Below are 105,409 nucleotides of genomic sequence, written 5' to 3' on the forward strand. Positions count from 1 at the left end.
AACGCCGTCTCCTGATCCAGCTTGGCTTCGCGGATCACTGCACGCGCCAACGAACGGCTCTGCAGCAACTGGTACTGGGTCTGGTAGAAATCGCGATCCTGCGGCGACTCCACCGGCATCAGATTGTCGACGTTCACCACGTTGAGCGAGTCACGCTCGATCTGCAGCGTGCTGGTAGCGCGGTACTTCTCCGGCATCAACAGCGTGATGCCGAAGGCCAGCAGCACTGCGAACAGCGTGACCCCGATGATCAACCAGCGCTGCGAGACCAGCGCACGCCAGTAGTCGAGCAAACCCACATCCGCCAGCTCGAGATGGCCGTGACGATGAGAAGAAGAGGAACGATTTTCGGAATTCATACTCATCGGTAAGCGCGCCACACCATTACCAAGGGGGTCAGTTCAAGCATGGTGCGCAGCCAGATGCGTGCGTCCGAGCGATACACCACAACGATGTCGCCGCCGTAGATCTCCGGGTCGGGATTGGTACCCTTCTCGATCTCGGTCAGGTCGAATCTAGCGATCATTTTTTGCCCATTGACGATGCGGAAGACAATGACATTGCCGCGGCTGGCCACCGTACTGACACCCTTTGCCTGCGCAATCGCTTGCTGCAAGGTCAGGTTGGAGCCGATCACCGGGTAGATCCCGGGCGCGTCCACCGCACCAGTCACCGTGACCCGGCGGCCGTTGGATTCCTCCACGAACACCGACACTTGCGGCTGCTGCAGATATCCGGCGGCGTAGCGTTCTGCGACCAGTTTTTCCAGTTCGCCAACGCCCAGGCCGGTGGCCTTGACATCGCCGATCAGTGGCAGCGAGATGTGACCGTTCTGATCGATGCGGACCTGCCGCTCCAGATCATCGACTTGAAACACCTTGACCAACAGCAAGTCGCCCGGCGCCAGTCGATACTCTGGCTGCACTGCGGACATCGCAAGCGGATCCGGGAGCGGCAGAGAGTCCGCCATCTTCGGACCGGTGCTGCAAGCGCCCAGTGTCATCGAGCAGATCAACGCCAGGCTGAGGCCTTGGCAGAATCGTTCGATCAGTCTTTTCATGCGTGTAGCTGGCTGCCTTGAGTGGTGGGACAGGAACCCGCGCAGCATTCAACCGGCCAACACGCCAGCACGAACGTACGACAGAGAAATTCATCCCGCATGACATCGGGATCACGACAGGTGTGACGTGTTGCACTGCACTATGGCATAGAAAGAAAACATCGCAAGACGCTGCACGCCATTTTTTTGACGGCGTTGGCCTATTGATTCAAGTTCGTCGTTGCGACGTTAACAAAACGTGATCCAGTTACTAATCACACGCTAATGATTTGGAGCATTTTCGGATACTTAGCACTGCTCTGTGATCCAGGTCCATAGCAGGCGGGACCGTGTAAAGCGGGCTCTTCGGCCCTTTTCCTGCTGCAGCGCACTATGCCGTTCTGCATATGCAGCACCTATCCACGAAGCCCCGAATCCACATGCTGCGCCGCAACAAAAAAGCCCATGTCCAGAAGACATGGGCTCAGTGTTTGGTCGGGGTAGCCGGATTTGAACCGACGACCACTAGTCCCCCAGACTAGTGCGCTACCAGGCTGCGCTATACCCCGAAGATGCTGCGCCCCGTCGCGAGGACGGCCTGCGATTATAGCGGCTTTGCGACACAATTTCCTAGCGGCGCAGCAGTTGCAACACTTCTTCCAGCTCCATGCGCACCTGCTTGATGATCTGGTTGCTCAACGCCGACTCGCTCTTGGCGCCATCGCCTTCCAGGCGCAGACGTGCGCCACCGATGGTGTAGCCCTGTTCGTACAGCAGGCCGCGGATCTGCCGCACCATCAACACGTCATGACGCTGGTAGTAGCGCCGGTTGCCGCGCCGCTTGACCGGCTCCAGGCTCGGAAATTCGGTTTCCCAATAGCGCAGCACATGCGGTTTGACATCGCACAACTCGCTGACCTCGCCGATGGTGAAGTAGCGCTTGGCCGGGATCGGCGGTAGCTCGCGATTACTGCCCGGATCCAGCATAAGCCTCCACCCGCTCCTTGAGCTTCTGGCCTGGACGGAAGGTCACCACCGTGCGGGCCGAAATCGGAATTTCCTCGCCAGTCTTGGGATTGCGACCGGGCCGTTGATTCTTGCGCCGCAGATCGAAGTTGCCGAAACCGGACAACTTCACCTGACGGCCCTGCTCCAGCGCATCGCGCAGCACATCGAAGAAGGCGTCGACAAATTCCTTTGCCTCGCGCTTGTTCAGACCGACCTCGTCGAACAGACGTTCGGCCATCTCCGCTTTCGTCAATGCCATGCCAATCCCCTGGTTACCGCCTCAACTCCGAATCCGGGCGCGGTGCTCGCGCTCGATCACGGCCACCACATCGGCAACGACTGCATCGACGTCCCGGTCGGTGAGAGTGCGCGAGTTATCCTGCAAAATCAAGCCCATAGCCAGACTCTTGAAACCTGGCTCGACCCCCTGCCCGACATAGCGGTCGAACAGCTGCACCTCGCGCAACAACGGGCCAACCGTGGTGCGCACACTGGCAGACAGCGCCGCCCAGCTCACCTCTTCCGGCACCAGGAAGGCCAGATCGCGACGCACCGAGGGGAACCGCGACAGCTCACCGGCCCGCGGCAGCGCACGCTGCACCAGCGGCGCCAGCTGCAGCTCGAACGCGATCACGTCCACGTCGATCTCCAGCTGCTTGGCAAGACGCGGATGCACCTGCCCGATCCAGCCGATGCGCACGCCGTCGCGATGGATATCGGCCGACCGTCCCGGATGCCCGAATGCCTGCGTGGACGGCTGGAAATCCAGCACCGCGCCACTCGCCGCGGCCAGCGCCACCAGATCGCCCTTCAGATCGTGGAAGTCCACCTTGCGTGCAGACTCGCCCCACTGCAGCGCCAAGGCATCGCCACAGACCGCTGCGGCGACGTGCTGAGCTTCCTGCGGTGCGGCACCGGTATCGGCAGACGCTGTGAATACCTTGCCCAGCTCGAACAGGCGCACCCGCCCGGCCTGGCGGGCGGCGTTGCGGCCCAGCGTCGCCACAAGGCCCGGCAACAAGCGCGGACGCATGATTGCAAGTTCCGCACTGAGCGGGTTCGCCAACGGCACCAGACCATCGGTCAGCTGCCAGCGCTCCAACAGGTTCGCATCGACAAAGGCGTAGTTGATGGTTTCCTGCAGCTCGCGCGCCACCAGCTGGCGACGCACGCTGAGTTCGTCCAGCTGGGTTTCGCTCGGCATCGCGATCCGGCTTGCGCCACCGGGCAGCGTGGTCGGCACACGGTCGTAGCCGTGGATACGCGCCAGCTCTTCGATCAGATCTTCTTCGATGGCGATATCGAAGCGACGGCTCGGCGCCATCACCTGCCAACCTTCGGCCACCGCGTCGAGCTGCATGCCGAGCGCGGTCAGAATGCGCACAACCTCGGCATCGTCGATCTGGATGCCCAGCACGCGCGCGATCCGCGCACGCCGCAGCAGGATGCGTGCAGGCTGCGGCAGATGCTGCGGCAATTGCGCATGTACGACCGGGCCGGGCACGCCACCGGCCAGTTCCAGCACCAACCGCGTCGCCACTTCGATCGCCTGTGGCGGCAATGCCGGATCCACACCACGCTCGAAGCGATGGCCTGCATCGGTATGCAACCCGAGCTTGCGGCCACGGCCCATGATCGCGGCCGGATCGAAGTACGCCGATTCCAGAAATACGTTGCGCGTGGCCTCGGTGACGCGCGTGTCCAGCCCACCCATCAGACCGGCCAATGCGACCGGGCGGTCGGCATCGGTGATGGTCAGGAAGCTGTCGTCCAGCGTGACCTGCCGTCCATCCAGCAATGCCAGCTGCTCGCCGCTGCGCGAACGCCGCACACCGATCGGCCCCTGCAGCGTGTCCAGGTCGAACGCATGCATCGGCTGACCGAGCTCCAGCATCACGTACTGGGTGATATCCACCAGCAGCGAGACCGGCCGCACGCCACAGCGACGCAGGCGCTCGGCCAACCACACCGGCGTTTTTGCCGCCGGGTCGATGCCTTCGATCACGCGACCGCAGTAACGCGGCGCCTCGCTGCCGGCATCCAGCTCCACTGACAAGGTACGCGTCGACACCGGCGCCACCGCGCCCGCATCGAAGGCCACCACCTCGCTGGCGCAGGCTGCGGCCACATCGAAGGCGATGCCGCGCACGCTGAAGCAATCGGCGCGATTGGGCGTGAGCTTGATCTCGATGCTGGCATCGGGCAGCCCCAGATACTCGGCCAAGGCCTGACCCACCGGCGCATCGTCCGGCAGCTCGAACAGGCCGGACGCGTCGCTGTCCAGACCCAGCTCCTTGGCCGAACACAACATGCCGTTGGACGCCACACCGCGCAGCTTGGCCGCGGTAATGGTCAGCGCACCGATCTGCGCACCGACCAGCGCCAACGGCGCCACCAGACCGGCACGCGCATTGGGCGCGCCACACACGATCTGCAGCAACTCGCCCTGCCCTGCGTCGACGCTGCAGACCTGCAGACGATCGGCCTCCGGATGACCCACCGCCTCGACGATGCGCGCCACCACAACTTGACCCAGGGCCTCGCCCAATGGCGTGACCTCTTCGACCTCTTCGACCTCCAGACCGATCGCCGTCAGCGTCGCGGCAAGTTCGTCGCAGCTGGCCTGGATGGGAACGTGGCTGCGCAGCCAATTTTCAGAGAATTTCATGAGGGGCCGGGAATCGGAAATGGAGAATGGGGAATCGCAAAAGCGGGGGCGTCGGGCCTGGGGAACGGAATCCAAAGAGCAAGTGGCTCCAGCGATTCCCCATTCCCAATTCCCGATTCCCCGCCGTCAGGCGAACTGCCTGAGGAAACGCACATCGTTCTCGAAGAACGCGCGCAGGTCGTTGACGCCATAGCGCAGCATCGCAAAGCGCTCCACGCCCAGGCCGAACGCGAAGCCGGTATAGCGCTCCGGATCGATGCCGACGCTGCGCAGCACGTTCGGGTGCACCATGCCGCAGCCCAGCACTTCCAGCCAGCGCGTGCTGCCGTCGGGCTGCTGCCAGGCGATGTCCACTTCCGCACCCGGCTCCACGAACGGGAAATAGCTGGGGCGGAAACGCATTTCGAAATCGCGCTCGAAGAACGCACGCACGAACTCGGACAAGGTGCCCTTGAGGTCGGCGAAGTTGGAATGCTCGTCCACCAGCAGGCCTTCGACCTGATGGAACATCGGCGAATGGGTCTGGTCCGAATCGGAGCGATACACCTTGCCGGCCGCGATCATGCGCAGCGGCGGCTTGTGCGCATCCATGTAACGCACCTGCACACCGGAGGTATGGGTGCGCAACAGGCGGCCATCGCCGAAATAGAACGTGTCGTGCATCGCGCGTGCCGGATGGTGCGGCGGGAAATTCAGGGCCTCGAAGTTATGCCAGTCGTCCTCGATCTCAGGCCCGTCGGACAGCTCATAGCCCAGGCGCGCAAAGATCTCGACGATGCGCTCAAGCGTGCGCGTGACCGGATGCAATCCACCGCGCTCGCTGCGACGACCCGGCAAGGTGACATCGATGCGCTCGCCTGCCAGACGTGCGTCCAGCGCAGCGTTTTCCAGCGTGTGCTTGCGCTCTGACAGCGCGGCGGTCAGCGCATCGCGCGACAGGTTGATCGCTTCGCCGGCGGCCTTGCGCTGATCGGCCGGCAGCGTGCCGAGCTGCTTGAGCTGGGCGGTGATGCTGCCGCTCTTGCCCAGCAATGCGACGCGCAGCGCCTCCAGTTGGTCAGGCGTCTGTGCGGCGGCGACATCGGCCAGCGCGCGCTCGGTCAGGGATTGAATCTCACTCATTGCACTCGCGCCTCAACTGCGTCAACCGAACGGTGTTTCCGGATGCACCGGAACGCATTGCCACTCAAATCTGGACTTGTCCGGCATCCAGTCAGCAATGCCGGCCATCTAAAAACGCAAAAGGGGAAGGACTCGCGCCCTTCCCCCTGCATATCTGCTTGCCCTCGCCGGAGGCCTGTACACGAATGTGCAAGCCCCTGCGAGAAACTACCCTTTCAAAAGTCCGCACATGGATGTGCGGGCTCTTGCAGAGGGACCTGCATTTACGCCGCCAGCGCGCCCTTTGCCTTCTCAGCCAGCGCGGCAAAGCCGGCGGCGTCGTGCACGGCGATATCAGCCAGCACCTTGCGGTCCAGGGTAATACCAGCCTTGAGCATGCCGTTCATGAAACGGCTGTAGCTCAGACCATTGATGCGCGCAGCCGCGTTGATGCGGGTGATCCAAAGCGCACGGAACACGCGCTTCTTCTGCTTACGGCCAATGTAGGCGTACTGCTGAGCCTTGATGACCGCCTGCTTGGCAACGCGGAAGACCTTACGACGGGCGTTGTAGTAGCCCTTCGCCAGGTTCAGAATTTTCTTGTGGCGGCGGCGCGCCTGCACACCACGCTTTACTCGTGCCATGGTTCAGTCCTCAGAGATAGGGAAGCATACGATCGAGACGGCCTGCATCCTCGGCGCGGACGTGGTTCGTCTGCCGCAAGTTGCGCTTCCGCTTGGTCGCTTTCTTCGTGAGGATATGGCTACGGTTTGCGTGGCCGCACTTGTACTTGCCGGAGGCGGTCTTGCGGAAACGCTTGGCCGCCGCCCGGTTGGTCTTAATCTTGGGCATTGCAATGTCCTTGATGGTGTTTTGTCACTGACCCGGGCGGCAGTCTTGCGACCACGCTTTCCATCCTTGCCCTTGCCTGCTTGTAAGTCCTTGATCGAACACGATCCGGACAGGTCCTGTACCGCTTGCGCGGCGCCACGGTAAAACCGGGCCGCGCAGTCTACCCGTTGCCGGGAATTCTTGCAAATCGCTGCTATCTGCACTGCGACCGACCCCGCCGGGGCCGGCCGCAACGCGGGATCAGATCTTCTTCTTGGGCGCGATCATCATGACCATCTGCCGCCCTTCCAGGCGCGGACGCGACTCGATGACGATGTCGTCGCCCAGGTCGGCCTCGATCCGCGACGCCATCTCGCGCCCCAGCTCCTGGTGGCTCATTTCACGGCCACGGAAGCGGATGTTGACCTTGACCTTGTCGCCCTCTTCCAGGAAGCGGCGCATGTTGCGCAGCTTGATCTGGTAGTCGCCCTCGTCCGTGACCGGACGGAACTTGAGTTCCTTGATCTCGACCTGCTTGGTCTTCTTCTTGGCCTCATTGGCCTTTTTCTGCTGCTCGAACTTGAACTTGCCGAAATCCATGATCTTGCAGACCGGCGGATCGGCCTGCGGCTGGATTTCGACCAGATCCAGGCCTTCTTCCTCGGCCTTGGCGAGCGCTTCGTCGCGCGACAACACGCCGACCATCTCTCCGTCGCTGCCGATCACGCGGACGCGCGGCACGCGGATTTCTTGGTTCTTGCGGTTCTGTTTGTTGTCAGGGGTACTGATATTGCAATCTCCCAGGGGAATCGAACCGGCGCATCCGGATCATCCAGACCGGCCGGGGTTGGCTCACGCTGCCTGCTCTGCCTGCAGACGTTCGACGAAGGCCGAGACCGTCATGGTCCCGAGGTCTTCTCCCGAACGTGTCCGCACAGCGACCGCGCCATTTTCCTTCTCGCGGTCACCGACCACGAGCAGATAGGGCACGCGTTGCAGCGTATGCTCGCGAATCTTATATCCGATCTTCTCGTTACGCAAATCGGCGTTTACACGGAAGCCTTGATTTGCAAGGGTTTTCCGAACTGAGTCCACATAGTCTGCCTGGGCATCGGTGATATTTGCGACAACGACCTGGACCGGGGCGAGCCAGGAGGGGAAGGCACCGGCGTGGTGTTCGATCAAAATGCCGATGAAACGCTCCATCGAACCGACGATCGCCCGGTGCAGCATGACCGGGTGCTTTTTCTGGCTGTGCTCATCCACATACTCGGCGCCAAGGCGGCCGGGCATCATGAAATCGACCTGCATGGTGCCCAGCTGCCAGGTGCGGCCAATGGCGTCCTTGAGGTGGTATTCGATCTTGGGACCGTAGAAGGCGCCCTCGCCCGGCAGCTCCTGCCACTCCACCCCGCACACGCCCAACGCGCTGCGCAGCGCGGCTTCGGCCTTGTCCCAGGTGACATCGTCGCCCAGGCGCTTTTCCGGACGCAGCGCGATCTTGATCTCGATGTCGTCGAAGCCGAACGCGGTGTAGACCGCCAGCGCCTGCTGGTGGAACGCGGTGACTTCGGCTTCGATCTGCGATTCCAGGCAGAACACGTGCCCGTCGTCCTGGGTGAAGCCGCGCACGCGCAGGATGCCGTGCAGCGCGCCGGACGGCTCGTTGCGGTGGCAGGCACCGAACTCGCCGTAGCGGATCGGCAGGTCGCGGTAGCTGTGCAGACCCTGGTTGAACACCTGCACGTGGCCGGGGCAGTTCATCGGTTTGACCGCGTAGGTGCGCTTCTCCGATTCGGTGAAGAACATCGCGTCCTGGTAGTTGTCCCAGTGGCCGGATTTCTGCCACAGCGACACATCCAGGATCTGCGGGCAGCGCACCTCGCCGTAGCCGCTGTCGCGGTAGACCTTTCGCATGTATTGCTCGACCACCTGCCACAGCGACCAGCCCTTGGGGTGCCAGAACACCAGGCCCGGCGCCTCTTCCTGCAGATGGAACAGGTCCTGCTGCTTGCCGATGCGGCGATGGTCGCGCTTGTCGGCTTCTTCCATGCGCAGGATGTAGGCGTCCAGCTGCTTCTTGTCGGCCCAGGCGGTGCCGTAGATGCGCTGCAGCTGCTCGTTCTTGGCATCGCCGCGCCAGTAGGCGCCGGAAATACGGGTCAGCTTGAAAGCCTTGAGGAAGCGCGTGTTGGGCACGTGCGGGCCGCGGCACATGTCCACGTATTCCTGGTGGTAGTACAGGCCCATCGCGGTGATGTCGGCGGACATGTCCTCGATCAGGCGCAGCTTGTACTCCTCGCCGCGCTGGGCGAACACCTCGATCACCTCGGCACGCGGGGTGACCTTCTTGATCACGTCGTAGTCCTGCGCGATCAGCTCCTGCATGCGCTGCTCGATCGCGGCCATGTCGTCCGGCGTGAACGGGCGCTCGCTGTAGATGTCGTAGTAGAAGCCTTCGGCGATGACCGGGCCGATCACCATCTTGACCTCCGGATACAGCTGCTTGACCGCATGCCCGACCAAGTGCGCGCAGGAGTGGCGGATGATCTCCACGCCTTCGGCGTCCTTGGCGGTGATGATGCGCAGGCTGGCATCATGGTCGATGACGTCGCTGGCATCGACCAGCTGGCCGTCGACCTGGCCGGCGATGGTGGCCTTGGCCAGGCCGGCGCCGATCGACTGGGCGACCTGCATCACCGAGACGGGGGATTCGAATTCGCGGCGGCTGCCGTCGGGGAGCGTGATGTTGATCATGGGCAAGAATGAGGTCTGTGCTGGCTGCAGCGCGACGGCTGCAAGGGAGATCTGCCCGTTGCGGGACAGGCTCGGATAGGGATGCAGCGTAGAGATAGTGCAGAAAAACCCCGTGCGGGCGCCGTGCGAACTGGCGCGGCCGGAATCAGCAGTGGGCAGTGGTAGTGCTCATGTCGCACGCTGGGCCGGCGCGGAGCGCGGGCCACCTTCTCGCAAGGGGTCTTGGAAGCGAATGGTAAACCAATCAGCGCGGCGTTGCGCGCGGCGGCACGGGGCTGGCAGGCGCATGGCATGAGGCCGGCCGCCTGTCCTGCCAATGCCCAGCATGACCATCAGACGCAGCAAGACGTGCCAAAACAGATGCATTAGCGTAATGGTGTAGCAGCGTCCCAACGCATCCGTGCATGCGTATTCATCGCATTCAGAAGCGTCACCATGAGCTCAGAGAGAAGCCTTAGAGGCTCAATCATGAGTCGCAATACTGCAGGGCGATCCTAGATGCAACCTCGAGAAGCCCTTTAACTTCAAGCGCTTTGACTAGAGAACCTGTAAATATTTGTCGGTACCTTGAATATAGTGGTTAGAGCGGCCAACAAAACGCAACGAGCGTTCGTCAGGTGGGTGCGGGCGGCGCGCTCAGAACCGGAGTGTACGAGTGGTAGATGTCCATTCCGAGCACCAACCGCGCCCGCATGGCGGCTGCGCAGTAGTTTTGTTAGCCGCTCTTAATAGGACGTAGTGCTGAGGGCGGCTTCTGTGGCAACAGTCATCGGGTAACGCCTCTACGTATAACGCCAGCCCGTGATGCACCCTCAACCATCACACTTAAAAACCGAAGTTATGCGTGATCCCCAAGGTCAGTGTCTTTGGCGCGTTTGCGTTTGCCCGACCCCTTACGGTTGGCATAAAAGTCTTCCAACCACTGCTCCGGTGTCAGCTGATCCACGCTTACGCCTAGCTGGCCCGCCTTACGCGACAGGATTTCATGCATGATTTCGATGTTATCGGTCGACGAAGAAATCACTGACAGCGCGTCGTCCAGGCCCCGCAAGTTGAGTTGGCACACCGCCGAAGCATGGCCTTGCTTGACCAGGAAGCAGCGCGAGCGCTCGTCCAGCGACACCACCACCTGGTACTCGGCGTCAGTGAGCTTTAACCCTTCCATATAGTCGTCACGGCTGGCGCTGGGATTGGGCAGCAGGATCATGGTCGCGGTCTGCTCAATCAGCGCCGCGGCAATGTCGCTGGCTAGAGCATCTTCCGGGCTTTGTGTAGCGAAAATACCCAAGCCATTCTGCTTACGGATGGTTTTTTGCTTGTTCTTGGCGAATTCCTTCAAACCGCCCTTGCCGTCCAGGATCTTCCAGAACTCATCCATCACGTAAATCAGCGGACGCCCGTCGATCAGCGCTTCCAGACGATGCAACAGGTAATTGATCACCGGCACACGCACTTCGGCGTTGTCGATCACGTCAGTATAGTCAAAGCCAATGATCGAGGCTCGTGTCAGATCAATGGTGTCCACCGGGTTGTCGAACACCCAACCCAGTGAGTTGCCGGCAGTCCAGCGACGCAGACGAGCGTACAGCCCGTCATCGCCCATGTTGGGCAGGCTTTTGCGGAAGTTGCTCATGCTGCGCAGTTGCATCGGCGTGTCCAACATACCCTCTACCGCGCGGTAAATATCCTCTTCTTCGCGCGAGCTGTATTCGGGTTTTCCGCCAAGTACCTTGATTAACTCGGCCAGAAACTGCGTATTAGCTTCATTGCGCTCGCATTGAAACGGATTGAAGCCTGTCGGCGCACCGTTTTCCAGCGCCAGATAATTACCACCGCAGGCGCGCACGAAAATCTCCGCTCCACGATCCTTGTCGAAGAAGAAGATGGTCGGAATTGGATCGAACTTCTGCACTTGGCTCAACAGAAAATTGATCAGTGCGGTTTTACCTGTACCAGACTTACCAATCACCATCGTGTTGGCAATTGCCTTCTCACCGAGAGAGTTCTCCGCAGGGTGGGTGGCGTGGAAATTGAAGTAATACGGCTGACCATTGGTGGTTTGCAACGTAGTCACACAATCGCCCCATGGATTGTTGTGCTGCTTGCCCTGGGCGAAGTTATGCAGCGGCGACAGGCCCAGAAAGTTGAGCGAACTCAGGTTGGCGATCCGCGTGCGGAAGCGCCAGTTGCCTGGTAGCTGCGCATAAAATGACGACGCTACTGCCAGGTCTTCTTTAGATGAAACGAACCCGGCGTTAGATAGCTCGGCACGGGTAGTCGCAATCTGCCGGGCCAGTTTCTCCTGGCTATCCGCGTACACCGCGATCGTGAAGTGGTACTCGCCAAGCACAAAATTGCCCGAGGCCACGTCGTCCATCGCAACATCTAAATCACGGATCTGACTGGACGACTTATCGCCCGACGAAATCATCATACCCTTTGTGCGCTCAAGCACTTTCAGTGCATCATGGCGACCGACTGGGCTAAAGGAGTGGGTCACAACATACTCAAAATCCAGATACTTCAGACCATTGAGGATGCCTGGATAGGTTCCATCAGCGTATTCTTTGACATTGAGAATTGCACCAAAATGATTGATACCATCGGGCGTACGGATGACAAAGTCGCCAGTTTTATTGGCGAACATGTGCTTACTGACCGGAAGATAAGCCTGCACGGGCGCTTGCAAAACCGGAACTGGCTCATCGATACGGTTGAGCAAGTAGCCAAGGAACTCCAGTGTCTCGGAAAACACTATGCCATTCTTGGCTTCATACATGCCTAGCCGATAAGGCGAATAATCCTTCAGCACAGCCTCCACATTGGTGGCCAATTCGATCATCTTCGCTATGGCCTGTTCCTCCTCCAACCGGATTCGCTCCGGATCGCCAGACTTTTCGACCAGGCGACGGCCAGTAACCACTGGCCGATAGATCATGCTGAAGTACAACTCGTTCTGCATGATCTTTTGTGAAGACAATGCAGCATAATATTCATCCGATAGCGCTTGGTTGAAGGACTGCTTGAAGCGACTGGCATTACCGATTCTCCGACGCCGACGCACATCGTGCACCCAGAACGCTACGTTGGCGAAGTCGGGAGCACGCAATGTCTGTAGCAGGCGATTGAAAGTGTTGTGGCGCTGCTCCAGCTCGAATTCGTCACGCCCTACGAAGGGAAGACCTGCAAGATGCCAAATCAATAGATAGTCGCCGCCAGTCGTCTTTAGGACAGACGGTGCCACGTGCGTCGAAATTGAGACGAATTCACTGATCGGACTATCTGGACTAAACATGGTCTTACCAATTTAAAGAAGGAAGCGTGATATCGCACAATCGAATAAGCACCAGCCCCATGCAACTTACGTGCATGGGGCTGGTCAATCGGACTCAGGTGATCACTGACGTTTTCCAGGAGGCACCTTGCGATATTCGTTAGGACTGAATACCCACATTCCAGAATAGCGCTGTAAATTACGAACACGCATTCGAAACAACCATCGCAACCCTAGCAATCTGAAAATCATCTCGTCCCGTTTGGCCATCTGCTGCATGATGAAGATGAACACGGGGATGGTCAGCAGGTACCATAAATTGAGGTACATGCCCATCATCAGGCCACCGCCAGCACCGATGAAGAATGGGATATAGGGAACCCCCAAAAACATCGCTGGGCGAGTGCACCCACGAAATAACACATCTTTATGCATAGTGATGAAGCGCCTGCAATAAGGCCATTGCCGATTCACCCGTGCACTGGCTATCACGCTTGCCAATTACCAAGTTAGCAATCTGGCCTGCAGCTCCAATCAACACACCGCCGATGAGAATCGGCGAGACCTCAGAAATGCGCTTGTGGGCAAATGCAATCTGATAGCCTGCAACGATCACCGCAATCGTCACAACAGCCACGGAACCCATGGTAAGCAACGTATTGATATTATCCAGGAAACCACAAACCTTTTCATCGGTCTTGGCCAGATCGCCGACTTGAGCACCTGCACCACCAGCTACCAGCAGGGCCGAAGTGAAAACCAAAGCCTTCAAGGCCTGAATACCGACCATCTTGGCGTCGGCGACCAACTGCTTCTTATTTACTGATTTCATGATCTATCTCCTTGGACAGGGGGGCTCTCAGCCATCCGATGGCAATTTTTCATCCTTGTTAAAACACAAAGGCACTATCCACCGGAACCTGTCGCGGTGGCGTGGGTTCCCTAGATGGGGTGGCTTGAGTAGCTGAAATCTCAGATGCAGGTCTTCCCGTAGCAGGCACAGCAACGCCGCGCCCCTGCCCCGTTGCACGTATGACGTAAAGATCGCTTTCGGCAGAAGGCGGGAAAGATGTCATCGGATGTTGAGTAGCAGGGACGGAAGGAACATTTTCAACTTGTGTTTGGCGCTGCACTTCATTTTGCGCAGGCCTCGCCATGTCCTGAATCCGGCGTGAGACAATAGCATCTGCTAGTCTAGCAGCAACTTGGTGAGCAGAATTCTCACTACGTATCTTGATCGGACGATTAGGAATAACTCCTATCGGCTCGGCACGGCCTGCGGCAGCCACAGACTGGCGGATAGACGCGTAAATCTTTTGCACGTAACCGTGCTTGAACCCAGTTTCGAAATTACCGGAGTAGTAGCAACTGAACGATTTCCCCCAGTTTGCACCTGAACGAGAATGACACTCAGCCAGAATTTTGGACGCAGCTATCAAGTTAGGACACTTAGCGAAAGCCATTTCGTAGCTGGTCAGTCCATACTTTGTCAAATTGTAGCGATTGACCTGGCCCAAGCCGAGGGAGAAATTGTAGCCCTTCTGCTCCAACATTCTCGCTGTAGCCACAGCTTCCTCAAGACCACGCGGTTCACGCACTAGCCTGCCACCGACTACGCCAATTGCATAGGGGTTTCGTGAAGACTCAACACGTACAACGTGCTGCATTACTTCACCAGGGACAGCTAGTCCAGTGCACCCCATAAGTTCCATGCCAGGCAGCATTGTGGTCTTCTCCAATTCGATTGACATCAATCGCTAGCGGCCGGTTAGCCGCCTCGCAGGGTTCTTGCGGGATCAAAATCAATCCCAGTGATAAAACGACGCCCGGCGTGCGCTTTGATATGCACAACGATATCAATCGTCATGCGTAATAGCCTCTTGATCACCTCGAACTCCAGGCCGGAACCCTCATTAGAAGCCTTCACCATCAGCGCGAGCTGGTCCCAGGTCTGCTCCACGCTGCCGGCATGGCAGCTGGTGATCGAACCAGGATGGCCAGACGCGCAATTGCGAATGAAGTAAAACGATTCATCGCCACGCAACTCAGCCAGGATAATGCGATCGGGCTTCATGCGGAGGCATGCTTCCATGCAGCTCTTGGCAGTCACATTACTTGCACTTTGTCCACCCTTTGAGTACAGCAGATGCACCGAATTAGGCTGACTGATGAATAGCTCGCGGGCATCTTCGATGGTGACCAGACGCTCCTCGTTTGGAATGTGGTTCACTAAAGCCTTCATGAAGGTAGTCTTGCCGCTACCGGTAGCACCAGCCACGACCACATTTTTCTTATAAAGCACCGACCTCTTGAAGAATTCGGAGTACTCCTTATTGCGGCGCAACTCAAGTAGTTCGCGGTCGTGGTCGCTGACGTCGGCCGCCTGCTCAAGCACTTGGTCGAAAAACCCATCGCTTGTGTACTGCTCGAGGGTCTTGGTGTGCTTGGACGGCAAACGAATCGTAATCGAGACTTTTCCCGCATCGCAGGCTGGAGGAATAACAAACTGCGCACGTTGACCAGTTGGAAATGTCAGCGACACCACCGGATCGGCATCGGTGATGCGCTGCCCGGTGTTGCTTTCATTAACAACCGCTGTACAAAACTGCCTGGCCCGATCAAAAGTTAACGATGGAACATCTATACGTTGCCAACCATTAATGGTCTCAAGGTAAATCTCGCCAGGACGATTGATGCATATCTCGGTCACTTCCGGGGAATTCAGATAGTCGAGAATACCTAGCACCGAGTACTGGTAATCAAGGAAATCGTTAGAAATCCGCGCAAGTGGAGAATCCTCAATCGTCGTGACAACTCGTTCGTTCACTTTGGCAGAACCGCTGTGAAATCAACATCTTTTGCTACATAGACGTTCAATACTGTGCCCTGATTGATCGTCACAGTTGAGGGGCGGCGGCCTGATTTCGCCACCGCCTGCTCTGCGATGTCCTGAACACTGCGAGCAGTATTACTTTCAAATGGCTGCTGAGTAATAATGCCGCTACTTACTCCGACCGTTGTCGTTTCCGGACCGTATTCTGCAGCAGCATATTTGAAAGCATCGCTAAGCATACTGATAAATAAAGCAGAAGCAATTTTATTGCCCCAGTGTGCATTGTACTGACCAGGATGACCCGCGCTACCGAGGTTGTCGATACCAGGACCTTCCAACTTCACGTCAATACCAGTTGGAGTCGTAATGCGGTCCCAAACCACCTGCATTCTCGGAGAGGTTGGCTCCTTTGCGGCATATTGGCCGAGCATCTTTGAGCCCTTTGGCAAGAGCAGATTATGGCCATTGATCGAATACACCGGCTCGGTCACGATGCAGGAGGTGAATCCGTCAAAATCACTGATGATTCGGGTCTCCAATATGCATCGGATATACGTCCCACGAACCAAGAGTCCGTCCGGATTGCTGATTGGCTTAGCCAAGGTAGCTTGAGCATCATCTTGGTCAGCTGGCATCTGCGCGCCTAGTGGACCACCGCCACCCTGTGAACCTTGCCCAGCAGCCTGCTCAGCAAGAATACGACGCTCCAATAAACTTGGACCGCGCTCTCGCTCAGGCGCCACGACACGATCTTCGCTATAGTCAGGTGGCGCAACGGGTAATGGCAGCGAATTCTGTTGCTGTACAAGTGGTACCGGATCAGGATCGACGGATGAAGTGAGATTTTGTGGCAACGCTGGCGCGACGACGGTCTCGGCGCGCGGTTTAACTGTCTCCGGCTTTTCTGAGCTACGTGAAACCAACCAGAAAATGGCAAGGATCAATAATGCTGCAATACCAGCCAAAAATATCAAGGCTTTCCGGTTAAGTCGCTTGATGTCGTTGGAATGCAGCACGGGCTCATTGGCGTCGAGATCCGGATTCTCCGTTGCTCTCTGACGCGCGAAATACGGATTACTGTCGCGCTCGTCATGTTCCGCGCGTGACTGCTCATCACGTCCGGGAATGCGCTCATCAGGATTATTTGGCGTGTTTGAATTCACTTTTGCTTATTCCTTCGCAGACCTACGACATTGCTGCCATGGCGAACCACCAGGAACGGATAGGTACCATGCACAACTAATGTATTCCCTTCGACCGTGGTATTGACCAGAAAGTCTTCACCATGCTCTTTTTCACGACCAAAGACCGCAGGAAAATTGCCTGTCGGGAAACGGGTCAGGTCCATATTAATATAGGTGAACTTTCCGTCATCATATACCCGACTTGGGACAAGCCAAGACTTTTTAGTACGCGTGGAATAATCATAATCGTAGTAATAACGGCGATCCTTCAAAATTTTGGCATTAAGCTGCGGCCCTTCCTTTACTGCAGCAGCATCCTCAGGACCATTGAAACTAGTATCCCTTGGATATGTAAACAAGACCTTGTATTGCACGCCAGCTTGTTTCGCCTGCTCAAGACGCTGCCAATCAGTCGCTACAACTTTAAGCTCAAGAATATAAGAATGCGTTGCCGTACGGATCATCATGTTCGTATCGACATCGACGTTCTTGGGCTTAAGATAGAACACGTTTTCGCGGCGAGTCAGTTCCCACCCCCCCGTGAAGCCAGTGCTGTAGTCCAGAATCTTTTCGTTAGGACTAAGCTCGACCTGGGTAGTGATTCCCAACCCTGTACGCACCTGATAGATACGATCTGGTGCGTATTCGTATTCCTGCACCACCTGCGCAGTTGCGGATGACATACACAGCGCGAGCGGTAGCAACGCAAGTAGCGCCATCCTGTATCGGCTAAAGAGATTCATCTACCACTCGCTCCATTGACATTATTCGGTGTCCCCTGAGATTGGATCGTAGGCTGGGCCTGATTTGGATACGCCGCGGGCGCGATCTGTTGCTGAGCCGGTACACCAGCAGGCATCGAGGCTGCCTGCTGCGCGGGCATCACAGCAGGTGCCATTGCACCCGGGGTGACCGGAGCTGCCGCTCCAGACATGCCGGGCTGCGCGGTCGGGACTGACTGCGCAGGTGCAGATGTCGCCGGAAGCGTTTGTGCGCCTGAAGCAGGAACTGCGGGCAAAGCCGAATAATCGTTATCCACGCGGTAATCAGTGACTCTGAAGCCCAAGGGATTTTCCACCCTCAGTTCATCGCTCATTTGAAGATTGTCTTGGTAAGCAAACTCCATTGTCGCGATCTTGTTATCCAACAAGGTGCTGACTGTGGAACTTTTATCATAGATATTACGCTGAAAACGCACTGTCGCACCCGAGAAAGGCTTACCCTTGCCACCGATGAGAGTAATACTCAGGATACTGATGCGGATTGCACGATTCCTTCCATAAACAAGGAAAGGTCTAGCCTGATTATTAGCTGCATGTAGCGCACGATACTCAGAAAGTACGCTCGTAGCGGCCATTGCGCCGACAGTATTCCAGTCGCGATCGCTGATCGTCGACGCGTCATAGGATTCGCGGGCAATGATAAAACGCGCAATATTGCTGCGAGCCAATGCCTCACTTGTGCTGATCGCGCGCCCCCCATAATTAGCTTCGAGCTTGGCAATGGTACTCGTGCCCGAATACGCATCTGCCATCACCAGATACGGCACTTTTTCTTTCAGAGGCAGCATGTAGTAGTAACCACCCGCCGTCATCACGGTGACCAGCATCGACAGCATGGCCACGATCCATGCACGCTTTTCGCTACGGCGTGCGAGATCAGCGATGCTGACCTCGTAGTTCACCGCTTTCTGGACAGCCGCACCCACTTGGGCGGAGCCATCCTTTTCATTGACCTTCTTACGCAACATGTCTAGATCCGTCACCGTAGGGCCTTGTCAGGCCTGAAACTATTGCCGCCATGCAGCGCGGGCACTTGGGAGGCAGAGCTTTCGCGGACTGGATGCTTAGAACGCATCGAGCCAGCAATCAGCCCTCAGAGCTTGGCTCCAGACGACACGGGGACGGGCTGCACCAACAACTTGTTAGCGGACACCGACACCGACACGCCTTGCGCCGCATACACCGCGCTCAGTTCGGTGGCAGCTTGCTGGACACTGGTCGTGCTTATCGTGGAAACCGGCCCGATCAAGGTGTAATCCGACGGCAGGTTGTAGGACAACTGCATATTGGAATCCGCAGCCCATCGCTCCAGCATCGTTTTCAGCGTGCCGTCCATCGGCGTCGCCTGATAAGTGTAGGAGGTGTAGAGCGGGATCTCGGTCGGGGCTTCGTCAAAATGATTGACGTGCTTCCAGCGCCCACCAAAATCAGCAGCAGGCTTGGTCGCGCAGGCGCCTACCAAGACAGAAGCTACCAGGACCAATGAAAGCTTGGACAAATACATCGGATTCACTCGAACCTCTCCAACTCATGAAATTTCGGGCGTAAGACGGGCAGCACAGCGCCTCCGCTCACCTGGTGGTGACGGAGGAAAGAGTTTTCGGGAGGCCAATCGATCGCGCGCACTCTTCCAGCCCGCTGCAGGCAAGCCGACCGAAGAGACCAATGCGCGACGTCGATAAAAATGAACACAATGAACAACCATCCATAGCCTTAACTCCTGTACGGCCCCATCCGGCGCCGCCCCCTTGACCAAGCTCTACAATCCCACAGACTCTTCCTAACTTTGCCCTTAACAAGCACATGAGTCAAGGATTACCCGGATTGCCCAGTACAGATTGAGTGACGGCAGTCACACCTTGATCGCGATCGTTTTCACTTCAGTCTTCGGCAGCAGGCGCGCAGTGAAATAGCGATCTTCGTAGTAACGGATCTTGTCACACTTCACCGGATGCGGAATGCCCTCATACAGGAAGACCTCCTTCTCGTTGCCCATCGCTTTGAGCTCCTGCGGCAACATCAGCGCACGCCGCTCTTCAGAGACGCTTCGGGTGGTTTCCCTGCCTCGGGTGACGTTGTTTTTCTTGATGGTTGTGTAACCCAGCATCTCCGAGTAGTCGTTTGCATCCTGCTGCTCGCGCGGCGCGTACAAGATCTGCAATGCGTGGTTGGTGATGATCGTTCGCGATAGATCCTTGCCGTATGTCGCATCCAACTGCGTCATGCTCTGGATGATCGGCAACAGCCTGAGGTTGTACCCGGCCATGTACGCGACTGCGGTTGCGATGATGTCCACTTTGCCGATCGAGGTGAATTCGTCCATCAACAACAAGCACTGGTATTTCAGCTCCGGATTGGACTTCGGAAGCTCCCGCGTGTTGAGGTTGATGATCTGGCTGAAAAGCAGGTTGATGATGAGTCTGCTCTCGGCCAGCTTGTTGGGCTGGATGCCGATATAGATGGTCATCTTCTTCCTGCGAAGATCGGTGAGCATGAAGTCGTCAGCGCTGGTTGCAGCATCCAGCACGGGGTTGATCCATGCATTGAGAGGCTCTTTCAAGGTCCCCATGATCGATGCAAAGGTCTCATCGGCTTGTGACAGCATGTTGGCAAACGCCGAGCGTGCATTGCTGCTGAGGAACCTGCGCTCTGAGAGCGACTTCAGATATTTCTTGAGGTCTGTGCCATCCCCGGACGACAGCCGATAAATGCCGCCGAGCGTGGGCGCACCTGCGCCACCCGGGAAGCCAAGCGACAGTTCCTCATCCTGGTTTTCGAACAGGTACAGCGCGAAAGCCATGAACGCGTTGCGCGCCTGGCTAACCCAGAACTTCTGGTCGTCCGACCCATCCGGATACAGCATCGCCGCGATGCTCATCAGATCCGAGACGCGGAATGCCGGATCGTTGGAGACGTAGGTCAACGGGTTCCAGCGATGCGTTCGGCGATCTTCGGCGAACGGATTGAACAGGAAGACCTCATGCCCCTGACTGGCGCGCCAGCCACTGGTCAGATCGAAGTTTTCCTGCTTGATGTCCAGTACAACGATCGATTCCTGATATTCGAGCAGATTGGGGATGACCACACCAACGCCCTTGCCGGAGCGCGTGGGCGCGGCAAGAATCACGAATTGCTGCCCGCTCAGTCGCACCAGCTTGCCGTTGAACTTACCGACGACGATGCCGTTGCCACTCGGCTTGAACAACCCGTGCCTGGAAAGATCTGCGGCTCCGGCAAAGCGCGCGTCACCGTGCAGCGCACGTGGCTTTGGCTTGAGCACAAGCACAACCGTAATGGCCCAGACGATCCCCGGCAGACCAAAACCGAGGACGCCCGACATCTTGATCTTGGTCGCGTAAGGCGCCACTTCCGGCAACCCCAACGCGCTGACGTAGCGGTAGTAGGTGTCCCAGGAATACAACCCGGTATCGAGTCGCAACAGCAGCAATGTCAGATACCCGGACAGGGTATATCCAACGAGCAACGTCACCGCAGTGGCGATTGCAATTACTTTGGCTTTGGACACGCGACCCTACTCCTTAGGCTTACATCTCGACGGCCGTCTAGCGGCGGACAACCGGCTTGTGATCGATCAGATCTGACTTGCGCCCGCCGTTCTCGCTCTCGACAAGCGAGTCGATCCAGACCTTGGCTTGATCCAGGGAAAGATCTGGCGTAATTCGCGTCCCCGCCTCTGTCACGACCGCATAAGCCACGACTGCATCAGGCGCGTACACCTCTTCGCGAGTGATTGCCACGACACGGTATCCCCCTCTGGTCAGCACGGTATGCTGATACTCGTCCATTGCCAGCCCTCCTTTCGTCAGCGCGGAAGCGATGCTAAAGCAAGACGTGTGATGGAGAAAGCGGTTTCAACCACGCTGGCAGATCCGCAGACCAGCCTATGCACACGAAGCGTGCCGATGGCTATATTGGGATAACAGCAAGATGATCGTGTTCAAACCACTCAAGTCGCCGTGCATCCGGACTTGGAGTGGTGGGCGGTACAGGGTTCGAACCTGTGACCCCTACCATGTCAAGGTAGTGCTCTACCGCTGAGCTAACCGCCCGTTTCCTGCGTCAGCATTGCGCTGTGCAGGGCGCGCATTCTAGCGCAGGGTTTCGCGGGCCACAAGCCCTCCCTGCACGTGAGCACCCTGCCCCGCCCTACGCCAGGCTCGCCGCCTTCAATTTCTGGATCTGGTCCCGAATCTGCGCTGCGGCCTCGAATTCCAGATCCTTGGCGTGCTGGTACATCTTCTGCTCCAGGCTCTTGAGCTTGCCGGCGATCTGGGCCGGCCCCATCGCGCGGTAGTCGACCGTGTCTTCGGCGATCTGACGTGACTTCGAACGACCCTTGCCGGCTTTCTTCTCGGCGGCATCCTCGCGCGCGCCTTCCATGATGTCGGAGATCGGGCGCTGCACGGATTTCGGCGTGATGCCATGTTCGAGGTTGTACTCGACCTGCTTCTCGCGACGACGGTCGGTTTCGTCGATCGCCGCCTGCATCGAACGCGTCATCTTGTCGGCATACAGGATGGCCTTGCCACGCAGGTTGCGCGCGGCGCGCCCGATCGTCTGGATCAACGAACCGGTCGAACGCAGGAAGCCCTCCTTGTCGGCATCCAGGATCGCCACCAGCGACACTTCCGGCATGTCCAGACCTTCGCGCAGCAGATTGATGCCGACCAGCACGTCGAATTTGCCAAGGCGCAGATCGCGAATGATCTCCACCCGCTCAACAGTATCGATGTCCGAATGCAGGTAGCGCACCCGAATGCCATGTTCGCCCAGGTATTCGGTGAGGTTCTCGGACATGCGCTTGGTCAGCGTGGTGACCAATACACGATCGCCGAGCTTGATGCGCTCATGGATCTCGGACATCAGGTCGTCGACCTGCGTTCCGACCGGGCGTATCTCGACCACCGGATCGATCAGGCCGGTCGGGCGCACCACCAGCTCGGTGATCTCGCCTGCAGACTCACGCAGTTCGTATGGACCCGGTGTGGCCGAGACGTAGATGCTGCGCGGCGAGCGCGCCTCCCACTCTTCGAAACGCAACGGCCGGTTATCCAACGCCGAAGGAAGACGGAAGCCGAATTCCACCAGCGTTTCCTTGCGCGAACGATCGCCCTTGTACATCGCGCCGATCTGCGGAATGGTCACATGCGACTCGTCGATCACCAGCAGCGCATCCGGCGGCAAGTAGTCGAACAACGTCGGTGGCGGTTCGCCAGGCGCTTTGCCGGTGAGATGCCGCGAGTAGTTTTCGATGCCGTTGCAGAAGCCCACCTCGGCCATCATTTCCAGGTCGAACTGGGTGCGCTGTGCCAAGCGCTGCGCTTCGACCAGCTTGTTCTGCGAATACAGCTGCTCCAGCCGCTCCTTGAGCTCGTCCTTGATCGTATCCACCGCACTGAGCGTACGCTCGCGCGTGGTCGCGTAATGCGTCTTGGGATACACGGTGTAGCGCTGCAATCTACGCAGCGTCTCGCCGGTGAGCGGATCGAACAAGGTCAGCTGTTCGATGTCGCCGTCGAACAACTCGATGCGCAATGCCTCAGTGTCCGACTCGGCGGGGAAGACATCGAGCACCTCGCCACGCACGCGGAACGCGCCGCGCGTCAGCTCGAATTCGTTGCGTGTGTACTGCAGATCGCTGAGATGACGGATCAACTTGCGCTGATCGATGTGCTCGCCCACCGACAGGATCAAACGCAGCGACAAATAGTCTTCCGGCGCGCCCAGACCGTAGATCGCCGAGACCGTAGCCACCACCAACGAATCGCGACGCGACAGCAAGGTCTTGGTGGCGGACAACCGCATCTGCTCGATGTGCTCGTTGATCGAACTGTCCTTCTCGATGAAGGTATCCGACGACGGCACATAGGCCTCGGGCTGGTAGTAGTCGTAGTAGCTGACGAAGTACTCCACCGCGTTGTTCGGAAAGAACGACTTGAACTCGCCGTACAACTGCGCCGCCAGCGTCTTGTTCGGCGCCATCACCAGGGTCGGCTTCTGCACCTGCTGGATCACGTTGGCGATGGTGTAGGTCTTGCCCGAGCCGGTCACGCCCAACAGGGTCTGCTTGGCCAGGCCGGCCTCGAAATTGGCTACCAGCTTGTCGATGGCCGCAGGCTGGTCGCCTGCCGGGGAGTACGGGGATACGAGCTGAAAACGGTCGGTCATGGAGCGGTGCCCTCACATCGACTACTGAGTATAGCGATGCAGGATGATGGTCGTGTTCGTGCTTTCCCTACCCTGGCCCGAGCAGCGGACTGATCGTCCAGCCTGCCCGCTTGCAGGACGCTAAATGTCCACGGACGGAGCATCGAACGGCATGGGGAGGAAACAGCGTCACTCAGGAATCAGCTTGATGGAAGTCTTGGCAACCACCGCATTGCTGGCTGTGCTTACCTCCATTGCATGGCCATCCTTTGCTGAGCTTCGCCAAACGCATCACGTGCGAGCGATCATGTTCGAACTTAGCGCCACTCTGGCAATGGCCCGCTCAGCGTCCGTCACGCGCGGAGGACCCGTCGCTGTTTGCCCAAAATCTTCGACGCTGGCCTGCCTTGGCGACAGCAACTGGACTGGCGGATGGCTGATCTACTCCGACTCAGATGGCAATCGACACCCTGACGTTAGGAGCGATGTCATCTCGACAAGTTCCCCAAAGATTTCTTCGGAACTCCAGATCTACACAACCGATGGCCGTGCACAAGTACGCTATGGGCCGCTTGGCAGATCACTTGGCAGCAACCTGACCTTTCATATCTGCAGTCGCGGCATCCTCAGGGGCCAAGTCATCGTCAGCACAGCTGGGCGCCCAAGGTCGCTGCTGCCGGCAGCGCAGCAAGCTTGCCCCGTCTGAAAAATTTATCAGACAAGGGGTTGCATAACGCCCCACCGCTCCCTATAATTTGCCTCCCCGCCCGAATAGCTCAGCCGGTTAGAGCACTTGACTGTTAATCAGGGGGTCGTTGGTTCGAGTCCAACTTCGGGCGCCAAAAATAAAAAAAGACCTCCTAGAGAGGTCTTTTTTTTGCTTGAATTTTGACGAAAATACGGTTCGGTTATCAGACATATGGTCAAAGAGTAAAAGTCATAGTAGCCAGCATCTGGAATACGATAAAGGGCGGCCTGGAATTCCTGGCCGCCCTTTTAGCTTTATCAATTTACGTGATTCTCAAAAGACATTACCAACATTGGGTGGCGCCACCCGAACCCGACGCAGCACGCACACCGAGCTGATTGACCGTTAACGTGCCGCATGTCGAGTCGTTCTGCCTCGAGGTTGGCGTAGCGCTCAACGAAAAGCTTGTGGCTGTGGGCGTGCCTGAGGAAAATGTATAGAAATTTGCAATGTCGGCACTACATGCCCCCATACTTCCACCAACATAAGTCGTATTGATCGTGTAATAACGCTCCATGGTTTGAGCACCCTCTTGAAGACATGCGGCGGCGGCTGAACGACGAGATTTGATAACTGATGATCGATAACTATTGATTGCTATAGCGGCGAGAATGCCAACGATCGCGACTGCAATCATTAATTCCAGCAAGCTGAAACCAGAATTCTTCTGAAAGTAGCCCCCAGATGAGTTGCGATTCATATTGCTCATGATTTAGTCCCTAATAATTTCGCGCCAGGATACACGCCCTGTATTGCGATTATCCGCAATATTGACGCCACCCAAGCTTCCCTTGGAACCACCAACGACAATTTTCCCCCGCAGAACATTCCCAAGTGTCGGCATGCCCACCCCTAAATTGACCGAACCCACTGGCAATCCACCTACAGTCTCGTCACTAAAACTACCATCACCGTCGAGATCAAAGAAAGACTCTGTACCGCTCGTGCCAGTAAAGGCATCCAGTGCATTGATGTAGCCTGTACCGTCCGCCTGGCATGCACTAGCTGTCGGGATAATGCTGCTAACCAAAAGCGTTCTATTGAACAACTGCGCTTCACTCACAATCCGCTCACCCTCCAAGGTACCAGCACCTCCAGTGACAGCCGCCGGCTTCAGTAAATCGATATACCAACCTCTAGAGCCAGCTGGCAAGATCGAATTGGGCTGAAATGCTCGTACTGGAAATCCATTTTGAGTGCCGGTCACCGTGATTGAGCGGGTAGTCAAAGCTGTTCGAGCAAGCGTTGTATTGCTGGCAGAAGTTGCTGTGTCAACGATCCCATACAAAGATTGTCCACTCTTGTCGGTGAGGTCACCGGTCGTCATGAAACGGCCGGTACCAAAGAAAAGCCATGTCTCGTAAGTGCTTGGATTCAATGCCACTGTCATGTCCGCAGTGATTGGCTGCAAAGTACTGCCAGTGCCAACAGGATAAGAAGCCGTGAAAATTGGGCTACCTGTGTTTGCAACACGCCAACTGCCGGAAGTTACACCGGAAATATCGAACTTCCAAACATTCCCTCTTACATCACCGGCATACACATAATCAACCGTCCCATTGGCGTCTGCATCCCATCCTGTTGCACCTGACAGGCCATTCGGTGCACTAGAAGATCCTACATTAGTATTAATCTGCTTAAGAAGCGCACCTGTTTCCAGATTGTAAACCAGCAGTACGGCCTGATCGTTAGTGCTATTGATACCATTCGCAACTACTAGCGCAGTAGTACCGTCATTGAGCCTGGCGACGAAAGGACGAGATTGAATAAATCCGATATTCGCAGCTTCCGCATCACCACTTGCACCGTAACGCTCCCACTTTACGTTACTTGCAGAAAAACTACTTGGCGTCGTCACATCCAGCGCGTAGACACCCTTCCCGCCTTTACCTAGACTTCCTACTAGGATAGTTCTATCAGGTGTCTGAGCTCTTGTCGAAAGAATGACTGGCCCATCGACGAAGTAGCGATGACTGTACGTAGGCGCACTTAAACTACCTAGATCGGCGAAATTAATTGAAGAAGGAATGTATGCAAATTGTTCAACACCATTGGTCGCATTAAAAGCATGCAACATCCCGTCATTGGCGCCCACATAAACTGTTCCAGTGTCGGACGAGTATGCAGGCGAAGAACTAACGATATCACCCAGGAGGGAGGTCCGATTGCGCAGAGTTCCGCCATTCACCAGTTCTTTACTGCGGTTCCCCGCGATGTACAAAGCATTATCATCACCTGCCACAGCTGGCGCGGATGCACGCGCAAGAGACGTAGTCTGCGTTGCTGTCGGGAATGTGGAACCCGCAACACCATTCCAAGTGAAGATCTTTCGATTACTGGTGGGAATACCTTGAGAAGCACTCCACGTAGGGGTACCAGAAACCGCAGAGTTCACAACCGGATAAGCATTCAGCTCGCCTGTCCAGACGCCCGAAAGATAGCTGGCAGTGAAAACAAGCGTCCCCCCGTCCAAACTGGTTGACGTTGCTGAAACATTGGAAAAAGAGCCTGTACGCTGAGTGATTGTCGAGAGAGCGGCGGTCAGCCCAAGCTTGAATGCGTTCGGATCCGCAGCAGTCAGAAAGGTTCCGCGCCCATTAACTGCCGCATGCCACAAGTCATCGATGCGCGCCAGGATATCATTGCCACCGGTATACGTTGGCTGTGGGTCAGGCCAGCCGATAGTACCAGCCACCAAACGAGCCAAGTCGGTTGCAGGATCAAGAACACCCCGCGCGCCAATTGCAATCCCGAAAGTGACCATATGCTGCCAAAATGCCGGATCGGCATTGCTGGTAGGCACAATATTATCCAGATCCGATCGTAAATCGCTCTTCCAGTACGACATTGCGACGTCGGCCAACGTATTCGAATAAGAATCCGAATACGGCGTACTTGCTGTGTATCCATAGGGAGCCGGCACGCCTCCAGGGCCGCTGTACGTAGTTCCGTTAGTTCCATCCTGGTTGCCCGGATTGACAGCAGTGGCGCCGTTCCAGTAACCGTCGGTGGTCATAATTGCGAAATTTTGGCGGCAAGCGTACTGATCTACGCCTGCTTCCGGGCCATAAGGTCCGGTTGAACTAGAACCTTGAAAGTACTGCCCAACTCCGTCTAGAGCATTCAACAAAGGAGTGCCATTGTAGCCGCTAGCATTATACAAACGGTTATACCAATTTGTTCGCGCAGCAATTGCTGCAGCCCCGCCTGACGCAGCCTTATCCATGAAAAGGCCCTGATTACCGTCATTGACTGGAATATCGAGATTATTCCGCGACCAAATGGTCCTGAAACCAACCCGCACATTGCCTCCAAGATCACTGAACGCTTGGCCAGCGCCAGCCTTGGCTGCCTTGATACGGGTGCGATGATAAGAGAACCATGTTGCATAATTAGTAGCTTCTGAAGACGAATTCTTGCCCGTTGGTGTTGCCGAGGAACAATTAACCCAATCGTTGCTATCAGTCGAACCAGAAGAGCAACGATTATTCTGAGTAATGGTTGCTGCTAACGAATAAGTTGCGGAGCCAGTGCCATTCCCCCGCAAAACTTGAACCACATAGGTACTATCTGACGCAGGAGTTACAGAACACGTAAAAGAGCTATTGGCCGGGACGGCCTGATTGCAATCATTGGAGGTGCTAACAGCATTACGAACTCTTAGTATTGCTTGGCGCGTCCCAGTAGCATTTAGTGTCGCAGAAAGCACCCCATTTGCAGGGACGGATATGGTATACGAATCAACTTCATTTGTAGTCACTGCATTATAAACAGGATATCCGGCGACGGAAGAAGATGTTGTAGTAACGGCACCAAATTCACTCCGCGTAACAGTATTTGCATCACTGATCTGATATCGGTAATAATTATTTGCATTTGCCAAATAATTTATCCCGCTATTATTCAGATCTTTCGGAACAAAAAATGTCTGCACCCCGCCACAAACCCTTTGATTAGCTCCAGTACCATCAGCGTTACCATTTCTATCAAAATTTGAGCAACTGGCACTATTAGCAAGATCTATGGTTGTCCCACCAGCCCTATTAAAATCGCCGTATGCCGCACTGTATGAGGTGCCGCCGGCCATCAGCGCACCTGTAGAAGTAATCCAGGGCTGATAGTTAATAGATGGATTATAATAAATTGTATTGCCGACGTAAGTGGAATCGGTAATGTCAAAAACAACCTGTCTATTATTTGTAAGACAGGCCGCACCATTTGAATCACGGCGACAAATCTGAGAGATCTGAGGGTTCGCAAGATCTTCAAACGCCATCGAGCCCGAGTCATCCAGAATAAACATGATATTCGGTGGTACACGGCTTGCCGTTGTCAACGGATCAGTGGGCAGCGTGATGCCGGCATTGGCAGGAAGCGACAGCAGGGTAGCAAGCATGGATAACACAGGCACCATGAGCGCCTTACGCAAGCCATCCAACCTCCGGCGGAATGGACTTTTAGAGATGGTCATGTCGGGCCCCTACTGCTTGATATAGTTTGTCTGCAGGAGTACCTGGGAACGCCCGGCCCCCTCACTGACAGCGGTAATGCGATACCTGGGTGACAAGCACAATGCCGGTATCGGTGAAATACGATCACATGCAGGCCATGTAGGAGCATCGCCCATGTATTCAATGATGTATTGAGGCGCAGTCGTTAAATCTACCGTCAAGGTTGCAGTACGCCAACCGGAACGGCTGGTGGCGAGCCAACGATCCGTATCGGTAGCCAATGGGGTAGCGCAGATCCCATCTACGCATCCACTACTTGGAACACTGATCGTTGTTGCGGCTTTGATACGTCCCTCTGCCTCTCGCATCGCACCTTCTGCCGCTTGAAAACTTCTACCGCGATCGACGAGATTCGACGCCATTCGCTCTTCAAGCAGCGTACTGCGCAGGACTGCCAAACCCAGCAAAGTCATGATTAACAAAAGCAAAAGCACGACAATGAGTGACACACCGGCCTGAGATCGATAATGGGGAGTGTTCATGCATTACGATTCCGAAGTGCGATCACATGACTAAGAGTGCGAGTAATGGTCTCACCGCCAGGGCCGGCGCGAGTTGGATCCAACATTTCCAAACGAATGCTAACAGCGGTAACAGATGACCAATCTGTTACCGCACTGGCATCTACATACGCTGCCTGCCCTTTTACAAGATATTGCAACTGCATGTTATTGACGCCTTCCAACACTTCGTCGTTACGCTGTGCCAAAGCACTGCCGGAATAAACCATTTGTGATTGATATAAAGACCTGGTTCCGCGCGCATTGGTGCCAATGAACCATCGGGAAGCATGCAGGTTGGCGATGACAGAGCCAGCTGCAACAAACGCGAACTGCGAGCCACCGCAAACCGGCATCGCCAAGCCGGTTGAACAATTTCCCGGAGAAACCCCACTGACCGCATGGACAATATTAGAACCGCTGACTGCGCTGACCTGAAAGATGGCCGACTGTCGCGCATTACAAGCCACTACGACGTCGCCTGTGGAGATGCCCGCAGCCGCAGCCGTGGTGTTAAGAGTGAGTGTGGCAGAGGCGGTATTGTCCGAAGCAATTGTTGCGACTTCATAGCCTGACCCCAGAATTTGTAATGCGTCGGTCCCTGCTATGCGGGTACCAGTTGCTGTGCCGTTTGCTGGAGAACCAGAAGCAAAAGCCCCTTCCACACCAGTTATCCCGGAATTCCACGTATCGATGTTCGTGTACCAATTCGCGGCTTTATTGTTTACCACATTGGCGACTGGCACTGTATTTACACAGGGATTCCCGGATGCTTCACGGACATCGCGTGCCATCAACTCGAAAGCTGTCCGCACATTTTCCTGAACGCGCCCCAATCCCTCTGTGGCACTGTAAGTACGACGATTGGAAAGGAAGATACCAATGGCTGCCCCTACTACCAGCAACCCTAATAAAAGAGCAATCATCAGCTCGATAAGCGTTACACCACGCATATTTGACCTAATGGCACGCATATACTTTCTCGACCTGTTCATAGGCGTGTCTTGATCGAAAATTGTTGAACAGAACTACCGTTTTTTGCGCGACTGTCATCCCACTTGACTACTGCTTCGCATGCCGTATCGCTGCAGCTAATAGTGCCGCAAGCAGTAGAATTGATTGAGCTTTTCAAGCCTTGCAACCAATTGCTGATATCGTTGGAGACTAGATTGGAACCGGTCGGAGCGGTGCAAGAGGTTTGGTTATAACCCCCAGACGTGGCGACCGCGAGGTTTGCGCGCATTGCATCAAAAATGGTGTAAGCCTGTATCACGGCTTGACTGCGTTCCAGCGAGCTCTGACTGTTCCGGAGAGCCGTAGCTTGCATTGCGGCAATACCCAGCATACCGACCCCTAGCACCAGTACCGAGATCAGGACCTCAACTAGACCAACGCCTGCCATCGAATCGCGCTTAATAAACTTCTTCATGCCCGCCTCACAGTGTAGTAGGTGCATTGACCGGAGATGCGCAGGTGATATCGCTTGCACCATTACGCACAGCAGCACGGCTTCCGCTAACGATCACGACAACGCGGACATTTTGAGGCGGAGTGCTTGTCGTGAGGCAAGAACTGACGGCTGCAGCGAGCAACGCACCTGTTGCATCACGCGCCAAACCATCAGCTCTAAATTCGACTGCGTTGCCGTTACTGACAATTGCAGGACTCGCCTGAATCAGTAGTGGCACCTTCGCTGTGCCGACTCGCAGCACCTCATTGGTGGCTTTGACCATGATGATCCATTGGTTCCAAGAGCCGCTGGTACAACTGGACGCATTGCTGCTCGGGCACACAAGCACCGTCTGATTACGTCGCACGGCCTCAGACCGCGCCATCTGCAATGAGGCCAACACTTCGTTTGCAGATGCGGTAAGCCGATTACTATTGATCAGCCCTGTAAAACTTGGGATAGCAATTGCCGCCACGATCGCAAGCACAGCCACGGTCACCATCAATTCGACCAGACTGAACCCTAGATGCTGACCCAACCGCACGTCATCCCGCAGGTTGCGTCGCAACGCCTGCATGGTGTTTCCTCATTTCATTCCCCAACGTAACGCTAGTGGTCGTCGTCAGCAGACGCAACGGATGGCCGATGAGCGGCGTGGATGGAGTAATGAATGGACAACGACCGTCGCTCGATGAACCGGTGCATCATGTTCGCACTCCTACGCCTTAGAGAGTCTCCAAGCGCATGCCTAGTCCGTCTTCCCAAATACAACCTCTGGACATCTTATGGCAGGCACCGGTCATCATCTGGACCCTGTTGGCTGGCGAGGGGGTCGCAGCAGTGCTGGCTCTTGCCCCCACTCTGGACGGAAATCGCTGGGTTTACTTTGGCCTTGCTTCTCTAGCGGTCCAATGGATAGCGCTATTGACACTGACATGTCTTTATCTACTACGTCATCGCTTGACGGGGCTGAAGCCACTGCACATCGCTACGTTGTCCCTGGGACTCATGTTGGCGTGTACTTGGGCGGTATGTGTCGCGACTTGGGTAGCACTGCATGAAGCCTGGAATGTTACCTCAGGCGAATGGATGCTGACTTTCCTTCGCACCACAGGAATTGCGCTGACAGTTGGAATCCTGAGCTTGCTCGCATTCCACAATCACTGGAGGGCAAGGCAATTGGCAATACAGGCCCAGCAGGCTCAATTGGATGCGTTGCGTGCACGAATTCGACCGCATTTTCTTTTCAACACTCTGAATACAGGGGCCGCCCTTATCCATGGGCATCCCGAAAAAGCCGAGCGATTGCTGCTGGACTTGGCAGACTTATTTCGTGCAGCGCTAGGCAGCTCGGATCAAATCAGTCTGCACGAAGAATTAGCATTGACGCGACGTTATCTGGAGATTGAGGAAATGCGCTTGGGACGACGACTCACCATCGACTGGCAAGTCCCCTCTTCGCTACCAAACATCCAGATTCCGCCCCTTTCCATTCAACCCTTGGCGGAAAATGCGGTTCGCCACGGTATTGAGCCGCGCATCGATGGCGGCTGCATATCAGTCAGATTTTTTATTGACCACAGTTGGGCGCGAGTCGAAATCGTTAATCCACTTCCACCCACTCAAGAAAATACAAATCGAGGCCATCAACTTGGCCTGCGCGCAGTGCAAGCCAGGTTAGAGAATCCAGAGGGCGGTTATGCACGCCTGACAACCCAGCGTACAGATGAAGCATTCATCAGCACGCTTGAGTTGCCTATCATTAATCAGCCTTAAGTTTTAGGCAAATTAGGTCACCACCCGATAACAAGGCCGGTAATCCCCCGAAATCTTCATCCTGCGCTGCTCGACAAATCCGCGCAGGAGCTCATCCAGGGCTTGCATGATGTCCGGGTCTCCGTGGATCTCGAAGGGGCCGAACTCTTCGATGCGGCGCATGCCGTCTTCCTTGACGTTGCCAGCGACGATACCGGAGAAGGCGCGGCGCAGGTCGGCGGCCAATGCGGGTGCGGGACGGCCGTGGTGAAGGTCCAGGGCGGCCATGGCCTCGTGGCTGGGCTCGAACGGCTGCTGGTACTCGAGCGGAATGTGCACCGACCAATTGAAGTAGTACGAGTCCTTCTGGTCCTTGCGGTGCGCACGCACCTCTTGGATGCCTTCGGCCATGCGACGTGCAACTGCAACCGGGTCGCCGACGATGATCTCGTAGCGGGAAGCGACAGATTCGCCCAGAGTGAGCCGGATGAAGCGGTCGATCTGCTCGAAATACGGCGCGGCGATAGTCGGGCCGGTCAGGATCAGCGGGAACGGCAGGTCCGCGTTCTCCTCGCGCAGCAGGATGCCGAGCAGGTAGAGGATTTCCTCAGCCGTGCCGACGCCGCCCGGGAACACCAGGATGCCGTGTCCGATGCGGACGAAGGCCTCCAGGCGCTTCTCGATGTCCGGCATGATCACCAGGTGGTTGACGATCGGATTCGGCGATTCGGCGGCAATGATGCCTGGCTCGGTCACGCCGATGTAGCGGGTGTGGTGCTTGCGCTGCTTGGCGTGGGCGATGGTGGCGCCCTTCATCGGCCCCTTCATCGCGCCCGGGCCACAGCCGGTACAGATGTCCAGGCCGCGCAAGCCGAGCTCATAGCCCACCTGCTTGGTATAGAGATATTCGTCGCGCGAGATGGAATGGCCACCCCAGCACACGACCAGATTGGGGTCGGACGGCTGCAGGATGCGTGCGTTGCGCAGCTGGCCAAACACCGCATTGGTGATGCCTTCGCTGGTATCGAGATCGGCGCGCTGCGCTTCGAGCTCGATCGCCATATAGGCCAGATCACGCACGACGGCGAACAGCAGCTCAGCCACACCCCGGATGATCTCGCCATCGACGAACGCCATCGCCGGCGCATTGCTCAGATCGATGCGGATGCCGCGATCCTGCTGGTTCACCTGGATATCGAAATCCGGATACAGATCACGCGCGGCACGCGGGTCGTCCGAGGCGCTGCCGCTAGTGAGCACAGCCAGCGCACAGCGGCGCAACAGCTCGTGCATGCCGCCACTGGAGGCATCGCGCAAGCGCGCCACTTCCGCCTTGGACAACACATCCAGACCGCCACGCGGATAGATCCGCGCATCCACCACCGGCAGCGCCCGTGCTGCCGTACTGCTGAGTTCCATAGCTTGCTCCTGTCGTATCTAAGGAACTTTAGCGTACTCACCCGCCCAAAAGAAAACGGCCGGGAAAACCCGGCCGTTTTTGCAACATTCGACACGCTAGACCAGATCAGAACTGGTAGCGGAAGCCCAGCTGCAGTGCCCAACGGGAGATGCCGCGATCGTCATACACGGTGGACTGATCAGGCGTATTGAAGCGATACACGTACTTGCCGCTGGCTGCATCGATACCACCATACTCCGCGACACCGCGCATGCCGGGGAAGCCATACTCTTCGACGCGGCCCCACTTCTTGTTGAGCAGGTTCCCGACGTTCATGACGTCGAGCCACACAGATGCCTTGTTGTCTTTGAAGAAGCCAGGAATCTCCTGCTCGATGTGCAGATCAAACTGGTTGATCCAGGAGTTGCGTGCGCCGTTACGCTCCGCGACCTGACCGCGGCGGGCAGCCAGATACTCGTTCCCTTCGATGTAGCTCCAGAATGCCTGCTCTTCTGCCGCGCTACCGAACAGCACATCGCCGCGACCGGCCGGAATGTACAGCAGGTCATTCAGGCGACCATCGCCATTGGCGTCGTTATCGAACGTGTAACTGTAAGGACGGCCATTGCGGCCTTGGTAGATCAGGCCCAATTTGGTCTCGTAATCGCCAAAGAACGCATGCTTCCAGTTCAACGTACCGAGGATGCTGTTCTTGACCTCGTAGGCTGCAGTCGATGCAACGTTTTCATTGGCCTGGAAGACCGCGTTGTTGCCAAGCTGCGAGCCCGAGGTCGAACTGGTCAGACCGCTGACTTCATCGGCATCGGTGTAAGTGTAGTAAAGGCCCCAAGACCAGTCGCCGCCGTTGAACGGCTTGTTCAGACCAACGGTGAAGCTCTCGCTGCCACCCTTGTCGGTTGGACGAGCAATCAGCGCATCGTTGTACCGGCGGTCACGATTACCACGTGCATCCACCGAAACACCACTCGGCTGCAGGCCATTCCTGTCCCAGCTGCTAGGACGGAGACCATTCGCATTCCAGTAGATGTTGCGGCCATCCTGTCCGATTGCACTCGCCGCACCCAAGTTCAGCTGCTGGTAGTAGATAGCCTCGTTGACCTGGGTAACTACAGCTTCGGCAGATGCAACGATGCCGTACCACGGCAGTTCGGTATCGAACGCGAGGTTTGCTTTCCACACCGAAGGCTGGCCCAACTTTCCATCAACGAAATCGACCGACTGCGTGCTACCCGCAACCGTCGTGCCCGTCGGCTGATTGTTGATATCCGGAGTGAAACGGATACCGTTATCACGCACTAGCGCCGGGCTAGAGAAGTTGTAGTCGGTGTACGCCAAACCGGTGTTGGAGTACGGGTTCGAAAGCCACACGGTTGCTGCGGCGCCCTGGAACAGGCCGACGCCGCCACGCAGCTGTGTCGGGCGATCACTATCAAACGTATAGTTGAAACCAAAACGCGGCTCGAACAGGCCATTCCCGTCAATGGTTTGATCGTTGCGGAAGCCAAACACGGACGATGCCGTCGCGTTATAGGCAGGGCTGTTTTTCACCATCGGCTCGTCGTAACGCAGACCGAAGGTCAGCGTCAAATTGTTATTGACCGCCCAGGTATCCTGCACAAATACGCCCACATTCCGCATGCCCCAGTCGGCAGCGATATCTTCGATGTTGCCGCTGTTGGAACGCGAGTAACGATAGTTCTGGGCAATATTGTTGCGGTAATCCGAAATCGAATTGAATGTGTAGGAACCGAAGACGCGCTGTCCAAACAGGTTGAACAGATCGTTGTCTTCGTAGTCGAAGCCGAACTTGACGGTGTGATCGTTCAGGAACAGCGTACCCGCGAAGAACGCATTCCAGGTTTCGGTACGCAGCTCGTTGGCCTGGGTGCTCTGCTCGGTACCCAGGTTGACGGTATTGTTACCGATGCGCACTGCAACAGCAGGCAACTGCGATGCAGCGGTACGCACGGCCGAGTAGTCGCGGTAAGACACCTTGGCTTCAGTCGAGAAGGTATCGGTCCAATCGCTGAACAACTGGGCCGTGTAGGTCTTGAGGCTGAAGTCGCGGACGTAGTGATACGAATTCAGCGAAAGCGCCTGATTGCCAAAACCATTGAGGTTGGCAGTGCTCTGCTCGCTCTCGCCGTAACGGAAGGATGCGCGATGCTTGTCGGAAATATTCCAGTCGAGCTTGAAGCCCTTCTCTTCGGAATCCGAATCCAGGGCCGGCAAAGCGAGAGTTCCCGGATCGAAACCATAGACATTGCGCGAGATATCGATGATCTCATCGACCTGCGCCTGCGAGATCGGAACGATATTGCTCGCACCCGAGCCAGTCGGACCGTAGCCGGAGGCTCCCGTGAACACACCCTTGCCCTTGTACTTTTCGTAGTTGGCAAAGAAGAACAGCTTGTCCTTGATGACCGGTCCGCCCAGGGTCAGGCCATAGGTGGTTTCGTTATCGAACAGCTGCGGGCGGATATCGTTCTGGTTCTTGCCCGACCAATCGTTCTCACGGTAGGTGCCGTACACCGATCCGTGGAATTCATTGGTACCGGACTTGGTGACCGCATTGATCACGCCGCCAGTGGCGCCGGTGATGGTGACGTCGTAGTTGGCCACGTCGACCGAGATTTCGTCGATGACATCCATCGAGAACGGCTGGCGGGGAGTCGGCAAGCCGTTGGATTCCAGGCCGAACGCGTCGTTGGTGCTGATACCGTCGACGCGGATCAGATTGAAGCGCGGATTCTGGCCGCCCACGGAAATTTCATTACGCGCCTTGTCGGTCTGCGCCACGCGCGGATCCAGACGTACGTAGTCCTGCAGGTTGCGGTTGATCGAGGGCAAGGATTCGATCTGCTCGCGGGTCACGTTGGTGCCGGTGCCCATCTTGTTGGCACTGAACAGCGCCGAGCCGTAATCGCCACCGATGGCCTGCACCGCACCCAGCGTGGTCACATCACCGCCCAGCGAAGCGTCGACGCTGTTGACCTGGTTGAGGTTCAGATACACGCCTTCTTCGGTCTTGGTACCTTCACCCGATTTGGTGATGGTGATGGTGTACGGCCCACCCACACGCAGGCCGCGCGCGTTGTAGCGTCCGCTGGCATCGGTGGTGGCGCGGCTGACGGTGCCTGACTCGATGTGGGTGATCGTCACTTCGGCATTTGGCACTGGTTGACCAGCGCTGCTGGTGACCACACCGGCGACGCCGGCGGAGGTGCTCTGGGCAAATACGGGGGCAGCGGCAAGTGCGGCAACAAGGCCAAGCGTCAGCTTGGACATGCGAAGACAACGGGGGTGAGTCATTTCGGTAGCCTCGATACAGGTTGGGCAGTGACAAAAAGGCGCAGTCAGCCCAACCGTTCCCGGGGGTGGGCTGCCGATGATCTGGGGTCCCTCGCCGCGCGGCTGGTTGCTGCCGCAACGGTTAACAACAGATTAACACGCTAAGGCCTGATTGTGACGGCGGCGTGACAAACTTCGCGCAGTGCAACATGAACTTCGCATGTGAAGGCGCAAACGCCACACCGTGCAAAGTCTCAGGGGGAGCGAGACGTGGGTCTCGAATGAAGCGCGCACGTGATTCGATGCTTGCGATGTCGGATGAGCACTGCTTTACGCATCGGATGCGATGTGAAGCCGCCTACCAGGTTGATGCGTAGTCGTGCCACGGCTCAGACCGCTCATCGCTAAGCCTGCAGCAGAGCCGGGCCGGGCCGAATGAGCAACATCCCAGATCAAGCTGTTCGCAACTCGCGGAGTGGGAGACAGTCAGTACACCGGATCAATCTTGCGCTTGAGCTGCAGTCAACCGCCGGCCGCACCAACTTCATCCACGCACGCCTAGTGCCCTGCCCCAACTCGCCCTAGATCGACACCGGCAACTTGAAGTAAGTGCCCAAGCCATCCAGAAACATCTGCACTGAAATGGCCACCAGCAACATCCCCATCAACCGCTCGATCGCGGTCAGTGCACGGTGACCAAGCAGTTTGTACAACAGCGGGGCCGAGGCCAGGATGGTGGATGCACCGATCCAGGCGATCATCAGCGCCAAGCTCCAATCCCATAGCCGGGTCGGTTCGTTGCTGCCCATCAGCATCACCGCAGCCATGCCCGACGGGCCGGCCACCAGCGGGATGGCCAGCGGCACGATGAAGGGCTCGCCATCGGGGATCTCGCCCATCAGGCCTTCCGGGCGCGGAAAGATCATGCGGATGCCGATCAGAAACAGCACGATGCCGCCGGCAATCGCCACCGATTCCTGCCGCAGATGCATCAGTTCCAGCGCGTATTTGCCGCCCCACAGAAATGCCATCAGCACGAACAAGGCGATCAGCAATTCGCGCGCGAGCACGAAACGCTGGCGCTTCGGCGGCAGCGGCTTGAGCACGCTGAGAAACACCGGGATATTGCCCAGCGGGTCGAGAATCAGGAACAGCAGCAAGGCTGCCGACAGGATGGTCATACGGAAGGACTCCAGATCGCACCACGGTGCGCAGCACCCGCCATAGATAGCAAGGTGACGCAGGCAGACGCATAGCGCACGGGGTCGACCGCCTCGCTATCTTCCTGATGGGTGAAAGCACGTGCGCGCAAGGCAGTGCGCATCGGCCCGGGCTGCAGGCCGCTGATACGCACCTGGCCGGCGGCAGTTTCGTGATGCAGGCTGGCAAGCAGGCCACGCTGCGCATGCTGGGCGGCGCCGTAGGCGCCCCAATAGGCCTGGCCAACGCGTGCAGGGTCATCGACGACGAAGACCACCGCCGCATCGCCTTGCTGCCGCAACAGCGGCAGGCAGGCCTGGGTCAACCAGGCGCGTGCGGTGAGGTTGATATGCAGGGTGCGTGCGAAGTCCGCAGGCGCCGCGAGCTCGGCTGGCGTCAAGCCGGCGAAGTCGGCGGCGCAGTGCAGCAGGCCGTGCAGACCACCGAGCTCAGCCTGCAACCGCTGCGCAAGCGCGGCATAGTCGTCCGGCGCGGCGCCAGCCAGATCCAGCGGATACAGCAACGGCTCCGGCCCCAGCTTGGCGACCGTATCGTAAATGCGCTCCAGCGGACGCAGCTTGCGACCGAGCAGCACGACGGTAGCGCCGGCAGACGCGCATGCCTGTGCAGCGGCAGCGCCCAGGCCACCGGCAGCACCGGTGATCAGCACTACGCGGCCCGCCAATGCAGCCGTATCTGGCTGGGCCTGCAACGCACTCACGGCTGGTAAGCCTCACTGACGATGCGCTTGAGCTCGCCGGCTTCGAACAGCTCCAGCGTGATGTCGCAGCCGCCGATCAGCTCGCCATGAATGAATAACTGCGGGAAGGTCGGCCAGTTGGAATAGCGCGGCAGATTCGCGCGTACTTCGGGTTCTTCCAGCACGTTGACGGTGCGCAATTGATCGGCGCCGGCAGCGACCAACGCCTGCACCGCACGGCTGGAAAACCCGCACATCGGGAACTGCGGGGTGCCTTTCATGAACAACACGATCGGGTGTTGTTCGACTTCGGCCTGGATCCGTTCCATCACCGGCATTGGACTCTCCTGACTGGGAGCGGCAGGCCCGACCGCCGGGTCGGATAGACTTCCGCAAAGGCGCGCATTGTAAGCCTTCAGCGCGACCTGTCGCCGCACTCCCTTCGCTGCCCTTGCCATCATGCCGATCGAACACGCTGCACTGCCCTACTCCCGCGCCGCTCTGGAGCCGCATCTCTCATCCGCAACATTGGAGGCGCACCACGGCGTCTGTCATCGCAGCGAGGTCGAACGGCTCAATGCGCGCATCGAAGGCAGCGAGTTCGCCGAGCTGACGCTGGAAGAGATCATCGCGCAGGCGCAAGGCACGCTGTTTCATCTGGCCGCGCAGGTCTGGAACCACAATTTCTATTGGCAATGCCTGCGCCCACGCGGCGGCGGCGAACCACTCGGCCGGCTGGCCGACAGCATCGCCACATCGTTCGGCGACTTCGCGCACTTCAGGCAGGAATTCAACCGTGTTGCGCTGGGTACGTTCGGCTCGGGCTGGGTGTGGCTGGTGCAGCGCCCGGACAGCACCTTGGCGGTCGTTGCCACGCCGAATGCGTCCACGCCGCTGACCGGGCCGGACACGCCACTGCTCGTCTGCGACCTGTGGGAACACGCGTACTACCTGGACTATCAGCAGGATCGCGCGCACCACCTGGACGCGTTCTGGAAGCTGCTCAACTGGGAGTTCGTGGCTAGCCGGTTGGGCTAGTCATGCAGTTGGGCTCAGCGGTAAGTAGTTGTCGTCGCGGTGAATAGATCGATCGACTGCTGCAGAGCCGCGCGTGGCGGCTATCGATCTGCGCGACAAGGCTTAAGGACGAGTCACGCGTTTTGCCTCCACATCACTGCGTCACCGCTCATACGCTTTGAAGATCACGCCTCGCTCAAGCGTGCAACCACCGGCCCAACCTGCGTCTCACGCTGCAAGGCACTACCCGCATCCACCAGTGCGCGCGCAAGCAGCGGCGGCGTATCGGCGCGTAGCGTCGCATGGCCGACTTTGCGGCCTGCACGCGATTGCTTGCCGTAGTCGTGCCAGTGCCCACCGGGCACTGCCAGAAACGCAGCAGCGTCCGGCATCGTACCCAGCCAGTTGAGCATGCAGGCATGCCCGCGCATCGCGGTGCTGCCCAGCGGCAAACCAAGCACGGCACGCACATGATTTTCGAACTGCGAGGTCTCTGCGCCTTCGATGGTCCAATGGCCGGAGTTGTGCACGCGCGGCGCCATCTCGTTGGCGAGCAGCGCGCCATCGCGCACGAATAATTCCAATGCGAACACGCCCACATAGTCCAGGCGCTCTGCAACCGCGCGCGCATGCGCTTCTGCGGCAGCCTGCAACCAGGTATCCACCGTTGCCGGCGCAAGACTGGCCGACAGCACGCCGTCCACATGCCAGTTTTCGGTCAGCGGCCAGGCGCGGAACTCGCCATCGCGGCCGCGTACCGCCACCACGCTGACCTCGCGCTGGAACGGCACGAAGGCTTCCACGATCAGCCCGACGTTCGCTGCCTGCGCGCCGAGCGTGTCCCATGCGGCATCGGCATCGGCCAGCGTCCTGATGCGGAACTGGCCCTTGCCGTCGTAGCCGAAGCGGCGCGTCTTCAGCACACAGGGCGTACCGATGCGCAGCAATGCCGCATCGAGTCCCGCACGATCGTCGATCGCGGCAAACTCGGGCACCGGAATGCCAAGCTCGCGGAACAAGGTTTTCTCGCTGAGCCGGTCCTGCGCCACCGCCAATGCGGCAGCACTGGGAAACACCGGCACCTGCGCGGCCAGCTGTTGTGCGCTGGCGGCCGGCACGTTTTCGAAATCGAAGGTGATCACGTCCACTTGCGCTGCGAATGCGGCAAGCGCAGCGGTCTCGTCGAATGCGCCGACCTGCAGCGGTGCCACCTGCCCTGCACAGGCATCTGCTGCCGGATCGAACACCGCAAAGCGCAGCCCCAACGGCGCGCCGGCCAACACCAACATGCGTGCCAGTTGGCCGCCACCCAGGATGCCGACCGTGGTCATTGGCGCGGGTCGTCGCTGGCCATCACATCGTCGGTCTGCTTGGCACGGAACTGCGCCAACGCCAGACCGATCTGCGCCTGCTCGGGCGCCAGCATCGCCGCTGCGAACAATGCGGCATTGGCTGCACCGGCATTGCCGATGGCAAACGTGGCGACCGGGATTCCCGCAGGCATCTGCACGATCGACAGCAACGAATCCATGCCGTTGAGCGCCTTGGACTGCACCGGCACACCCAGCACCGGCACCGCCGTCTTGGCCGCCAACATGCCCGGCAAGTGCGCCGCGCCACCGGCACCAGCGATGATCGCGCGCAGGCCGCGTTCGCCCGCCTGCTCGGCATAGGTGAACAACACATCGGGGGTGCGATGCGCCGAGACCACCTTGACTTCGTAAGGCACGCCCAACGCATCGAGCTTTTGAGCTGCGTGTTGCATGGTCTCCCAATCCGAACGGGAGCCCATCACGATGCCGACCAGCGGCGCGGAGTGGTTGGAGGTCATGGCCCTGCCCTGCGGTAAAGACGTATTCTAGCCAATCTCCACGCAAGACAAGACTTCGATGGATCGCAAACTGCTCGACCTGCTGTGCTCGCCCGACACCCGCCAACCGCTTTCGCTGCTCGACGGCAAGGGCCTGGAGGCACTCAACACCGCCATCGCCGGCGGAAACCTGCAGCGTGCCGACGGCACCGTGCAGGCACAGCCGCTGCGCGAGGCGCTGATCACCCGCGACCGCAAGCAGATCTTCCGCGTCGACGACGGCATTCCCGTGCTGCTGGCCGAGGAAGCCATCGGCACTGCGCAGATCGCCGACTTCCCCGAAAAGTGAGTTCTTCCGCGCACACGACCTCGCCGGAGGCGCCGCCAGCCGCGCTGGTGGATGCCGATGTGGCACGCGCGCTGGCCGAGGACATCGGCACTGGCGATGTGACCGCCGCACTGCTGCCGGATCAGGCCGACAGCGCTTACCTGCTGTGCAAGCAGGATGCGGTGATCGCCGGCCGCCCCTGGTTCGACGCCACGCATCGCGCGCTCGATTCGCAGGTACGCATCGACTGGCAGGTGCATGAAGGCCAGCAGGTTGCTGCCGGCACGGTGCTGGCCATCCTGCATGGCCGCAGCCGCAGCCTGGTCAGCGCCGAGCGCACCTCGCTCAATTTCATGCAGACGCTCTCTGCTACCGCGACCACCACTGCTGCGTATGTCGCTGCGGTAGCCGGCACCGGCACGCGCATCCTGGACACCCGCAAAACGCTACCGGGGCTGCGCGCCGCGCAGAAATACGCGGTGCGCTGCGGCGGTGGCGACAATCACCGCATCGGCTTGTTCGATACGGTGATGCTCAAGGAAAACCATATCCGCGCCGCCGGCTCGTTGAGCGCCGCCGTGCACGCGGCACGTGCGCAGCAACCGCAGTTGCCGCTGGTGGTCGAAGTGGAAACGCTGGAGCAACTCCGCGAAGCATTGCAGGTGAGCTGCACGCGCATCCTGATCGACGACTTCGACCCGGCAATGCGCCGCGAAGCGGTGCGCATTGTTGCCGCCTTGCCGCACGAACAGCGCATTCCGCTCGAAGTGTCCGGCAGCGTGGATCTGGCCGGCATTGCCGCGATTGCCAACGATGGCGTGGACTGCATTTCCATCGGCGGCCTCACCAAGCACGTGCAGGCGGTGGATCTGTCGCTCAAACTCGGCCCGCCGCCACACTAGATTTCACGTGTGCCCGCAGGCAGCTCTGTCAGCCTGATGCGCTTGTTCAGTACTGGATCTGCGATGACTGTAAAACCTTGGCCGTGGATCTGCGTGTTGCTGGCAGGATGGGGCGGCAGCGCGGCGGCTGCGGAAGTGTGCGACATGCCCCCACGGTTCGGCACCAGCCCTGCAGCGATCGCCATCGTGCGCAGCGCCTGCAACGAACACCGCTTGTGGCAACACCCCTTCATCGATACCAAAGGTCGCCTGGCCAGTCTTGGCGTGACCGAAGCCGAATCGGGCTATCTCGCCGACCATGGCGTGGTGGCATGGCAACGCGTCGCAGGCTACTGGCGCGACAGCGGCACGCTGGCATCGATGGGCGGTCGCCCCGGCGCATCCAATTGCGCAGCGCTGGATGGCACGCGCTATACCGCCAGCGAGTGCCGCGCGTTTGTGGTCGACAATCCCTGGTCGGCGGCTTTCATCTCCTGGGTGATGACGCAAGCCGGCTTGAGCGGCTTCCATCGCTCCGCGCGCCATCTGGATTACATCCGCAGCGCCTATAACGACGGCGCCAGCGGGCCGTACCAGTTCACCGATCCTGCAGTGGAAAAACCCGCGCCCGGCGACATGCTGTGCCTGCTGCGCGGGCGCAGCGTGTCGCTCGGCTATGCCGGACTCAAGGCCGCGCTGGGCGGTAGTGCGCCGATGCCGTGGCAATCGCATTGCGATGTCGTGGTGGCGGCCAACGTCGGAGGCGACCGCACGCTGTATCTGATCGGCGGTAATGTGTTCAACACGGTGATGATGCGCAAGATGCCGCTGGATCGCGCTGGCCGCGTGGTGTTGCCGACGCCGCAGTCGGACACTGCTCAGGACCAGAACGAAGACAGCCTGGGCATCGCCAGCGAATGCACGCCAGCGCACGAAGAACTGTGCGATTTCAATCGACGCGACTGGGCTGCCTTGTTGAAGCTGCGTCCTGATGCGGTAATGACCGCGCCGCCACCGAGTGAGCCATTGCCTGCGCCTTCCGTTTTGCCCGCAGATCAACCGATGCCGCCGGGTTTTCCGCGTGTTGTGCCGCCACGCCCGGAAACGCAGCCAGTACCGACGCAGCAACCTCAGTGAAAAGGATTAGAGCCCCTCTCCCGCCGGGAGAGGGGTTGGGGTGAGGGTACGTGGCGAAGCCCTCGCTTCGTTCCAACTGCACGAGGCTTCGCACGTACCCTCATCCGCCCCTGCGGGGCACCTTCTCCCGGAGGGAGAAGGAACGTGTTGCTATCGCAGACAACAAAAAAGCGGGCCGAGGCCCGCTTTTTCGTGACGCATCACACAGCAGCGATTACTCGGCCGAAGCCGGCAAGCCCTCGCCTTCTTCCACTGCCTTGATCGACAGACGGATGCGGCCCTGCTTGTCCACTTCCAGCACCTTGACGCGGACCAGATCGCCTTCCTTCAGCTTGTCGCCGACCTTCTCCACGCGCTCGCTGGAAATCTGCGAGACGTGCACCAGGCCGTCCTTGCCCGGCAGGATGGTGACGAACGCACCGAAGTCCATGATCTTGGCGACCTTGCCTTCGTAGATGCGGCCCGGCTCCACGTCCGAGGTGATCTGCTCGATGCGCGACTTCGCAGCTTGCGCGGCAATCGCATTGACCGAGGCGATGATGATCGTGCCATCGTCCTGGATGTCGATCTGCGTACCGGTTTCCTTGGTGATCGCCTGGATGGTCGAGCCACCCTTGCCGATCACTTCGCGGATCTTGTCCGGGTGGATCTTGATGGTCAGCAGACGCGGCGCGTAGTCGCTCAGTTCCAGACGCGGGGTGGTCAGCGCCTTGGACATCTCGCCCAGGATGTACAGACGGCCAGCCTTGGCCTGCTGCAATGCCTGCTTCATGATCTCTTCGGTGATGCCTTCGATCTTGATGTCCATCTGCAGCGCGGACACGCCTTCTGCGGTACCGGCCACCTTGAAGTCCATGTCGCCCAGGTGATCTTCGTCACCCAGGATGTCGGACAGCACCACGAAGCGGTCGTCTTCCTTCACCAGGCCCATGGCGATGCCCGCCACCGGTGCCTTGACCGGCACGCCGGCGTCCATCAGCGCCAGCGAGCTGCCGCACACCGAAGCCATCGACGAAGAGCCGTTGGACTCGGTGATTTCCGAGACGACGCGGATGGTGTACGGGAATTCTTCCAGGCTCGGCATCACCGCGAGCACGCCGCGCTTGGCCAGACGGCCGTGACCGATTTCGCGACGCTTCGGCGCACCGAAACGACCACACTCGCCCACCGAGTACGGAGGGAAGTTGTAATGGAACAGGAAGTTTTCCTTGTACTCGCCGCTGACCGCGTCGATCACCTGGCCGTCGCGGGCGGTGCCCAGCGTGGTGACCACGATCGCCTGGGTCTCGCCGCGGGTGAACAGCGCCGAGCCATGGGTACGCGGCAGGATGCCGGCCTGCACCGAGATCGGACGCACGGTATCCAGTGCACGGCCGTCGATACGCACCTTGGTCTCCAGGACCGAGTCGCGCATGGTGTGGTATTCCAGCTCGCCGAATTCCTTCGACAGCTCGGCGTTGCTCCAACCTTCCGAAGCAACACGGCCGGACAGCGACTCGAGCACGTCCTTCTTGATCGCGGAGATCGCGTCGCGACGCTGCAGCTTGTCGCGCACCTGGAAGGCACCGGACAGCTGCGCGCCGACCGCTTCCTTCAGTGCATTGATCAACGCGGTGTTCTTGGCAGGCGCAACCCAGGTGCTGGGCTTGGTGCCGGCTTCGACGGTCAGCTCGTTGATGACGTTGATGACCTTCTGCAGTTCGCGATGGCCGAAGGTGACCGCGCCCAGCATCACTTCTTCGGACAGCAGCGCCGCTTCCGACTCCACCATCAGCACCGCATTGGCGGTACCGGCAACCACCAGCTCCAGCTGCGAATCCTTCAGCTCGGAGATGGTCGGGTTGAGGATGTACTCACCGTTCTTGTAGCCCACCTTGGCGGCGCCGATCGGGCCGTTGAAGGGGGTACCGGCCAGCGACAGTGCGGCCGATGCGCCGATCAACGCGGCGATATCGCCGTCGATGTCCGGGTTCATCGACATCACCGTGGCGATGATCTGTACTTCGTTCTTGTAGTCCTCCGGGAACAGCGGACGGATCGGACGGTCAATCAGGCGCGAGATCAGCGTTTCCTTCTCGGTCGCACGTCCTTCGCGCTTGAAGAAGCCGCCCGGGATGCGGCCGCCGGCATAGAACTTCTCCTGGTAATCAACCGTCAGGGGGAAGAAGTCCTGCCCTTCGCGCGCGGTCTTTGCGGCGACGGCGGTGACCAGCAGTACGGTGTCGTCGAACTTGACGATGACGGCGCCGCTTGCCTGGCGAGCGACTTCGCCCGTCTCCAGGGTGACGGTGTGCTTGCCGTACTGGAAGGTTTTGGTGATTTTTGCCACGGAGGTTTTTTCCTTAGGTGTTGCTGTCTTCGTTGGACCGTCGTCGACCCATGCCGAGAACGGGCGGCCGGGAGGCTCCGGCCCATGAATTACATCGTGCAAATAACGGAATGCGAACGACCAAAACAAAACCGCGGCGCATCGCTGCACCGCGGTGGTAGGACTCGATTAGCGGCGCAGGCCGAGCTTTTCGATCAGCGACTTGTAACGCTCGCTATCCTTCTTCTTCAGGTAGTCGAGCAGGCTGCGGCGACGGTTGACCATCTGCAGCAGACCACGACGGCTGTGGTGATCTTTCTTGTGGGTCTTGAAGTGACCGCTCAGCAGCTCGATGCGGGCGGTCAGCAGAGCGACCTGCACTTCCGGGGAGCCGGTGTCCTGGGCGCTGCGCTTGTTGTCTTCAATGACTTTCTGGGTGTCGACGGACATGTGTTTTCTCGATAGATGCGTGGTCGACAGGAACGTGCATGACGCACCGCCGGACTCGCCGTTTGCTTGGGATGAGCGCGCTTGGCGCTGGAGGTGCCCCGAACGGGGCCGCGAAATTGTAACGTCGTGCGAGCCCGGGGACAAGTTGACTAAAACTTAACAAGCCTGGGCTTCGTTCAGTCCATTGAACAATCGCTGGGGCGACAACCGCCCGTCCAGGTCCACCAAGCCTAGGCCCAAGGGGATTCCGTCCGGTCCGAACACGGCCACCTGCCCATCCGGAAATGCGGCATCGCGCAAGCGCTGACCCATGCGGAAACGGGCCGTGTGTGCCTGGTCCAGAGTGATCCGCGCAAAATCGGCCAATCCGGCCCGGATCGGCAGCAACAATTCCTGTGCATCGGCACCGGCATCCAGCGCCGCAGACAGCGCTTCCAACGTGATCATCTGCGGGGTGCGGAACGGCTCGACCCAGAGCCGACGCAACGAGGCGATATGCGCGCCGCAGCCAAGCACCTCGCCCAGATCGCGCGCCAGGCTGCGGATGTAGGTGCCCGAGCCGCAGGTCACGCGCAGTTGCAGGCGTGGCGCGGCATATCCGATCAGTTCGATCGCATGCACATCGACTTCGCGCACCGGCGCCTCGATGATCTCGCCGCGGCGTGCCTTGGCATACAGCGGCTCGCCGCCCTGCTTGAGTGCCGAGTAGATCGGTGCCTGTTGGGCGATACGGCCGATGAATGGCGCCAGCGCCGCACGCAGAGCGTCTTCGCTCAACTCGGGCACCGCACGCTCGCGCAGCGGTTCGCCATCGGCATCGTCGGTATCGGTGGTGATACCCAGCACGACCTCGGCGTCGTAGGCCTTGGCCGAACCAAGCAACACGCCGGCGATCTTGGTGGCCTCGCCCAGACACAACGGCAACAAGCCGGTGGCCAGCGGATCCAGGCTGCCGGTGTGGCCGCCCTTTTCGGCACGCAGCAAACGGCGTGCGGACTGCAATGCGGTGTTGGAGCTGACTCCAGCCGGCTTGTCGAGCAACAAGATGCCGTGCAACGGGCGATAGACGATGCGGGGTTTCAAAAGATCAGTGCTCGAATCGGGCGCCATGCGCGTCCGTTGAAATCAGGGCCGCGTAGAAAGAGGCGGCCGGCCCAGCAGCGCTCAGCGCTGCTCGGCGTCTTCGTCGCTGGAGGCGGCCTCGGGGCCGATATCGTCCAGGTCACGCAGCAGGTTGTCGATGCGCTCGCCGCGATCGACCGAATCGTCGTAATGAAAGTGCAGCTCGGGCACGTGGCGCAGCTTCATCGCGCGCGCCAACTGCGTGCGCAGCTGACCGGCGATTTCCTTGAGCCCCTTGACCGCTTCGACCGAGCGCTCCTGCTGCAGCGCGGTGACGAACACCTTGGCATGCGCAAGATCGCGGGTGACTTCGACATCGGACACGCTGACCGACGGCAGGCCGTGATCGCGCACGGCCGCGTGCACGATCGTGCCGAGGTCGCGACGCACCTGTGCCGACACGCGGTCGGTGCGATGGAATGATTTGGTTGGCATGGTCGTGGACCTGGTTGATTCGGAGGGCCAGATGGCACCGAAGCCAAAAACGAACGTGGGCGGCCATGCCGCCCTCGCCTTGCAAAACGTGCTGTCCAAAAATCGGGCGTTACCGACTGCAGCTTGCCGACGCCGGGGCCCGCAGGCCCCGGCAGCCGCAGCCGTTACAGCGTACGCGCGACTTCGATACGCTCGAAGCACTCGATCTGATCGCCGGCCTTGACATCGTTGTAGGCCTTCACGCCGATACCGCACTCGGTACCGTTGCGCACTTCCTCGACGTTTTCCTTGAAGCGACGCAGCGATTCCAGCTCGCCCTCGAACACCACGACGCTGTCGCGGAGCACGCGGATCGGCTTGCTGCGCTTCACCACGCCTTCGATGATCATGCAGCCTGCAACCGCGCCGAACTTGGAGCTGCGGAACACGTCGCGGACCTGCGCGATACCGATGATCTCTTCGCGGATTTCCACGCCGAGCAGACCGGAGGCGACCTGCTTCACCTGATCGATCACGTCATAGATGATCGAGAAGTAACGCAGATCCACGCCATTGGATTCGACGATCTTGCGTGCCGATGCATCCGCACGAACGTTGAAGCCGATCATCGTCGCCTTGGAAGCGGCGGCCGAATTGGCATCGGACTCGGTGATGCCACCCACGCCGGAGTGGATCACGTTGATGCGGATGTCGTCGTTGGACAACGCCACCAGCGACTGCTTGAGCGCTTCCACAGAACCCTGTACATCGGCCTTGATCACCAGGTTCAATACCTGCTGACCCTCGCCCTTGCCCATCTGCGCCAGGATGTCTTCCATGCGGTTGGTTGCCGAAGCCACCAGACGCGACTCGCGACGCTTGGTTTCGCGCTGCTGCGCCACGTCCTTGGCCAGACGCTCGTCGTCAACGACCACGAAGTCGTCGCCGGCTTCCGGCACGCCGGACAGGCCGAGCACCTGTACCGGGATCGACGGACCCGCCGAGGTCGGCTGATGACCGGTCTCGTCGAACAACGCACGCACGCGGCCGTACTGGATACCGCAGACCAGGTAATCGCCCTTCTTCAGCGCGCCCTGCTGCACCAGCACCGTGGCGACCGGGCCGCGGCCCTTGTCCAGCGACGACTCGATGACGGTACCGCTGGCGCGGCCTTCCGACAGCGCCTTCAGTTCCAGCACTTCGGCCTGCAGCGAGATCGCGTCCAGCAGCGTGTCCACGCCGGTACCGAGCTTGGCCGACACTTCGATGAACTGGGTGTCGCCGCCGAAGTCTTCGGCCACCACGTTTTCGGCCAGCAATTCGTTCTTGACCCGCAACGGATCCGCGCCGGCCTTGTCGATCTTGTTCACCGCCACGATCAACGGAACGCCCGCAGCCCTGGCGTGCGCCACCGCTTCCTTGGTCTGCGGCATCACGCCGTCATCGGCAGCCACGACCAGCACCACGATATCGGTGATCTTGGCACCACGTGCACGCATCGAGGTAAACGCGGCATGGCCAGGCGTATCCAGGAAGCTGATGACGCCACGACCTGTTTCGACGTGATACGCACCAATGTGCTGGGTGATGCCACCGGCTTCGCCCGAGGCGATCTTGGTGCGACGGATGTAATCCAGCAGCGAGGTCTTGCCGTGATCGACGTGACCCATGATGGTCACCACCGGCGGACGCTGCACGGCATCGCCTTCGGCACCTTCGGCATGCGCCAGCAGCGCATCCTCGAAGTCGGCATTGTCGGCACGCACGGCCTTGTGGCCGAGTTCTTCGGTCACCAGCGACGCGGTGTCATGGTCGATGCTCTGGGTGATGGTCGCCATGACGCCCATCTTGAACAGCGCCTTGACCACATCGCCGCCCTTGAGCGCGAGCTTCTGCGCCAGATCGGCCACAGTGATCGTTTCGCCGATCGCCACTTCACGCACCACCGGTGCGGTCGGACGCTCGAACCCGTGCGGACCGCTATTGCCCTGGTTGCCACTACGGCCGTTGTCGTTGCCACGACGCGAAGAAGACGAACCCGGACGACCGGTCGGCTTGCTACGCACATTGGAACGACGCGCGCGATCGGCAGCGGACAGATGCAACTGCCCGGCAAAGCGCTTGGTCGCATCGTCGTCTTCGACGCCGGCCACCATGACGTGCGAACCGCGCGTCTTGTGCTTGGCCGCATTATTGCGATCGTCCGGACGTGCCGGCGTGGCCGGACGCGAGGCGGGCGATGCGCCAGCCGGACGGGCCGGACGCGGTGCAGAAGACGGCGACGACGGCGCACGCGCTGCAGGAGCGGAAGACGGCGTCGGCGCGGTGGCAACCGGCGCCGGCGCACTGGCAGCCGCAGCGGCTTCCTCGGCAGCCTTGCGCTCGGCTTCGATACGGTCCTTCGCGGCCTGCTCTTCATCGCGCTTGCGCTGAATCGCTTCGTCGCGCACACGGTCGCTTTCGGCCAGCGCCTGCTGCTCGTCGAGGTTGCGCTGACGCGATGCGGCGAGCTTGGCCAGGATGTCGGCGCGCTCTTCGTCCGGCGTCATCGGCGTGGCACGGCCGCTGCCTTCATTTTCGGACTTCACGTAGGTGCGCTTCTGCCGCACTTCCACGTTGACGGTGGTCTTGGTGCGGCCGGCGCTGACCGTGACTTCCTGCAGCTTGCGCCGATTGAGCGTGATCTTCTTGGCTGCTTCGGTTGCCGCTTCGGCAGGCGTCTCGGCCTTGCCATGCGTGCGACGCAGGAAGCCGAGCAGTTTCATCTTCTCGGTGCTGGTCACGACCTGGTCGGGGCCGCTGAACTTCATTCCGGCCTCGGCTAGTTGAACCAGCAGTTTATCGACCGGCGTATTGACCAGTTCGGCAAGCTTGCGGATGGTGGTTTGCTGCGACATTCGGATCCTATGATCTGGTTGGCGCCCCCTCGCCCAGAGCAAGGGAAGCGCTGATTCTAAGCCCTGATGGGGTCAGGGCGCGGTTCATTGCCGGCTCATTCGCCGCGCTCCAAACGGGCGATCTCCTCGGCGCGGGCCGCCAGGATCAGCGCTGCGGCGCGCTCCTGGGTCAAGCCCTCAATGCCGAAGTCGACGATCTCGTCCGCTGCCAGGTCGGACAAGTCCTCGCTGGTGCGCACGCCGTGCTCGGCCAGAGCAAAGGCCGTTTCCTCGTCCATCCCCTCCAGCGCCAGCAGGTCCTCGGTGGGCTGAGTTCCTTCCAGGCCTTCTTCCTCGGCCAGCGCGGCGTTGAGCAGCGCATCGCGGGCACGGGCACGCAACTCTTCGACGATGTCTTCGTCGAAGCCTTCCACCGCCAACAACTCGCCGACCGGCACGTAGGCGATTTCTTCGACCGTATTGAAACCTTCGGTCACCAGAATCGCTGCGATTTCTTCGTCCACTTCCAGGCGATCCATGAACAACTGGCGCGCGGAGGTCTGTTCGGCTTCGGACTTGGCGGCCACCTGGTCGGCGGTCATCACGTTGAGCTGCCAACCGGTCAGGCGGCTGGCCAGACGTACGTTCTGGCCGCCCTTGCCGATCGCCTGGGCCAGGCGATCTTCTGCCACGGCCAGGTCCATCGAATGCTTGTCTTCATCGACGATGATCGACTGCACTTCGGCCGGCGCCATCGCATTGATGACGAAGTTGGCCGGGTTCTCGTTCCACAACACGATATCAACGCGCTCGCCATTGAGTTCGTTGGACACTGCCTGCACGCGCGAACCGCGCATACCGATGCAAGCGCCGATCGGATCGGTGCGGGTGTCGTGCGCGATCACCGCGATCTTGGCGCGGTCGCCCGGATCGCGGGCACAGGCCTTGATCTCGACCAGACCCTGGCCCACTTCCGGCACCTCGAGCTTGAACAGCTCGATCATGAATTCCGGCGCGGCGCGGCTGATGAACAGCTGCGGGCCACGTGGTTCGGAACGCACTTCGGCCAGGTAGCCGCGCACGCGGTCGCCCGGACGCAGCACATCGCGCGGGATGCCCTTGTCCTTCGGAATGAAGGCTTCGGCATTGCCGCCCAGATCGACAAAGATATTGCCGCGCTCGGCACGCTTGACCACACCGGTGATCAACTCGCCGACACGGTCCTTCCATGCGTCCACAACCTGCTGACGCTCGGCTTCGCGCACACGCTGCACGATCACCTGCTTGGCAGCCTGCGCGGCGATACGGCCGAAATCCGGGTTTTCGATCTGTTCTTCGATGTAGTCGCCCACATCCACACCGTCGGCTTCGTCGATGGCATCCATCAGACGCACCTGGCGATCCGGGGATTCCATCACTACATCGTCGGCGACCACTTCCCAACGACGGTAGGTTTCGTAGTTACCGTCCTTGTGGTCGATGGTCACGCGCGCCAGCACGTCCTGGTCCGGATAGCGCTTCTTCGCTGCGGAAGCCAACGCGGCCTCGATCGCATCGAAGATCACTTCGCGCGGCACGCCCTTTTCGTTGGCCACCGCATCCACTACCAGCAAAAGTTCCTTGCTCATTTAGTCACTCCGCGCGCGGCTTGCCAGCCGCCGACTCGTTGGATGGTTTCTTCTTCTCGTGCCCGGGTTTTTTCGGGCCGGGCTTATTCGGTTTTTGCGGCGCCAGGCCCAAAGCGACCCAGTCCGGCAGGATGCGCGCCTTGTCGATGTTGTCGAAGCCGATCTGCACATCCTTGCCGTCGATGGCAAACACCACGGCGTCGGCCTCCGCCTCGATCCGCAGGATCTTGCCCTGAAAGCGGCGCCGACCATCCTGCGCCAGCTTCAGCACGATCTTTGCGGACTCGCCGACATGACGTGCGAACTGTTCAAGCGTAAACAAGGGGCGGTCCACACCCGGCGAAGACACTTCAAGCGTGTAGTTGCCGGTGATGGGATCTTCGACGTCGAGCTGGGCGGAGACTTCGCGGCTAACGCGCTCGCAGTCATCGACGTTGATCACACGCTCGGGCTGTTCGGCCAGCGGCACATCGATATACAGGCGCAACGTGGCGCCACCTGGAGCGGGAAGATATTCCACACCCAGCAGTTCCAAGCCCAAGGACTCAACCGTTGGACTCAGCAGATTCGCGATTTCGGTCGCTTTTTCGCTCACAGACTGCCCTGATCAAATGATTGCCAGTAGAACCCCGGCAACCGGCAGCAAACTTTCCGGTTCCGGAAAAAACAAGGGGCCCGATGGGCCCCTTGCGTGAAAAAAGCCCGACCTCTCAGGGTCGGCGCAAAGACGGGAACATGCGTCTTTGCGATCCAAGAACATGAACTGCTGCCCTAAGGCAAACTGCATTAAAGCAGCAATTCAAACTTGGTAGCGGGGGCAGGATTTGAACCTGCGACCTTCGGGTTATGAGCCCGACGAGCTGCCAGACTGCTCCACCCCGCAGCAGAAGCGGAATTATGAAGAACTTGAGCGGCAATTGCAAGCCCTAGTTTTTCATCGATTGAAAACCCTGGGGGTCTTCAACGTCGCGGCAAATCATAACCGCATTGCAACAAAAACGAAACAGCAATAACGACTTTATTTCAGTAACGCGTCAAGGGCACGCCTGACGCACGTGCCCACAACGGTATGCAGGCATGTAGGTGTTACGCAAGGCCCGCAAATGCGCGCTGGCACCACACCATGATCGGGCTCCAGGCCAGACCGAGTGCCAGCAGTGCGAGTGCGTTGACGCCGAGGACAGTACCAAGCACACGGTCGTTGTTGGCCGGCAATGGCTCACCCACTGGCTCATCGAAGTACATGACCTTGATGACGCGCAGATAGTAGTACGCACCGATCACCGCGCAGAGCACGCCCACCAACGCCAGCCACAACATATCTCCCTTCACCGCGGCGCCCAACACGGCCAGCTTGGTCCAGAAGCCGAGGAACGGCGGAATACCTGCAAGCGAAGCCATGATGCACAGCACCAGGCCGGCCATCCATGGATTGCGTGCGTTGAGACCCTTGAAGTCGTCGATGTTCTCGGCTTCAAACCCATTCCGCGACAACGCAATGATGGCGCCGAACGCAGCGGTCGACATGATGGTGTAGCTCACTGCGTAGAACATCGCCGCGGCATAGCCTTCTTCGCCGCCACCGGCCACGCCCATCAGCAGGAAGCCGATATGCGAGACGGTCGAATACGCGAGCATGCGCTTGAGATTGGTCTGCGCAATCGCCATCAGGTTGCCGATCACCAGCGACAGCGCCGACAGGCCGCCGATCAACAGATGCCACTGCGGCGACAACGGACCCATGCCGACTTCGAGCAGACGATAGGCCATACCAAAGGCAGCCAGCTTGGGCGCGGAACTGATGAACAACGCGATCGGTGCGGGCGCACCCTGATATACGTCGGGCAGCCACATGTGGAACGGGGCAGCGCCAAGTTTGAAGGCCACGCCGGCGATCATGAAGATGGTGCCGGTCAGCAGCAGGGTGCGCTCGTTGGAGCCTTCGATCGCGTCATGGATGCCCGCCAGGCTCAAGGTGCCGGTAGCGCCGTACACCAGCGACATGCCGTACAGCAACAGACCCGACGCCAGCGAACCAAGCACGAAATACTTCATCGCCGCTTCGGTGGCCAGGCCGTTATCGCGATTGGACGCGACCAGTGCGTACGAGCACAGGGCCAGCAGTTCCAGGCCCAGATACACCATCAGCAGGCTGCCTGCCGAGGCCAGCAGCATCATGCCGGCGGTGGCGAACAGCACCAGCACCGGGATTTCGCCCTGATAGAGATTGCGCTCGCGCAGGTAGGTCCAGCCATAAACCAGACTCAGGCCGCTGACCAGCACGATCACCGTCTTCATGACGTCGGCTGCGGTGTCTCGGACGAACATGCCGTGGAAGGCTTCGCCCTGCCCGCCCGTTCCGGTCGCCAGCAACGCGAACACCACGGCCAGCACGGCCACGGAGAACAGGTGGGTCCAGACCTTGTGCCGCTGGCTCATAAATAGATCGAGCATCAACAGAGCAAAGGCGCCGCCGATCAGCACCAGCTCCGGTGCGAGCGGAGCCAGGTCAGCGGTGGTCAACGGCGCGAGCGTTGGCGTGGTCATCATCAAATCCTGAAAATCGGTACGTACGGCAAGCAGTTACAGCTTGGTCGCGGCAATCTGGGTAGCCAGCTTGGCGATCGATGGTTCCATCAGATCGGTCAGCGGCTTCGGATACAGGCCCAGGGCCAGCACGCCAACGGCGAACACCCCCAGCACGAACGCCTCACGGCCATTGATGTCCTTCAGCTCGGCCACGTGTGCGTTGGCAACTTCACCGAAGAACACGCGCTTGTAGAGCCACAGCGTGTAGGCAGCGGTGATCACCAGCGTCGTGGCAGCGGCGAAGGCAACCAACGGATGCTTCTGGAAGCTGGCCAGGATCACCATGAACTCGCCCACGAAACCGCTGGTGCCCGGCAGACCGGCATTGGCCATGAAGAACAGCATGGCGAAGGTGGCAAACCACGGCATCACGTTGACCACACCGCCGTAATCGGCGATGCGGCGGGTATGCATGCGGTCGTACAGCACGCCGATGCAGGAGAACATCGCACCGGACACGAAGCCGTGCGAAATCATCTGCACCATCGCCCCCTGCAGGCCCAGGCGTGCGGCATCGGTGCTGCCGTAGTCGCGCACCAGGGTGAAGGCGATAAAGGTGCCGAGAGTGACGAAGCCCATGTGCGCGATGGACGAATACGCCACCAGCTTCTTCATGTCGTCCTGCACCAACGCCACCAGGCCGACGTAGATCACCGCGATCAGCGACAGCGTGATCACCAACCAGGCGAACTCATGGCTGGCGTCCGGCACGATCGGCAGGTTGAAGCGCAGGAAGCCGTAGCCACCGATCTTCAGCGCGATCGCGGCCAGGATCACCGAACCGGCGGTCGGTGCCTCAACGTGCGCGTCGGGCAGCCAGGTATGCACCGGAAACATCGGCACCTTGACCGCGAAGGCGATCAGGAACGCGAAGAAGATCCAGGTCTGCTCCTTGGCGGTCAGCTGCAGCGCGTACAGGTCGGCCAGCTGGAAGCTGCCGCCCTTGAGATACAGATACACCAGGCCCACCAGCATCAGTACCGAGCCGAGGAAGGTATACAGGAAGAACTTCATCGCCGCGTAGATACGCCGCGGGCCGCCCCAGACACCGATGATCAGGAACATCGGAATCAGCATGGCCTCGAAGAAGACGTAGAACAGCATCGCATCGGTGGCAGCGAAGATGCCCAGCGTGACACCTTCCAGGATCAGGAAAGCAGCAACGTACTGATTGACGCGCTTATCGATCGAGCGCCAGGCGCCGATCAGGGCCAGCACCGTCACCAGCGTAGTCAGCACGATCAATGCGACCGCGATGCCGTCCACGCCCAGGTTGTAACCGATGTTGTAAGCCGGGATCCAGGCGTGCAGTTCAACGAATTGCAGGGCGTCATTGGCCGTGTCGTAGCCCAGCAGCGGCAGACTCAGCACAAAGGTCGCCACCGCCACCGCCAGCGATGCCCAGCGGGCAGTCTCGGCGTTGCGCAACGCAAGGATCAGGGCGCCACCGATAATCGGCAGCCAGATCAAGATAGACAGTAAAGGCCAGTTCGACACGTTTTCTTATTCCGTACAGGTCAACGCCAGAAATGCATCAGTACCGCCAACAAGGCGATCAAACCGATGATCATTGCGAAGGCGTAGTGATAGAGGAAACCGGATTGCGTGCGACGCAGCAGATTTGCAGCCAGGTCGATCAGTCGGGCAGAACCATTGACGACGACACCGTCGACCACATGGGTATCGATGGCACGTGACGCCTTGCCAAGGACCACGCCGCCACCGGCGAAGCCATTGATCCAGAGCTTGTCGAAACCGTACTTGTTTTCCAGCAGCCATACGATCGGCGCGAACGCCTTGCGCGATTTGGTGGCCAGTTCCGGCTTCCACAGGTAGAACAGCGCGGCCAGCAACAGGCCAGCGACAGTCAGGAAGAACGGCGCCGCCATCATGCCGTGCAGTGCGAACGCCACCGGACCGTGGAACTCTTCGGCCAGTGCGCCAACGGTGTCGCGTGCCGGATCGTAGAAGTCGACGATACCGGTGAAGAACGAGACCGCCTGCCCCTTGATGGCATGCGCCGCGTGGTGACCTTGCCAATCGGTGCCGAACAACATTGGGCCGATGGTGAAGAAGCCGATCGCCACCGAAGGAATCGCCAGCAGGATCAACGGCAGCGTCACCACCCACTTCGACTCATGTGGCTCGTGGGCACCGTGGTGACCATGACCGTGGTCGTCGTGGCCATGCGTATCGTTTGCATGCCCGTCGTGCGCATGACTGTCGTGCGCATGAACCTGCGCCTCGGCATCTGTATGTGCGCTGTCATGGTGTCCATGGGCATCGTGCGCATGGGCGTCGCGGAAGCGCTCCTTGCCGTGGAAGGTCAGGAACAGCAGGCGGAAGCTGTAGAAGCTGGTGACCAGCACGCCGCCGAGCACCGCCCAGTAGCCATAGGTCGCGATCCAGCTATGCGACTCATGGGCATGATGCGCAGCTGCCTCGATGATGGTGTCCTTCGAGTAAAAGCCGGAGAAGAACGGCGTACCGACCAGTGCCAACGTACCGATCACGCTGGTCCAGTAGGTCACTTTCATGTATTTGCGCAGGCCGCCCATCTTGCGCATGTCCTGCTCGTGGTGCATGCCGATGATGACCGAGCCGGCCGCCAGGAACAGCAGCGCCTTGAAGAAGGCATGCGTCATCAGATGGAACACGGCCGCCGAGTAGGCAGACACACCCAGCGCCACGGTCATGTAGCCGAGCTGGGACAGCGTGGAATACGCAACCACGCGCTTGATGTCGTTCTGCACGATGCCGATCAGGCCGGTGAAGAAGGCCGTGGTCGCACCGATGAACAGGATGAAGTTGAGTGCGGTTTCCGACAACTCGAACAACGGCGACATGCGCGCGACCATGAAGATGCCGGCGGTCACCATCGTCGCGGCATGGATCAGTGCCGAAATCGGCGTCGGTCCTTCCATCGAGTCCGGCAGCCACACGTGCAACGGCACCTGCGCCGACTTGCCCATCGCACCGATGAACAGGCAGATGCAGATCAGCGTCATCACGCTCCATTCGTGGCCTGCGAACAGCTGCACCTTGGCACCGGCCATGGTGGTCGCGTTGGCAAATACGGTGGAATAGTCCAGCGAACCGAACCACAACAACACGCCGGCGATGCCGAGAATGAAGCCGAAGTCGCCGACGCGATTGACCAGGAACGCCTTCATGTTGGCAAACACCGCAGTCGGGCGCTTGAACCAGAAACCGATCAGCAGGTAGGACACCAGGCCCACCGCTTCCCAGCCGAAGAACAGCTGCAGGAAGTTGTTGCTCATCACCAGCGTCAGCATGGAGAAGGTGAACAATGAGATGTAGCTGAAGAAGCGCTGGTAACCCGGGTCTTCTTCCATGTAGCCGATGGTGTAGATGTGCACCAGCAGCGACACGAAGGTCACCACCACCATCATCATCGCGGTCAGGCGGTCGACCATGAAGCCGACATGCGCCGAGTAGTTACCGACGTCGAAGAAGGTGTACAGGTTCTGGTTGAACGGGCTGGCGCCCTGCTCCACCAGTTGGTACAGCGTCAGGCACGACAGTACGCAGCTGACCGCCACGCCCAGGATGGTGACGTATTGCGCGCCCTTGCGCCCTACCTGGCGACCGAACAGGCCGGCGATGATGCTGCCGACCAGCGGTGCAAGCACCACCGCGATCAACAGACTCTTGGAGAGAGTGATTTCCATCTACAGGTCAGCCCTTCAACGTATCGACTTCGGCCACATTGATCGTGCGGCGCGTGCGGAACAGAGTCACCAGGATCGCAAGGCCGATCGCAGCCTCCGCAGCGGCAACGGTCAGGATGAAGAACACGAACAACTGGCCTGCGGGATCGCCGAGCTCGCGCGAAAACGCAATGAAGTTGACGTTGACCGACAGCAGCATCAACTCGATCGACATCAGCAACACGATGACGTTCTTGCGGTTGAGGAAGATGCCGGCCAGCGAGATGCAGAACAGCACCGCGCCCAGTCCAAGCAGGTGGCCCAAGGTAATCAAGACTTCGCCTCCTGTCCGTCGGCCGCATCCAGTTTCGGCGCGACCTGCACCGGCTTTTCAACCGCCATTTTGACCATGCGCAGACGATCGCCCGCCTTGACGCGCGACTGCTCGCCAGCGTTCTGATGTTTGATGCCGGTGCGCTTGCGCAAGGTCAGCATCACCGCAGCCACCACTGCCACGGTCAGGATCACCGCAGCGAACTCGAACGGCAGCAGGAACTGGGTGTACAGGCTCTTGGCCAACCAGGTCAGGTTCGACACGTCGGCAGCCTGCGCGGCAGCATTGTCGGCCGGGAACGGCGTGGCGCTACGTGCCTTGACGCCGATCAGGGTGACCATCTGCGCAAACATGGCGACCGCCACGATCACGCCGACCGGCATGTACTTGACCCAACCCTCGCGCAGGCGGCTGGTGTCGATGTCCAGCATCATCACCACGAACAGGAACAGCACCATCACTGCACCGACGTAGACCAGCACCAGCGTCACGCCAAGGAACTCGGCGCCGACCAGCAACCAGATGCACGCCATCGAGAAGAAGGTGAGGATCAGGCACAACACGGCGTACACCGGATTGCGCACGCTGATCACCGCACCCGCAGAGACAACCGCGACGGCGGAGAACGCGTAGAAAGCAATTTTGACCCAGTCCATCATGACCTCAACGGAAGGCGGCATCGGCAGCGCGACGCTCGGCGATCTCGGTTTCGAACCGGTCTCCGATCGCCAGCAGCTGCGGCTTGTTAAGAATATTTTCGCCGCGCTTCTCGAAGTGATACTCGAGGAGGTGCGTCTCGACGATCGAATCCACCGGGCAGCTTTCTTCGCAGAAGCCGCAGAAGATGCACTTGAACAGATCGATGTCGTAGCGGGTAGTACGACGCGAACCGTCCTCGCGCTTGGCCGAGTCGATGGTGATCGCCAGCGCCGGGCACACCGCTTCGCACAGCTTGCAGGCGATGCAACGCTCTTCGCCGTTGGGATAACGGCGCAGCGCATGCACGCCACGGAAGCGCGGCGACTGCGGGAACTTCTCCATCGGATACAGCACGGTGTACTTGGGCTTGAACGTGTACTTCAAGGTCAGCCACAAGCCTCCGAGCAGTTCGAGCAGCAGCAAGCTTTTGAAGTAATGGGTGATCTTGTTCATCAATTACACGCCCTTCTGGATCACGCCGTAAAACACCATCAACGCCGTCACTGCGATCCACACGATCGTCAGCGGAATGAACACCTTCCAGCCAAGACGCATGATCTGGTCATAGCGGTAGCGCGGGAAGCTGGCACGGAACCAGATGTAGGCGCTGGCGAAGAAGAACACCTTCATCAACAGCCACGGCCAACCGCCCTTCCACAGCCAATCGATCCACGGCGAGATATCCGGATTGCCCCAGGCCTGCGGCCATGGGCTCAACCAACCGCCAAGGAAGAAGATCGAGATCAGGAAGCTGACCAGGATCATGTTGGCGTATTCGGCCAGGAAGAACAGCGCGAACGCACCGCCCGAGTACTCCACCATGTGGCCGGCAACGATTTCCGATTCGCCTTCCACCACGTCGAACGGCGCGCGATTGGTTTCGGCGACGCCGGACACCCAGTACACGATGAACAACGGGAACAGCGGGATCAGGAACCAATCGCCTACGCCCGAGCTGCCGCCCTGCGCAAACACGATCTGACTCAGGTTGACGCTGCCCGACGCGATCATCACGCCGACCAGCGCAAAGCCCATCGCGATTTCGTAGCTGACCACCTGCGCTGCCGAGCGCATCGCACCCAGAAACGCATATTTGGAGTTGGAGGCCCAACCGGCCAGGATGATGCCGTACACGCCCAGCGAGGTCATCGCCAGCAGATACAGCAAGCCGACGTTGGCGTTGGACAACACCAGCTGCGCATCGAACGGCACCACCGACCAAGCCGCGAAGGCCGGCGCCAGCGTCAGCAGCGGCGCAATGATGAACATCGCCTTGTGCGCACTGCTCGGCTGCACGATCTCCTTGAACAGAAGCTTGAACACGTCGGCAAAGGCCTGAAAGATGCCCATGCCCACATACATCGGCCCGTGGCGTACGTGCATCCAACCGATCAGCTTGCGCTCCCAGACCACAAAGAACGCCACCGCCACGATCACCGGCACCGCGATCAGCAGGATCTTCAGCACGGTCCACAACACCACGCCGCCATCGCCCAGCCCGACGAACCACTGGTGCAAAGGATTGACCAGATTCAACAGCAATTCGTTCATGCAGCCACCACCGTTACCCGACCGGCACCAAGCGGCGCGGTTGCGCCATGGCCGGATTCGATCCACACCGTGCCCGGCGCGACGCGCTTGTCCAGCACCACCGGCAGCGTTGCCTTACCGGCATCGGTGCCGACCTTGACCATCTGACCTGCGCCAATCTGCAACTGCGCTGCCTGCTCCGGATGCATGGCCACACACGGCGCGATGTTGAGCGGATGCGACTGCAGTGCAGCGGCGCGGCGTACCACTGCGTCGGTGCGATAGATCGCAGCGGTCGCGGCCACTTCCAGCCCCTCGGTCGCAGCCACCGGCTGTGCGGAGGTTGCAGGCGTCACGTTACGGTTCTGCATACCGGCACGCAGGCCGACCAGATCGATGAATTCGAAACCGGCCAGACCCAGCTCTCCGCCAAGTGCGCGCAACACGCGCCAACCTTCGCGCGCTTCCATCGGCAAGCGGCCGGCGGCGCGTGCAGTCTGTACGCGACCATCGAGATTGGTCAGCGAGGCATCGATTTCCGGCAATGCGCCGATCGGCAGAATCACATCGGCTACACCGCGCGTGGAAGCACAGGCGAACTGGCTGAAGGCGACCACTTTGGCACCCGCCAGCGCGCTGCGGGCAGCGGCGGCATCGGCGAAATCCAGACCTGGCTCAATGCCATACAGCACATACGCCTGACGCGGCTGCGTCAGCATGCCGGTGACATCGCGTGCGCTCGGCAATACACCTTGCGAGACCAGACCGACAGCATTGGCGCCCTGCGGGATGCGGCACAGCGAAGCGCCGGTTGCAGTAGCGAAGTCACGTGCAGCAGCACGCAATGCCGCAGCCTGCGGATGATTTTCAGCCAATGCGCCGACCACGATCACGGCGCGTGTGGCGCCCTTGACCGCATCACGCAATGCCGCATCGTCCAGCGCGCCAGCCAGCTGCGACGGCGCAACGACGGTGCGGCTTGCCTGGGTGAAGGCGAAATCGAAATCGACCGGATTGACCGAATGGATCCTGGTCCCATTCTGGATGCTGGCCTTGCGCAGGCGCGCATGCAGCAACGGCAACTCGTGACGTACGTTGGTGCCGAACAGCACCACCACATCGGCGTGCTCGATCTCGGCCAGCGGCGTGGCAAACGGTTCGGCCACTGCAGCGTCGGAGAAATCGCGGTTGAGCAGACGGTGATCCAGATTGCCGCTGCCCAGCCCTTCGGCCAGACGGGCCAGCAGCGCGCCTTCCTCGTTGGAGGTGGACGGATGCACCAACACGCCGAGCTGATCTCCAGCGTTGTCACGCAGGATTTGCGTGGCGGCAGCCAGGCCTTCGGCCCAGCTCACCTCGGTCCACTCGCCATTGACCTTCTTCAGCGGCTTGACCGCGCGGTCGTCGGCATACAGGCCCTGATGCGAATAACGATCACGGTCGGACAGCCAGCACTCGTTGACCGCCTCGTTCTCGCGCGGCACGGTACGCAGCACTTCGCCGCGACGCACGTGCAGGAACAGGTTCGAGCCCATCGCATCGTGATAGCCGAGCGATTCGCGCGCCATCAGCTCCCACGGGCGGGCACGGAACTGGAACACCTTGTTAGTCAGCGCGCCGACCGGGCAGACGTCGATGACGTTGCCGGAAATCTCGGTGGTCAGCGGCTTGCCGTCGTAGGTGCCGATCTGCAGGTTTTCACCGCGATACATGCCACCCAGCTCGTAGGTACCGGCGATGTCTGCAGTGAAGCGCACGCAACGGGTGCACTGGATGCAGCGGGTCATTTCGGTGGCGACCAGCGGACCGATGTCTTCGTCCGGCACCACGCGCTTGCGTTCGTTGAAGCGGCTGACCGAACGGCCGTAGCCGAGCGAGACGTCCTGCAGCTCGCACTCGCCGCCCTGATCGCAGATCGGGCAGTCCAGCGGGTGGTTAATCAGCAGGAATTCCATCACGCTGCGCTGGTACTTCAGCGCCTTTTCGCTACGCGTGGTGACCTTCATGCCGTCCATCACCGGCGTGGCGCAGGCAGGCGACGGCTTCGGGGATTTCTCGACGTCCACCAGGCACATGCGGCAGTTGGCCGCGATCGGCAGCTTCTCGTGGTAGCAGAAGCGCGGGATCGGGATGCCGGCCTTGTCGGCCGCCTGGATGATCATCGAACCCTTCGGCACCACCAGGGACTGCCCGTCGATTTCGACGGTGACATGGTCCGGTGGCACGTTCGGGTTCACTGGTTGGGCGCTCATGCGGCCACTCCGACGTGCGTGTCGACGATCGAACGACCGTTGACGATGTAGTACTCGAACTCGTCCCAGAACTGGCGCAGGAAGCCTTGAATCGGCCACGCCGCGGCTTCGCCGAACGCACAGATGGTGTGCCCTTCGATCTGGCCGGCAACGGTGCGCAGCTGGTGCAGGTCTTCCATCGTGGCCTTGCCGGCGACGATGCGCTCCAGCACGCGGTGCATCCAGCCGGTGCCTTCGCGGCACGGGGTGCACTGACCGCAGGATTCCTTGTGGAAGAACTGCGAGATGCGGCAGGCAAAACGCACGCAGCAGACGCTGTCGTCCAACACCACGATCGCGCCCGAACCCAGACCGGTCCCCAATGCACGCAAGGTGTCGTAATCCATCTGCAGGCCGGCGACCTGGTCGGCCTTCAGCACCGGCATCGACACGCCGCCAGGCACCACGCCCTTGAGGGTGCGGCCCGGACGCAGGCCACCGGCCATTTCCAGCAGTTCGTCGAAGGTGGTGCCGAGCGGCACTTCGAAATTGCCGCCCTTCTGCACACAACCGGACACCGAGAAGATCTTCGGGCCGCCGTTCTTGGTCTTGCTCAAGCCGAGGAACCACTCCGGGCCGTTGCGAATGATCGCCGGCACCGACGCATAGGTCTCGGTGTTGTTGATGGTGGTCGGCTTGCCGTACAGGCCGAAGTTCGCCGGGAACGGCGGCTTGTAACGCGGCTGGCCCTTCTTGCCTTCCAGCGATTCCATCAGCGCGGTTTCTTCGCCGCAGATGTAGGCGCCGGCACCCAACGCACCGTAGATATCGATATCCACGCCGCTACCGAGAATGTTCTTGCCCAGCCAGCCGTTGGCATACGCATCGGCCAGCGCCAGCTCGAAGTTTTCGAACGGCTCGTGATGGAACTCGCCACGCAGGTAGTTGTAGCCCACGGTCGAGCCGGTGGCGTAGCAGGCGATCGCCATGCCCTCCACCACCGAATGCGGGTTGTAACGCAGGATGTCGCGGTCCTTGCAGGTGCCCGGCTCGGATTCGTCCGAGTTGCACAGGATGTATTTCTGCATCGTGCCCTTGGGCATGAACGACCACTTCAAGCCGGTCGGGAAGCCCGCGCCACCGCGACCGCGCAGGTTGGACGCCTTGACCATCTCGATGACATCGGCCGGCGCGATCTTCTCTTCGAGGATCTTGCGCAGTGCGGCGTAGCCACCGGTTTTCAGATAGCTCTCGTAGGACCACGGGGTGTCGTAGTGCAGCGTCGTGTAGACGACCTGATGCGGCAACGGCGCCGGACCGACCGGGCCTGAGGGTGCGTGATGATGTGCCATGTCTTACTCCAGCCCGTCCAGCAGCGCGTCGACCTTCTCTTTCGTCAGGTGCTCGTGATAATGGCCGTTGATGACCATCATCGGCGCTGCAGAGCAGGCCGCCAGGCACTCTTCTTCGCGCTTGAGGTAGACCCGGCCATCGGCGGTCGACTGCCCCAGCTTGCACCCCAGTTTCTTCTCGGCGTGCGCCAGCAGATCCTCGGCGCCGTTGAGCCAGCAGCTGATGTTGGTGCAGAACGCCACGTTGTGGCGGCCGACCTTTTCGGTCTCGAACATCGAGTAGAAGCTGGCGACCTCGTAGGCCCACACCGGCGGCAGTTCCAGATACTTGGCCACGCCGACGATCAACTCATCGGTGAGCCAGCCCTGGTTCTGCTCTTGCGCAGCATGCAGGCCCTGCAGCACCGCCGAACGCTTGCGGTCGGGCGGGAACTTGCTCAGCCAATGATCGATGTGCGCGCGCGTCTTCTCGCTCAGCACTACCTGCGGATCGACGTCGCGCGCCGCTTCGAAATTACCCGTCGCCTTCATCGGTCAACCTCACCGAAAACCAAATCGTAAGTACCGATCATCGCCACGACGTCGGCCAGCAAATAGCCACGCACCACTGCGTCCATCGAGGACAGATGCGCAAAGCCCGGCGCGCGCAGATGCAGGCGGAACGGCTTGTTGGCGCCATCGGACATCAGGTAGCAGCCGAACTCGCCCTTGGGTGCTTCGACGGCGCAATAGGTCTCGCCGGCCGGCACGCAATAGCCTTCACTGAACAGCTTGAAGTGATGGATCAGCGCTTCCATGTCGTCCTTCATGCCTTCGCGGCTTGGCGGAGCGACCTTGAAATTGGTGACCATGACCGGGCCAGGATTGGCCTTCAGCCAGGTCACGCACTGCTTGATGATGCGGTTGGATTCACGCATCTCGGCAACACGGACCAGATAGCGGTCGTAGCAGTCGCCGTTGGTGCCGACCGGGATATCGAACTCCACCGCGTCGTACTTGGCATACGGCTGCTTCTTGCGCAGATCCCACTCGATACCGGAGCCACGCAGCATCGGGCCGGTCATGCCCCAGGCACGGGCCAGATCCGGGCTGATGATGCCGACATCGACGGTGCGCTGCTTCCAGATACGGTTATCGGTCAGCAGCGTTTCGTACTCGTCAACGCGCGACGGGAAGGTATTGGTGAAGTCCTCGAGGAAATCCAGCATCGAGCCTTCGCGCGCGGCATTGAGCTTCTTCAACGCCCCGCCCTTGTGCCAACGCGATTCCTTGTACTTGGGCATGCGATCGGGCAGATCGCGATACACGCCACCGGGGCGATAGTAGGCAGCGTGCATGCGCGCGCCACTGACCGCCTCGTAGACGTCCATCAACTCTTCGCGCTCGCGGAACGCATACAGCATCACCGCCATCGCACCCAGGTCGAGCGCGTTGGAGCCCAGCCACATCAGGTGGTTCTTGATGCGGGTGATCTCGTCGAACATCGTGCGGATGTACTGCGCACGCTCGGGCGCCTCGATGCCCATCAGGGACTCGATCGCGCGCACGTAAGCGTGCTCGTTGCACATCATCGACACGTAATCCAGGCGGTCCATGTACGGAACCGACTGGTTGAACGGCTTGGACTCGGCCAGCTTCTCGGTGCCACGGTGCAGCAGACCGATATGCGGATCGGCACGCACCACGGTTTCGCCGTCCATTTCCAGGATCAAGCGCAGCACGCCGTGCGCCGCAGGATGCTGCGGGCCGAAGTTCATCGTGTAATTGCGGATTTCCTGCTTGCTTTCGACAGGATTGCTAGCGAAGGCGGCAGTCGCCTGGTGGAACTCACTCACTTGGCAGTCTCCGACTTGCCCACTTCACCAGCGGCAGTCTCATAACGGGCATCGTCGCGAATCACGCGCGGCACACCGACGCGTGGCTCGACCGAGGTCACCGGCTCGTACACCACGCGCTTTTTCTCTTCGTCGTAACGCACTTCGACGTTGCCGATCAGCGGGAAATCCTTGCGGAACGGATGGCCGACGAATCCGTAGTCGGTCAGGATGCGACGCAGATCCGGGTGACCGTCGAACACAATGCCGAACAGATCGAAGGCTTCGCGCTCGAACCAGTTCACGCCCGGCCAGATATCGGTCAGCGAGACCACCACCGGCACCTGCTCGTCCGGCGCGTAGCAACGCACGCGCAGACGCTGGTTGTGCCGGTAGGAAATCAGCTGGGCGACGACCGCAAAACGCTGCTTGGGCATGTGCTGCGGGTGGGCGCCATCGGAGCTTTCCTGGCTGGGAAATTCACCCCAGGCGAAACGACCGACCGCCTTGCCTTCGACACCACGACTGAAACCCTGCGACGACACGTCCGCGGTATCCCACTCGTCGCTGCCATAGCCCAGGTGATCGACGCCGCACAGGTCGCTCAACTGCTCGAAACCGAGCTCGTCGCGCAAGGCCAGACAGGTGGCGTGCCAATCGGCAGCCGCGACTTCCAGCGTCACTTCGCCGCGCGGCAAGGCCACGGCAATCTGCGCACCGGCGAAACGTGCCGCAAGTCGGTCAGTGAAGGAGGATGCTTGCTCTGCCATGGGGGCTTGGCTGCTCTCGGTAGAAGAAGACGGATATCAGCGCGCGATCGTCTGGGTACGCCAGATCTTCTTCTGCAGCTGCAAGATGCCGTAGACCAGCGCCTCGGCGGTCGGCGGGCAGCCCGGGACATAGATGTCCACCGGCACGATGCGGTCGCAACCGCGCACCACCGAATACGAATAATGGTAATAGCCGCCGCCGTTGGCGCAGCTGCCCATCGAGATGACCCACTTGGGATCCGGCATCTGGTCGTAGACCTTACGCAGCGCCGGCGCCATCTTGTTGACCAGCGTGCCGGCCACGATCATTACGTCGGACTGGCGGGGCGACGGGCGAAACACCACGCCGTAACGGTCCAGGTCCAGGCGCGCCGCGCCGGCATGCATCATCTCGACTGCGCAGCAGGCCAGACCGAAGGTCATCGGCCACATCGAACCGGTACGCGCCCAATTCAACAGCGCATCGACGCTGGTGGTCACGTAGCCCTTTTCGAGCAGCGGATTCTCGCCTTCCGGGCGCAGGATGTCGTCCAACCGACCTTCCGGCATCGGATTGGTCATCAGACGATCGAGGGTCTGAATCACTCCCATTCCAACGCTCCCTTCTTCCAGACGTAGATAAAACCGAGGAACAACATGCCGACGAACAGCCCCATGGTGACCAGCGAACGTGCGCCGATCTCCATGAACACCTGCGTCCACGGCACGATGAAGATGATTTCCAGATCGAACACGATGAACTGGATCGCGATCAGGTAGTAGCGCACGTCGAACTTCATGCGCGCGTCTTCGAATGCCTCGAAGCCACACTCGTACGGCGAGAGCTTGCGTGCATCGGGGCTACGCGGACCGAGGAACCGGCCGATCAACATCAATGTGATGCCGATACCGGTGGCGACGATCAGAAACAGCAGACTCGGCAAATATTCGGCCAGCACAGCGATTCTCTCTTGCCTTTGCCCGCACGCGCCGCGTGCCGGCATGGGGTATAAGCAGGACCCGCGCGTGGCATCGCCACGGTGCGCAGGAACTGCAGCCAAACAATGGTGCCCAAGAGGGGACTCGAACCCCTACGACCTAAATCGCTACCACCTCAAGGTAGTGCGTCTACCAATTCCGCCACCTGGGCATACGTTGCGCCGCTGGGCATCCCAGTGCGCAGCGTATTGTAACCGGCTTCAGCGTTTTTGTGCTGGTTCTGAAGCGTTTTCTTCGCGTGCCGCAGGCGCTTGTTGCGCCGGTGCGGACTGCGCTGGCGCTGCGGCCGGAACAGCGGCAGGCGATGGCTGCGACGGAGCGGTCGGCACTGCGCCCGCGGCTGGTGCCTGCGGCAACGGCTGAGTCAGCTCGCCGGCGGCGGCCGGTGCCGGGGTGGCCGACTGCGACATCACGCCAAGATTCTGATCGGTGGGACGCGCGCCATGGGTGGCGTACCACGCCATGAACAGGCTGATGCTGAAAAACACCACCGCCAGCCACTTGGTCGACTTGGACAGGAAGTTGGACGCACCCTGCGAACCGAACACGGTGCCCGAGGCACCGGCACCGAAACCGGAGCCCGCTGCCGCACCCGCGCCACGCTGCATCAGGATCAGCGCAATCATCGCCAGCGCGACCAGCACGTAGACCACATTGAGGATCAACATCAGCATTTCGAAATCCGTCCCCGGACAAAACTTAATGGGTTAACAAGCGGCCGCCGCGCGTGCGATGGCCAGGAAATCTTCGGCGACCAGTGATGCGCCTCCGACCAGACCGCCGTCGACATCGGGCTGTGCGAACAGCTCGTTGGCGTTGTCGGGCTTGACACTGCCCCCGTACACGATGGGCAGCGAATCGGCAATTCTAGCATCCACCTTCGCGACTTCGCCACGCAGGAAGGCGTGCACAGCCTGGGCCTGCTCGGGGCTGGCAGTACGGCCGGTCCCAATGGCCCAGATCGGTTCATAGGCGAGCACGGCACGCGCAAAGCCTTCGCTGCCGACCAGGGCCAGCACCGGCTCGAGCTGAGCGCGCAGCACCGCCTCGGTCTGGCCCGCTTCGCGCTGCTCCAACGATTCGCCCACGCACAGCACCGGGATCAACCCGGCGTGCATGGCGGCGGCGAATTTACGCGCCACCAACTCGCTGCTTTCCTGATGGTACTGGCGACGTTCGGAGTGGCCGACCAGCCCGTACTCGGCGCCGACATCGACCAGCATCGTGGCCGAGACCTCGCCGGTGTAGGCGCCCTTTTCGTTACTGCTGACGTCCTGCGCACCGAAGCACAGGTGATGCTCCTCGAAATCCTCGATCAGATCGCCGAGGTAAGGCAGTGGCGGCAGGATGACGACATCGACACCCTCCAGGGGCATGTGCGCGGCAATCTGGGCCACCAGTTCGGTGGCGAAGGCGCGGCTGCCATGCAGCTTCCAATTTCCGGCAACGAGTTTTCGACGCATCAGGCGCAGGTTCCTGAGTGGAAGACAGGCGACAGAATAGCCCATGCCCTGTCGGCAGCCGGCACACTTCTGTCCATTGCCTGTCCCATCCCCTCTTCACCAGGAACCCGCCATGTCCGTTTCGCCTGTCTTCGCCTTGGTCACCGGCGCTTCCAGCGGCATCGGCCGCGAGATTGCGCGCGCTTACGCCAGGCGTGGCGTGCCGTTGATCCTGACTGCGCGCCGGGTGGACAGGCTGGAGGCACTGGCCGACGAGTTAAGGACGTCGGTGCGGGTCGAAGTGTTGCCTGCCGATCTGGCTAACCCTGCGGCGGTAGAGATGCTGGTTGCGCAGATCCAGCGCAATGGCTGGACGGTAGACACCTTGGTCAACAACGCCGGCTACGGCGTGCCGGGCCGCTATCTGCACAACGACTGGGCCACGCATGCGCGCTTTCTGCAGGTGATGGTGGGCGCGGTGTGCGAGCTGACCTGGCGGCTGTTGCCGATGATCCGCGCCAGTGGCCAGGGCCGCATTCTCAACGTGGCCTCGTTTGCGGCGCTGACGCCGAGCGCCGACGGGCAAACGCTGTATGCGGCAAGCAAGAGCTTCCTGCTGCGCTTCAGCGAATCGCTGGCGCTGGAAAACGCCGATTGTGCAGTGAGGGTCTGCGCGCTCTGCCCGGGCTTTGCGTGGTCGGAATTTCACGACATCACCGGCACACGCGAGCAGATGTCCACCCTGCCCCGCTGGGCGTGGCTGCAGGCCGATGCCGTGGCCGAATACGGCATCGAGGCACTGGAGCGCGGACAAGTGCTGGCAGTGCCGGGCTGGCGCTATCGCCTGGTCAATATCGGGTTACGATTGCTGCCGCATGCGCTTGCGTTGCGCCTGATGGCGCGCGGATCGCACCGGGTGCGCCCGCTGGATTGAGGCGGTTGGGCGGTGGATCAGCGTAGGTGCGTACGGCTCTGCACGACTGCATGACCATGCCCCCACGGGATGTCAGTGATTGACGATGTCGCCGTGCATTGCCGCCAGTCGTGCGAGCAAGCGATTCTGCGTGCGGCGCGGAATCTTGCGCTGATCCATCGCCCAGTTCAGATCCTCGACCAAGGCATTGAAATCGCCTTCGCGAATGGCCAGATGCGCATGCGCCTGCTTCATCGACTTGGCGGTATCCGGGCATGGCCCATCGCTGACGTGGCAGAACTTCTGCACCAGACGCTCGTTGAGCATGACGATGTTGACCCGCGCGAACTGATCGACGATGCGTTGATCGTCGGCAATGCGCGAGAGCATGGTTTCCACCAGCGCTTCGATCCCGGCTTGCCCGCCGAGTTCGTCGTAGAGCGTCTGGCGCGGTTGCGTGGTGGCGCAGGCGCTCACCAGGCCCAGCACGCAAAGCAGGCAGCAGCGCAGCCATCGGTTCATCAGAACGCCACCTGCAAGGAAAGATAGGGACCGCGTTGATCGGTAAGCGTGGCGATGTCGCCAAGCTCTGCCCAGGCCGCAGTGAACGACACCTGCTTGCTGGGAAACCAGGCGAGGAATGCGTCTGCCCAGGCCTGTTCGCGGGCGAAGCCCAGGTTATTCGGTTTGTCTCGATATTCCACGCCCACTGCCAGGGAGGGCGACAGCATCACCGCAGCGCTGGCCTCACCCACCAACCGGTAGCTGTTGCCACGATCGCCGCCGAAGCCGAGCAAGCCGGTCTGATTGGCGCGGGTGGCGCGCAGGGTACCGTTGAGCAACAGCTGATAACCGCCAACGCCTTGCAGAAACAGCCGGCTGGCGCTGACGTACACATCGGTGCCGTGGTCGTCGCGCGCACCGATCGCCAGGGGCAGCGTGCCATTGCGCAAACGCTTGTATTGCACGCCCAGACTGACTTGCGGCGCGCGCCCGTACACGAGGTCGCCATGCAGGCGCAGCTTTGCGCCGAACACGTCCTGACCCAGCGCATTCCACGGCAAGCCCAATCGGTCCTGCAATGTGCCCAGATCCAGGCGTTGCCGCGCGAGCGACAACTCCAGCCGGTTGCCGACGGTGAGCGCGGCGCCCTGCACATCCAATCGGTAATCGCCGCTGTCCACGTGGGTGGCGAACACCACGGTGGCAAGTTCATCGCGCGTGCCGTAGCCCGACAGCGTGGCCCACGGCACGATGCCGCCGCCACTGCTGCCTTCGATCATCGACACGCCGCCGGTGGCGAGCAGACGCCCTTCTGCAGCGATCGCCAGTGTCGGCATGAGCGCCAAACAACCCAACACTGCAGCAGACCACGCAGCACGCACCCACTTGCTCATCGTTGCGCTCCTGCTTGCGCGGCCGGCACCAGATCGAGTTGACCCAGATCGAGTTGACGCATGCACCAGGCCACAAACGGCACTTCTTCCAGCGGCGGCGCGTACAGATAGCCCTGCACCATGTCGCAGCCATAACTGCGCAGCAGCCCGAGCGCCGTGGCGTTTTCCACGCCTTCGGCGATTACGCTCAATCCAAGGTTATGCCCCAGATCGATCGTGCTGCGCACGATGAACGCATCGTCGGTGCCTTCGGCCAATTGCATGACGAAACTCTTGTCGATCTTCAATTCGTTGACCGGCATGCGCTTGAGCTGCGCCAGCGAGGAATAGCCGGTGCCGAAGTCGTCGATGGACAGGCGCACGCCGACGCTGCGCAGCTGATGCAGCATGTGCAGCGCGAATTCGACATCGCGCATCAACGCGCTTTCGGTCAATTCCAGCGTGACCCGCTCGGCGGCCACCGCGTGATGCTCCAGACGACCGCGCACATAATCCGGCAGGCCGGGGTCGGACAGATCGAGCGCAGAGAGATTGATCGCCATGCCCAGCTCCAGGCCCTGGCTGCGCCACTGCGCCTGGCACCGCAGCGCTTCGTCCAGCACATAGCGGGTCAGCGGGTGGATCACCCCGGAATGCTCGGCGAGCGGAATGAATTCGTCCGGGCCGATCGGCCCGAGTACCGGGTGATGCCAGCGCACCAACACCTCGACCTGTTCGACGCGATCGCTACGCAAACAGATTTTGGGCTGGAAGCGCAAGGTCAATTCGTTGCTGGCAATCGCCTGGCGCAGATCGCCAGTGAGCCTTAGACGACGCAGATGCTGCTCGTCCTGGCCCAGGCGGTACACGCTGCTGGCACCGATGGTGATGACATTGCCGCCCTGGCGACGTGCGATATCGGCGCGCCGCAGCAAGGTATCCGGATCGGCGCCGTGTTCGGGGATCAAGGCGATGCCGATACTGGCTTCCAGCTGGATGCGCGCCTGCGGCAACGCAAGTGGGCGACGCAGCTGCAGCAGCAATCGCTGCGCATCCTGCTGCACGCTGGTCATATCGGCCTGCGCCACCACCACCATGAATTCGTCGCTGCCCAACCGCCCGACCACATTGGGCTCCTGCACGACCTCGGCCAGGCGGCGCCCTGCTTCGACCAGCACCTGATCGGCGAAGTCGTGCCCCAGGCTGTCGTTGAGTTCCTTGAAGCGCTCAAGATCCAGGATCAGCACGGCGGCCGTGCCACCCGAGGCCACGGTCTGGTCGACCACCTGTTGCAGCCGCTCCAGCAGCCAGATGCGATTGGGCAGGCCGGTCAAGGCATCGTGGCGCGCCTGATGCAGGATGTGCTGCTCGCGGCTGGCGATCTGCTGCTGCATGCGCCCGAAGCTGTCGGCCAGCTCGGCCAGTTCGCGTCCGGGCGGCACCTGCACCGCGGTGTGGTAATCGCCGCGCTGGATGCGCCGTGCCGCCTGCACCAATTGCGCGACCGGCTTGCTGACGCTGCGCGCCAGGAAGATCGCCACGCCGAGCGCAGCAGCCGTCGCCAGGCCGGCGAGCGCCAGGATGCGCAATTTAAGGATGCGATACGGTGCGACTGCGCGATCCAACGAGGCCTGCAAGGCGACCCGCACATGACTGTCGCCCTGGATCGATTGCAGTTTGACCAGGTAACGCGCGTCGGCCAGCGTCAGCGGGATCGCTTCGCCCTGCCCCGCTTCGGCGGCGGGCAGCTGCTGCGGGAACTCGGCGCGCGCGGCCGGCTCCAACGTGGAGGCCAGTACGCGCACCGGCGGGCCATCGGTGAAGAAGGTCGCATCCAGCCCGGTGGTGGTACGGAAGTCCTGCGCAAGCCCATCGCCGGATTCGTTGCCGATCGCGATCCAGCCCACCCGGCTCGGCGCCAGTACCTGCACCACCGCCAGCCGCACGATGCGCTGATCCAATGCCACCACACCGACCGCGCGCCCGTCGCGCTGCGCTTGTTGCAGCAAGGTCTGCACGGCGCGCAATTGTTCGGCTTGCGGCAGATCAGCCAGCCCGGTCAGAAATTCGCCATCCGGCGACAACAGCACTGCGGTCTGCGCCGACATGCGTGCGGCGTGGTTGCGCAATGCCGATTGCATGGTCGGCACATCGCCACTGGCCACCGCCGCACGGAACCCGAAATCGTCGGCCAGCACCGAGGCCGACTGCATCAGCTGCTCGTCGCGGCGCACATTGATGCGCTCCCAGACGCGTTCGCCGATCTGCAGCTCTTCGCCGAGTTGCGCCTTGACGCTGCGCTCGGTGGCGACCTGCACTGCGATGAAGGTCAGCACTTGCGTGGCGAGCACGACCAGGACCACCAAGGCCGCGATACGGGTATGCAGACGCATCGCCTTCATGGATGCGGCTTCTTCGGGTCGGCATGACGGAATTTGTCCTGCAGCGCGCGCACGCGTTCATCCGGTGGTGCCGCCATCGGCGCGGCGCCGGTGGTCTGCAGGGTCACGCGGCGCTGCACTGCATCGCGCGCAAGCAGCAACGGCTCGGTGACCACGGCGCCCTTGATGCGCGGATGCCACACCCGCAGCGTGTAGGTGCCTGCCGGTGCATCCAGTTGCACGCGGCCGTCGCTGCCGGTCTTGCCGAAATACGGCGTCTCCAGCACCACGATATAGCCAAGCATCCAGTCGTGGATATTGCAGCCAATCGTCACCAGGCCTGCCTGATCGAAGCGGATCGGTGTGGCCTTGGTACCCTGAAACAGCGGCAATTCGAAACGCTTGGCAGGCGAAAAGGAATAGACCTGATGGCGGATCTGATCGTTATTCGGAAAGCGCACCAAGGTGCCGGTGCGCACCGCCAGGACGGCGGGCACGAACTGCGAATTGACCTGATCCATTTCCGCGGTCTTGGAAGCACTGGGTGGCGCCGGACGCGCCGGCTCCAGACTGACCACCGCATCGACCAACATGCCGTTGGCATCGGCCACGGTCACGCTGACAGGCGTTGCCACCACGGCGCTTGCGGCGCAGTACGCCAGCAACACCGAACCCACACCTATCCGTTTGAACCATTGCGTCCGCATGCGCCCCCCAAACCTAGTGCAATCGGCAGCGGGCGCCAGGCGAATCCGACGTCGCGCTAGCGATCAGACTGGGTTATCGGCTGAGGTGAACGCAAGCTTTAACCAGACGCGAGCGGAATTTTTTGAACAGAACTGTGGTGTCGGTCATTACCCGTGTTGCGAGCGCGGCTATTCGCTGCACGCGCTGATAGGGACCGCGTGCTGGATTACTTCAGCTTGATCTCGCGCAGACGCTCTTCCAGGAAGCCGTGTGCGGTGATCGGCTCGGGATAGCGACTCGGGTTTTCGGCAGTGATGCACGAAGGCAGCACGTCGATCAGGAAGTCCGGATTCGGGTGCAGGAAGAACGGCACCGAATAACGCGGCTTGCGCGCTGCTTCGCCCGGCGGATTGACCACGCGATGGATGGTGGACGGGTACACATGGTTGGTCAGGCGCTGCAGCATGTCGCCGATATTGACCACGATGGTGTCGGCATCCGCAGTGAATGGCACCCACTCGCCATCGTTGGAACGCACTTCCAGACCGGCCGCGCTGGCACCGACCAGCAAGGTGATGAAGTTGATGTCGCCATGCGCACCGGCACGCACGTTGGGAATGTCGTCGCTGGTGATCGGCGGGTAGTGGATCGGCCGCAGGATCGAATTACCGTTGTTGGTCTTGTCGACGAAATAGTCCTGCGGCAGGCCGATATGCAGCGCCAGCGCCGACAGCACGCGCGAGCCCAGCTGATCGAGCTGCTGGTACAGGCGGTAACCGCGTTCGCGGAAACCGGGCACCTCTTCGGGCCACAGGTTCGGCGTCATCACCTCGCGATACGGCGAGTCGTCCGGAATCTCGCGGCCGATATGCCAGAACTCCTTCAGATCGAAATGCCTGGAATCCTTGGCCGTTTCCACACCGAACGCGGTGTAGCCACGCGCGCCGCCACTGCCTTTGACGTGGTAGCGCTGCTTGACCTCTTCCGGCAGCGCGAAGAACGCCTTGAACACCTCGTAGGCGCCATCGATATCGGCCTGCGCAATGCCGTGATTGCGGATGCCGGCAAAGCCCCACTGCCGATAGGCCGCACCGAGCTCGGCGACAAAGGCGTCGCGGTCGCTGTCGAAACGGGTGATGTCCAGGGTCGGGATGCGGGCGCTCATACGGATATCTGCAGTCGAAGTCGAGGAGTCAAAAAGGAGGGCCTGCCGCTCAGGACAGCAGGCGATACAACAGGTAGAACGTCGCGGCCTTGGCAAAGACCACGCACACGCCAATGATCAGCGACTCACGCCGCGTCACGCACGGCACCAGAGAGTCGGTCCAGCGTGTCCTGCATCAGGCCGGCGTCGTCGGCTTCCACCGTCACGCGCACCACCGGCTCGGTGCCGGAAGGACGCAGAAACGCGCGGCCACGCCCCTGCACGGCGGCTTGCGCCTGCTGCAGCGCCTGCTGCACGCCAGCGGCTTCCACAATCGCCCTGGCAGCGCCGCCATCCAGACGCACGTTGATTGTCTTCTGCGGCACCTTGCTCAGGCTGCTCAAGGCCTGGCGCAGGCTCTGTCCATCGCGTCCCAGGGCCTCGAGGACCTGCAGCGCACTGACGATGCCATCGCCTGTGGTGGCGCGGTCCAGGCACAGCAGATGGCCGGAGGTTTCGCCACCCAGGGTGCCGCCACCTTCCACCAACGCCTGGTGCACGTAACGGTCGCCGACCTTGGCGCGCTGGAACGGGATGTTCAATCCAGCCAGCGCTTGTTCCAGGCCGTAGTTGGTCATCAGCGTGCCGACCACGGTGCCGGTGAGCCGGCCGCTGGCCTGCCATGAGCGGGCAAGCACATAGAGCAGATCGTCGCCATCGACCGGGTTGCCCTGGTCGTCTGCCATCAGCACGCGATCACCGTCGCCATCGAAGGCGATGCCGAGCTGCGCGCCACTCTCGCGCACCTTGGCGGCAAGATTATCGATATGCGTGGAGCCGACGCCGTCATTGATATTGAGCCCGTCCGGTGCGGCGCCGATGACCACCACGTCCGCACCCAGCTCGCGAAACAGCATCGGCGCGATGTGATACGTCGCCCCATGCGCGCAATCCAGCACCATCCGCAAGCCATGTAGGGTGAAGCCGCGCGCCACGCTGGCCTTGCAGAATTCGATGTAACGACCGATCGCATCGCGCGTGCGGATCGCCTTGCCCAGACGCTCCGATTCCACGGTGTGGAACGGCTCGTCGAGCGCGGCTTCGATCGCCGCTTCGGTAGCGTCGTCGAGCTTTTCGCCTTCGGCGGAAAAGAACTTGATGCCGTTGTCGTAATGCGGATTGTGCGAGGCGCTGATCACCACGCCGGCATCGGCGCGCAGGGTGTTGGTCAGGAACGCGATGGCCGGAGTCGGCATCGGGCCGATCAGCTGCACGTCGGCACCTGCGGCGACCAGGCCGGCTTCCAAGGCGGCTTCGAACATGTAGCCGGAAATCCGGGTGTCCTTGCCGATCAGCACCAGCGGGCGCTTGCTGCGGCCCTGAGTGAGCACGCGACCGAGCGCATTGCCCAGCCGCAGCACGAAATCGGCCGAGATCACCCCCTGCCCGACCCGACCGCGGATGCCGTCGGTTCCAAAATACTTGCGACTGCTCATGCGTTGCGGTGTTCCTGCCTACGGGTGGACGCACGCGCAGCGGCGCGTGCGACGGTGTCGCGCCAGCGCGCAACCACTGGCCTCATGCGGCCGCGTCCTGCGGATGCGGCTGACGCATCATCATCGCGGTCAGATCGGCGAGGCGGTCGCGCATGTCGCGGCGGTCGCAGATCTGGTCGATGGCACCGTGGTCGAGCAGGAACTCCGAACGCTGGAAGCCTTCCGGCAGGGTCTCGCGCACGGTCTGCTCGATCACGCGCGGGCCGGCGAAACCGATCAACGCATGCGGCTCGGCGATGTTGATGTCGCCCAGCATCGCGAACGAAGCCGACACGCCACCGGTGGTGGGATGGGTCAGCACCGAGATGTACGGCAGGCCCGCTTCGCGCAGGCGGCCGAGCGCAGCGGAGGTCTTGGCCATCTGCATCAGCGAGAACAGGCCTTCCTGCATGCGTGCGCCGCCACTGGCGGAGAAGCACACGAACGGGCAGCCGACTTCCAGCGCCACTTCGGCCGCGCGTGCGAAGCGCTCGCCGACCACCGAGCCCATCGAGCCGCCCATGAAGGCGAAGTCGAAGGCGGCGGCGACCAGCGGATTGCCCTTGAGCGTGCCGCGCATGGCGATCAGTGCATCGTACTCGCCGCTGCTCTTCTGGCTGGCCTTGATGCGCTCGCCGTAGCGCTTCTGGTCCTTGAACTTGAGCACGTCGACCGGGCCCAGTTGGGCGGCGATCTCGGTGGTCGCGGTGTCGGGATCGAACAGCGAGTTCAGGCGCGCGCGCGCGCGGATCGCCATGTGGTGGTCGCATTTCGGACACACCTCCAGGTTTTCCTCCAGCTCGGGGCCGTACAGCGCGCTGCCGCAATTGCTGCACTTTTCCCACAGGCCCTCGGGGACGCTGCGCTTCTTGGCCGGGGTGTTCTCGGTGCGGATGCCGGAGGGCATCAATTTGCTGAGCCAGCTCATGCGTGTATGACAATCCATGCAGGGCGGCCTTACGGGCCGCAGAGGGGCGTAAGTCTAACGCGCTGCGGGAAAAGCGAGGTAGCGCGGGGGATGAATGTGGAACTTGGTGGCAGTTCGGAGGGCTTGCTGCGAACTTGGTTCTAGGTGGTTGCGCGGGTGTTTGGAGTGAAGGTCGGTTGGTTGTGCTGCGCCTTCCTCTGGTTTACATGCACTTGTGTTTGCTTACGTGCACTTGTGGTTGGGAGACACGTGGCTTCGCCCGAACCCTCACCCCAACCCCCGCTCCGCGCCCCGGACCGCGCTTGCGGCGCGAGCGCTCCAAGGCACGCACGCCAGTGGCGCGCAAGCCGTGCCTTCTCGCCCCGCTGGAGAGGGGCTTGATCCCTTCTCCCGTCGGGAGAAGGTGCCCCGCAGGGGCGGATGAGGGTACGGGCGAAGCCACGTGCACGGAACGCGAGAGGGGCTTTGAGCTGGTTTCAGGGATGATCCAGTGCCTGGCGGAGCGGGGTCAGGAACGCTTCGGCGTATTCGCAGGCGGTGCGGACATCGGGGGCTTCGGCCAGGGCAGCGACCAGGGCGCTACCAACGACTACGCCGTCGGCATCCACGGCCATTGCGGCGGCGCTGGCCGCGTCCTTGATGCCAAAACCGGCCACCACCGGGGCGCCGGCACGCAGGCGCAGCTGGCGCAGGCGATCGCCCGCTGCGGTGGTGTCGAGCAGATTCGAAGCGCCAGTGACGCCGGCGAAGCTGACGTAATACAGATACCCCTGGGCGCTGCTGCACAGCATGTCCAGACGCTGCTCGCTGGTGGTCGGCGAGGCCAGCGCGATCAACGCCAGGCCGACCTCGGTGAAGATGGCGCGGGTCTCGGCGGCCTCTTCGGGCGGCAGATCCACCAATAGCAAGCCATCCACTCCGGCGGCGACGGCGGCCTCGGCAAAGCGCCGGGTGCCGTGGATCTCGATCGGGTTGAGGTAGCCCATCAGCACCACCGGGGTGGTGGGGTCTTCGCGGCGGAATTCGTGCACCGCTTCCAGCACATAGGCCAGGCCGGCACCACGGCCCAGCGCGCGCTCGGAGCTGCGCTGGATGGTGGGGCCGTCGGCCATCGGGTCGGAAAACGGCACGCCGAGTTCGATCACGTCGGCACCGGCACGCACCAGCGCATGCATCACCGGCACGATGGCCTCCAGCGACGGATCGCCGGCAGTGACGAAGGGAATCAGGGCCTTGCGGCCGGAATGGCGCAACGCGTCGAAACGCGCGGCGATGCGGTCGGGCAGACGACTCATGCGCACCCCTCCACCAACTGCACGGCGTCCCAGGTTCCCCAATACATCAATCTCACGCTGCCTTCTCCGGTTTCATAGCGAACCGCGAACCCGCTGTGCGGATCGCGCCAAGTCAAATAAAGATCGTTGCCGTCACCGTCGCCATCATGCTGCGGTTCGACGCGATAGCCTGCCGGCAGGCGCGCACGCGCAGCGGTTTCGCTATCGCCGATGGAAATGCCGAACGGACCAACCGTCGCAGCATCGGTGACGTCGAAGCGCACGACACGCCCGTCCTGCAGCATCATCGACACGCCGGCGGGAAGCAGCCCCGCCTCCACGTAGTCGCAGCTTTCGACCGGGCCGACGTTGAAACGCTTCCAGGCCGCTTGCGGCGCAAGCTCGGCAAAACGCTGGCCTACGCGTACCGGGCCACTGCGATCCAGCGCCGGCGCCGCCGCAGCGACGGCCAGCGCAGACGCAGACAGCAGCGCGACGCCGCCGACGAAGCTGCGCATGCGCCGTTCGATCACAGCACCAGACCCTCGCGCGCGGCGATGGTGTGCACATCCTTGTCGCCCCGGCCGGACAGGTTGCATAGGATCAACGCGTCCTTGGGCATCTCGCGGGCGAGCTTGATCGACTGCGCCACCGCATGGCTGGACTCGAGCGCGGCCAGGATGCCTTCGGTATGCGCCAGCAGGTGGAACGCGGCCATCGCTTCGTCGTCGGTGATGCCCTGATAGACCGCGCGGCCACTGTCGGACAGGAACGAATGCTCCGGACCGACGCCCGGGTAATCCAGGCCGGCGGAGATCGAATGGGTTTCGGTGATCTGGCCGTCGTCGTCGCAGATCACATAGGTGCGGTTGCCGTGCAGCACACCGGGGCGACCGGCTGCGATCGAGGCGGCATGGCGACCGGTGGCGATACCGTCGCCGGCCGCTTCGGCGCCGTAGATCTTGACGCCCGGGTCGTTGAGGAAGGCATGGAACAGGCCGATCGCATTGCTGCCGCCGCCGACGCAGGCGCTGAGCGCATCTGGCAGACGGCCGTAGTCTTCCAGCATCTGCGCGCGCGCCTCGCGGCCGACTATCGCGTTGAAGTCGCGCACCATGCGCGGATACGGATCCGGGCCGGCCACGGTGCCGATGATGTAGAAGGTGTCCTGCACATTGGTGACCCAGTCGCGCATCGCCTCGTTGAGCGCGTCCTTGAGCGTGGCCGAGCCGGAGGTCACCGGGATCACCGTCGCGCCGAGCAGCTTCATGCGGTAGACATTGATCTTCTGCCGTTCGATGTCGGTGGCGCCCATGTAGACCACGCACTCCAGGCCCAGCCGCGCGGCGACGGTGGCGCTGGCCACGCCATGCTGGCCGGCGCCGGTCTCGGCGATGATGCGGGTCTTGCCCATGCGGCTGGCCAGCAGGGCCTGGCCAATGGTGTTGTTGATCTTGTGCGCGCCGGTGTGATTCAGGTCTTCGCGCTTGAGCAGGATCTGCGCCCCGCCCACTTCGCGGCTCAGGCGCTCGGCGTGATAGATCGGACTGGGCCGGCCAACGTAGTGCTTGAGATCCTTGTCGTATTCGGCAATGAAGGTCGGATCCTGGCGCGCCTGGTCGTAGGCGGCAGACAGCTCCTGCAAGGGGCCGATCAAGGTCTCGGCGACGAACCGGCCACCGAATTTGCCGAAGTGGCCGGCAGCGTCCGGATAGGCGTAAAAGTCACTGATGGGCTGGGCCGACATGGAAATCCTCTGCAGCAATGCGGTCATACGAGAAGCACGCACTTTAGCGCAGCCAACCGGTGCGTTAAATCGATAAGATTGCCGCAACCTGTGATCTGGACTCACACAATGAGTTACCCGCTTCCGCCGCTGACGGCCTTGCGCGCCTTCGAATCTGCCGCGCGCCTGCAGAGCGTCAGCCGGGCTGCGCAGGAACTGCACGTTACCCATGGCGCCATCAGCCGGCATGTGCGCACCCTGGAGCAATTGCTCGGAACCGCCCTGTTCACCCGCCAGGGGCGTGGCCTTGTGTTGACGGCAGCGGGCACGCGTCTGCGCGATGCGACCGGTGAAGGCTTTGCCTTGATCGGCGAGACCTGGGCTGGGCTGTTGCGACGCCCCGGCAGCGAGACGCCGCTGGTGCTGGGCTGTTCGGGCAGTCTGCTGGCGCGCTGGGTCATTCCGCACCTGGGCCGGCTGCAGCAGGACCTGCCGGACGTGCGGCTGCATCTGTCGGCTAGCGAACAAGCGCCAGGCCCGGACCTGGATGGCCTGGATGCGGCGCTGCTGCTGGACACTCCGCCCTGGCCCGGCGAATGGCAGGTGCACGAGCTGGGCGTGGAATGGATCGGCCCGGTGCTGAGCCCGCAGCTTGCATCCACGACGCAGCTCGACGGAAACGACCCTACCGCCCTGCTCGATCACGCCTTGCTGCACACGCGCTCGCGCCTGCAGGCCTGGCCGGAATGGGCGCAGGCACATGGTGTGGCACCCGAGGCGCTGCGCTTCGGGACCGAATTCGAACATCTGGTCTATTTACTGGAAGCCGCTGCCGCCGGTCTGGGGGTGGCAATCGCACCGCAACCGTTGGTCACAGCAGATCTGGCCGCCGGACGCCTGCTGGCGCCCTGGGGATTCACGCCGACGCGCGGGCGCTGGGTGCTGTGCGCCGCAAAACGCAATCCGGATCCGCGGATCGAGCAGCTTGCAGGCTGGTTACGCGGTGCACTGACTGAAGATCAGGTGCAGACACCTGCAATAGATATCGCGCACGGCTAAGTGCAGCCATCAAGCAACCGCGTCGTTCAAGAAGCAAGCGGCTGAGCGATGGTTAGCCGGAAAGGCGAGCGACCAAGAACAATGTGTAGCGGCGACTAGCGCTCCAAAACAGCGGCACAAGCCCCGAGCTCCGCTTGCCTAATCCCTAATCCCTAGTCCCGAATCTCACGACATCTCGTGGCAATCGGCCCGGCGCACTTCTTCGACGAACTTGCGCATCATGTGGCCGTCCTTGATGCCGGGCGCCAGCTCCACGCCGCTGGACACGTCCACGCCCCATGGCAGCGTCGCCACGATGGCGTCGAACACGTTGTCGGCCGTGATGCCGCCGGCCAGCAGGAACGGGCGATGCAGGCCGGTCGGCAACCGCGACCAGTCGAAGGTCTTGCCGGTGCCGCCGCCTGCGCCGGGCGCATGGCTGTCGAACAGGAAGCCGGCTGTATTGGGATAGGCCAGCTGCAAGGTGCGCGCGTTGGCGTCTTCACCATTGACGCCGGTGCTGCCCATCGGCACGGCCTTGAGATAGGGAAGATTGAAACTACGGCAGAACGCGTCGTCTTCTTCGCCATGGAACTGCAGCAAGGTCGGGCGTACGGTGCGCACCACCTCGCGCACTTCTTCCTTGGAATTGTTGCGGAACAGCGCCACCACATCGACCATCGGCGCGGTGGCCTGCCGCATCGCGCGCGCCTCGGCCGGTGCCACGCGGCGCGGGCTGCCGTGCGCAAAAATGAAACCTACCGCGTCCACACCCAACTCGCCTGCCAGTCGAATATCGCCGGCGCGGGTCATGCCACAGAACTTGATACGGGTGCGGTACAGCGATCGATTCATTGGGTGACCTCAGCAGGCAGATGCCACTCTGCGGGATACAACGGCCCGACGAACACCAGGCCTTGTGGCGGCGCCGTCGGCCCGGCCACAGAGCGGTCGCGTCCGGCCAGCAACGTCGCGATCCAGTCGACCGGTTGTTCTCCGGTTCCGACCAGGATCAGCGAGCCAACAATATTCCGCACCATGTGATGAAGGAATGCATTGGCCTGGACCTGCATCTCCACCACTTCGCCAATCCGCTGCACGCTGATGGCCTGCAGGTTGCGGCGTGCATGCGGCGCCTGGCATTGCACGCTGCGAAATGCGTTGAAGTCGTTCTCGCCCAACAAGGCCTGCGCCGCTGTGTGCATGGCATCTGCATCCAGCGGGCGCCGCTCCCAGCTCAAGGTCTGCCGATACAGCGCGGGGCGTATCTGCCGATTGAGCAGACGATAACGATAACGGCGAGCACGTGCGGAAAACCGCGCATGGAAGTCGGCCGCCGCCGGCACGCACCAGCGCACCGCGATCGAGGGCGGCAGCCGCGCGGTGGTACCCAACGTCCAGCTGCGCGGGTCGCGGTGCGCGTCGCTGTCGAAATGCACCACCTGGCATTCGCCGTGGACGCCGGCATCGGTGCGGCCTGCGCAGATCACCTGTACCGGAGCATCGGCGACCGACGACAGGGCCGCCTGCAACCTGGCCTGCACCGTCGGCCCGCCGTGTTCGCCCAATTGCTGCCAGCCTTGAAACTCGCTGCCGTCGTACTCCACGCCCAGCGCGTAACGCATCGGAACCTGCCTGTTGTTGAATCGATTGAGTGTGCGGACCAAGCGCGGCCGGCAAAGCGTCGCGAGCGATCTTCAATGAGGGCACAAACCGCGCGCAAGCACCTCAGTGTGGGGAGTGGCGATACCGCACCGGGCACCGACCGCGCGCGCCTGACGCTGAGCGCAGTGGTTTGTCAGTCGCCCTGCGCGGCGGCGCGCTCGGACCACACCGCCAGCGTCGTGCCACCGGGCTCCCGGAAATGAAATCTGCTGCCGCCCGGGAAGCCGAACACCGGCTTGACGATCTCGCCACCTGCGGCACGTATACGCTCGATCACTGGCGCCAGGTCGTCGGCATACAGCACTACCAGCGGACCCGCTTCGGCCGCTGCCGGCGCAGTGGCACGGTAGAAACCACCGTCCAGGCGCCCGTCGTTGAAGGCCAGGTAATCCGGGCCATAGGCCTGAAATTGCCAGCCGAAAACCTGTTCGAAAAACGCGCGACTGGCGTCCGGATCGATCGAGGCGAACTCCACGTAATCGATGCGACGCTCGCGTGCGGCACGCTCGTCTGCGGCAAGGCTGTCCATGGCCGGGCTCATGTCAGCTGCTCCAGCAATTCGGCCGCTTCGGCACGAGTAGCCTCATCGCCGGTGGCGGCGACTTCCAGCAACAGTCCGCGTGCGGTGTCCTTGTCGCCCAGATCCATATAGGCCACTGCCAGCTCCAGCCGATCGCGGCCTGCGGACGCGAATTCCCTGTACGTCTGTGCGTCAGGCGCGGCGGGAGCAATGGGAGATTGCGCGAAATCCAGGCTGTCCTGGGTGGCAACCGCTGCAGACGGCGCGACTGGCGGAAGATCGCTGATTGCGTGCTCCGGCTCCGGCTCCAGTTCCGGCGCAGGCGCAGGCGCTGGCTCAACGTACTCCGGCACAGCCACCGGAACCGGCGGCGTTGCACGCAACGACCGCCAATCCTCGCTGGTGACCACGACCGGCGCAGGCGCTGGCTCAGACAGCAGCGGCTCGCGGCGCAACACTTCCGACAGCGGCTGCTGCGCATCGTAAGCGCGCTCGTCTTCGCGCAGATTGGCCTGCTCGAATTCGGTCTCGTGCACCACGTCATATTCGCTGGGCTGGGTGGCGAGCTCGGCATCCTGCGGCTCTTCCGTCTCGGCTGCAGCACCCACCGGCACGAAGTCGAACTGACGACGCGGCAACGGCGGCAGCGGCGAGGGTTTGCGGCGACGCGCAGCCAGCCATGCGACCACGGCCGCAACGATCAACACCAGCCCGCCAATCAACCACAGCGGGAAACCGCCGCCCTGCTCCGCCGCAGCCGGCGTCTCCGACAGGCGCTTCTGCGCGGCGGCCAGATCGGTGTTCTTCATTGCGATCAAGGCTTGCTGTTGCTGCTTGAGTTTTTCCAGATCGGCCACGCGCGTGCGTAGATCCTGCAATTCGGCATCGCGGGTGGCGATGTCTTCCCTGGCCTGTTGCAACTGTTGGTTGGCCGCCATCTCGCCCTCGCCTTCGGCACTGGTGCCGGACGTGGCGCCGGCGGTGTTGGTCTGACTCGCCACTGCCGGGGCGATCTCGAGCCGCGCGCCGGCCCCCGCAGTGGTGGGCGCAGCAGGTGCTGCGGCTGTAGGCGGTGTCGCGGCAGCCGCGCCGGCGTCGGCCGGCTGCGGAATCGCCGAACGCGCCTGCCGCCATTGGGCGGCCTGCTCGCGCACCATCACCGCCGCTTCGGCCGCACCGACCTGGGCCAGCGCCTCTTCCTGCGGCGTCCGCAGCACCGCGCCCTGCTTCAAGCGATTGATATTTCCGCCGATGAAGGCCTCGGGGTTGGTCCGCAACAGCGCCAGCATGGTCTGATCCAGCGAATGCCCGCTGGAGCGCGCCACTGCGGCGGCGATTTCCGACAAGGTCTGGCCGGAGCGCACCGCCGGCAATGCATCGCCGGCCTGCGCGGCAGCGGCGGGGCTTGCACCGCGGCGTGCAGTTGGTGCGGTAGCGGCAGTGTTTTGATCGGCGCCTGCGGCAGCCGGCGTCGACACCGGGGACTGGCGGAGGATTGTATTGTTGGCACCGGCGCGTGGCGCCTCGATGGCCGGCCCGGCGATCGCAGCAGCGGTGTTGGGCGCATCGACCAGCGCGGAATACTCGCGCACCAGACGCCCCTGGCCCCACTCCACTTCGATCAGGAAGTTGATCGCCGGCTGGTCGACCACCTGGCTGCTGGTCACGCGGATCACCGCACGCCCGCGCGCATCCTGCGCGAACTGGAACTGCAGGCTGCTGACCAGGCCCTGCGGGCGCTCCAGGCCAACCCGCGCGAAGGTTGTCGCCGATGCCAGCGCCACACGGGCGTTGTCGAGTTCGCCCGGTTCGTTGGAGATGACCGGAATCTCGGCCACCAGCGGTTGCCCAGGCCTGGACAGCACCCTGATATCGCCCAACCCTAACGCCATGGCGGTGCCACTGCAGACCATCAGCAGCAACGCACCTATCGCTTGTATCGGACGCATCGCGCCCCCGCCCCTATGTTTCATGGGCATCAATATAGCCGCTGAATGAGCGAAAAAGTCGGCCGCCTCGCGCGGGGGTGCACATGCCGTCGCGATGCGGCATCCATGCAGCAGGCCATCGGCAGCGTATTGGGTAGGAGCGCGCTTGCGCGCGACGAGGCATCGCTGGGAAAGCTCCGTCTCGCGCCAGCGCGCTCCTACTGACGAGCGTGCTCAGCCTTCCTGTGCGACCAGCTCGGCCAGCTGCACGGCGTTGAGCGCGGCGCCCTTGCGGATGTTGTCCGAGACGATCCACAGATTCAGACCGCGCGGATGCGACAGGTCTTCACGGATACGGCCGACGAACACCGCGTCCTTGCCGGAGGCGTGCGTGACCGGGGTCGGGTAGCCGCCCGGCTTGCGCTCGTCCACCACTTCGATGCCGGGCGATGCTTCCAGCAGCGCGCGCGCTTGCTCGGCAGTGATCTTGTCGCGGGTTTCGATCGCCACCGCTTCGGAGTGACCGTAGAACACCGGTACACGCACCGCAGTCGGATTCACCATGATCGTCTCGTCGCCCAGGATCTTGCGGGTCTCCCAGACCAGCTTCATCTCTTCCTTGGTGTAGCCGTTGTCCTGGAAATCGTCGATGTGCGGGATCAGATTGAAGGCGATCTGCACCGGGAAACGCTGCGGTTCGATCTGCTGGAAGCCCAGCAGTTCGCTGGTCTGCTTGCCCAGCTCTTCCATCGCCGAACGCCCGCCGCCGGAGACCGACTGATAGGTCGCCACATTGATGCGCTCGATGCCGTACTTGCGGTGGATCGGGCCGAGCGCGACCAGCATCTGCATGGTCGAGCAATTGGGGTTGGCGATGATGCCGCGCGGGCGCTGCTTGAGCGCTTCGGGATTGACTTCCGACACCACCAGCGGCACATCGTCGTCGTAACGGAACGCCGAGGAATTATCGATCACCACCGCGCCGGCAGCGGCGAACTTGGGGCCGTATTCCTTGGACACGCTGCCGCCTGCGGAGAACAGCGCGATATCCACGCCGGTGGGATCGAAATCGGCCAGATCCAGCACATCGACCTTGCCGCCGTTGAACTCCACCTGCCCGCCGGCCGAACGCGACGACGCCAGCGCATACAGGGTGGCGACCGGGAAGTTGCGCTCGGCCAGGATGCTCAGCATGGTCTCGCCGACAGCGCCGGTGGCGCCCACGACCGCGACGTTGAAACGACGGTTTTCGTTGCTCATGAGATTGTCTTTATCGAAAGAGGAAAGAGGGGAACGCGCTTGCGCAGTGGGTTCGGGGAACCTCCAAAGCTGGCCGCGGAGGTTCCCTATCGTTTGGTCGTGGTGGTTTTGATCGCGCCGGTTTTGATCGCTTCGCCAGCGCTCGCATCCATGTGCACGCCGCCCTGTTTGGCAGCGGCCACTGCATCGGCATTCAGTGCGCTGGGCGGACGGCCGGCATTAGGGCCTTGGCCGAGCGCAGCGATCAGGTTGTCCACCGCCAGCTGCACCATGGCGCGGCGCGTTGCCAGGCTGGCACTGCCGATATGCGGGGTCAGCACCACATTGTGCAGAGCGAGCAGCTCGGGGCGAACCACCGGCTCGCCCTCGTAGACGTCCAGCCCGGCGCCGGCCAGGCGTCCATTGGCGAGCGCATCGGCCAGCGCGATTTCATCGACCAGGCCGCCGCGCGCGATGTTCACCAGCGTGGCGGTGGCGCGCATCTTGCCCAGCGCTGCAGCATCGATGATGTGGTGCGACTGCTTGGTGTACGGCAGCACCAGGGCCAGGTGATCGGACTGCGCCAGCAAGGTGTCGAAATCCACGTACTGCGCGCCGAGCACTCGTTCGGTCTCGGCCGGCAACTGGCTACGGTTGTGATACAGCACGCGCATGCCGAAACCGTGCGCACCGCGGCGGGCGATGCCCTGCCCGATCCGGCCCATGCCCAGAATACCGAGCGTGCCGCCGTGGATATCGGCGCCGAGCATGGTCTTGAACGACCACTGCCCCCACTGCCCATCGCGCAACCAGCGCTCGGATTCGGTGATGCGGCGCGCGGTGGCCATCAGCAACGCGAAGCCGAGATCGGCGGTGGTTTCGGTCAGCACGTCCGGCGTGTTGCTGGCCAGGATGCCGGCCGCACTCAGCGCGTCGAGATCGAGATTGTTGTAGCCCACACCGACGTTGGCGATGGCGCGCAACTGCGGTGCGGAGGCGATTTCCGCCACGCCGATCCGCTCGTTGAGGGTGATCAAGGCACCGTCCAGCGATGCCAGTCGCGCGGCCAGGTCAGCCGGCGAATAGGCAGTGACGCGCTCGGTGGTGGTCAGCTCGAAATGTTCGCCCAACTGGGCGACGACATCGTCGAACAGCGGCTGGCTGACCCACACCTTGGCGCGCCGCGACTCAGACATCGAGCTGACCGGGAATACGTGGCGACACCTCACCCACATCGCCGCATTGGGCGCGATGACGCAAGGCCTGATCCATCAAGACCAAGGCCATCATCGCCTCGGCGATCGGCGTGGCGCGAATGCCCACACAGGGGTCATGGCGACCGGTGGTGATCACATCTACCACGGCGCCCTCGGCATCCACCGTCGCGCCGGGCAGGCGCAGACTCGAGGTCGGCTTGAGCACCATCGAGGCAGTGATCGCCTGGCCGGTGGAAATGCCGCCCAGGATGCCGCCGGCATGGTTGCTGAGAAAGCCTTCCGGGGTGATCAGATCGCGGTGTTCGGTACCCTTCTGCGCAGCGCTGGCAAAACCGTCACCGATCTCCACGCCCTTGACCGCATTGATGCTCATCAGCGCGGCAGCCAGTTCGGCATCGAGCTTGCCGTAGATCGGCTCGCCCCAGCCCGGCGGCACGCCTCCGGCCACCACGTCCACGCGCGCGCCGACCGAATCGCCGGACTTGCGCAGCGCATCCATATAGGTTTCCAGCTCCGGCACCTGCTCGGCATGCGGCCAGAAGAACGGATTGTCCTCGACCGCAGTCCAGTCGAACCCGGTCGGACGGATCTCGCCCAGTTGCGATAGGAACCCACGCACCAGCACGCCGTGGCGCTGCTTGAGCCACTTCTTGGCGATCACGCCGGCAGCCACACGCATGGTGGTCTCGCGCGCGGACGAACGCCCACCGCCACGCGGGTCGCGGATGCCGTACTTCTGCCAATAGCTGTAGTCCGCGTGCCCGGGGCGGAACTGCTGGGCGATGTTGCTGTAGTCCTTGCTGCGCTGATCGGTATTGCGGATCAGCAGGCCGATCGGCGTGCCGGTGGTGCGGCCTTCATAGACGCCGGACAGGATCTCGATGGCGTCGGCTTCGCGGCGTGCCGAGGTGTGCCGGCTCTTGCCGGATGCGCGCCGCTGCAGATCGTGGGTGAAGTCTTCCGGCGCGATTTCCAGGCCCGGAGGGCAGCCGTCGATCACGCAGCCGATCGCCGGCCCATGCGACTCGCCGAAGGTGGTGACCGTCAACAGGCGGCCGAAACTGTTACTGCCCATTGCGGCATCCTCTCAACATTGCAGCAGGTGGCATGGCGCGCAGCAGGCGCGGCAGATGACGTGCCGCCACCAGCATCGGCGCCACCGCGAACACGCCGCTGAACACCAGCAAAAACACATCCAGCCCGTGACGCCCGCTGAGCAGCCAATCGGCAAGCAGATACAGCGCAGCGCCGACGCCGACCAGCAGGCCCAGTGCCACGACCAACGTACGGCGCCGATGCGCGTGCAATGTCGCATCCGAACTGACCACCACGATCCAGGCCGAGACCAGGCCGAAAAACGCCATCAGGCCAAAACCGATCTCCGCCGCCGCGCTCATCCAGCGCTGCTGCCAGGGACCGCCGTACATCGGGTCGAACAGGCGGTACACCACGTCGAGCAGGCCGAGCGGAATGCCGACACCGAAGATGGACACCGGCACCAGCAACAGCAGATCGCTCAACTGCGGGCGCGGCGTGGACCACTCAGCGCGCACTGGCCAGCTCGGCGATGCGCGCGCCGTGCGCGATCAGCTCGCGGCATTCGACCGCGAAGATGCCCATCTGCCCGACCTTGAACTCGACCCAGGCCAGATCCACTTCCGGCAGCAGCTTGATCAGGTGCTGCTCGGACTCGCCCACTTCGCAGATCAGCAGACCGTCCTCGCTGAGGTGCTGCGGCGCATCGCGCAGGATCTTCAGCACCAGATCCAGGCCATCGTCGCCCGCGCGCAACCCCAGCTCCGGCTCGTAGGAATACTCCTGCGGCAGCGCGTCGGTTTCGTCGTTGGTGACATACGGCGGGTTGGTGACGATCAGGTCGTACTGGCGGCCGCCCAGCCCGGCGAACAGGTCGGACTTGAGCAGGGTGACGTTGTCGGCATGCAGGCGCGCCTTGTTTTCGGCGGCCAGTGCGAGCGCGTCGTCGCTGATGTCCACGCCGTCCACGTCCCACTGCGGGTTGTAGTGGCCCATGGCGATGGCGATGCAGCCCGAGCCGGTGCACAGGTCCAGCGCACGGGTGACTTCGCGGCCGCCCAGCCAGGGCTCGAAGCCGGCTTCGATCAGCTCGGCGATCGGCGAGCGCGGCACCAATGCGCGCGCATCGCTCTTGAAACTCAGGCCGGCAAACCAGGCCTCGCCGGTCAGATACGCCGCCGGCACGCGCTCGCTGATGCGGCGTTCGAACAAGCCCAGTACCTGTTCCTTTTCCGAGCGCAGCAGACGCGCCTGGCCATAGGCCGGGCCCAGATCGTGCGGCAGGTGCAGGCTGTGCAGGACCAACTGGGTGGCCTCGTCCAGCGCATTGTCGTAGCTATGGCCGAAGGTCAGACCGGCTGCATTGAAACGGCTGGTGCCGTAGCGGATCAGGTCGATGATGGTGTGCAGTTCGTCGGCCGCGGCGGCAGTCATGGCAACAACTAAAGAGGAATCGGCCCACGATTATAGAGGTCGGATCGGTATCATGAGCGTCCGTTGCACTGGAAACCGCCATGTTCAATCGCAATACCGGCATCGTGCTGCTGGTGGCGCTGGCCGCCGGCCTGGGGCTGTTGCTGGGCCAGAAGTTCCTCGGCGCCGCGCCCAGCTCGCCCTGGCCGCCCACCCGGACCATCACCTTTTATCCGCAACCACGCACCCTGCCGCAGTTCAGCCTGCGCCAGTCCGATGGTACCCAGCTGGTGCCCGGTGAGCTGAAGGGGCATTGGACGCTGGTATTCCTCGGCTTTACCTTTTGCCCGGACGTCTGCCCCACCACCTTGACCGATCTGGCGGTGGCACAGCAGCAGTGGGCAAGCATTCCGGATGGGCTGCGCCCGCGCGTGCTGTTCGTGTCGGTGGACCCGCAGCGCGACCCGCCGGCACGCCTGGGCGAATACGCGCATGCGTTCCACAAGGACACTTTGGCCGCCACTGCCGACGTGCCGGCGCTGGAGCGCTTCGCCACCGCACTTGGCTTCGTGTTTCAGAAGGTGCCGGGCAAGGGTTTTGCGGACAATCCCAATGACTACAGCATGGATCACTCGGCCGGCATCGCCGTGCTCGACCCGCAAGGCCGCCTGGCCGGCCTGATCCGCCCCCCGCTCGACCCCAAGGCGATTGCCGCCGACCTCCAACAGCTGACCAAGGTAACCGCTCCGTGAGTCTCGTCACTTCCCTGACCTACGTGCTGCCGCACCGGTTGCTGTCCTCAATGGCGCGTGCGCTGGCCTATTCCGAGACACCATCCACCAAGCAATGGTTGATCGACACGGTGACGCGCAAGTTCGGCGTGGACCTGAGCGAAGCACTGGAACCGGACCCGCGCGCCTATCCCACCTTCAATGCGTTCTTCACCCGCGCCCTGAAGCCGGGCGCACGCGTGCCCGATGCCGATCCTGCGGCGCTGCTGATGCCTGCCGACGGCCGCATCAGCCAGCTCGGCCCGATCGAGAACGGCCGCATCTTCCAGGCCAAGGGGCAGTCGTTTACCGCTGCCGAACTGCTCGGCGATGCCGAGGCCGCGCTGCCGTTCAACGACGGGCTGTTCGCCACGGTGTATTTGTCGCCGAAGGATTACCACCGCGTGCACATGCCGTGGACCGGCACATTGCGCGAAACCGTGCACGTGCCCGGCCGCTTGTTCAGCGTGGGCCCGGATGCGGTACGCAACGTGCCGCGCTTGTTCGCCCGCAACGAGCGTCTGGTGTGCCACTTCGACACCGACTTCGGCCCGATGGCCTCGGTGATGGTGGGCGCGCTCTTGGTGTCCGGCGTGGAGACGGTGTGGAGCGGCGTGGAGATTCCGCGCTATGGCGATCACATCACGCGCAAGGATTATCGCGGCAAGGGCATCGTGCTGGAGCGGTTTGCGGAGATGGCGCGCTTCAATTACGGGTCTACTGTGATCGTGCTGCTGCCGCCAGGTGTCGCCAAGCTCGATGGTGGACTTGCTGCGGAGACAGCGGTTCGTTTAGGACAATCGCTCGCACGTCGCCAGACAAGCTGATTACAGCGGCGCGTGACACCTCCGGCTTCACACCCAACGCGGCAATCGGCGAATGCGGCGAGCGACTCCGCCGCTGTAGGAGCGGGCCTGACGCGACGGGCATTCTCGATGACGTTCGTGCACCAGCGAGATTCACTCCGAATGCGGCGATCGGCAAATGTGGCTAGCGATGCCGTTGTAGGGGCGGGCCTGGCCGCGATGAGGCATTCTCGATGACGTTCGGGCGCAGGCGCGTTTCGCACTCCCAGCCTCCAATTTAGAGCGTGCCCGCCCACCCTAGAGCTACCGGGACGGCTTCATCGCGGGCAGGCCCGCTCCTACAGGAGCTGGGTCCAGCCCGCAGCTCGCCGACGCGATACCGCTTCCGCAAGTCAGCGATCGCAGCCCGCCAGCTTGATGCTCTGCCCCGGCTTGAGCGCATAGCCCGGCGCCTTCAGGCGATTGGCCTTGGCCAGCTCCTTGATCTCGCACTGGTACTTCTGCGCGACGCGGCCGAGCGTGTCGCCCTTGGCGACGGTGTAGCTGCGCGCCTGCTTGGCCTTGGGCTTGGCGACGACCGGCTGGCCGGTGGCCACGGTGGTCGGCACGCCGGCCATCGGGCTGACATCGCCTACTGCCACGCTGGGCACGTACTCGGGGGCGCCGCTGCTGCGCACGATCGCACTGTTGAGGTCGGCAGTGATCAGCGTGCGCGCCAGATCCGCACGCGGGCCATTGACGCAGTAGCGCGTGTACAGGCTGGCGATGCGGTTGGTGGCATTGATGACAGTGCCGGCCGGAATCCAGCCATCGGATTCATAGCGCGGATTGAGATTGCGCAATGCACGCATATAGCCGTCGCGCGTCCCCATGCTGCCCAGACAAATGGTGAGTTCGTAGATGGTCGTCGACTTGGCGAGCTTGAGCGTGGCCGGCTGCGCGTCGAGCTTGGCGAAATCCACGCCGTACTGGCGCGGATGCAGGAAGATCCAAGCTGCGGCGATCACCATCGGCACGTAGTCCTTGGTTTCGGCCGGGAACTGGTTGTACACGTCCTGCTCCCAGAACCCGCGACCGCCGCTCTGCGAGAACACGCGCGCTGCGCGGCCCTCGCCACCGTTGTAGGCGGCCAGCGCCAGTTCGATGTTGCGGTTGAGCCCGGCCATGCGCTCGTTGAGGTAGGCGGCGCTGGCTTCGGCGGCACTGCGTGCATCGAAGCGCGTGTCGAAGCCGGTGCCGTCCGGGCCCAGCCCGAAGCGACGCCCGGTGGCCGGCATGAACTGCATCAACCCGGCCGCACCGGCGCGCGAGCTAGCGTGCACCTTGCCGTTGGATTCCTTGGCCATGATGCCGAACAGCAGCGCTTCGGGCAGGCCGCGTTTCTGCCATTCCGGCCACATCACCCCGCGCAAATTGCTGTAGTTCTCGTAGCTGGTCAGCAACGCCGGGCGCATGTCGGTCAGCCAGCGGCGGATGCCGGCCTGCACCGCCGGGTTGTACTGCACCATCTTGTCGAAATCGTGGCGCTGGTCGTTGAGCAGGGTGGCCGCACGTGCGGCTTCTGGCACGCCGTTGTTCGCCGGGCCGAGATGATCCGGGTCGGCCTGCAGCAAGCTGTCGTCGTCTTCCGGGTCTTCGGCGGCCGGGGCCTCGGCGTCGGCGCGCGCCTTCAGCAGGCGCTTGTAGGTGGCCAGCTGATTGGCGACCAGGCAGCCGCGCTGCTTGATGCAGGCATCGATGACGTCTTCCATGTCCTCCAGCGCGGCATCGCCTTCGGCAGTGCCCTTGGGGTCGGAGTTGTTCACCAGCACCAACGCATCGCGATAACGCTTTTCGGCGGCGGCCATGCGGGCATCGAGCACGGCCGCCTTCTCCGTGTCGCGTTTGGAAATGGCGTGGGCAGCGGGGACGACAGACATCAGCGCCACCAGTGCCAGAACCGGCCATGGGCGCAAAGCAAAATGAGCGAGCGGCATCGTAGGCAGTACAGCGGAAAGGCAGGCAGGGTAGCCGCCGGGGCGACACCGGGGCAAGGCGGCACCGCCGGCAGGGTCAGTGGGCCGTTAGATTGATCGATGGATTAGGTGGTTGGAATGGCTGCTGGCTGGTTCCGTGAGTCGCGCCCGTTGCTCCTGCGAGTTGCCCGGCGGCATGGCTCTTTGACGTCTCGCGCCGGCGTGCGGACTCGCTGTGCCACCACGATGCCCCACCGGGATTGCCAGCGAGCATTGCCGGATAGAATCACGTTTTCCCACCGGATCTGCGCAATGGCCTCGTTCCTGCTCGGCAAAGGCGTCACCGACGACATCGCGGTGATCCTGGAAGGACGCTTCGGCAACCGCCACGGCCTGGTCGCCGGCGCCACCGGTACCGGCAAGACCGTCACCTTGATGACCCTGGCCGAAGGCTTCTCGCGGCTGGGCGTGCCGGTGTTCCTGGCCGACGTGAAAGGCGACGTGGCCGGTCTGGCGGTTGCCGGCGACGGCGCAGCCGGCGTGTTGCAGCGCGCCACGGAAGTGGGCATCACCGATTACGCGCCGGCCGCCAACCCGGTGGTGTTCTGGGATCTGTACGGCAAGCTCGGCCACCCGGTGCGCACCACCGTCAGCGAGATGGGCCCCACCCTGCTCGCGCGCATTCTGGAACTCAACGACACCCAGTCCGGTGTGCTGGACATCGTGTTCAAGCTGGCCGACGACCGTGGACTGCTGTTGCTGGATCTGGACGACCTACGCGCGCTGCTGGCGTTGGTGGTGGAAGAACGCAAGGAGCTGTCCACCAGTTACGGGCTGGTCTCCAGCCAATCGGTGGCCGCGATCCAGCGCTCCTTGCTGCGTCTGGCGCAGGACGGCGGCGAGCAATTCTTTGGCGAGCCCGCATTGGAACTTGCCGAGCTGATGCGCGTGGCGCCCGATGGCCGTGGTGTGATCGGCATCCTGGCGGCCAACCAATTGGTGCTCAAGCCGAAGCTGTATTCCACCTTTTTGCTGTGGCTGCTGTCGGAACTGTTCGAGCGTTTGCCCGAGGTGGGCGACCTGGAACAGCCCAAGCTGGTGTTCGTCTTCGACGAAGCGCATCTGCTGTTCGACGACGCGCCCGCCGCGCTGGTGCAGCGTATCGAACAGGTGGTGCGGCTGATCCGTTCCAAAGGTGTGGGCGTGTACTTTTGCTCGCAGTTTCCCGACGATATTCCGGACAACATCCTCGGCCAGCTCGGCAATCGCGTGCAGCACGCGCTGCGCGCCTACACCCCGCGCGACCAGAAGGCGGTCAAGACCGCGGCGCAGACCTTCGTCGCCAATCCCAAGCTCGACGTGGCAACCGCGATCTCCAGCCTGGGTACCGGCGAGGCGCTGGTGTCGCCGCTGCAAGGCAAGAGCGTGCCCGCGCCGGTGCAGCAGACCCTGATCGCCCCACCACGCTGCCGCATGGGCCCCATCAGCGAGACCGAACGCGCGCAGGTGCGTGCCGCCAGCCCGGTGGGCACCCGCTACGACGCCGCGATCAACCGCGAATCGGCCGCCGAACGACTGGCACGCCGCGTCGAACAGGTAGCCGAGCACAACGCCGCACCACCGGCGCGCACCCGCGGGGATGACGACGCGCAAGACAGCGGCTTCGGCCAGGCGGTCAAGGACGCCGTCTTCGGCACCAGCCGCCGCCAGGGCATGCTCGAAGCGATGGCCAAGCAGACCTCGCGCACGGTGGGCAACAAGATCGGCCAGCAGATCGTGCGCGGTATTTTCGGCAGTATTTTTGGTGGGAAGCGCTGAGTAGCCACGCACACAAAACGACAAGACAAAACCAATGAGCAAGGACGCAACAATACTGCTGTTCCGCTGTCTGACTGCAAGCACGATCATTGGGGCGGCAACGGCCACTGCCCGGCAACCAGCTCCAATTGAAGCGTGGCCGCTACAACAGCAGCACCTGCTTGCCGGCCGCTACACCGGCAAACTGCAGCCCTACACGCAAGACTGCCAAGCCGTCCGCGCCGATCTTTTTCTCCACAAGACAGGAAAACCAAGCGACAACGGCCGACGCTACACATTGAAGACGACCTGCATCGCTGGCGCCGCGCGACATACCGCCCCCAAAACCATGATCGGATCCTGGTGGATTGACCAGATAGGCGGAAGCTGCCTAATGCTCAGCTTCGAAGACCCCAATGATCCGATGATCGGACCCAATATCTACGGGTTTCGCATCGAACAGGACACCATCTCCGAGCGCCATGCGCATCGCACCGACTACGCCCTGGCACAGGATGGCCACAATTGCCACAGCGGCAATCCGCCAGAGGATCAAGACAAAGTGCTGCGACGTGTGCGCTGATCTTTGAGCATGGATTCATGATGCTGTGAGTTGCGCACCTTTGCACCCAGCACTACTCAAGAGCGGAACCTGCACTCGGCATTTTTTGCCACGCGAGCAACAAGAATCGCTTGCGTCGACGGCCGCAGAATTCAGGTCTGCGGCAGCGTCGTTTTTGTGCGCAAGCGCGTTGCATGCAGATAGCGACACGCGGCGGCACCACAACGACAAACGTTCACGCGGCGCACGAGATCGGCTACGCCAACACGCCATGCAACCTGGCGTACTGCAGCAACATGATGGTCTTGGCATCGGCGATCTCGCCTGAGCCGATCATCGCCAGCGCTGTATCCAGTGGCAGTTCCAGCACCTGGATCTCTTCGCCGTCTTCTTCGAGTCCGCCGCCGTCACTGACCTTGTCGCCATCGAAGTATTCGCCGACAAAGAAATACAGACGCTCGGTCACCGAACCCGGGCTCATGAACGCCTCGAACACCTTGCGCACGTTGTCGATGCGGTAGCCGGTTTCCTCTTCGGTTTCCTTGCGGATGCAGGTCAGCGCATCGTCCTGGTCAAGCAAGCCGGCGCAAGCTTCGATCAGCATGCCGTCGGCGTTGCCGTTGAGCAGTGTCGGCAGGCGGAACTGGCGGGTCAGCATCACCGTCTGTTTGGCGCGACTGTAGAGCAGGATCGTGGCGCCATTGCCGCGGTCGTAGGCCTCGCGCGACAGGGTCTGCCAGCGGCCGTCCTTGCGCTGAAAATCAAAGGTGACCTTGCGCAGCACATACCAATTGTCCGACAGCACATCGATGCTGCGAATACGAACCTGCGGGTTGCCGGTGGCGGATGGATTCAAGCGACACTCCTTGTGATGCGAGCGACGGTAGTGCCACGCACGTGGCGCGTCTGGTCGCTCGAAAGATCCGCAATGACTGCAGCGGGTCGACAGTCTACCGATCACCAGGATCCAGAGCATTACGTCATCTACTGAAGCACTGCACGTATCGCATATCGACATGTAAAGGCCTGCATTGCGATCAGTACGTACTAGGCCAATGACTTCCACGCTGCCGATCATTCAGACCGCGACCTGCACGGTCGGCTGAAGCACGGAAGCGCGTACGTCACTAGGATGAAAAAATGCACGATCGCGACGTGGGCGATGCTCGCGCGACCGGCAATGTGTCGCGATCACGCCTCCATACGCAACGCCGGCACCGCTTCGCAAAATCTCCAATTGCCATCACGTGCTCCTTGAGCAAGACGCTTTCTTCGATAGCGCACTGCCCACTGAACCGTCGATACCGACGTTCGTCCTTGGGCAGTTCGTGTCATTCCACATGCGGCTACGGGCCAAGCCCCCACCCGCTGCCGTGCATCACCGGGCTCAACAGGCAGGCGCCGTTAGATCCCAATTGCACGGCGACGCGCACCACCGCACAATCCCTTCACATCACACGCTTGGGGAGCGTCATGGAAGACCGTTTTCGCGCACGCAAGGTTGCAGTGCAGGCCGCACCGGCACCGTTCTGGACCCGCATTCCCGCCATCGCCACCTACCCGCTGCGCGGCTCGGCGCTGTACGCGCTGATTGCGCTGACCCTGTGCAGCGCGCTGCTGGTGTTGCCAGGCATCCTGAAACTGCTGATCGCCGGCGTGCTGGGCATGGCGACCTACACCTATGCCTTCGACATCCTGCGCCACAGCGCAGATGGGCAAGCCGACGCACCGCGACTCGGCTACAACACGTTCGATAGCGCGGTACTCAGGCTGATTCTGCTGGCGCTTGCGCTGGGCGTCGTCATCGGTGCGGCCGGCGTACTGGCCGGCAAGCCCGGCTTGACCATCGCGTATCTGGTGGTGCAGCTGTTGCTGCCCGGCATGATGATTGCGCTGGCCATCGACGGCAGCCTGCGCCGCGCACTCAACCCGGCAGTGTCGATCGACATGGCGCTGCGCATCGGCTGGCCGTACCTGGCCGCCTACGGCCTGCTGTATGTGATCCAGGGCAGCGGCACGGCAGCGGTGTTCATTGCGGTGAAATATCTGCCGCCGGTCGTGCGCGAAGCGACCGTTGTGATTGCCTCCATCTGGAGCCTGTTCGCCAGCTTTCATCTGATGGGCTATCTGGTGTACCAGTACCACGAAGAACTCGGCTATCTGCCCAGCAATGGCGCGGCAGTCGAGCGCGAAGACCCGGATCAACGCCTGCTAGACGAAGCAGAGCAGTACCTGCGCGACGGACATGCCGACGAAGCATTTCAAGCGTTACGCGGCGCGGTGCGATCACGCGCAGTGAGCCTTGCCGTGCATGAGCTGTATCAGCGTCTGCTGCGCCAACATCATCGCAACGACGAACTGCACGACCATACCCGCCACTACATCAATCGCTTGCTGCAGGAAAAACAGGAGCGCCGCGCACTCGCCTTGCAGCGCGAAGCATTGGACAGCAATCCCGCATTTACACCGCTGACGCCTGAGCAAGCCACGCTGCTGGCCGAGCGCGCCAAGATGGCCGGGCAATTCCAGCTGACGACCGACGGCCTGCTAGCTGCCATCGGCACATGGCCGCGCGACGTGATGCTACCGGCGTGGTCGCTCGACGCGGGCTTACTGCTGGCCGAACGTTTCGGCCGCGACGACCAGGCGCGTGCCGTGCTGCAGAACGCGCTGGATCAGTGCGACAACGATGCACTACGCGCGAAGCTGGAAGCGGCGCTGAAAGCGGTGGCGATTCAACCGGCTTGAGTGGCTGGCAAAATTTTTGAGGTAGCTAATCGGATCTTCCGTCATCGGACAGTCCCGCGGCGTGTACTGCTCGCGACCATGCACGCCGACCATCTTGATTGGTCCTTGTCCGCTCACCGTCGTGGGACCTTACATGGACGTACTTGCAGCGTGTCCTGCGATGGTGGGCGGGCAAGGGCCCTGCAGCAAGCCCGCATCACCGAGGGCGCGGTGCCCTCACCGCTCGCGGGACACGCCGTGAATCCATCCCTGGAGGCTCGGTGGCGGCATCCATGCCGCCACACGGTCCCGCAATCGGTGAGGACACCGCACCAGAGAGTCAGCCGATTGCTTTGTTGAAAAACATGCACACCGACCATCTCGACTGGTCCTTGCCCGCCCACCGTCGCGGGACCTTACGCGGCATGGATGCCGCGTAAGAGCCTACACGGACGTACTTGCGGCGTGTCCCGCGACGGTGGGCGGGCAAGGGCCCTGCAGCCAAGCTGCAGCCAAGCCGCTATGCAACCAACACATTCATCGCGTCCGATCCTAGTGCGCAGATCAGTGCAGAACAACGATCGGAGCGTACCGCTTGCTCAGAACCGGAAATTCAACCACCCCATCACGAAGGTCGAATCGCCGTAACCGGCCTTGGTCAGCGCAGGGCCGGCGATCAGGTGTTCGGCGCGGAAGGTCACCGACCAGTTCGGGTCGATGTTCCAGGTCGCGTTGATGCGCGGCATGGTGCCGATGCGGCGCTCGCCGGTGCTCTGCGTACGTGCATAGGCGCGCGCCTGGTTGTTGTAGATCGCATCGCTGGTGGTCTGGCGCCACAAGGTTTCCCACTCCAGGTTCACGGTGAGCTTGGGCGTGGGCGAGAAGATCAGCGTCGGTGCGGCAGTGACCAGGTTGACCGGGCCGAAGAACGTCGCCCAGCTGAAGTAGATCGTGTTGCCGTAGAGAAAATTGTTGTTGCGCAAGGTGCCGGTGCCGGAGGTGCCGCCACCACCGGAGGCGATTTCGCTATGAAACCCCACGCGCGGCTTCCAGCCGCTATCGCTCAACGTCCAGGCATTGGAGGTGCTCGCCATGTACGCGCGCAGGTCGCGTCCGCCGAAGCTGCCGCGCTGCACGGTCACGAACGAATCGGTGCGCAGCTTGCCCACATTGCCCCACAGACGCAGACCGTAGTAATTGCGGTTTTCTTCGGCGGTCTGCCGGCCCCACAGCTGATTGTCGTTGCGGAACTGGTAGAAGAACGGCTCCAGATACATCGGCTTGGCGGTCGGCAGGCGATACCCGCCAACCACGCCGCGGAAATGCCGCGAGCGGTCGATGCGATCGTCGCCCAACCCTTCGGTGCCATCCAGATTGAAGTTGAAATCGAACACGTCCACACGGGTCTTTTCGCCGATCGCCCAGGCGCGCACACCGTTGAAGGTCACAAAGATATCGGTGTTGTCGCGCAGCGCCATCAATGTGGTCGGGCCGTCGACGAACACCTGACGGCCCACACGCAGACCGGTGTCGGCGCCGCCGATGTCGCCCTTCACGTCAAAGAACACCTGCTGCAGGATCGCATTGTTTTCCTGGGTACCGGTCTTGGCGCCTTCGTTGCGCCCATCCAGACTGCCGTGCGCCAGTTCCGTATACAGACGGAAGTGCTCGCCGAGATGGAAGTCGGCGCCGAAGAATGCACGTAACAGATACTGTTGCTGCGAATGGCTGCCCGGAATCAGGCCGGGATTGGTGATGGTGTTGCTGCGTACGCGCAGCTCGTTGCTGAGCGACACGTAGACATCGCCGGATTCGCTGAGCGGGATGTACTTGAGCGGATCGAACGGGCTCTTGCGCTTGGACGGATCTTTCAGATACGACCAGTCTTCGACCCAGCGCACCTGCCACATGTTGCCGCCCTGTTTGGCACCCCAACCCTGCGCTTCGAGCGGGTAACCCTTGGATGCAGCGGGCGCAGCAGGGACAGCAGGTGCTGCGGCAGGCGCTTGCGATTTGGTGCTGTCCGGCTGGGTCTGCTCGGCATTGACCGGCGCTGTCTGCGCCTGTGCAACGCTCACGCCAGGCAGCGACAACCCGATCGCAAGGCAGAGGCGCCGGGTGGTACCAAAGGAAGTGTCAGCCATGGCCGGTCGTGCCAAACGCGCAAGTCGCATCGTGTCGCCCTATCTAAAAGTGAGTCGCCTGAGCACGGTGTATCGGCTCAGTGACCAAGGACTGTAGTGGAGCCATGCCGTAAAGGCAGTAACCCAATGGTTCTAAGTACATGAGCCGGAATTTGTCATTGGGGATTGGGGATTCGCAGCAGCGGGTGTGGGGATTGGTGTGCCACTTCTTCTTCAGTTCGCTTGAGTCGATACACCGAAATTCTCGGCCGGCATGCTTTTGCGAATCCCGAATCCCGAATCCCGAATGACATAACCCGGCTCCATGACTAACAGCACATTCGCTATACCTAACTTATTACTAGTATCGTCTTCGACCTAGCGGAGATGGCGATGAGCGAGCCGGATGCCTACCTACGAAAATTTCAGAAAGAGCTGAGCGCCGGCACCGTGTCGCTGGCATTGCTGGCAGTGCTGGCGCAGGCCGACGAGCCGCTGTATGGCTACCTGATCGCCAAGCGCCTGGAGCGATTGGACGGCGTGCTGAGCGGCAAGCAGAGTGCGCTGTATCCGGTGCTGCGCAATCTGGAAGCGGCAGGGCTGCTGCAGAGCCATGTCGAGCCCTCTGCGTCCGGTCCGCCGCGGCGCTACTACCGCATCACCCAAACCGGGCGCGATTGCCTGCGCGACTGGACCGCCGCCTGGCGCGCCACCCGCGATTCCGTTGATTCAGTGCTGGAGGGGACTCACCCATGACGACCATTGCGCAGACACGTCCGTTGCCGACCACCATTCCCGATTACCTGACCCAGTTGCGCCAGGCCCTGGCCGGCGCGGACCCGGCGATGATCCAGGACGCGCTCTACGACGCCGAGGAATACCTGCGCGCCGAACTGGCCGAGCACGCTGACAAGAGCGAGGCGGAAGTGATCGCGGCGGTGGCCGGTAGCTACGGCGCGCCGGATGAAGTGGCCGAGATCTATCGCGAGACCGAAGTGACGGTGACGCGCGCACTGCGTCCGCCGCTGCCGCCCAAACGCAGTTCCTGGGTGGGCAGGTTCTTCGGCGTCGCGGCCGACCCGCGCACGTACGGCGCATTGTTCTACATGCTGCTGTCCCTGGTCACCGGCGTGTTCTATTTCACCTGGGTGGTGACCGGCGCGAGTCTGTCGGCGGGCCTGTTGATCCTGATCGTCGGTGTGCCGCTGCTGGTGCTGTTTTTCGGGTCGGTGCGTGTGCTGTCGCTGGTGGAAGGCCGCGTGGTGGAGACGCTGCTCGGCGTGCGCATGCCGCGTCGCCCTGCGCATCCCGGGCTGCAGGGCAGTTGGCTGCAACGCATCGGTGCGATGTTCACCGATGCGCGCACCTGGAGCACGATGCTGTACTTCCTGCTGATGCTGCCGCTGGGCATCATTTACTTCAGCGTGTTCACCACATTGTTGTCGCTGTCGCTGGGGTTGGCCGCTTCACCGTTGGCGCTGTTGTTCGACAACACGGCGGTGCTGACCTGGGATGGCGTGGATGTCACCAGCCCCTTGCTGGCGCTGCCGTTGTTCGTCGTGGGCGTGCTGCTGCTGTTCGTCACGCTGCATCTGGCACGCGCCTTCGGCAAGCTGCATGGGATGTTCGCCAAGCATTTGCTGGTCAAAAGTGGCGAAAGTTGAGTGCATTGCGTGATTGGGAGTTGTGCGACACGTGGCTGCGATCGCTGAAGTACCGTGTGGTCTGCAGTGCAGAACCTGAAAAGACGCTACGACTTTGAATCTCGGTTGTCGTGGAAGTGATTTGGACAGTGCAGATAGATCAGTTGCAGAGCGGTGACCTGTGGGTTTGCTGGAGGGCCCTTGCCCGCCCACCATCGCGGGACACGCCGCAAGTACGTCCATGTAGGCTCTTACGCGGCATCCATGCCGCGTAAGGTCCCGCGACGGTGGGCGGGCAAGGGCCAGTCGAGATGGTCGGTGTGCATGGCTTTCAACAAAGCGACCAGCAATCTTTCTGGTGCGGTGCCCTCGCCGATTGCGGGACCGTGTGGCGGCATGGATGCCG

The 105,409-nt window shown here is 61.4% G+C and carries 94 protein-coding genes, 5 tRNA genes, 1 other RNA gene and 1 pseudogene (1 of these 101 cut by a window edge); 16 read left to right on the plus strand and 85 right to left on the minus strand.

From position 1 onward, the window contains the following. The 25 genes and pseudogenes from NYR97_RS21840 to uvrB form a co-directional block, all read right to left on the minus strand. A protein-coding gene (locus NYR97_RS21840; RefSeq protein WP_316695772.1) for a GumC family protein crosses the window boundary here: on the minus strand, positions 1-380 show its beginning. 1,060 nt of this gene lie to the left of the window's left edge; 380 of the gene's 1,440 nt are visible here — the first part of the coding sequence; it begins with the start codon at positions 378-380; the stop codon falls past the left edge of the window. After that, positions 362-1,060 carry a polysaccharide biosynthesis/export family protein gene (locus tag NYR97_RS21845; protein WP_205394811.1) on the minus strand — a complete coding sequence of 233 codons (699 nt, stop codon included), beginning with the start codon at positions 1,058-1,060 and terminating at the stop codon, positions 362-364. The genes NYR97_RS21840 and NYR97_RS21845 overlap by 19 nt, the downstream gene beginning before the upstream one ends. Positions 1,061-1,531: 471 nt before the next feature. Then, positions 1,532-1,608: transfer RNA gene (locus tag NYR97_RS21850), tRNA-Pro, on the minus strand. 61 nt (positions 1,609-1,669) lie between these two features. Next, a complete protein-coding gene (locus NYR97_RS21855; RefSeq protein ID WP_005995911.1) occupies positions 1,670-2,026 on the minus strand; it encodes a MerR family transcriptional regulator in 357 nt (118 codons plus the stop codon). Next, the gene (locus NYR97_RS21860; RefSeq protein WP_002811076.1) at positions 2,007-2,306 is read right to left on the minus strand and encodes an integration host factor subunit alpha; all 300 of its coding nucleotides are present in this window, start codon (positions 2,304-2,306) and stop codon (positions 2,007-2,009) included. Before NYR97_RS21860 ends, NYR97_RS21855 begins: the two co-directional genes overlap by 20 nt. A 21-nt stretch (positions 2,307-2,327) precedes the next feature. Then, the gene (gene pheT, locus NYR97_RS21865) at positions 2,328-4,715 is read right to left on the minus strand and encodes a phenylalanine--tRNA ligase subunit beta (RefSeq protein WP_316695774.1); all 2,388 of its coding nucleotides are present in this window, start codon (positions 4,713-4,715) and stop codon (positions 2,328-2,330) included. Between the two features lie 126 nt (positions 4,716-4,841). Further along, positions 4,842-5,837 carry a phenylalanine--tRNA ligase subunit alpha gene (pheS, locus tag NYR97_RS21870; protein WP_016903312.1) on the minus strand — a complete coding sequence of 332 codons (996 nt, stop codon included), beginning with the start codon at positions 5,835-5,837 and terminating at the stop codon, positions 4,842-4,844. Between the two features lie 263 nt (positions 5,838-6,100). Continuing rightward, the gene (gene rplT / locus NYR97_RS21875; RefSeq protein WP_006449140.1) at positions 6,101-6,460 is read right to left on the minus strand and encodes a 50S ribosomal protein L20; all 360 of its coding nucleotides are present in this window, start codon (positions 6,458-6,460) and stop codon (positions 6,101-6,103) included. A gap of 10 nt (positions 6,461-6,470) precedes the next feature. After that, entirely contained in the window at positions 6,471-6,668 is a 198-nt protein-coding gene (gene rpmI / locus NYR97_RS21880; RefSeq protein WP_002811096.1) for a 50S ribosomal protein L35, read from the minus strand. Positions 6,669-6,908: 240 nt separating this feature from the next. Beyond that, a complete protein-coding gene (gene infC / locus NYR97_RS21885) occupies positions 6,909-7,451 on the minus strand; it encodes a translation initiation factor IF-3 (protein ID WP_080591364.1) in 543 nt (180 codons plus the stop codon). Between the two features lie 48 nt (positions 7,452-7,499). Continuing rightward, positions 7,500-9,404, minus strand: coding sequence for a threonine--tRNA ligase (gene thrS, locus NYR97_RS21890; RefSeq protein ID WP_205394399.1), 1,905 nt, complete (start codon positions 9,402-9,404; stop codon positions 7,500-7,502). A gap of 587 nt (positions 9,405-9,991) precedes the next feature. Next, positions 9,992-10,068: non-coding RNA, sX9 sRNA (locus NYR97_RS21895), on the minus strand. Positions 10,069-10,242: 174 nt separating this feature from the next. Beyond that, positions 10,243-12,699: a VirB4 family type IV secretion/conjugal transfer ATPase gene (locus NYR97_RS21900; RefSeq protein ID WP_316695776.1), complete on the minus strand. Its 2,457-nt coding sequence runs from the start codon at positions 12,697-12,699 to the stop codon at positions 10,243-10,245. 102 nt (positions 12,700-12,801) lie between these two features. Then, entirely contained in the window at positions 12,802-13,113 is a 312-nt protein-coding gene (locus NYR97_RS21905; protein WP_104551019.1) for a VirB3 family type IV secretion system protein, read from the minus strand. After that, positions 13,106-13,510: a TrbC/VirB2 family protein gene (locus tag NYR97_RS21910; protein ID WP_104551018.1), complete on the minus strand. Its 405-nt coding sequence runs from the start codon at positions 13,508-13,510 to the stop codon at positions 13,106-13,108. The genes NYR97_RS21905 and NYR97_RS21910 overlap by 8 nt, the downstream gene beginning before the upstream one ends. A 318-nt stretch (positions 13,511-13,828) precedes the next feature. Continuing rightward, positions 13,829-14,390 (minus strand): annotated as a pseudogene (locus NYR97_RS21915) (lytic transglycosylase domain-containing protein); the annotation flags it as partial. A gap of 56 nt (positions 14,391-14,446) precedes the next feature. Then, a complete protein-coding gene (gene virB11, locus NYR97_RS21920; protein WP_205394397.1) occupies positions 14,447-15,505 on the minus strand; it encodes a P-type DNA transfer ATPase VirB11 in 1,059 nt (352 codons plus the stop codon). Then, positions 15,502-16,674 (minus strand): TraB/TrbI/VirB10 family type IV secretion system protein, encoded by a 1,173-nt coding sequence (locus NYR97_RS21925; RefSeq protein WP_205394396.1) that lies wholly within the window; start codon positions 16,672-16,674, stop codon positions 15,502-15,504. Before NYR97_RS21925 ends, virB11 begins: the two co-directional genes overlap by 4 nt. Then, positions 16,671-17,438: a TrbG/VirB9 family P-type conjugative transfer protein gene (locus tag NYR97_RS21930; RefSeq protein WP_205394395.1), complete on the minus strand. Its 768-nt coding sequence runs from the start codon at positions 17,436-17,438 to the stop codon at positions 16,671-16,673. Before NYR97_RS21930 ends, NYR97_RS21925 begins: the two co-directional genes overlap by 4 nt. Then, the gene (locus NYR97_RS21935; RefSeq protein ID WP_205394394.1) at positions 17,435-18,445 is read right to left on the minus strand and encodes a VirB8 family type IV secretion system protein; all 1,011 of its coding nucleotides are present in this window, start codon (positions 18,443-18,445) and stop codon (positions 17,435-17,437) included. Before NYR97_RS21935 ends, NYR97_RS21930 begins: the two co-directional genes overlap by 4 nt. 125 nt (positions 18,446-18,570) lie before the next feature. Next, entirely contained in the window at positions 18,571-18,981 is a 411-nt protein-coding gene (locus NYR97_RS21940) for a TcpQ domain-containing protein (RefSeq protein ID WP_055827836.1), read from the minus strand. 348 nt (positions 18,982-19,329) lie between these two features. Further along, positions 19,330-21,003: a type IV secretory system conjugative DNA transfer family protein gene (locus NYR97_RS21945; RefSeq protein WP_316695782.1), complete on the minus strand. Its 1,674-nt coding sequence runs from the start codon at positions 21,001-21,003 to the stop codon at positions 19,330-19,332. 37 nt (positions 21,004-21,040) lie between these two features. Next, positions 21,041-21,283 carry a hypothetical protein gene (locus NYR97_RS21950; RefSeq protein WP_205394392.1) on the minus strand — a complete coding sequence of 81 codons (243 nt, stop codon included), beginning with the start codon at positions 21,281-21,283 and terminating at the stop codon, positions 21,041-21,043. A 189-nt stretch (positions 21,284-21,472) separates the two neighbouring features. Next, positions 21,473-21,547 (minus strand) — tRNA-Val (locus NYR97_RS21955). 97 nt (positions 21,548-21,644) lie between these two features. Continuing rightward, on the minus strand, positions 21,645-23,666 hold the full coding sequence (gene uvrB / locus NYR97_RS21960) for an excinuclease ABC subunit UvrB (protein WP_316695784.1): 2,022 nt from the start codon (positions 23,664-23,666) through the stop codon (positions 21,645-21,647). 286 nt (positions 23,667-23,952) lie between these two features. Between uvrB and NYR97_RS21965 the strand changes: the two genes are divergently transcribed. After that, entirely contained in the window at positions 23,953-24,351 is a 399-nt protein-coding gene (locus NYR97_RS21965; RefSeq protein WP_275424271.1) for a GspH/FimT family protein, read from the plus strand. Between the two features lie 59 nt (positions 24,352-24,410). Next, a tRNA-Asn gene (locus tag NYR97_RS21970) sits at positions 24,411-24,487 on the plus strand. Between the two features lie 189 nt (positions 24,488-24,676). Here NYR97_RS21970 and NYR97_RS21975 read toward each other — a convergent pair. From NYR97_RS21975 to NYR97_RS22000, 6 genes are read right to left on the minus strand one after another with little or no spacing between them, the layout of a single operon-like run. Next, the gene (locus tag NYR97_RS21975) at positions 24,677-25,102 is read right to left on the minus strand and encodes a type IV pilin protein (RefSeq protein ID WP_316695785.1); all 426 of its coding nucleotides are present in this window, start codon (positions 25,100-25,102) and stop codon (positions 24,677-24,679) included. A gap of 3 nt (positions 25,103-25,105) precedes the next feature. Beyond that, positions 25,106-28,864 carry a pilus assembly protein gene (locus tag NYR97_RS21980; RefSeq protein WP_316695787.1) on the minus strand — a complete coding sequence of 1,253 codons (3,759 nt, stop codon included), beginning with the start codon at positions 28,862-28,864 and terminating at the stop codon, positions 25,106-25,108. Between the two features lie 9 nt (positions 28,865-28,873). Then, positions 28,874-29,386 carry a pilus assembly PilX family protein gene (locus NYR97_RS21985; protein ID WP_316695789.1) on the minus strand — a complete coding sequence of 171 codons (513 nt, stop codon included), beginning with the start codon at positions 29,384-29,386 and terminating at the stop codon, positions 28,874-28,876. After that, on the minus strand, positions 29,383-30,378 hold the full coding sequence (locus NYR97_RS21990; protein WP_316695790.1) for a PilW family protein: 996 nt from the start codon (positions 30,376-30,378) through the stop codon (positions 29,383-29,385). The genes NYR97_RS21985 and NYR97_RS21990 overlap by 4 nt, the downstream gene beginning before the upstream one ends. 17 nt (positions 30,379-30,395) lie before the next feature. Then, the gene (gene pilV, locus NYR97_RS21995) at positions 30,396-30,833 is read right to left on the minus strand and encodes a type IV pilus modification protein PilV (protein ID WP_316695791.1); all 438 of its coding nucleotides are present in this window, start codon (positions 30,831-30,833) and stop codon (positions 30,396-30,398) included. 7 nt (positions 30,834-30,840) lie between these two features. Next, positions 30,841-31,431, minus strand: a complete 591-nt coding sequence (locus NYR97_RS22000; protein WP_316695792.1) for a GspH/FimT family pseudopilin — start codon at positions 31,429-31,431, stop codon at positions 30,841-30,843. 512 nt (positions 31,432-31,943) lie between these two features. On the opposite strand from NYR97_RS22000, the gene NYR97_RS22005 reads away from it, so the two are divergent. Beyond that, on the plus strand, positions 31,944-32,630 hold the full coding sequence (locus NYR97_RS22005) for a sensor histidine kinase (RefSeq protein ID WP_316695794.1): 687 nt from the start codon (positions 31,944-31,946) through the stop codon (positions 32,628-32,630). Positions 32,631-32,642: 12 nt separating this feature from the next. Here NYR97_RS22005 and ppnN read toward each other — a convergent pair whose 3' ends face one another. The 5 genes from ppnN to grxD all read right to left on the minus strand — a co-directional run bounded on the left by ppnN (position 32,643) and on the right by grxD (position 39,558). Then, positions 32,643-34,028, minus strand: a complete 1,386-nt coding sequence (ppnN, locus tag NYR97_RS22010; RefSeq protein ID WP_316695795.1) for a nucleotide 5'-monophosphate nucleosidase PpnN — start codon at positions 34,026-34,028, stop codon at positions 32,643-32,645. A 106-nt stretch (positions 34,029-34,134) separates the two neighbouring features. Beyond that, positions 34,135-37,341: a TonB-dependent receptor gene (locus NYR97_RS22015; protein WP_316695797.1), complete on the minus strand. Its 3,207-nt coding sequence runs from the start codon at positions 37,339-37,341 to the stop codon at positions 34,135-34,137. 560 nt (positions 37,342-37,901) lie between these two features. Then, a complete protein-coding gene (locus tag NYR97_RS22020) occupies positions 37,902-38,501 on the minus strand; it encodes a YhgN family NAAT transporter (protein ID WP_006450537.1) in 600 nt (199 codons plus the stop codon). Continuing rightward, positions 38,498-39,241, minus strand: a complete 744-nt coding sequence (locus NYR97_RS22025; protein ID WP_316695801.1) for an SDR family NAD(P)-dependent oxidoreductase — start codon at positions 39,239-39,241, stop codon at positions 38,498-38,500. The genes NYR97_RS22020 and NYR97_RS22025 overlap by 4 nt, the downstream gene beginning before the upstream one ends. Beyond that, positions 39,238-39,558, minus strand: a complete 321-nt coding sequence (gene grxD, locus NYR97_RS22030; RefSeq protein WP_006450539.1) for a Grx4 family monothiol glutaredoxin — start codon at positions 39,556-39,558, stop codon at positions 39,238-39,240. Before grxD ends, NYR97_RS22025 begins: the two co-directional genes overlap by 4 nt. Before the next feature lie 121 nt (positions 39,559-39,679). Between grxD and NYR97_RS22035 the strand changes: the two genes are divergently transcribed. Next, complete coding sequence (locus NYR97_RS22035) at positions 39,680-40,258, plus strand: superoxide dismutase (protein ID WP_316695807.1); 579 nt, start codon at positions 39,680-39,682, stop codon at positions 40,256-40,258. 164 nt (positions 40,259-40,422) lie between these two features. On the opposite strand, the gene NYR97_RS22040 is transcribed toward NYR97_RS22035, so the two are convergent. Both NYR97_RS22040 and purE read right to left on the minus strand, forming a co-directional pair. Next, a complete protein-coding gene (locus NYR97_RS22040; RefSeq protein WP_316695808.1) occupies positions 40,423-41,568 on the minus strand; it encodes a 5-(carboxyamino)imidazole ribonucleotide synthase in 1,146 nt (381 codons plus the stop codon). Beyond that, positions 41,565-42,068 (minus strand): 5-(carboxyamino)imidazole ribonucleotide mutase, encoded by a 504-nt coding sequence (gene purE, locus NYR97_RS22045; protein WP_006450542.1) that lies wholly within the window; start codon positions 42,066-42,068, stop codon positions 41,565-41,567. Before purE ends, NYR97_RS22040 begins: the two co-directional genes overlap by 4 nt. Before the next feature lie 58 nt (positions 42,069-42,126). On the opposite strand from purE, the gene NYR97_RS22050 reads away from it, so the two are divergent. The 3 genes from NYR97_RS22050 to NYR97_RS22060 all read left to right on the plus strand — a co-directional run bounded on the left by NYR97_RS22050 (position 42,127) and on the right by NYR97_RS22060 (position 44,393). Further along, positions 42,127-42,396 (plus strand): Trm112 family protein, encoded by a 270-nt coding sequence (locus NYR97_RS22050; RefSeq protein ID WP_023904445.1) that lies wholly within the window; start codon positions 42,127-42,129, stop codon positions 42,394-42,396. Beyond that, positions 42,393-43,277, plus strand: coding sequence for a carboxylating nicotinate-nucleotide diphosphorylase (gene nadC / locus NYR97_RS22055; protein WP_316695809.1), 885 nt, complete (start codon positions 42,393-42,395; stop codon positions 43,275-43,277). Before NYR97_RS22050 ends, nadC begins: the two co-directional genes overlap by 4 nt. Positions 43,278-43,340: 63 nt before the next feature. Continuing rightward, the gene (locus tag NYR97_RS22060; protein ID WP_205394376.1) at positions 43,341-44,393 is read left to right on the plus strand and encodes a DUF2272 domain-containing protein; all 1,053 of its coding nucleotides are present in this window, start codon (positions 43,341-43,343) and stop codon (positions 44,391-44,393) included. Between the two features lie 214 nt (positions 44,394-44,607). Here NYR97_RS22060 and pnp read toward each other — a convergent pair whose 3' ends face one another. The 25 genes from pnp to tpiA form a co-directional block, all read right to left on the minus strand. Continuing rightward, a complete protein-coding gene (pnp, locus tag NYR97_RS22065; protein WP_316695812.1) occupies positions 44,608-46,722 on the minus strand; it encodes a polyribonucleotide nucleotidyltransferase in 2,115 nt (704 codons plus the stop codon). A gap of 168 nt (positions 46,723-46,890) precedes the next feature. Next, positions 46,891-47,151, minus strand: a complete 261-nt coding sequence (gene rpsO, locus NYR97_RS22070) for a 30S ribosomal protein S15 (protein ID WP_006450548.1) — start codon at positions 47,149-47,151, stop codon at positions 46,891-46,893. A gap of 156 nt (positions 47,152-47,307) precedes the next feature. Further along, a complete protein-coding gene (truB, locus tag NYR97_RS22075) occupies positions 47,308-48,234 on the minus strand; it encodes a tRNA pseudouridine(55) synthase TruB (RefSeq protein WP_205394374.1) in 927 nt (308 codons plus the stop codon). An 81-nt stretch (positions 48,235-48,315) separates the two neighbouring features. Continuing rightward, a complete protein-coding gene (gene rbfA, locus NYR97_RS22080; RefSeq protein WP_006450550.1) occupies positions 48,316-48,708 on the minus strand; it encodes a 30S ribosome-binding factor RbfA in 393 nt (130 codons plus the stop codon). A gap of 164 nt (positions 48,709-48,872) precedes the next feature. After that, positions 48,873-51,584 carry a translation initiation factor IF-2 gene (gene infB / locus NYR97_RS22085; RefSeq protein WP_316695813.1) on the minus strand — a complete coding sequence of 904 codons (2,712 nt, stop codon included), beginning with the start codon at positions 51,582-51,584 and terminating at the stop codon, positions 48,873-48,875. A 95-nt stretch (positions 51,585-51,679) separates the two neighbouring features. After that, a complete protein-coding gene (gene nusA, locus NYR97_RS22090; RefSeq protein WP_006450552.1) occupies positions 51,680-53,191 on the minus strand; it encodes a transcription termination factor NusA in 1,512 nt (503 codons plus the stop codon). Positions 53,192-53,195: 4 nt separating this feature from the next. After that, entirely contained in the window at positions 53,196-53,786 is a 591-nt protein-coding gene (gene rimP / locus NYR97_RS22095) for a ribosome maturation factor RimP (protein ID WP_006450553.1), read from the minus strand. A 211-nt stretch (positions 53,787-53,997) separates the two neighbouring features. Beyond that, a tRNA-Met gene (locus NYR97_RS22100) sits at positions 53,998-54,074 on the minus strand. Positions 54,075-54,277: 203 nt separating this feature from the next. Then, positions 54,278-55,738: an NADH-quinone oxidoreductase subunit NuoN gene (nuoN, locus tag NYR97_RS22105; RefSeq protein WP_043908815.1), complete on the minus strand. Its 1,461-nt coding sequence runs from the start codon at positions 55,736-55,738 to the stop codon at positions 54,278-54,280. A gap of 36 nt (positions 55,739-55,774) precedes the next feature. Continuing rightward, complete coding sequence (locus NYR97_RS22110; protein WP_316695814.1) at positions 55,775-57,277, minus strand: NADH-quinone oxidoreductase subunit M; 1,503 nt, start codon at positions 57,275-57,277, stop codon at positions 55,775-55,777. Positions 57,278-57,297: 20 nt separating this feature from the next. Next, positions 57,298-59,472 carry an NADH-quinone oxidoreductase subunit L gene (gene nuoL, locus NYR97_RS22115; protein WP_316695815.1) on the minus strand — a complete coding sequence of 725 codons (2,175 nt, stop codon included), beginning with the start codon at positions 59,470-59,472 and terminating at the stop codon, positions 57,298-57,300. Between the two features lie 7 nt (positions 59,473-59,479). After that, positions 59,480-59,785, minus strand: a complete 306-nt coding sequence (gene nuoK, locus NYR97_RS22120) for an NADH-quinone oxidoreductase subunit NuoK (RefSeq protein WP_006450557.1) — start codon at positions 59,783-59,785, stop codon at positions 59,480-59,482. Beyond that, on the minus strand, positions 59,782-60,444 hold the full coding sequence (locus NYR97_RS22125) for an NADH-quinone oxidoreductase subunit J (protein WP_316698449.1): 663 nt from the start codon (positions 60,442-60,444) through the stop codon (positions 59,782-59,784). The genes nuoK and NYR97_RS22125 overlap by 4 nt, the downstream gene beginning before the upstream one ends. A 4-nt stretch (positions 60,445-60,448) precedes the next feature. Continuing rightward, a complete protein-coding gene (gene nuoI, locus NYR97_RS22130; protein ID WP_006450559.1) occupies positions 60,449-60,937 on the minus strand; it encodes an NADH-quinone oxidoreductase subunit NuoI in 489 nt (162 codons plus the stop codon). A 3-nt stretch (positions 60,938-60,940) separates the two neighbouring features. Further along, on the minus strand, positions 60,941-62,035 hold the full coding sequence (gene nuoH / locus NYR97_RS22135; protein WP_168957709.1) for an NADH-quinone oxidoreductase subunit NuoH: 1,095 nt from the start codon (positions 62,033-62,035) through the stop codon (positions 60,941-60,943). Further along, on the minus strand, positions 62,032-64,266 hold the full coding sequence (gene nuoG, locus NYR97_RS22140) for an NADH-quinone oxidoreductase subunit NuoG (RefSeq protein WP_316695821.1): 2,235 nt from the start codon (positions 64,264-64,266) through the stop codon (positions 62,032-62,034). Before nuoG ends, nuoH begins: the two co-directional genes overlap by 4 nt. Beyond that, positions 64,263-65,597, minus strand: a complete 1,335-nt coding sequence (gene nuoF, locus NYR97_RS22145; RefSeq protein ID WP_023904457.1) for an NADH-quinone oxidoreductase subunit NuoF — start codon at positions 65,595-65,597, stop codon at positions 64,263-64,265. Before nuoF ends, nuoG begins: the two co-directional genes overlap by 4 nt. A gap of 3 nt (positions 65,598-65,600) precedes the next feature. Further along, entirely contained in the window at positions 65,601-66,128 is a 528-nt protein-coding gene (nuoE, locus tag NYR97_RS22150; RefSeq protein WP_006450563.1) for an NADH-quinone oxidoreductase subunit NuoE, read from the minus strand. Then, a complete protein-coding gene (locus NYR97_RS22155; RefSeq protein WP_316695824.1) occupies positions 66,125-67,432 on the minus strand; it encodes an NADH-quinone oxidoreductase subunit D in 1,308 nt (435 codons plus the stop codon). The genes nuoE and NYR97_RS22155 overlap by 4 nt, the downstream gene beginning before the upstream one ends. Beyond that, the gene (locus NYR97_RS22160) at positions 67,429-68,181 is read right to left on the minus strand and encodes an NADH-quinone oxidoreductase subunit C (RefSeq protein WP_316695826.1); all 753 of its coding nucleotides are present in this window, start codon (positions 68,179-68,181) and stop codon (positions 67,429-67,431) included. Before NYR97_RS22160 ends, NYR97_RS22155 begins: the two co-directional genes overlap by 4 nt. A gap of 36 nt (positions 68,182-68,217) precedes the next feature. After that, entirely contained in the window at positions 68,218-68,772 is a 555-nt protein-coding gene (locus NYR97_RS22165) for a NuoB/complex I 20 kDa subunit family protein (protein WP_006450566.1), read from the minus strand. Further along, a complete protein-coding gene (locus tag NYR97_RS22170; RefSeq protein WP_006450567.1) occupies positions 68,763-69,119 on the minus strand; it encodes an NADH-quinone oxidoreductase subunit A in 357 nt (118 codons plus the stop codon). Before NYR97_RS22170 ends, NYR97_RS22165 begins: the two co-directional genes overlap by 10 nt. Before the next feature lie 106 nt (positions 69,120-69,225). Continuing rightward, a tRNA-Leu gene (locus NYR97_RS22175) sits at positions 69,226-69,310 on the minus strand. A gap of 49 nt (positions 69,311-69,359) precedes the next feature. Continuing rightward, positions 69,360-69,833: a preprotein translocase subunit SecG gene (gene secG, locus NYR97_RS22180; RefSeq protein ID WP_023904461.1), complete on the minus strand. Its 474-nt coding sequence runs from the start codon at positions 69,831-69,833 to the stop codon at positions 69,360-69,362. A gap of 33 nt (positions 69,834-69,866) precedes the next feature. Then, positions 69,867-70,622 carry a triose-phosphate isomerase gene (gene tpiA, locus NYR97_RS22185; protein ID WP_316695828.1) on the minus strand — a complete coding sequence of 252 codons (756 nt, stop codon included), beginning with the start codon at positions 70,620-70,622 and terminating at the stop codon, positions 69,867-69,869. Positions 70,623-70,734: 112 nt separating this feature from the next. On the opposite strand from tpiA, the gene NYR97_RS22190 reads away from it, so the two are divergent. Further along, positions 70,735-71,535: an SDR family NAD(P)-dependent oxidoreductase gene (locus tag NYR97_RS22190; protein WP_316695829.1), complete on the plus strand. Its 801-nt coding sequence runs from the start codon at positions 70,735-70,737 to the stop codon at positions 71,533-71,535. Positions 71,536-71,607: 72 nt separating this feature from the next. On the opposite strand, the gene NYR97_RS22195 is transcribed toward NYR97_RS22190, so the two are convergent. The 10 genes from NYR97_RS22195 to trpB form a co-directional block, all read right to left on the minus strand. Next, complete coding sequence (locus NYR97_RS22195; RefSeq protein WP_006450572.1) at positions 71,608-72,036, minus strand: group I truncated hemoglobin; 429 nt, start codon at positions 72,034-72,036, stop codon at positions 71,608-71,610. Next, positions 72,036-72,911 (minus strand): DUF3034 family protein, encoded by an 876-nt coding sequence (locus NYR97_RS22200; protein ID WP_316695830.1) that lies wholly within the window; start codon positions 72,909-72,911, stop codon positions 72,036-72,038. Before NYR97_RS22200 ends, NYR97_RS22195 begins: the two co-directional genes overlap by 1 nt. After that, positions 72,908-75,292: a putative bifunctional diguanylate cyclase/phosphodiesterase gene (locus NYR97_RS22205; protein ID WP_316695832.1), complete on the minus strand. Its 2,385-nt coding sequence runs from the start codon at positions 75,290-75,292 to the stop codon at positions 72,908-72,910. Before NYR97_RS22205 ends, NYR97_RS22200 begins: the two co-directional genes overlap by 4 nt. After that, positions 75,289-75,978, minus strand: coding sequence for a methylamine utilization protein (locus NYR97_RS22210; protein WP_316695833.1), 690 nt, complete (start codon positions 75,976-75,978; stop codon positions 75,289-75,291). The genes NYR97_RS22205 and NYR97_RS22210 overlap by 4 nt, the downstream gene beginning before the upstream one ends. A gap of 206 nt (positions 75,979-76,184) precedes the next feature. Next, complete coding sequence (locus NYR97_RS22215; protein ID WP_205394363.1) at positions 76,185-77,123, minus strand: isopenicillin N synthase family dioxygenase; 939 nt, start codon at positions 77,121-77,123, stop codon at positions 76,185-76,187. 125 nt (positions 77,124-77,248) lie between these two features. Then, positions 77,249-78,598 carry a phosphoglucosamine mutase gene (gene glmM, locus NYR97_RS22220; protein WP_316695837.1) on the minus strand — a complete coding sequence of 450 codons (1,350 nt, stop codon included), beginning with the start codon at positions 78,596-78,598 and terminating at the stop codon, positions 77,249-77,251. Between the two features lie 82 nt (positions 78,599-78,680). Next, a complete protein-coding gene (gene accD / locus NYR97_RS22225) occupies positions 78,681-79,565 on the minus strand; it encodes an acetyl-CoA carboxylase, carboxyltransferase subunit beta (protein WP_316695838.1) in 885 nt (294 codons plus the stop codon). A gap of 476 nt (positions 79,566-80,041) precedes the next feature. Next, entirely contained in the window at positions 80,042-80,860 is an 819-nt protein-coding gene (trpA, locus tag NYR97_RS22230; protein WP_316695839.1) for a tryptophan synthase subunit alpha, read from the minus strand. Further along, positions 80,857-81,372, minus strand: coding sequence for a hypothetical protein (locus NYR97_RS22235; RefSeq protein WP_425613017.1), 516 nt, complete (start codon positions 81,370-81,372; stop codon positions 80,857-80,859). Before NYR97_RS22235 ends, trpA begins: the two co-directional genes overlap by 4 nt. Next, positions 81,369-82,586, minus strand: coding sequence for a tryptophan synthase subunit beta (gene trpB, locus NYR97_RS22240; protein WP_316695842.1), 1,218 nt, complete (start codon positions 82,584-82,586; stop codon positions 81,369-81,371). Before trpB ends, NYR97_RS22235 begins: the two co-directional genes overlap by 4 nt. A 108-nt stretch (positions 82,587-82,694) precedes the next feature. Here trpB and NYR97_RS22245 point away from each other — a divergent pair, with 108 nt between their 5' ends. After that, the gene (locus NYR97_RS22245) at positions 82,695-83,624 is read left to right on the plus strand and encodes a LysR family transcriptional regulator (protein WP_316695844.1); all 930 of its coding nucleotides are present in this window, start codon (positions 82,695-82,697) and stop codon (positions 83,622-83,624) included. Between the two features lie 165 nt (positions 83,625-83,789). Here the strand turns inward: NYR97_RS22245 and NYR97_RS22250 are convergent, their stop codons facing one another. The 9 genes from NYR97_RS22250 to prmB all read right to left on the minus strand — a co-directional run bounded on the left by NYR97_RS22250 (position 83,790) and on the right by prmB (position 92,641). After that, complete coding sequence (locus tag NYR97_RS22250; protein ID WP_168957723.1) at positions 83,790-84,458, minus strand: phosphoribosylanthranilate isomerase; 669 nt, start codon at positions 84,456-84,458, stop codon at positions 83,790-83,792. After that, entirely contained in the window at positions 84,455-85,228 is a 774-nt protein-coding gene (truA, locus tag NYR97_RS22255) for a tRNA pseudouridine(38-40) synthase TruA (protein ID WP_205394356.1), read from the minus strand. Before truA ends, NYR97_RS22250 begins: the two co-directional genes overlap by 4 nt. Positions 85,229-85,401: 173 nt before the next feature. Beyond that, positions 85,402-85,809 (minus strand): VOC family protein, encoded by a 408-nt coding sequence (locus tag NYR97_RS22260; RefSeq protein ID WP_316695846.1) that lies wholly within the window; start codon positions 85,807-85,809, stop codon positions 85,402-85,404. Continuing rightward, on the minus strand, positions 85,806-87,737 hold the full coding sequence (locus tag NYR97_RS22265; protein ID WP_316695847.1) for a type IV pilus assembly protein FimV: 1,932 nt from the start codon (positions 87,735-87,737) through the stop codon (positions 85,806-85,808). Before NYR97_RS22265 ends, NYR97_RS22260 begins: the two co-directional genes overlap by 4 nt. Before the next feature lie 213 nt (positions 87,738-87,950). Further along, positions 87,951-88,976 carry an aspartate-semialdehyde dehydrogenase gene (locus tag NYR97_RS22270; protein ID WP_205394353.1) on the minus strand — a complete coding sequence of 342 codons (1,026 nt, stop codon included), beginning with the start codon at positions 88,974-88,976 and terminating at the stop codon, positions 87,951-87,953. An 86-nt stretch (positions 88,977-89,062) separates the two neighbouring features. Then, complete coding sequence (locus NYR97_RS22275) at positions 89,063-90,151, minus strand: 2-hydroxyacid dehydrogenase (RefSeq protein ID WP_316695850.1); 1,089 nt, start codon at positions 90,149-90,151, stop codon at positions 89,063-89,065. Beyond that, positions 90,144-91,247, minus strand: coding sequence for a chorismate synthase (aroC, locus tag NYR97_RS22280; protein WP_316695851.1), 1,104 nt, complete (start codon positions 91,245-91,247; stop codon positions 90,144-90,146). The genes NYR97_RS22275 and aroC overlap by 8 nt, the downstream gene beginning before the upstream one ends. Beyond that, a complete protein-coding gene (locus NYR97_RS22285; RefSeq protein ID WP_316695852.1) occupies positions 91,237-91,725 on the minus strand; it encodes a hypothetical protein in 489 nt (162 codons plus the stop codon). Before NYR97_RS22285 ends, aroC begins: the two co-directional genes overlap by 11 nt. Continuing rightward, the gene (gene prmB, locus NYR97_RS22290) at positions 91,715-92,641 is read right to left on the minus strand and encodes a 50S ribosomal protein L3 N(5)-glutamine methyltransferase (protein ID WP_316695854.1); all 927 of its coding nucleotides are present in this window, start codon (positions 92,639-92,641) and stop codon (positions 91,715-91,717) included. Before prmB ends, NYR97_RS22285 begins: the two co-directional genes overlap by 11 nt. Before the next feature lie 80 nt (positions 92,642-92,721). On the opposite strand from prmB, the gene NYR97_RS22295 reads away from it, so the two are divergent. Further along, positions 92,722-93,372, plus strand: coding sequence for an SCO family protein (locus tag NYR97_RS22295; RefSeq protein ID WP_316695855.1), 651 nt, complete (start codon positions 92,722-92,724; stop codon positions 93,370-93,372). After that, positions 93,369-94,217, plus strand: coding sequence for an archaetidylserine decarboxylase (gene asd / locus NYR97_RS22300; RefSeq protein WP_316695856.1), 849 nt, complete (start codon positions 93,369-93,371; stop codon positions 94,215-94,217). The genes NYR97_RS22295 and asd overlap by 4 nt, the downstream gene beginning before the upstream one ends. Before the next feature lie 371 nt (positions 94,218-94,588). On the opposite strand, the gene NYR97_RS22305 is transcribed toward asd, so the two are convergent. Continuing rightward, on the minus strand, positions 94,589-96,172 hold the full coding sequence (locus tag NYR97_RS22305; RefSeq protein ID WP_316695857.1) for a transglycosylase SLT domain-containing protein: 1,584 nt from the start codon (positions 96,170-96,172) through the stop codon (positions 94,589-94,591). A 291-nt stretch (positions 96,173-96,463) separates the two neighbouring features. On the opposite strand from NYR97_RS22305, the gene NYR97_RS22310 reads away from it, so the two are divergent. Then, positions 96,464-97,969, plus strand: a complete 1,506-nt coding sequence (locus NYR97_RS22310; RefSeq protein WP_316695858.1) for a helicase HerA-like domain-containing protein — start codon at positions 96,464-96,466, stop codon at positions 97,967-97,969. A gap of 34 nt (positions 97,970-98,003) precedes the next feature. Continuing rightward, positions 98,004-98,531: a hypothetical protein gene (locus tag NYR97_RS22315; RefSeq protein WP_316695860.1), complete on the plus strand. Its 528-nt coding sequence runs from the start codon at positions 98,004-98,006 to the stop codon at positions 98,529-98,531. A gap of 235 nt (positions 98,532-98,766) precedes the next feature. Here the strand turns inward: NYR97_RS22315 and nudK are convergent, their stop codons facing one another. After that, positions 98,767-99,366 (minus strand): GDP-mannose pyrophosphatase NudK, encoded by a 600-nt coding sequence (gene nudK / locus NYR97_RS22320; protein WP_316695861.1) that lies wholly within the window; start codon positions 99,364-99,366, stop codon positions 98,767-98,769. 617 nt (positions 99,367-99,983) lie between these two features. Between nudK and NYR97_RS22325 the strand changes: the two genes are divergently transcribed. Next, positions 99,984-101,258, plus strand: a complete 1,275-nt coding sequence (locus NYR97_RS22325; protein ID WP_316695863.1) for a hypothetical protein — start codon at positions 99,984-99,986, stop codon at positions 101,256-101,258. A gap of 578 nt (positions 101,259-101,836) precedes the next feature. On the opposite strand, the gene NYR97_RS22330 is transcribed toward NYR97_RS22325, so the two are convergent. Beyond that, positions 101,837-103,411, minus strand: a complete 1,575-nt coding sequence (locus NYR97_RS22330) for an alginate export family protein (protein ID WP_316694624.1) — start codon at positions 103,409-103,411, stop codon at positions 101,837-101,839. Positions 103,412-103,753: 342 nt separating this feature from the next. On the opposite strand from NYR97_RS22330, the gene NYR97_RS22335 reads away from it, so the two are divergent. Both NYR97_RS22335 and NYR97_RS22340 read left to right on the plus strand, forming a co-directional pair. Then, positions 103,754-104,116 (plus strand): PadR family transcriptional regulator, encoded by a 363-nt coding sequence (locus tag NYR97_RS22335; RefSeq protein ID WP_162498259.1) that lies wholly within the window; start codon positions 103,754-103,756, stop codon positions 104,114-104,116. Further along, positions 104,113-105,024: a sensor domain-containing protein gene (locus tag NYR97_RS22340; RefSeq protein ID WP_316694626.1), complete on the plus strand. Its 912-nt coding sequence runs from the start codon at positions 104,113-104,115 to the stop codon at positions 105,022-105,024. Before NYR97_RS22335 ends, NYR97_RS22340 begins: the two co-directional genes overlap by 4 nt. Positions 105,025-105,409 lie beyond the last annotated feature (385 nt).

It is taken from the genome of Xanthomonas hydrangeae (assembly GCF_032697525.1).
In the GTDB taxonomy this organism is placed as follows: Bacteria; Pseudomonadota; Gammaproteobacteria; order Xanthomonadales; family Xanthomonadaceae; genus Xanthomonas; species Xanthomonas hydrangeae.

Bases quoted from the DNA above. Each gene is read 5' to 3' on its own strand.
- NYR97_RS21845 (WP_205394811.1), bottom strand. From the start codon at position 1,060: ATGAAAAGACTGATCGAACGATTCTGCCAAGGCCTCAGCCTGGCGTTG.
- NYR97_RS21855 (WP_005995911.1), bottom strand. From the start codon at position 2,026: ATGCTGGATCCGGGCAGTAATCGCGAGCTACCGCCGATCCCGGCCAAG.
- NYR97_RS21860 (WP_002811076.1), bottom strand. From the start codon at position 2,306: ATGGCATTGACGAAAGCGGAGATGGCCGAACGTCTGTTCGACGAGGTC.
- pheT (WP_316695774.1), bottom strand. From the start codon at position 4,715: ATGAAATTCTCTGAAAATTGGCTGCGCAGCCACGTTCCCATCCAGGCC.
- pheS (WP_016903312.1), bottom strand. From the start codon at position 5,837: ATGAGTGAGATTCAATCCCTGACCGAGCGCGCGCTGGCCGATGTCGCC.
- rplT (WP_006449140.1), bottom strand. From the start codon at position 6,460: ATGGCACGAGTAAAGCGTGGTGTGCAGGCGCGCCGCCGCCACAAGAAA.
- rpmI (WP_002811096.1), bottom strand. From the start codon at position 6,668: ATGCCCAAGATTAAGACCAACCGGGCGGCGGCCAAGCGTTTCCGCAAG.
- thrS (WP_205394399.1), bottom strand. From the start codon at position 9,404: ATGATCAACATCACGCTCCCCGACGGCAGCCGCCGCGAATTCGAATCC.
- NYR97_RS21900 (WP_316695776.1), bottom strand. From the start codon at position 12,699: ATGTTTAGTCCAGATAGTCCGATCAGTGAATTCGTCTCAATTTCGACG.
- NYR97_RS21905 (WP_104551019.1), bottom strand. From the start codon at position 13,113: ATGCATAAAGATGTGTTATTTCGTGGGTGCACTCGCCCAGCGATGTTT.
- NYR97_RS21910 (WP_104551018.1), bottom strand. From the start codon at position 13,510: ATGAAATCAGTAAATAAGAAGCAGTTGGTCGCCGACGCCAAGATGGTC.
- NYR97_RS21930 (WP_205394395.1), bottom strand. From the start codon at position 17,438: ATGAATCTCTTTAGCCGATACAGGATGGCGCTACTTGCGTTGCTACCG.
- NYR97_RS21935 (WP_205394394.1), bottom strand. From the start codon at position 18,445: ATGTTGCGTAAGAAGGTCAATGAAAAGGATGGCTCCGCCCAAGTGGGT.
- NYR97_RS21940 (WP_055827836.1), bottom strand. From the start codon at position 18,981: ATGTATTTGTCCAAGCTTTCATTGGTCCTGGTAGCTTCTGTCTTGGTA.
- NYR97_RS21950 (WP_205394392.1), bottom strand. From the start codon at position 21,283: ATGGACGAGTATCAGCATACCGTGCTGACCAGAGGGGGATACCGTGTC.
- uvrB (WP_316695784.1), bottom strand. From the start codon at position 23,666: ATGACCGACCGTTTTCAGCTCGTATCCCCGTACTCCCCGGCAGGCGAC.
- NYR97_RS21965 (WP_275424271.1), top strand. From the start codon at position 23,953: ATGTTCGAACTTAGCGCCACTCTGGCAATGGCCCGCTCAGCGTCCGTC.
- NYR97_RS21975 (WP_316695785.1), bottom strand. From the start codon at position 25,102: ATGAGCAATATGAATCGCAACTCATCTGGGGGCTACTTTCAGAAGAAT.
- NYR97_RS21980 (WP_316695787.1), bottom strand. From the start codon at position 28,864: ATGACCATCTCTAAAAGTCCATTCCGCCGGAGGTTGGATGGCTTGCGT.
- NYR97_RS21985 (WP_316695789.1), bottom strand. From the start codon at position 29,386: ATGAACACTCCCCATTATCGATCTCAGGCCGGTGTGTCACTCATTGTC.
- NYR97_RS21990 (WP_316695790.1), bottom strand. From the start codon at position 30,378: ATGCGTGCCATTAGGTCAAATATGCGTGGTGTAACGCTTATCGAGCTG.
- pilV (WP_316695791.1), bottom strand. From the start codon at position 30,833: ATGAAGAAGTTTATTAAGCGCGATTCGATGGCAGGCGTTGGTCTAGTT.
- NYR97_RS22000 (WP_316695792.1), bottom strand. From the start codon at position 31,431: ATGCAGGCGTTGCGACGCAACCTGCGGGATGACGTGCGGTTGGGTCAG.
- NYR97_RS22005 (WP_316695794.1), top strand. From the start codon at position 31,944: ATGCTGACTTTCCTTCGCACCACAGGAATTGCGCTGACAGTTGGAATC.
- ppnN (WP_316695795.1), bottom strand. From the start codon at position 34,028: ATGGAACTCAGCAGTACGGCAGCACGGGCGCTGCCGGTGGTGGATGCG.
- NYR97_RS22015 (WP_316695797.1), bottom strand. From the start codon at position 37,341: ATGACTCACCCCCGTTGTCTTCGCATGTCCAAGCTGACGCTTGGCCTT.
- NYR97_RS22020 (WP_006450537.1), bottom strand. From the start codon at position 38,501: ATGACCATCCTGTCGGCAGCCTTGCTGCTGTTCCTGATTCTCGACCCG.
- grxD (WP_006450539.1), bottom strand. From the start codon at position 39,558: ATGCCGGTGATGGAACGGATCCAGGCCGAAGTCGAACAACACCCGATC.
- NYR97_RS22035 (WP_316695807.1), top strand. From the start codon at position 39,680: ATGCCGATCGAACACGCTGCACTGCCCTACTCCCGCGCCGCTCTGGAG.
- NYR97_RS22040 (WP_316695808.1), bottom strand. From the start codon at position 41,568: ATGACCACGGTCGGCATCCTGGGTGGCGGCCAACTGGCACGCATGTTG.
- purE (WP_006450542.1), bottom strand. From the start codon at position 42,068: ATGACCTCCAACCACTCCGCGCCGCTGGTCGGCATCGTGATGGGCTCC.
- NYR97_RS22050 (WP_023904445.1), top strand. From the start codon at position 42,127: ATGGATCGCAAACTGCTCGACCTGCTGTGCTCGCCCGACACCCGCCAA.
- NYR97_RS22060 (WP_205394376.1), top strand. From the start codon at position 43,341: ATGACTGTAAAACCTTGGCCGTGGATCTGCGTGTTGCTGGCAGGATGG.
- rpsO (WP_006450548.1), bottom strand. From the start codon at position 47,151: ATGTCCGTCGACACCCAGAAAGTCATTGAAGACAACAAGCGCAGCGCC.
- rbfA (WP_006450550.1), bottom strand. From the start codon at position 48,708: ATGCCAACCAAATCATTCCATCGCACCGACCGCGTGTCGGCACAGGTG.
- infB (WP_316695813.1), bottom strand. From the start codon at position 51,584: ATGTCGCAGCAAACCACCATCCGCAAGCTTGCCGAACTGGTCAATACG.
- nusA (WP_006450552.1), bottom strand. From the start codon at position 53,191: ATGAGCAAGGAACTTTTGCTGGTAGTGGATGCGGTGGCCAACGAAAAG.
- nuoN (WP_043908815.1), bottom strand. From the start codon at position 55,738: ATGACCACGCCAACGCTCGCGCCGTTGACCACCGCTGACCTGGCTCCG.
- nuoL (WP_316695815.1), bottom strand. From the start codon at position 59,472: ATGGAAATCACTCTCTCCAAGAGTCTGTTGATCGCGGTGGTGCTTGCA.
- NYR97_RS22125 (WP_316698449.1), bottom strand. From the start codon at position 60,444: ATGATGGACTGGGTCAAAATTGCTTTCTACGCGTTCTCCGCCGTCGCG.
- nuoI (WP_006450559.1), bottom strand. From the start codon at position 60,937: ATGAACAAGATCACCCATTACTTCAAAAGCTTGCTGCTGCTCGAACTG.
- nuoH (WP_168957709.1), bottom strand. From the start codon at position 62,035: ATGAACGAATTGCTGTTGAATCTGGTCAATCCTTTGCACCAGTGGTTC.
- nuoG (WP_316695821.1), bottom strand. From the start codon at position 64,266: ATGAGCGCCCAACCAGTGAACCCGAACGTGCCACCGGACCATGTCACC.
- nuoF (WP_023904457.1), bottom strand. From the start codon at position 65,597: ATGGCACATCATCACGCACCCTCAGGCCCGGTCGGTCCGGCGCCGTTG.
- nuoE (WP_006450563.1), bottom strand. From the start codon at position 66,128: ATGAAGGCGACGGGTAATTTCGAAGCGGCGCGCGACGTCGATCCGCAG.
- NYR97_RS22160 (WP_316695826.1), bottom strand. From the start codon at position 68,181: ATGGCAGAGCAAGCATCCTCCTTCACTGACCGACTTGCGGCACGTTTC.
- NYR97_RS22165 (WP_006450566.1), bottom strand. From the start codon at position 68,772: ATGGGAGTGATTCAGACCCTCGATCGTCTGATGACCAATCCGATGCCG.
- secG (WP_023904461.1), bottom strand. From the start codon at position 69,833: ATGCTGATGTTGATCCTCAATGTGGTCTACGTGCTGGTCGCGCTGGCG.
- tpiA (WP_316695828.1), bottom strand. From the start codon at position 70,622: ATGCGTCGAAAACTCGTTGCCGGAAATTGGAAGCTGCATGGCAGCCGC.
- NYR97_RS22190 (WP_316695829.1), top strand. From the start codon at position 70,735: ATGTCCGTTTCGCCTGTCTTCGCCTTGGTCACCGGCGCTTCCAGCGGC.
- NYR97_RS22195 (WP_006450572.1), bottom strand. From the start codon at position 72,036: ATGAACCGATGGCTGCGCTGCTGCCTGCTTTGCGTGCTGGGCCTGGTG.
- NYR97_RS22200 (WP_316695830.1), bottom strand. From the start codon at position 72,911: ATGAGCAAGTGGGTGCGTGCTGCGTGGTCTGCTGCAGTGTTGGGTTGT.
- NYR97_RS22205 (WP_316695832.1), bottom strand. From the start codon at position 75,292: ATGAAGGCGATGCGTCTGCATACCCGTATCGCGGCCTTGGTGGTCCTG.
- NYR97_RS22210 (WP_316695833.1), bottom strand. From the start codon at position 75,978: ATGCGGACGCAATGGTTCAAACGGATAGGTGTGGGTTCGGTGTTGCTG.
- NYR97_RS22215 (WP_205394363.1), bottom strand. From the start codon at position 77,123: ATGAGCGCCCGCATCCCGACCCTGGACATCACCCGTTTCGACAGCGAC.
- glmM (WP_316695837.1), bottom strand. From the start codon at position 78,598: ATGAGCAGTCGCAAGTATTTTGGAACCGACGGCATCCGCGGTCGGGTC.
- accD (WP_316695838.1), bottom strand. From the start codon at position 79,565: ATGAGCTGGCTCAGCAAATTGATGCCCTCCGGCATCCGCACCGAGAAC.
- trpA (WP_316695839.1), bottom strand. From the start codon at position 80,860: ATGAGTCGTCTGCCCGACCGCATCGCCGCGCGTTTCGACGCGTTGCGC.
- trpB (WP_316695842.1), bottom strand. From the start codon at position 82,586: ATGTCGGCCCAGCCCATCAGTGACTTTTACGCCTATCCGGACGCTGCC.
- NYR97_RS22245 (WP_316695844.1), top strand. From the start codon at position 82,695: ATGAGTTACCCGCTTCCGCCGCTGACGGCCTTGCGCGCCTTCGAATCT.
- NYR97_RS22250 (WP_168957723.1), bottom strand. From the start codon at position 84,458: ATGAATCGATCGCTGTACCGCACCCGTATCAAGTTCTGTGGCATGACC.
- truA (WP_205394356.1), bottom strand. From the start codon at position 85,228: ATGCGTTACGCGCTGGGCGTGGAGTACGACGGCAGCGAGTTTCAAGGC.
- NYR97_RS22260 (WP_316695846.1), bottom strand. From the start codon at position 85,809: ATGAGCCCGGCCATGGACAGCCTTGCCGCAGACGAGCGTGCCGCACGC.
- NYR97_RS22265 (WP_316695847.1), bottom strand. From the start codon at position 87,737: ATGCGTCCGATACAAGCGATAGGTGCGTTGCTGCTGATGGTCTGCAGT.
- NYR97_RS22270 (WP_205394353.1), bottom strand. From the start codon at position 88,976: ATGAGCAACGAAAACCGTCGTTTCAACGTCGCGGTCGTGGGCGCCACC.
- NYR97_RS22275 (WP_316695850.1), bottom strand. From the start codon at position 90,151: ATGTCTGAGTCGCGGCGCGCCAAGGTGTGGGTCAGCCAGCCGCTGTTC.
- aroC (WP_316695851.1), bottom strand. From the start codon at position 91,247: ATGGGCAGTAACAGTTTCGGCCGCCTGTTGACGGTCACCACCTTCGGC.
- prmB (WP_316695854.1), bottom strand. From the start codon at position 92,641: ATGACTGCCGCCGCGGCCGACGAACTGCACACCATCATCGACCTGATC.
- NYR97_RS22295 (WP_316695855.1), top strand. From the start codon at position 92,722: ATGTTCAATCGCAATACCGGCATCGTGCTGCTGGTGGCGCTGGCCGCC.
- NYR97_RS22305 (WP_316695857.1), bottom strand. From the start codon at position 96,172: ATGCCGCTCGCTCATTTTGCTTTGCGCCCATGGCCGGTTCTGGCACTG.
- NYR97_RS22310 (WP_316695858.1), top strand. From the start codon at position 96,464: ATGGCCTCGTTCCTGCTCGGCAAAGGCGTCACCGACGACATCGCGGTG.
- NYR97_RS22315 (WP_316695860.1), top strand. From the start codon at position 98,004: ATGAGCAAGGACGCAACAATACTGCTGTTCCGCTGTCTGACTGCAAGC.
- NYR97_RS22325 (WP_316695863.1), top strand. From the start codon at position 99,984: ATGGAAGACCGTTTTCGCGCACGCAAGGTTGCAGTGCAGGCCGCACCG.
- NYR97_RS22330 (WP_316694624.1), bottom strand. From the start codon at position 103,411: ATGCGACTTGCGCGTTTGGCACGACCGGCCATGGCTGACACTTCCTTT.
- NYR97_RS22335 (WP_162498259.1), top strand. From the start codon at position 103,754: ATGAGCGAGCCGGATGCCTACCTACGAAAATTTCAGAAAGAGCTGAGC.
- NYR97_RS22340 (WP_316694626.1), top strand. From the start codon at position 104,113: ATGACGACCATTGCGCAGACACGTCCGTTGCCGACCACCATTCCCGAT.